The following is a 115343-nucleotide window of genomic DNA, read 5'->3' as shown; positions in this document are numbered from 1 at the left end:
ACTTCGCGGCGAAGGGCGCCCAGGGCGCCGGAAAGGCGTCCGACAGGGAGATCCGCCGGGCCCGCCTGGCGGTGCTCGCGATCGGCGCGCTCGCGGTCCTCCTCTCGGCGTACACCCACGACCGCAACCCCCAGGTGCTGCTCTCCCTCTCGTTCGCCGCGGCGGCCTCGATCCTCCCGCCCGTCCTGCTGTACGCGCTCTTCCGCCCCGGATTCAACGCACGGGGGGTGCGCTGGACCGTCTACGGAACACTTCCGCTGATCGTCGGCCTGATGGTCCTGTCACCCGCGTTCTCGGGCACACCCATCGCCCTGTTCCCCGAATGGGACTTCCACGTCTTCCCGCTCCAGACACCGGGCCTGATCACGATCCCCGCCGGATTCCTCCTCGGCCTGCTCGGATCCGGGCCCCGGCAGGACACCCCGCGGGAAGGCCCCCGGCACAGGGCCCGCTGGGTACCCGTGAAGGCGGGACGTGACGCCTGACCGGCCCGCTACAGCCCCAGCTCCGCGGTGTGCAACCGGGCCAGCGCGTCCTTGTCGCCCTCCAGCTCCACCCGCGCCGCGTCCTGCCGGCCCGCGGCGAACAGCAGCAGCTCACCCGGCTCCCCGGTGACCGTCACCACCGGGGTGCCCTTGTGGGCCACCACCGTCTGACCGTCCGGGCGGCGCAGCACCAGACCCACCGGGGCCCTGCGGCCCAGCATCCGCGCCGACTTCTCGGTGCGCGACCACAGCACATCGGCGAAGACCGGGTCCAGGGTCCGCTGCGACCAGTCGGGCTGGGCCCGGCGGACGTCCTCCGCGTGGATGTAGAACTCCACCGTGTTGGCCGCCTCGTCCAACTGCTTCAGCCCGAAGGGTGACATCCGCGGCGGACCCGTACGGATGAGCTGGATCAGTTCCTCGTACGGCTTCTCGGCGAATTCGGCCTGCACCCGCTCCAGCCGGTTCTTCAGCGCACCCAGCACGATCCCGCCCGCCGCGTCGGCGCGGCGCTCACGTACCACCACATGGGCGGCCAGGTCCCGGGTCTTCCAGCCGTTGCACAGGGTCAGAGCTTCGGGGCCCGCCGCTTCCAACAGGTCGGCGAGCAGGAGACGTTCACGCTTCGCATGGGTCGACATGCCCGCCAGCGTACGACCGACGCCCGTGGTCCGCCCAGTGGACGCACACCCGGACGGCCGTTCCCGGCGCGGCACAATGGGGCGCATGACCAGCACGCCCGGCACCACCCCCGCCAGCAACCTCGACCCTGCCATCGCGGCCCGCCTCAAGCGCGGACCCGACGGACTGGTCCCGGCCATCGCCCAGCAGTACGACACCGGCGAGGTGCTCATGCTCGGCTGGATGGACGACGAGGCGCTGCACCGCACCCTCACCACGGGCCGCTGCACCTACTGGTCCCGCAGCCGCCAGGAATACTGGGTCAAGGGCGACACCTCCGGCCACATCCAGCAGGTCCGGTCCGTCGCCCTGGACTGTGACGCCGACACCGTCCTGGTGAAGGTCGACCAGACCGGTGCCGCCTGCCACACCGGTGACCGCACCTGCTTCGACGCGGACGTCCTTCCGCTCGCCCCGTCCCAGTAAGGTCAGCCGCCATGGATCTCGAGACCTTCCGCAAGCTCGCCGTCGACCGGCGCGTCATTCCCGTCAGCCGCAGGCTCCTCGCGGACGGTGACACCCCGGTCGGGCTCTACCGCAAGCTCGCGGACGAGCGCACCGGCACGTTCCTCCTCGAATCCGCGGAGAACGGCCGCACCTGGTCCCGCTACTCCTTCATCGGAGTGCGCAGCGCCGCCACCCTCACCACCCTGGACGGCCGGGCCCACTGGCTCGGCACCCCGCCCGTCGGCGTCCCCGTCGACGGGGACCCGCTGCGGGCCCTGCGCGCCACCGTCGAGACCCTGCACACACCTCGCGACCTGGTCGGCGACGACGGCCTGCCGCCGTTCACCGGCGGCATGGTCGGCTACCTCGGGTACGACATCGTGCGCCGGCTGGAGAAGATCACCGAGCACGGCGGCGACGACCTGAAGCTCCCCGAGCTGACGATGCTCCTCACCTCGGACCTCGCCGTGCTCGACCACGGGGACGGCACGGTCCTCCTGATCGCCAACGCCATCAACCACAACGACACGGACACCGGGGTCGACGAGGCCTACGCGGACGCCGTCGCCCGGCTCGACGCCATGGAACGGGACCTGTCCAGGCCGGTGGAGAACGCCCCCGCCGCCCTGCCGCCCTCCGAGCTCCCGCCGTACACCGCGCTGTGGGGCGGCCCCGCCTACCAGGACGCCGTCGACGACATCAAGGAGCGCATCAGGGCCGGCGAGGCCTTCCAGGTCGTCCCCTCCCAGCGCTTCGAGACGCCCTGCACGGCAAGCGCCCTGGACGTCTACCGGGTCCTGCGCGCCACCAACCCGTCGCCGTACATGTACCTCCTGCGCTTCGACGGCTTCGACGTCGTCGGCTCCAGCCCGGAAGCACTCGTCAAGGTCGAGGACGGCCGGGCCATGGTCCACCCCATCGCCGGGACCAGGCACCGCGGCGCCACCCCGCAGGAGGACCAGGCACTCGCCGACGAGCTCCTCGCCGACCCGAAGGAACGCGCCGAGCACCTGATGCTCGTCGACCTCGGCCGCAACGACCTGGGACGGGTCTGCGAACCCGGCAGCGTCGAGGTCGTCGACTTCATGTCCGTCGAGCGGTACTCGCACGTGATGCACATCGTGTCCACCGTCACCGGACGCGTCGCCGAGGGCCACAAAGCCTTCGACGTCCTCACCGCCTGCTTCCCCGCGGGCACCCTCTCCGGTGCGCCCAAGCCACGCGCCATGCAGATCATCGAGGAGCTCGAACCGACCCGCCGGGGGCTGTACGGCGGCTGCGTCGGCTACCTCGACTTCGCGGGCGACTCCGACACCGCCATCGCCATCCGCACCGCCCTGCTCCGCGACGGCACCGCGTACGTCCAGGCGGGAGCGGGCGTCGTCGCCGACTCCGACCCGGTCGGCGAGGACACCGAGTGCCGCAACAAGGCCGCCGCGGTGCTCCGAGCCGTGCATACGGCGAACCGGCTCCGCTCCCACTGAGGCGGTAAGGGATAGTGGGGTACGTGAGTGCTGTCCCCGTACCCCAGCCCCGTGCCCGTGCCGCCTCCGCGTCCGACAGCGCAGGAAGCCGCCGCAGCCTGGGCGCCGGCCTGCTCCTCGGGGCCGCCGGCGCCACCGTCGTCCTCCTCGCCTCAGGGCAGAAGTGGGCCGAGGGCACGGCAGCCGTCGGAGGCGGCACCCTGCCCCTGACCGCGGACGGCCAGGACGTCACAGGCCTCCCGGCGGCCCTGGCCGTCGTCGGCCTGGCCGCCCTCGTAGCCGTCTTCGCCGTCCGGGGCGGAAGCCGGATGATCGTCGCCGGACTGCTGGCACTCAGCGGCCTCGGCGCCGGACTGAGCTCCTACGCCGGCGCCTCCGACAGCGCCGCCCTCGACGAGAAGGCCGCCCGGACCACGGGCAACACATCGGCCACCGTCGACGCGCTCAGCCACACCGCCTGGCCGTACGTCACGGCTGCCGGCGGACTGCTGATCCTGCTCGCCGGACTGCTCGCCCTGCGGTACGGCAGCCGGTGGCCCGCCATGTCGGGACGGTACGAGCGCGACGGCACCCCGCGCCCCCGCAAGGCCGCCCCCGCAGCCCCGGATCCCGACCGGCCCGAGGACCTGTGGAAGGCCCTGGACCGCGGCGAGGACCCGACGCGCGGGGCATGACCCCCCGGCTCGGGTCCACCCGCACGTACGGGACAATGGCAGCGAGCTTTCTGCACAGCGATACCTTCAGCGCAACACCAACGAGGAGCAACTCATGGCGGGCAGCAGCCACGGACACACCCCGGCCGCCTGGACCGGTGTCATCATCGCCTTCATCGGCTTCTGCATCGCAGGCGTCTTCATGGTCGCGGCGAACCCGCTCGGCTTCTGGGCCGGACTTGCCGTCATCGCCGTCGGCGGACTCGTCGGTCTCGCCATGAAGGCCGCGGGCCTCGGCATGCCGAAGGAGTCGGCCGAGCTGGCGGCGGCCAGGGCCCGTGCGGGAGAGGCCCAGACCACCTCCTGACCGCACACCGGTCCACCGACACGACGCGAGGCGCAGCCCGGACCGGGCTGCGCCTCTCCGTACGAGCGGGGACAATCAGCGCGTGGACGCCTCAGCTTCTCCCGCCCCGGACCCGGCCCCCGTACCCGGAAACCCCGGACCGCCGCACACCGGCCCTGCCGCGGCCGGACCGGTGCTCCCTCCTGCCGCCGCGCCGGTGACCCGGCTCAGAAGGCTCGCCACTCCCGTCGGTGCGATGGCGGTCGTCGTCGGTGCCTTCGGCTACGTGGCCACCGTCGACCCCAACGAACCCGGCCACTACCCGGTCTGCCCGATGCTCCGGTTCACCGGCGTGTTCTGCCCCGGCTGCGGCGGGCTGCGCAGTGCCCACGCCTTCGCCCACGGCGACCTCGCCGCCGCCCTCGGCTCCAATGCCCTGGCCGTCGTCGGCTACGCCGTCCTCGCCGTGGTGTGGCTGCTCTGGATGGTCCGCGCGAACCGGGGCGAACCTCTGCGCATCGCTCTCTCCCCCGCCTACTGGTGGGGTGCCGGCGCGGTGCTGCTGATCTTCTCCGTCGTCCGGAATCTGCCGTTCGGGTCAGACTTGGCGCCCTGAATGCCCAGCTAGTGGGACGTACCGCCGCCGGATGCGAGCCCATCGCCCTCCTGCGGATACCATCGAGATGGCTGATCCTGTTCCCCAGTACACCGTTCCGGAAGGGGGCCGCTCGCGTGAGTGTGCTCGACGAGATCATCGATGGCGTTCGCGCCGACCTCGCAGAGCGGCAGGCGCGCGTCAGCCTCGACGAGCTCAAGGAACGCGCAGCCCGCGCTCCTCGGGCCAAGGACGGAGTCGCCGCGCTGCGCGGCGAGGGCGTGACCGTCATCTGCGAGGTCAAGCGCTCCAGCCCCTCCAAGGGGGCCCTTGCCGCTATCGCCGACCCTGCCGCGCTCGCCGCGGACTACGAGGCCGGCGGCGCGTCCGTCATCTCGGTCCTCACCGAGGAACGCCGCTTCGGCGGCTCCCTCGCGGATCTGGAGGCCGTCCGCGCCAAGGTGGACATCCCGATCCTGCGCAAAGACTTCATCGTCACCTCGTACCAGCTGTGGGAGGCACGCGCCTACGGCGCCGACCTCGCCCTGCTGATCGTGGCCGCCCTCGACCAGGAGGCCCTCGTTTCCCTGATCGAGCGCGCCGAGTCGATCGGCCTGACGCCGCTCGTCGAGGCGCACGACGAGGAGGAGGCGGAGCGTGCCGTGGACGCCGGAGCGAAGATCATCGGTGTCAACGCGCGCAATCTGAAGGACCTGAAGGTCGACCGCTCCACCTTCGAGCGCGTCGCCCCCGAGATCCCCGACCACATCGTCAAGGTCGCCGAGTCCGGCGTCCGTGGCCCGCACGACCTCATCGCCTACGCCAACGCGGGCGCCGACTCGGTGCTCGTCGGCGAGTCCTTGGTCACCGGCCGGGACCCGCGGTCCGCGGTCGCCGACCTGGTCGCCGCGGGCGCCCACCCGGCCCTCCGGCACGGACGGGGCTGACCCGCACCGTGTCCGACTGTCCCGCGCCCCGCGTCCGGCCGGGCCTGCGCCCCGCCGGGGCGACGGCCCGGGACATCCACGCGCCCCTGGCCCGCGGCTGCCGGCCGCGGGGCTGCCGCGCGCCCGCCCGGCGGGTGCACGGCCGCCGCGTCCGGTACGTGATCGGCGACGAACCGGGACAGGTCAACGGCATGCGATGGCGCACGGGGTCCGCGCCGTAGCGAGCCCCGGCCGTCGCACTCCTCCCCACGGGGAGGTCCGCACGCCCCACCGCACCGACCGCTCGACGGCCGGCGCGGCGCTCCGCCCACGGCGCATACGGTGAACCCACCCGTTGCAAGGTCGAGGAGCACGTCGCATGTCGTCCGACTTCTTCATTCCGGACCCCGAGGGTCTGATTCCCAGCGCCGAGGGGTACTTCGGTGCGTTCGGTGGCAAGTTCATCCCGGAGGCGCTCGTCGCCGCCGTGGACGAGGTGGCCGTCGAGTACGACAAGGCGAAGGCCGACCCGGCCTTCGCCGCCGAGCTCAACGAGCTCATGGTCAACTACACCGGCAGGCCCAGCGCGCTGACCGAGGTTCCGCGCTTCGCGGAGCACGCAGGAGGCGCTCGGGTCTTCCTCAAGCGGGAGGACCTGAACCACACCGGCTCGCACAAGATCAACAACGTGCTGGGTCAGGCGCTCCTCACCAAGCGCATGGGCAAGACCCGCGTCATCGCCGAGACCGGCGCCGGTCAGCACGGCGTCGCCACCGCGACCGCCTGCGCCCTCTTCGGACTCGAATGCACCATCTACATGGGTGAGATCGACACCGAGCGCCAGGCGCTGAACGTGGCGCGCATGCGGATGCTCGGCGCCGAGGTCATCGCCGTGAAGTCCGGTTCCAGGACCCTCAAGGACGCCATCAACGAGGCCTTCCGCGACTGGGTGGCCAACGTGGACCGCACGCACTACCTCTTCGGCACCGTCGCGGGCCCCCACCCCTTCCCGGCGATGGTCCGCGACTTCCACCGGGTCATCGGCGTCGAAGCCCGCCGCCAGATCCTGGAACGGGCCGGACGGCTGCCGGACGCCGCCGTCGCCTGCGTCGGCGGCGGCTCCAACGCCATCGGCCTCTTCCACGCCTTCATCCCGGACGAGAGCGTCCGGCTGATCGGCTGCGAACCCGCCGGACACGGCGTGGAGACCGGCGAGCACGCGGCGACACTGACCGCGGGCGAGCCCGGAATCCTGCACGGCTCACGCAGCTACGTCCTCCAGGACGAGGAGGGCCAGATCACCGAGCCCTACTCGATCTCGGCCGGCCTCGACTACCCGGGCATCGGCCCGGAGCACGCCTACCTCAAGGACGTCGGCCGCGGCGAGTACCGCGCGGTGACGGACGACGCGGCCATGCAGGCGCTGCGCCTCCTCTCCCGCACCGAGGGAATCATCCCGGCCATCGAGAGCGCGCACGCGCTGGCCGGTGCGCTGGAGGTCGGGCAGGAACTCGGCAAGGACGGGCTGATCCTGATCAACCTGTCGGGCCGGGGCGACAAGGACATGGACACGGCCGCACGGTACTTCGGCCTGTACGACTCCGAGGGGGAGAAGTGAGCGGAAACCGAGAGCTTCTCGATTCGGCACTGGCCAAGGCGGCATCGGAGAACCGGGCCGCACTCATCGCGTACCTGCCCGGCGGCTTCCCGACGGTCGACGGCGGCATCGAGGCGATCAAGGCCGTCGTCGCGGGCGGCGCCGACATCGTCGAGGTGGGACTCCCGCACAGCGACCCGGTGCTCGACGGGCCGGTCATCCAGACCGCCGACGACATCGCGCTGAAGGGCGGCGTCAAGATCGCCGACATCATGCGCACGGTCCGTGAGGCCTACGAGGCCACCGGCGTCCCGATCCTCGTCATGACGTACTGGAACCCCATCGACCGGTACGGCGTGGAGCGCTTCACCTCCGAGCTCGCCGAGGCGGGCGGTGCCGGGTGCATCCTGCCCGACCTGCCGGTCCAGGAGTCCGGACTGTGGCGCGAGCACGCCGAGAAGCACGGTCTCGCCACCGTCTTCGTCGTCGCGCCGAGCAGCAAGGACGCCCGCCTCGCCACGATCACGGCAGCGGGCTCGGGATTCGTCTACGCCTCCTCGCTCATGGGAGTCACCGGCACCCGCGAGTCGGTCGGCGAGCAGGCCCAGGACCTGGTGCGCCGCACCCGCGCCACCACGGACCTGCCGGTCTGCGTCGGGATCGGGGTCTCCACACGTGAGCACGCCGAACAGGTCGCCGGTTTCGCAGACGGAGTGATCGTCGGCTCGGCCTTCGTCAAGAGGATGCTCGACGCCCCCGACGCGGCAGCGGGACTCGCCGCTGTCCGCGCACTGGCCGGCGAGCTGGCCGAAGGTGTTCGAAAGCGCCGCTAGCGACCGTCACCCGTACGGGTGGACATGGGACCGGGGAGGCGCTCACGTGCCTCCCCGGTTCGTTTGCGCAGTGTGAGCGACAAGAACCATGAGCCGAAGAGAGCCGCACGCGACCGGCTCGTACAGCAGCGTGAGCTGGACCGGGCGCGGGAACGCCGAAGGCGCACGCTGATCGTCGCGACCGCCGTGGTGGGTGTGCTGGCGCTGGCCGCCGTGATCGGCCTGATCGCCGCCAACGCGGGCAAGAACGACACGGACAGCGAGGCCGGACCTGCGGTGACCCCGTCCGGTGCGACGGGCAAGGACGGGCTGGCCCTCCAGGTCGGGGCCGACGACGCGCCGTCCACGCTCACGATCTGGGAGGACTTCCGCTGCCCCGTCTGCGCCCAGTTCGAGGAGGCCTTCCGCGGCACGATCGCGGAGCTCGCCGACAGCGGCCAGATCAAGGTGGAGTACCACCTGGCCACGATCATCGACGGCAACCTCGGCGGCAGTGGATCACTACGGGCCGCGAACGCCGCGGCCTGCGCCCAGGACGTCGGCAAGTTCGCCCCGTACCACGACGTGCTCTACCGCAATCAGCCGCCGGAGACCGACGACGCCTTCGGCGAGAACAGCAAGCTGATCGAGCTCGCGGGAACCGTGGACGGACTGGACACGCCCGCCTTCCGCAGCTGCGTGGAGGACGGCACGCACGACAGCTGGGTCGAGAAGTCGAACACCGCCTTCGGTGAGGGCGGGTTCCAGGGGACCCCGACCGCGCTGCTCAACGGTGAGTCGATCTTCCCGAAGAAGGGGGACGAGGAGATCTCCGTGGCGAATCTCAAGAAGTGGGTGGCACAGGCCAACAAGGGTAAGGAACCGGGCACGGTCGGGGCGACGCCCTCGGGCTCCGAGCCGTCCTGAGGGCCCGGCCCGTTACCCAGAAGTTGCCGGACGGCTTGCCCCACGTCCCGTCCGGCAAGGTAGCGTCGACCCCGTCATGAACCTTGCCTTCATTCCCAGCCCGTCGACCGGCGTGATCGAGCTCGGCCCGATCCCGCTCCGCGGCTACGCGTTCTGCATCATCATCGGTGTCTTCGTCGCCGTCTGGTTCGGCAACAAGCGCTGGATCGCCCGCGGCGGCCGAGCCGGCACCGTTGCCGACATCGCTGTCTGGGCCGTGCCCTTCGGCCTCGTCGGCGGCAGGCTCTACCACGTCGTCACCGACTACCAGCTGTACTTCAGCGACGGTGAGAACTGGGTCGACGCCTTCAAGATCTGGGAAGGCGGCCTCGGTATCTGGGGCGCGATCGCGCTCGGCGCCGTCGGCGCCTGGATCGGCTGCCGCCGCCGCGGAATCCCGCTGCCCGCCTGGGCCGACGCGCTCGCACCCGGTATCGCCCTCGCCCAGGCGATCGGCCGCTGGGGCAACTGGTTCAACCAGGAGCTGTACGGCAAGCAGACGGACGTGCCGTGGGCGGTGAAGATCAGCGAAGGCCCCAACCGGGTGGCGGACACCTACCACCCGACCTTCCTGTACGAGTCCCTGTGGTGCATCGGTGTCGCGCTCCTGGTCGTCTGGGCGGACCGCCGGTTCAAGCTCGGACACGGACGGGCGTTCGCGCTCTACGTGGCGGCCTACTGCGCGGGCCGGGCCTGGATCGAGTACATGCGCGTCGACGAGGCCCACCACGTGCTCGGACTGCGGCTCAACGTATGGACCGCGATCATCGTCTTCGTCCTCGCGGTGACGTACTTCGTGATCTCGGCGAAGCTGCGCCCCGGACGCGAGGAGATCGTCGAACCGGCCGCGGTGGACCTGTCGAAGGACAGCGGCAAGGACAGCGGGCCGGCTGATTCCGCCGAGGACAGCGACAGCCCCGAGGCCGCCGACACGTCCGGCCCCGCCGATGCGGAGGCGAAGGAGCCCGAGGGCGACGACGCCCCGCAGACGGCCGACAAGAGCTGACACACCCGGAGCCACCCGAAGGGGCCGCCGGACCGCACAGGTCCGGCGGCCCCTTCGCGTGCCCCGGGGACGGCCCCGCACCCGGGCCGAACGGGACTCACGCCACGCGCCCCGCCAGTGCCAGCGTCCTCTGCGCGGTCGCCACCACCGCAGCGTCGACGAACCTCCCGTCCGGCAGCGCCAGCGCCCCCGCCTGTGCCCGTGACGCCTCCACGATCTGCTCCGCCGCCTCGACCTCCCGCGTCGTCGGCCGGAACGCCCGCTCGATGACGGGCAGCTGCCGGGGATGGATCGCCGCGCGGCCGAGCAGCCCCAGGCCCCGCCCGTGCGCACAGGACGACCGCAGCCCGGACAGGTCCTTGACGTCCGTGAACACCGACATGGCGGGCGGATCGAGCCCCGCCGCCCGTGCGGCGACCACCAGACGGCTGCGCGACCAGTCGAGCCCGGCATCGTCCCGTACCCCCAGGTCGGCCCTGAGATCCGCCTCGCCCAGTGCCACACCCCGCACGTCGTGATGGGCGCTGGCGATCGAGTACGCGTGCTCGATCGCCATGGCCGACTCCAGCAGCGGATACAGCGCGACCCCCGGCGCCAGCGCCGCGACATGGTGCACCGAAGCCGCATGGGTGATCTTGGGGAGCCGCATCCCGGACAGGCCCGGAAGTCCTGCCAGAGCCTTGACGTCGTCCTCGCCGTGGACCCGGACATGGACCGGTACGGCCGACGCGTCGGCCGTACCGGGATCGGCGAGGAGCTCCGCGGTCGCCGCCCGCGCGTACTCCTTGCGGTCCGGTGCGACCGCGTCCTCCAGGTCGACGATCACCACGTGCGCACCCGAGCCGAGCGCCTTACGGACCACCTCCGGGCGGTCCCCGGGCACGTACAGCCAGGTCAGCGCCACCGCCCTGGTGCTCACAGCGCCCCCTCGTCCCGCAGGGCCGCGATGCTCGGGGCCGACAGGCCGAGCTCCTCCAGGATCTCGTCCGTGTCCGCGCCGTGCCGCCGACCGGACCAGCGGATCTCCCCGGGCGTCTCCGAGAGCCGGAACAGCACGTTCTGCATGCGCAGCGGCCCCAGCTCGGGATCGTCGACCTCGGTGATTGTGCCCAGTGCCCGGTACTGCGGATCCTCCATCACGTCCCGCACGTCCTGGATCGGAGCGATCGCGGCCTCCGCCTTCTCGAACGCCGACACCGCCTCCTCCCGGGTACGCCGGGCGATCCAGTGGCCGACGGCATCGTCGAGTTCGTCGGCGTGCTCGGCGCGCGTGGTCCCGGCGGCGAACCACGGTTCGTCGATCAGGTCCGGGCGTCCCACCAGCCGCATCACGCGCTCGGCGACCGACTGGGCCGAGGTCGAGACGGCGACCCAGTGGCCGTCGGAGGTCCGGTAGGTGTTGCGCGGGGCGTTGTTGCGGGAGCGGTTTCCCGTACGCGGCTGGACGTAGCCCAGCTGGTCGTACCAGAGCGGCTGCGGCCCCAGTACGGTCAGGATCGGCTCGATGATCGCCATGTCGACCACCTGCCCCGCCCCGGTGCGGTCCCGACCGGCCAGGGCCGTCATCACCGCGTACGCCGTGGCGAGCGCCGCGATCGAGTCGGCGAGCCCGAACGGCGGCAGGGTCGGCGGCCCGTCCGGCTCACCGGTTACGGCGGCGAATCCGCTCATCGCCTCCGCGAGCGTGCCGAAGCCGGGCCGGTGCGCGTACGGGCCGAACTGGCCGAAGCCGGTGACCCGGGTCAGGACCAGCCGCGGATTGACGGCGCGCAGTTCCTCCCAGCCCAGGCCCCAGCGCTCCAGTGTCCCCGGCCGGAAGTTCTCGATGATCACATCGGTGTCCGCCGCCAGCCGCAGCAGCACATCCCGGCCGCCCGGGCTGGACAGGTCGAGCGTCAGGGTGCGCTTGTTGCGGCCGAGCAGCTTCCACCACAGGCCCACCCCGTCCTTCGCCGGACCGTGCCCGCGCGAAGGGTCGGGCTTGCGCGGATGCTCGACCTTGATGACCTCGGCGCCGAAGTCGCCGAGCATCGTGGCTGCGAGCGGTCCGGCGAACAGGGTGGCGATGTCCAGGACCCGCAGGCCCGCGAGAGGTGCCGTCGTCGTCCTCATGCGGCATCGATCTCGCTGCGGCAGGGCATGGACGTGGAGGCACCAGGTCTCTGTACGCAGAGCGCCGCGGCAGTGGACGCCCAGGCCAGCGCCTCGGGGACGGCCCGGCCCTCGCCGAGCGCCACGGCCAGCGTCCCGACGAACGTGTCACCCGCGCCGGTCGTGTCGACGGCGGTCACCTCGGGCGCCGGGAACAGGACGGCTTCGCCGCCCCGGGCCGCGTACAGGCATCCCTTCCGGCCGAGCGTGATCACGACCTCCGGGACCTGCCTGAGCAGGATCTCCGCGGCCGCGTGCGGTTCGTCGTACCCGGACAGCGCCGCCGCCTCGTGCTCATTGGGGATCAGCAGGTCGACGGCGTCCAGGAGTTCGGACGGCAGTAGCTGTACGGGAGAGGGGGTGAGGATCGTCCGTACGCCCCGGGCTTTCGCGGCCCGTGCGGCCTCGGTCACCACGGAGAGCGGGAGTTCGAGCTGGAGGAGCAGCAGGCTTGCGGCGGCGATGGCGGCGTGCTCGCCCGGGCCGAGCGCGGTGACGGTGGCGTTGGCTCCGGGGATCACCACGATCGCGTTCGCCCCCTCGTCGTCGACGACGATGTGGGCGGTGCCGCTGGGCCCGGCGGCCGTGTGCAGCAGGTCCGTGTCCACGCCCGCGTGCTCCAAATTCGTCCGCAGCCGCGAGCCGAACTCGTCGGTCCCGACCGCGCCGATCATCACCACCTCACCGCCGGCGCGGGCCGCGGCGACGGCCTGGTTGGCGCCCTTGCCGCCGGGCACGGTCCGCAGCTCCCGCCCGGTGACGGTCTCCCCGAGCGCGGGCGCCCTGGCGACGTAGGTGACTAGGTCCATGTTGGTGCTGCCGAGCACCGCGATCGCTGTCATGGGCGGCGTACCTCCTGGTAGGTCAGTTCGGCGAGGGTGTCGAAGCCGATGGAGTCGAAACCGGGGACGGATGTGGCGAGCCGGTTCTTCAGCGGGGCGGTCCAGTGGTCGGGCAGTACGGCGGGCCGTCCGGCCAGCAGCCCCGCGAGCGAACCGGCCGTCGCACCGTTGGAGTCGGTGTCCCAGCCGCCGGACACGGCGCAGCCGATGGAGCGGGTGAAGTCGCCGTCGGCGTGGGTGAGAGCGGCGGCGAGCACCGCGGCGTTGGGCAGGACGTGCACCCAGTGGTGGGTCGCCCCGTAGGCGGCGTGGAGCCGGTCCACGACCGTGTCGAAGTCCGGTTCGGCACGGGCGCTCGCGATCCCGAGGCGTACCGCGTGCGCGTACCGGGATCGGGGCGGCACCACGCGGAGTCCCGCCGCGAGACACCCGTGCACATCCGTCTCGCCACCGGCCGCCTCGGCGAGTGCGGCCGCGGTGAACATCGCGCCGTACACCCCGTTGGCCGTGTGGGTGAGCACCGCGTCCCGGTGCGCCTGCTCGGCGGCGGCGGCCGGGTCGGCCGGGTGCGTCCAGCCGTGCACATCGGCCCGGATCTGGGCGCCGATCCACTCGCGGAAGGGATTGCGGTGACGGGCGGTCTCCGGCGGCTCGATGCCGTCGAGGAGATTGCGGTACGCGATGCGCTCCGCGGTGAAGAGCCGGCCTGCGGGCACTGCGTCGAGCCAGAGCCGGGCGAGGTCGGCGGTGCTGAAGGCGCGTCCGTGGCGCTGGAGCAGCAGCAGGGTGAGCAGGGGGTGGTTGAGGTCGTCGTCCTCCGGCATGCCGTCGATGTTCTCGGCGAGGGAGGTGGTGGCCGAGCGGCGGTTCCAGGGGTGGGTGGCGGCCAGCTCGGCGGGCAGGCCCCGGGCGGTGAACCAGGTGGTGAGCGGCCAGTTGCCGGTGGCCTGCGCGAGGGAACGGATGCCGGCGAGGGGCAGCTTCTCCACGGGTTTGCCGAGCAGGCAGCCGGCGGCCCGGCCCAGCCAGGCCGCGTGCAGCCGCTCGGGCCCGAGAGCGACGGGCCGGGTGCGGGGGGCGGGCCAGCGGGGGCAGGCGTCCCGGATCGCCGCCAGGTCCGTCGGCTCGGCTTCCGACAGCGGGCTCTCCAGCAGGGCGAGTTCGTCGAGCAGCTGCGCGGCCAGCGTGCGCATCCGGGGGGCCGGGGGAGGCTCCGAGGCCCCCGCGCGCTCCGGGGCGGGGGCGCCGCCGGATCCGTACCAGCGCTCCTCGATGTCCCGGGCGTCCCGGCCGTCCTGTGCCGCCTGCCGCAGCTCGTGACCGATCAGGTCCTCGGGCTGAACCCATGTCAGCCGTACGGTCATCGCGGGCCGGCCAGCGTCGCGAACGCCGACTCGTGGGCCCGGCGGCGCGCCGTGTCCCGTACGAAGACCTCGCGTGCCACCTCCGTCAGGACCCGCGCCGGGGCGTGCAGATCGAGGCGGCTGGCGTCGGCGACGGTTTTCACCCAGGCGGCGGGGATGGCCTGCTCGCCGTGGAGCGCGCCCGCGATCGCGCCGCTCATCGTCGCGATCGAGTCGCAGTCCCGGCCGTAGTTGACCGAACCGAGCACCGTGCGCCGGTAGTCGCCCCCGCCCACGAGCAGCATGCCGAGCGCGACCGGGAGTTCCTCGATGGAGTGCAGCCGGGAGGGCCGCCGGGCACCGAGGGAGGGGTCGCGATAGTCGGGGCCCACCGTGTCGAAGGGGGCCACGGCCTCGCGCAGGGGCACCAGCGCGGACTCGAAGTCGCTGTACCCGGCGGCCACGTCGCACACCGCCTCGATCGCCGCCCGTGTCCCGTCCTTGGCCAGGGCCAGACAGGTTCCGACGACGGAGGAGGGCGTGGCGTCCGGGGTGCAGGCGGCGGCCACCGCGGCGGCGAGGACCCCGGCCGCCTCCCGCCCGTACGAGGACTGGTGGGCCCCCGCCACATCGAGCGCCTCCGCGTACGCGGCCTCGGGGTGGGCGGCGTTCACCAGGCCGACCGGCGCCATGTACATCGCCGCCCCGCAGTTCACGATGTTCCCCGAGCCCGCCTCGCGCGGGTCGGCGTGGCCGTAGTGCAGCCGTGTGACGATCCACTTCTCCGCGAGGAAGATCCGCTGCAGCGGCAGCGCCTCCGCCTCCAGTTCCGGGATCCAGCGGGGACGGGACATCAGATCCGGTACGAGGTGGTCGGCGACGGAGTACGCGTCCAGGTGGTCGCGCACCGTGCCGTAGACCCGCACCAGCGCATGCGTCATCAGGGTGTCGTCGGTGACGTGCCCGTCGCCCTTGTGGTACGGGGCGATGGGGCGTGCGGTGCGCCACGCGTCGCCGTGCCAGGGACCGACGATGCCGTTCACCCGGCCGCCGTGGCGCTCGGCGATCTGTTCCGGGGTCCAGCCCTCGACGGGGCCGCCGAGGGCGTCACCGACGGCGGCGCCGACGAGTGCGCCGGTGATCCGTTCATCCAGGGTGAGCGTCGTGGTGGTCGTATCTGCGGAGAGCGGTGCGGGTGTTTTGGGTGTCATGCCGGGATTGTCCACCCGTGGTGGCTGGTTCCGTGGCTGCCAGCAGCCCGGCGAGTTCGATGAGATCGGTGCCGGCGAGGCGGGGCAGCGCACACCCCGCCAACGTGCGGCAGGCCTCGCGCCAGCCCGCGGGGATCGTGCCGGCCCCGCCCAGCGCCCCGGTCAGCGCCCCGGCGAGGGCGGGCGCGGAGTCGGCGACCCGGGACAGGCAGGCGGCTGCGGGCACGGCCTGGGCGATCTCTCCGCGGGCCGCGGTCGCCAGGGCGAGGGCGACCGGCACGGTCTCGGCCGCGGCGATCCCGTAGCTGTAGACGTGGTCGACGATCTGGTGCTCCAGGACGGGGACCAGAGCGAAAGCGCCCGCCGCCTCCTCGGCGAACTCCCGGGCCAGGCGCACGGCGTGGACGGCGTTGCGGGCGATCTCGGTTCCCTCGGGCAGCTGTTCCAGCGCGGCGTTCACCGCGGCGTCGACGTCGGCCCCCGCGAGCGCCTCGGCGATCGCGGCGGCCATGGCACGGGCGCCGTGCACCCCGTCGCCGTCCTGCGTGTACCGGGCGTCGAACTCGGCGAGCCCGGCCGCCGCGGTGGGATCGCCCGGGTGCACGACCGCGAGGACCGCGGCCCTGACACAGGCCGCGTCGTCGAAGTAGTGCGGGTTGTCGTGCCCGGTGGCGGGCGGGCGCAGCCCGGCGGCGAGGTTGCCGAGGCCGGCCCGTACGGAGATCCGGGCCCGGAGCGGAAGAACGGCGGACTCGACCTCCGGCGCCCGGGCACTCGCGGCGGCGACCTTCGCGGCCAGGGCGTTCCAGGACCGGTCGATCGCGTCCCGCATCCGGTGGCCCGGGGAGAGACCGGGCGCGTGGTCGGCCGCGGCGGCCAGCACGGTCCGGGCCGCGAAGGCGGCCCACTCGGCATCGTCGGACGGGCCGAGCCTGAGGGGCTCGGGCGGCTGGTTGAGGGCGATGGGCACGGGCAGCGTCGTCGTCGCGTTCTGTTCGGCGAAGGTGTCCAGCTCCCGGGTGAGCCGCCGGGTCCACTCGGGCATCCGCGCCGCCCGGTGCCGCGCGGCGGGCCACCCGGCGGCGTCCCCGGCCGCCAGCCCGAGCAGCAGCCCCTCGATCCGGGCCTGCCGGCCCGGGGCGGTGCGCACCCGTGAGCCCGTGGCCGACGGGCTGCCGGAGGGGGGCCGGGCGGCCGGTCCGGCCGCGATGCGGATGGCGACGCGGTGGGGGGCCGCGTCCGGCGGAGCCGCGTGGCCCGGGGCCGCGGGCTCCGGGGCCGTCGGGGCAGCCGCGGCTCGGGGCGCGTGTCCCCGGTCCGCCGCGGGCGCGCCGGAGTGCCCGCCCGGCTCCGGGCGGGAGGAGGGCTCCGGGGCGGGTGAGGCGCCCCCCGCGGCCCCGTGTGCGGCGGTCATCGGGTCGCTCCGTGGCCGGTGGCAGTGGCGGGGGCCGCAGGTCCGGTCCACGGAGTGCCGGGCTCGTCCCGTGGAGGCGGTCCGGCCGGCTCGTACCAGGAGGGGGCGGGGCGGTCCCGGACCGGCGTGCCGCCCACTGCTCCGGGCGGTGCATCCGGCGCGTCCGTCGCGTCGTCCGGGGTCAGCAGCTCCGCGATGTCCAGGACGTGGTACCCCCGCATCGACGGCAGGCAGCTGCCCCGCACCGGCCCGATCTTCGACGCCCACTCCTGCGGGATCGCCGAAACCCCCTGCAGGGCGCCGGCCAGCGCACCCGCCACCGCCGCCGTCGTATCGGCGTCCCGGCCCATGTTCACTGCCGTCAGTACCGCCGTACGGAAGTCGCCCCGCGCCGCCGTGAACGCGCCGAAGGCCAGCCCTACCGCCTCCGGTGCCAGGTCCGTCCACGGGTAGCCGCCGATCACCACCGCGGAGCGCACCGCGCGTTCCCTCGTCAGCCGGTCCGGATACGGGCGCTGTGCGGCTGCGACCGCGCGCCGCAGCGAACGGGCGGTCCAGGAGTCCATCGGTACGACCGAGAGCGCGGCGGCGATCACCGAGGCGAGCCCGGCCCCCACCATGGCGGCGGCCACCCCCGCCGCGACCGCCTGGCCGCCGTAGATGCCCTCCCCCTCATGGCTGACCCGGCCGTCCACCGCCACCAGCCGGGCCGCCTCCGCGGGCCTTCCGGCCGCGAACACGCCGAACGGCGCCGCCCGCATGGCGAGGCCGTCGCTCCAGGCATGCCGGTGCTGGGCGGAGATCGGGGCGGCGAGACCGCGCCGCAGGTTCTCCAGCGTGCCGCGTTCACTGAACCCCGCGCCGCGGAACGGACCCTCGTCGAGATCGGCGATCCAGTGGTGCCAGGCGCGCTCGACGTGCGGGACCGTCAGCGCCGAACCGTGCCTGGCCAGCAGCAGCCCCGAGAAGATCGCGTACTCGGTGTCGTCCGTGCCCGCCGGGTCGTCGCTGACGAAACCCTCGATCCGGCCCCACCGGCGGCGGATCTCGGACGGCCGCATGTTCTCCGCCGGGGCGCCGAGGGCGTCGCCCACCGCGAGTCCCAGCAGCGCCCCCCGGGCCCGGTCACCCGTACCGCCGGGCGAACCGGGATCCCCGGCACCCCTGCCCGCCGGCGGCTCCGCCGGACTGCCTGCCCTCAGCTCCATCGCGTCGACCCTTCGTTCGCACAGGGCAGTTCACCGCCTGTGCGAACCGCCTGTGCGATCTGTCCCACGCCGAGACCCGCACGAGGCGGATCACGACCACAAAAGGGCCACACGGATGACGCCGCGAAGGACGCCTCCGAGGCAGGTAAGTACGGCCTTCCTTGCTGGCGGGAGCCCCTTTTCGTGCGTACTTTCGAACGTGTTGAACGGGGGGCGGGACGCGTGGAGTCCGTTCCCGGAGAAGGGGAGAGCTGTGTCCATCATCGAGACCGACGCCGTACTGCACGAGGCGCACCGGGACAACCACACCCACCGCGATGTGAACGGTGGCTGGCTGCGGCCCGCGGTCTTCGGAGCCATGGACGGCCTCGTCTCCAACCTCGCCCTCATGACGGGCGTCGCCGGAGGGGCGGTCTCCCAGCAGACCCTCGTCATCACGGGCCTGGCCGGACTGGCCGCGGGCGCGTTCTCGATGGCGGCCGGCGAGTACACCTCCGTCGCCTCGCAGCGCGAGCTCGTCGAGGCGGAGCTCGACGTCGAGCGGCGGGAACTGCGTAAGCACCCCAAGGACGAGATGCGGGAGCTCGCCGCGCTGTACGAGTCCCGCGGGGTCGAGCCCGCGCTCGCCCGCGAGGTCGCCCGGCAGCTGTCGAGGGACCCCGAGCAGGCGCTGGAGATCCACGCCCGCGAGGAGCTCGGCATCGACCCCGGCGACCTGCCCTCGCCGCTCGTCGCGGCCGTCTCGTCCTTCGGCGCCTTCGCACTGGGCGCCATGCTGCCCGTGCTGCCGTTCCTGCTCGGCGCGACCGCGCTGTGGCCCGCCGTACTCCTCGCCCTGATCGGCCTGTTCGGCTGCGGCGCGGTGGTGGCCCGGGTGACGGCGCGCACCTGGTGGTTCAGCGGACTGCGCCAGCTCGTGCTCGGCGGAGCCGCCGCGGCGATCACGTACGGTCTCGGCACCCTGTTCGGCGTGGCCGTCGGCTGACGGGCGGCCCGGAGGCATCGGCGCGGCACCTGAGGGTCCGCGCCGAGGTCTCGGCGACACTCCGAGGGGCGTACGGGGCCACCGCGAACCGTCAGGGGTGCGCCGGGGATGCCGGGAGAGCCCGCAGGCGTTACCCCGGTGTGAGATACGTCTTGACGCACGTCACTGGGCGGATGGGCTCCCGGAGCCGTAAAATGAGACACTATGCAGCGCTACACATAAGTAGCCGTTACTCTGCGGTTTCGATTCCATGACCGCTGGGCAAGAGCCGTACACCGCGGGCAACGACGCCTGCTCTCTGCGGTCTCCCCGGACAGTGATCCACAAGGATCCGTCCGATTGCGACCCACCTCCACCACGACTCCGTGGTGTCCGCATGTTGGAACGGACTATTCGCTTTTTGAGAAGCGTTCCATCATGTAACCTGCACGAAATTTCGCAGAGGGCCAACGTCGTCCCTCGGCACAGCACATGCCACGACGACGACGGGAGAGCCGATGCGTTCCGACGCCTGGTCGCCCATGGACGGTCGCCCCGTTCAGCAGGGGATGTACGACCCCCGCAACGAGCACGACGCCTGTGGCGTCGGGTTCGTGGCCACTCTGACCGGTGTGGCCAGCCATGAGCTGGTCGAGCAGGCGCTGACCGTACTGCGCAACCTCGAACACCGCGGCGCCACCGGATCCGAGCCCGACTCGGGTGACGGCGCCGGCATTCTGCTCCAGGTACCGGATGCCTTCCTCCGCGAAGACGTCGGCTTCGACCTCCCCGAGGCGGGTTCCTACGCCGTCGGAATCGCGTTCCTGTCCGCGGACGACTCCGCCGAGTCCGTCCAGCAGATCGAGAAGATCGCCGGCGAAGAGGGCCTCGACGTCCTCGGCTGGCGCGAGGTACCGGTCACCCCGGACCTCCTGGGCAACGGCGCCCGGGCCACCATGCCCGACTTCCGCCAGATCGTCGTCGCCGACGGTACGAGCAGCGGCATCGCCCTCGACCGCAAGGCCTTCGTCCTGCGCAAGCGCGCCGAGCGTGAGGCCGGGGTGTACTTCCCCTCGCTCTCCGCACGCACGATCGTCTACAAGGGCATGCTCACCACCGGGCAGCTGGAGCCGTTCTTCCCGGACCTCTCCGACCGCCGCTTCGCCACCACTGTCGCGCTGGTGCACTCCCGCTTCTCCACCAACACCTTCCCGAGCTGGCCGCTCGCACACCCGTACCGCTTCGTCGCGCACAACGGCGAGATCAACACGGTCAAGGGCAACCGCAACTGGATGAAGGCCCGCGAGTCCCAGCTCGCCTCGAGCCTCTTCGGTTCCGCGCAGCTCGACCGGATCTTCCCCGTCTGCACCCCGGACGCCTCCGACTCGGCCTCCTTCGACGAGGTCCTGGAGCTCCTCCACCTCGGCGGCCGCTCGCTGCCGCACTCGGTGCTGATGATGGTCCCCGAGGCGTGGGAGAACCACGCGTCCATGGACCCCGCCCGCCGCGCGTTCTACCAGTACCACTCCACGATGATGGAGCCCTGGGACGGCCCGGCCTGCGTCACCTTCACCGACGGCACCCAGGTCGGCGCGGTCCTCGACCGCAACGGCCTGCGCCCCGGCCGCTACTGGGTCACCGACGACGGCCTCGTCGTCCTCTCCTCCGAGGTCGGTGTCCTGGACATCGACCCCGCCAAGGTCGTCCGCAAGGGCCGCCTCCAGCCCGGCAAGATGTTCCTCGTCGACACCGCCGAGCACCGCATCATCGAGGACGACGAGATCAAGGCGTCCCTCGCCGCCGAACAGCCCTACGCCGAATGGCTGGAAACCGGCGAGATCGAGCTCGAGGACCTCCCCGAGCGCGAGCACATCGTCCACACCCACGCCTCGGTCACCCGCCGCCAGCAGACCTTCGGCTACACCGAGGAAGAGCTCCGCGTCCTCCTCGCCCCGATGGCCCGCACCGCCGGCGAACCCCTGGGCTCCATGGGCACGGACTCGCCGATCGCCGCGCTCTCCGAGCGCCCCCGGCTGCTCTTCGACTACTTCACCCAGCTGTTCGCCCAGGTCACCAACCCGCCGCTGGACGCCATCCGCGAGGAGCTCGTCACCTCGCTGCGCTCCACGCTCGGCCCCGCCGGCAACCTCCTGGAGCCGACCGCCGCGGCGTGTCGCAGCGTCACGCTGCCCTTCCCGGTGATCGACAACGACGAGCTGGCCAAGCTCATACACATCAACGCCGACGGCGACATGCCCGGCATGAAGGCCGCCACCCTCGCCGGCCTCTACCGGGTCAGCGGAGGCGGCGACGCCCTCGCCGCCCGGATCGAGGAGATCTGCACCGAGGTCGACGCCGCCATAGAGGACGGCGCCCGCCTGGTCGTCCTGTCCGACCGGCACTCCGACGCCGAGCACGCACCGATCCCCTCGCTGCTGCTCACCTCGGCCGTCCACCACCACCTCATCCGCACCAAGCAGCGCACCCAGGTGGGCCTGCTGGTCGAGGCCGGTGACGTACGCGAGGTCCACCACGTCGCGCTGCTGATCGGCTACGGCGCCGCCGCGGTCAACCCGTACCTCGCGATGGAGTCCGTCGAGGACCTCGTCCGCGCCGGTACGTTCATCGAGGGCATCGAGGCCGAGCAGGCCATCCGCAACCTGATCTACGCCCTCGGCAAGGGCGTCCTGAAGGTCATGTCCAAGATGGGCATCTCGACCGTCGCCTCCTACCGCGGCGCCCAGGTCTTCGAGGCCGTCGGCCTGGACGAGGCCTTCGTCACGCAGTACTTCAACGGCACCGCCACCAAGATCGGCGGCGCCGGACTCGGCATCGTCGCCAAGGAGGTCGCCGCCCGGCACGCCAAGGCCTACCCCGTCTCCGGCATCGCCGCGTCGCACCGCGCCCTGGAGATCGGCGGCGAGTACCAGTGGCGCCGCGAGGGCGAGCCGCACCTGTTCGACCCGGAGACGGTCTTCCGCCTCCAGCACGCCACCCGCAACCGCCGGTACGACATCTTCAAGAAGTACACCGGCCGGGTGAACGAGCAGTCCGAGCGCCTCATGACGCTCCGCGGGCTCTTCGGCTTCAAGTCGGGCCTCGAGCCGATCTCCATCGACGAGGTCGAGTCCGTCTCCGACATCGTCAAGCGCTTCTCCACCGGCGCCATGTCGTACGGCTCCATCTCGCAGGAGGCGCACGAAACCCTCGCCATCGCCATGAACCAGCTGGGCGGCAAGTCCAACACCGGTGAGGGCGGCGAGGACGCGGACCGGCTGTACGACCCGGCACGCCGCTCGTCCATCAAGCAGGTCGCCTCCGGCCGCTTCGGTGTGACCAGCGAATACCTGGTCAACGCGGACGACATCCAGATCAAGATGGCGCAGGGCGCCAAGCCCGGCGAGGGCGGCCAGCTGCCCGGCCACAAGGTCTACCCGTGGGTCGCCAAGACCCGGCACTCCACCCCGGGCGTCGGCCTGATCTCGCCCCCGCCGCACCACGACATCTACTCCATCGAGGACCTGGCTCAGCTGATCCACGACCTCAAGAACGCCAACCCGGCGGCCCGCATCCACGTGAAGCTGGTCTCCGAGGTGGGTGTCGGCACGGTCGCGGCCGGTGTGTCCAAGGCCCACGCGGACGTCGTCCTCATCTCCGGCCACGACGGCGGCACGGGGGCCTCCCCGCTGACCTCGCTCAAGCACGCGGGCGGCCCCTGGGAGCTCGGCCTCGCCGAGACCCAGCAGACCCTGCTGCTCAACGGCCTGCGCGACCGCATCGTCGTCCAGACCGACGGCCAGCTCAAGACCGGCCGCGATGTCGTCATCGCCGCGCTCCTCGGCGCCGAGGAGTTCGGTTTCGCGACCGCGCCCCTCGTCGTCTCCGGCTGCGTCATGATGCGCGTCTGCCACCTCGACACCTGCCCGGTCGGCATCGCCACCCAGAACCCGGTCCTGCGCGACCGCTTCTCCGGCAAGGCCGAGTACATCGTCAACTTCTTCGAGTTCATCGCCGAAGAGGTCCGCGAGATCCTCGCCGAGCTGGGCTTCCGCACGATCGAAGAGGCCGTCGGCCACGCCGAGCTCCTCGACACCGACCGTGCGATCACGCACTGGAAGGCGCAGGGCCTCGACCTGGAGCCCCTCTTCTACGTGCCCGAGCTGCCCGAGGGTGCGGTGCGCCACCGCATCAACGAGCAGGACCACGGACTCGCCAAGGCACTCGACAACCAGCTGATCAAGCTCGCCGCCGACGCCCTGGGCGCCGACAGCGCAGAGGCCGCCCAGCCCGTCCGGGCCCAGATCGCGATCCGGAACATCAATCGGACCGTCGGCACCATGCTCGGCCACGAGGTCACCAAGAAGTTCGGCGGTGCGGGCCTGCCCGACGACACCATCGACGTGACCTTCACCGGTTCCGCCGGCCAGTCCTTCGGAGCGTTCGTACCGCGCGGTGTGACGCTGCGCCTGGAGGGCGACGCCAACGACTACGTCGGCAAGGGCCTCTCCGGCGGCCGGGTCATCGTCCGCCCGGACCGCGGCGCCGACCACCTCGCCGAGTACTCCACCATCGCCGGCAACACCATCGCCTACGGTGCCACCGGCGGCGAACTGTTCCTGCGCGGCCGGACCGGCGAACGCTTCTGCGTCCGCAACTCCGGTGCGACCGTCGTCTCCGAAGGCGTGGGCGACCACGGCTGCGAGTACATGACCGGCGGCCACGCCGTCGTCCTCGGCGAGACCGGCCGCAACTTCGCCGCAGGCATGTCGGGCGGGGTCGCGTACGTCATCGACCTGGACCACGACAACGTCAACACCGGCAACCTCGGCGCCGTCGGCCCGCTCGACGACACCGACAAGCAGTGGCTGCACGACGTCGTGCGCCGCCACCAGGAGGAGACCGGCTCCACGGTCGCCGAGAAGCTGCTTGCCGAATGGGACACCGCGGTGACCCGGTTCAGCAAGATCATCCCGTCCACCTACAAGGCAGTGCTCGCCGCCAAGGACGCCGCTGAGCTCGCCGGTCTCTCCGAGCAGGAGACCACCGAGAAGATGATGGAGGCGGCGACCAATGGCTGACCCCAAGGGCTTCCTGACCACCGGCCGCGAGGTCGCAAAGACCCGCCCCGTCGGCGAGCGCGTCAAGGACTGGAACGAGGTCTACGTTCCGGGCTCGCTGCTCCCGATCATCAGCAAGCAGGCGAGCCGCTGCATGGACTGCGGCATCCCGTTCTGCCACCAGGGCTGTCCCCTCGGAAACCTCATCCCCGAGTGGAACGACTTCGCCTACCGCGAGGACTGGACAGCCGCGTCCGAGCGCCTGCACGCCACGAACAACTTCCCGGAGTTCACCGGGCGGCTGTGCCCCGCACCCTGCGAGGCGGCGTGCGTCCTCGGCATCAACCAGCCGGCCGTCACCATCAAGAACGTCGAAGTCTCCATCATCGACAAGGCCTGGGACAGCGGCGACGTCACCCCGCAGCCGCCCGAGCGCCTCTCCGGCAAGACCGTCGCCGTCATCGGCTCCGGCCCCGCCGGCCTGGCCGCCGCCCAGCAGCTCACCCGGGCCGGCCACACGGTCGTCGTCTACGAGCGCGCCGACCGCATCGGCGGCCTGCTCCGCTACGGCATCCCCGAGTTCAAGATGGAGAAGTCGCACATCAACCGCCGCATCGAGCAGATGCGCGCGGAAGGCACCAAGTTCCGCACCGAGATCGAGATCGGCCGCGACATCGACGCCGCGAAGCTGCGCCGCCGCTACGACTCGGTCGTCATCGCCGCCGGTGCCACCGTCTCCCGCGATCTGCCCGTCCCGGGCCGTGAGCTGAACGGCGTGCACTTCGCGATGGAGTACCTCCCGCTCGCCAACAAGGTGCAGGAGGGCGACCTGACGGTCACCCCGATCACCGCCGAGGGCAAGCACGTCGTCGTCATCGGCGGCGGCGACACCGGCGCCGACTGCGTCGGCACCGCCCACCGGCAGGGCGCGGCCTCCGTCACCCAGCTGGAGATCATGCCGAGGCCGGGCGAGGACCGTAACGCCAACCAGCCCTGGCCGACCTTCCCGATGCTCTACAAGGTCACCTCCGCGCACGAGGAGGGCGGCGAGCGGGTCTACTCCGTCTCCACCACCCACTTCGAGGGCGACGAGGACGGCAACGTCCAGTCCCTGCACCTCATCGAGGTGGAGTTCAAGGACGGCAAGCTGGAGCAGAAGGCCGGCACCGAGCGTGTCATCCCCGCCCAGCTCGTCACCCTGGCCATGGGCTTCACCGGCACCGACCAGGCCAACGGCCTCGTCCAGCAGTTCGGCCTCGACCTCGACGAGCGCGGCAACATCGCCCGCGACAAGGACTACGCCACCAACGTCGACGGCGTCTACGTCGCCGGTGACGCGGGCCGCGGCCAGTCCCTGATCGTCTGGGCCATCGCCGAGGGCCGCTCCGCGGCACGCGGCGTGGACCGCTTCCTCACCGGCGCCAGCGCGCTGCCGGCCCCGATCCGCCCGACGGACCGCTCCATGATGGTCTGATCACGGCACACACACGTCCCGTACAACGGCGTACGGAACTGAACACGGCGCCCGCCTCGTCCCCGACCGGACCATGGCGGGCGCCGTGGCGCGTCCAGGACCCCCGGCCCCGCCGGGCGCACTCCGCGGGGCCGCGGGAGCGGCGTCGACGGGGCGCCGCCGTACGGGCCGTCAGACGACGCCCGTCAGAGACGCCGTCCTCAGGGCCACCACCACGGCCAGCAGCGCGACCAGCACCACACCGCCGGCCAGTTGCATCGCCGAGGTCCGCAACGTCGCCGGGGCGTACGCGAGCCCGTACGTCACCAGGCCGCCGGTCAGCAGTCCGCCGAGGTGCCCCTCCCACGACGTGAACGCGGCCGAGATGACCATCCAGAGCAGAAAACCGGCCATGAAGCGATTGACGGCACGCATGTCGCTGCGCAGACGCCGGTTGATGACGTAGAACGACGCGGCCATACCGAAGACCGCCCCGGAGGCACCGACCGTCGTGACGTCCGGCGAGACCAGGTACACCAGCACCGACCCGCCCACCGCGGACAGCAGGTACAGCGCCAGATACCGGGCCCGGCCGAGGTGCCCCTCGACGGCCCGGCCAAGATTCCAGAGCGCGAACATGTTGAAGACGAGGTGCATCACACCGAACGACGTGTCCGGCGGCAAGTGCAGGAAGGCACCGGTCAGCAACCGGTACCACTCACCGTCGGCCACCCCGACCAGATCGAAGCCCGGGATCTGCTCACCCCTGTAGTAGTACTGCTCGCCCGCCGGATCGACGAGAACCGCACCGAGCATCCCGAACCTGTCCACCGTCTCGGAACGCACCACCTCGAACACGTACGCGATGATGTTCAGCGCCATCAGCGCGTACGTCACCACGGGCGCCGCAGTCGCCGAGACCGCACCGCCGAAGAGCGAGCGCGCCTGACGGACCGAGCGCTGCCCCTCCTTCACACACTCCACGCAGTGATGGCCCACCGACGCCTCACGCATGCAGTCGGGGCAGATGTACCGGTCGCAGCGTGTGCACCGCACGTACGACTCGTACGACGGGTGGCGGTAACACGAGGTGGCGGCGGCCTCCATGGCCGGCTCCTTCATTCGTGGGCGGAGATTCGTGGGCGGAGAGGAGGGCCGCCGGGGCGACGGCGATCAAGATAGCGAACGCCGGGGGAGACGGGCACATCCGGGTACGGGACAGCCCGTAGTCTCGGAAGTCCCGCAGCCGGAACCCCGATCGGAGAGCGACATGGCCTTGCGCGTACTGAGGGCGGCCGGCCGCGCGGCCGCGCCCTGGCACAACGGCGGGGGAGTCACCCGGGAGATCGCCGCGGCTCCCGAGGGCGCGACGACGGACACCTTCGACTGGCGGATCAGCCTCGCCGAGGTGTCGTCGGACGGCCCGTTCTCCCTCTTCCCCGGAATCGACCGCACCCTGACCGTCGTCGAGGGCGAGGGAATGGACCTGATGGTCGGCGGCGAACACCACATCGTCGACGAACCGTTGTGGCCCCACGACTTCCCCGGCGACCTGGAAACCGAGGGCCGGCTCCTGGGGGGACCGGTCGTCAACCTCAACGTGATGTACCGCCGCGGCCGTGAGGCGGCATCGACCGCCGTCGTACGCGGCACCGTACGGCTGACCCCGCCGGACGGCGGCGCGGTCGTCGCCGTCGCGCTCGAGGACGGTGCGGTGGCTGAGGGCGCGACCGAGGACGTCGAACTGGCCTGCTACGACGCGGTGCTGGCCACCGGGGGCTCACCGGGCGTCCTGCGCACACGGGGCTACGCGGTGGTCGTCACCCTGCCGAGCCGGTGAACGGCTGAGCGGCGGGTGCAGTGCGACGGTGGACTGCGGGCCGGTCACGCACCGGGCACCCGGTAGCGGTGCACCGGGGAGACCGCCGGAGGCCCGGAAGCCCGGGGCATGCCCTGCTTCTCCGCGATCGGCGTGATCCAGTGCCCCGAACGTGTCCATGGCCTCACGGGACTCCAAGAGGTCATAGACCTCCAGGCCCACATCGGTCGGCTTGCACAGGGGACAGGCACCCCGCGAAGGTGTCACCGGGGAGAGCCCGCAGCTCGGCGTCGAGAGCGTCGCACTGCTCGACCGTGGTGCCGGGCAGGAAAGCCCTCATGACGAGGGCCGTCCGAAATCACCACGGGCGGGGTCCTCCCCGTCGTCGGGGCGACGACTCCACCCCCTCCAGCACCCACGCCTGCAACAAAGCGGCATCCGATCCGGTGACGTCCGGCGAATCCCGACAGAAGGTGTCGGGATTGAAGGGTTCGATGACCCCATGACATCGAGTTCGTGGCAAGACTTCCGGGCCGCGGAGCCGGCCTTCGCCGACACCGTGCAGAAACGCTTCCAGCAGTACAAGCACCACGTCCTGGCAACCCTCCGCAAGGACGGCTCGCCCCGGGTCACCGGCCTGGAGGCGGAATTCCGGCTGGACGAGCTGTGGTTCGGCATGATGCCGGGCTCCCGCAAAGCGCTCGACCTGCGGCGCGACCCGCGGTTCGCCCTCCATGCCAACCCGGGACCCGACGCCGAGATGGCCGACGGCGACGTCCGGATCTCCGGCCGGGCCGTGGAGGTGACCGACCCCGCCGTCCTGGCGCGCTTCGTCGAGGCGGTGACCCCGCCGGAGCCGTTCCTCCTCTTCCGCGCCGACCCCGCGGAAGTGGTCCGCACCGGGCTCGACGGCGACGACCTCGTCCTGCAGGTCTGGCGTCCCGGCCACCCGCTGCGCACGATCCGCCGGGGCAACGACGACAGGCCGCCCCGCGAGATGTGACGTCCCCGCCGTGCGGCCGCACGGTCCCGTGGTGACACCCGCTCGGCGCAACCGGCACCGGGATCCTCACGGCATTCCCGCACGGGCCGGCCCGGGGTCCGGCACGCGTCCTGCGGCATTCGGGTGAATGACTTCGCGCCGAGCGGCTCAGGCGGACCACGGGGTTCCGCTCGCCGCCGCCCGAGGGCCCGCAACCCTTGGGAGAACGGCTCGGGAAGCATCCGGGAACGATTCCGGAACCCTGGCCGAACGGCCGCCGCGACCCCCCTGGTCAGCCAACCTTTCCATCCGGCGGCGTGGCGGGAGCTGCCGCAGGACGGCAGAACGTGCTACGGTTGCCCAGTTGCAGTTTTGGTACCCATGAACTTTATGTGCGCCTGACGGGAACCCTCCTCAGGCGCTTTATTGTTTTCCGGCTTTCTCCGGATGGGGCTCAATGCGGCGACTTGGAATTCGTAAAGTGCGGATTTCCGGCACTGCACCTCTTTTAGGAGAATGACATGGCTACTGGAACCGTGAAGTGGTTCAACTCGGAAAAGGGCTTCGGCTTCATCGAGCAGGACGGCGGCGGCGCCGACGTCTTCGCCCACTACTCGAACATCGCCACCCAGGGCTTCCGTGAGCTCCAGGAGGGCCAGAAGGTCTCCTTCGACGTCACGCAGGGCCAGAAGGGCCCGCAGGCGGAGAACATCGTCCCGGCCTAATTGCCGGACGCGTACCTCGCAGCCGGGGCCCGCACCGTGAAGGTGCGGGCCCCGGTTTGTGCTGTTTCCGGTTTGCTCTGTCTCCGGGGACACCTGCTCTGTGCTTGCATCCTGGGGCGCACATCAAGCAGTCCACAGCAGTCGGCAGTAACCCCAGGAATCCCCCAGGAGGGCAATTCCGTATGACCCGCTCCGAACGCCAGGACCGACCGACCCGCAGCCGCCCGATAAGGGGGCGCGGCACGGACCGGGCACAGGTGAACGCAAGAGGCTCCGCCAAGGCGCCGGCCCGTCGCCGTCCCGCGCCGTCGCAGGGTGGCGAATTCGCCCTGCCGGAAACCATCACCCCCGCGCTGCCCGCCGTCGAGGCGTTCGCCGAGCTCGACATGCCCGCCGCGCTGCAGAAGACCCTCACCGCGCAGGGCGTGACCGAACCCTTCCCCATCCAGGGCGCCACCCTGCCGAACTCGCTGGCCGGCCGGGACATCCTCGGCCGTGGCCGCACCGGCTCCGGCAAGACCCTGGCCTTCGGACTGGCCATGCTCGCGCGCACCGCCGGACGCCGCTCCGAGCCGCACGCCCCGCTGGCGCTCGTCCTCGTCCCCACCCGTGAACTCGCGCAGCAGGTGACCGACGCGCTCACGCCGTACGCGACGTCCGTGAACCTGCGGATGGCGACCGTGGTCGGCGGCATGTCCATCAGCAAGCAGTCCGGCACGCTGCGCCGTGGCGCCGAGGTGCTCGTCGCCACGCCGGGGCGGCTCAAGGACCTCATCGAGCGTGGCGACTGCCGGCTCGACCAGGTCGCCATCACCGTCCTCGACGAGGCCGACCAGATGGCCGACATGGGCTTCATGCCGCAGGTCGTCGCCCTGCTCAAGCAGGTCGAGCCGGACGGGCAGCGCATGCTGTTCTCCGCGACCCTGGACAAGAACATCGACCGGCTGGTCAAGATGTTCCTCACCGACCCGGTCGTGCACTCGGTCGACCCGTCCGCGGGCGCCGTCACCACCATGGAGCACCACGTGCTGCACGTGGCGGACGAGACCGACAAGAAGGCCGTCGCCACGAAGATCGCCGCCCGCGAGGGCCGGGTCATCATGTTCGTGGACACCAAGCGTGCCGCCGACCGCTTCGCCAAGCGGCTGCTGGCCAGTGGCGTGCGCGCTGCCGCACTGCACGGCGGCCGGTCCCAGCCGCAGCGCAACCGGACGCTGGACCAGTTCAAGACCGGCGAGGTCACCGCGCTCGTCGCGACGAACGTCGCGGCCCGCGGCATCCACGTCGACGACCTGGACCTGGTCGTCAACGTGGACCCGCCGACCGACCACAAGGACTACCTCCACCGCGGCGGGCGCACGGCGCGCGCCGGGGAGTCCGGCAGCGTCGTCACGCTGGTGCTGCCCGAGGAGAAGCGGGACATGACCCGGCTGATGGCGGACGCGGGCATCGCGCCGCGGACCACCCGGATCAAGTCCAGCGACGAGGAGCTCAGCCGGATCACCGGTGCGCGTGAGCCGTCCGGCATCGCGATCGTCATCGAGGTACCGCAGCCGACACAGCCGAAGCCGCGTACGCGCGGCACGGGTTCGGGCGCGGCGGCCGGCGGGTCCTTCCGCTCGGGCAGCCGGGGCCGGGGTCGGCGCGGCGGTACGGGTGCGGGCGCCGGTGCAGGCGCGGGTGCGGGCTCGGGCGGCTCGGCTCGTGGCGCGGGCTCGGGTGGTTCGGCCCGTGGTGCGGGCTCGGGCGGCTCGGGCCGTGGTGCCGGGGCCGGTCGGGCCGGAGGCGCCGGGAGTGCCGGCGGCCGCAGCGGCGCGCCTTCGCGGGGGCGTCGGGCCGCGTAGCGGTCGGCGCAGATCGTCGTCGCGGTGACCGGTGTACGCCGGTCACCGCGACTTTTTCGTCCTCAACCGCCGGGCGGGCCTGATTCAGGGCTCCGCCCCGCACCCCGGTCCTCGAACGCCGGACGGGCGGAGGGCCGACCGGGCCGGCTCGGCGGCTGCAGGGCCGCCGCAGCCGTCGTGCCCGCGTAGCTGTCCGCCGGTTCTTCGGCCAGCAGGCGTACCAGGGCCTCTGCCGCGCGTGTGTCACCGCGCCGTGCCAGACCTCGTGCCGCCTCCGCCACCGTGTCGGGATCCGCGTCGTCCAGGCGCACGGCCAGGGCTTCGCGAATCTCCGGAGTGTCGTCGTCCGCGGCGGCCAGCGCCGTCGTCGCCCAGTCGCGGACCCCCTCGTCGGTGTCCCCGCTCAGGGTGATCAGTGCCGCGACGGCTTCCGGCCGGCCCGCCGCCACCGGGCCGAACAGCGCCAGCGTCACCGCGCGCCGCACCATCCGGTCCGGATGCTCCGCGTGGCGCAGGATCTCCGGCAGGGCGGCCGGATCCTCATGGTGACCGAGGCCGAGCACCGCGGACTGGATCAGATCCGCGTCCACGGCCTCCCGCGCCAGTTCCCGCAGCAACGGCACCGACCGCGCGGCGAACGGCTTCGCCCCGGTACGGAATCCGAGCTGCGCCAGCACATCCGCGCCGAAGGCCTGCCGCAGCGGATCTCCGCTCGCCGTCCACGCGGCCGCCGCCTGGAACGTCTCCTCGTCGCCGCGCTGCCACAGCGCCTCGACCGACTCGTGCCAGTCGTCCAGCTCCGGGTCCGCACCCCGCAGCGCACGGGCCGCCAGCTCCTCGAAGGGGGTCCGCACACCCAGCTCGTTCTCCAGGAGCGTCGCGATCGCTCCGTGTCCCGTCTGCCGGTCCTGGGAAGCGAAAGGCTCGCCGTCCCGCTGCAGTTCGACCGTGACCGTTACTCCGCCGTCCTCCGGGGTACGGCGCACCACCGTCGTGTAACCCCCGTCGATCCCGCCGCTGCCGGTGCCGTCTCCGTACAGCGCGGACAGGGCGTCGCGCAGTTCCTGCTCGGTGTCCAGCCGCAGGCAGCGCCTGGCTTCCTCCAGTGCCTGGGGCAGATCGGCCGCGCCGTGCCGGAGCAGGGTGCGGACCGTGTGCGCAGATCCCCGCCGGGCCGCGACCACCAGCGGGGACTCACCCTCCGGGCCGGGCAGGCCGGGATCCGCACCATGGGAGAGCAGGGTCTCCGCGATCCGCGCGTGGCCCAGGCCGACCGCCCACCGCAGTGCGGTGAAGCCGAACTCCTCGCGCAGATCCGGCTCGGCGCCGGACGCGAGCAGCGCCTCCACGACCTCGCCGTGGCCGCCGCACGCCGCCCCGCACAGCGGCAGGTCGCCCGCCTCGGGGCCGCTGGCCCGGTTGGGGTCCGCCCCCGCGGCGAGCAGCAGCCGCACCGCGCCCGGCCGGTCCTCCACCGACGCCAGGTACAGCGCCGTGGTCCCGTCGGTGTCGCTCGACTCGGCGGACGCGCCCGCGCGGAGCGCACGTACGACGGCGTCCTCACCGTCGTACAGCGCCTCGAAGAGGTTGCCTGCGTCCCCGGCCGGATCTTTCGTCATACTTCGACCCTACGGCGCAGGCGGGACGAACCTCAGGTGTCGCATTCCAGGACGGTGCGGCACAGCCCGCACCGTGCCCGCACCCGGCCGCGGACCGGGACCCGGATGCGCTGGCTGCAGGTCGGGCAGGCGAACGAGACCCGCAACCCCGCGTCTCCGTGCTCGAAGGCGTAGGGAACGTCCGGGCCGGGCCCGGTACCCGGGTTGTCCCGGGCGTCACGGCGGTCCTTGGCGTAGCGGCGGCGGCCCGCCCACCCCGCGGCCGTCAGCGGTGGCCGGTCGAGGTCCCGCAGGGCTTGGGCCCGGCCCTTGGTGTAGGCCGCGTACGCCTGCGGGCTGGTGAACCACACGGAGGGGTCCTCGTCGAAGACGAGCGCACGTTTGGCGAGCACGTACCCGAACTCCTCGGGCGTGAGGTAGCCGAGCTTCTGGCTCGATGTGGCGTCCTCCCGGAACGCGTCCAGCAGGAGCCAGCCGGCACCGAGGTAGGCCGTCACTGTGTCGGTGAGGATCTCGTTGTCGCGGGTGCCGGGGAACTCGAGGCCCAGGCGGTGCAGCAGGACATGCGTGATCTCGTGCGCGAGCGCCGCCCCGATGTCCCTGCGGTGCGTCCGGAAACGGTCGTTGAGCTCGATGAAGTACTCCGGGCCCGCGGCGAGTTCGACGCTCGCCGCATGTTCCATCTCCCGGAAGCCGACGATCATCCGGGCCTGGGGAAGATGCAGGTGCTCCACAAGGGCGTGTGCCACGCGCTGGGAGCCGAGGTGCAGATCGTCCGCGTCGGCGAACGCGGCGTCGGCGGGGACGAGGCTGGTGGCGTAGCCGTGCACGCCGTCGTAGGAGATCCGCCGGTAGAGCGCGGTGATCGCGGACCGGACGGTGTCCAGGTGCGGAAACCCGTGGACGACCGGACTGCCACTGCTGCCGTTACTGCCGTCCCTCACGTCAGACCCCCCATCGAAGACGCTCAACGGACCTTCACTGTAGGCCGAGCCGCGGGGGAGGGGACCTGTGTGCAGCCTGATGATCTTGGCCGGAAAGTCCGCCTTGTGGCAGCGGTGATCGCTTCCCGATAATCGGAGCGTTCTTGTCGGGAGCATGTCGAGAGCTGGTTCGGCTGTGCCCCTGACCTGGACCTGCACGCCTGCACAGCACAGCCCCACCGAACCCCCCACCCGAAAGCAGGCACTCCGTTGAAGCAGCTTCTGCGCACCCTGAAAAGATGCTCCGTCATCGCCGCGGTGGTCCTCGCCGCCATCAGCCTCCAGCCCTCCGGCGCCACCGCGGCCCCCGCCCCCGTCGTCGGCGGAACCCGCGCCGCGCAGGGTGAATTCCCCTTCATGGTCCGGCTCTCCATGGGCTGCGGCGGCGCGCTCTACACCCAGACCATCGTGCTCACCGCCGCACACTGCGTGAACGGCTCCGGCAACAACACCTCGATCACCGCCACCGGCGGTGTCGTCGACCTCCAGTCGTCGAGCGCCGTCAAGGTCAAATCCACCAAGGTCCTCCAGGCGCCCGGCTACAACGGCGTGGGCAAGGACTGGGCACTCATCAAGCTCGCCAAGCCGATCAACCAGCCCACACTGAAGATCGCCACCAGCACCGCGTACGACACGGGAACCTTCACCATCGCCGGGTGGGGAGCCGCCACCGAAGGCGGCGGCCAGCAGCGCTACCTGCGCAAGGCGACCGTGCCGTTCGTCTCCGACACCGTCTGCCGGCAGGCCTACGGCAGCGACCTCGTCCCCAGCGAGGAGATCTGCGCCGGACTCGTCGACACCGGCGGCGTCGACACCTGTCAGGGCGACTCCGGCGGCCCCATGTTCCGCAAGGACAACGCCGGAGCCTGGATCCAGACAGGCATCGTCAGCTGGGGCGAAGGCTGCGCACGCGCCGGCTACCCCGGTGTGTACACCCAGGTCTCGACCTTCGCCACCGCCATAGCGTCCGCGGCGGCCGGCCTCTGACCCGCAGTCACCGCTGACCGTCCCCGGGGGTACCCGTCCTGACGGGTACCCCCGGGCCCAGTTCGACGAACGGCTCCCCGGCGTCCTCCAGCTCCAGCACCCACACCTCGTTGGCACCCTCGCGGAGCACCGGCCCCGGAACGTACAGCGTCCGCTGCGGCCCCGCCGACCAGTACCGCCCCAGGCAGAAGCCGTTCACCCACACGAACCCCCGTGTCCAGCCCGGCAGCTCGAGCCCCGCATGACCGGTCCCCGCCGCGCCCGATACCTCGAAGAACCCACGGAACAGACCCGTCCGCCCCATCTCCCCGACACTCCCGAACGGCAGCCCGGCCACCGCACCCGCATCGTCGAACGCGTCCAGCCGCAGCGCCCGGGCCCGCACCCCGTGCAGATACTGCCGCTCATGGACCACCCCGACCGTGATGCCCTTCTGCTCACCCAGCCGCGGACCGTAGTTCACCCGGCCCAGCGACTCCACCCACAGCTCGACCTCCGCCGGCCCGGCGACCGGCTCGTCCAGCACGGGAAGCTCCTCGGTGAGCACCCCCGCCCGCACCCCGTCCACGTACACCACCGCCCGGTCCCGCAGACCCACCGCACCCAGCGGATACGGCTGTCGCGGCCCCGGAACACCCACCCGGTAACGCACCAGGCCCCGGTCGACACCGAGATCCTCGAACGTCGGCGGAACACCCGACTCGGCCGTCTCCGGATCACCCAGCCCCTCCAGCACCCCGGCCAGCGGAACCCCCCGCGTCAGCGACACCCGCACCGGACCGGGCAGCCCCACCGGCTCCGGCGGCAACTCCGGCAGAGGACCGTCCGCATACTCGGCCAGCACCTCCCGCAACAGCCAGAACTTCTCCGTGGGCCGCCCGTACTCATCGACCGGAGCGTCGTAGTCGTACGACGTCACCGTCGGCAAGAACTCCTGGTCCTGCAACGGACCGCCACGATTGGAACCCGCCCAGCCCGCGAAATTCGTACCCCCGTGCGCCATGTAGACATTGACCGAAGCACCGCACTCCAGGATCTCGCGCAACGCATCCGCCGTCTCCGCCGGATCCCGCACGACAGGCTCGGCACCCCAGTGACCGAACCAGCCGCACCAGAACTCCATGCACATCAGCGGCCCCCGCCGCCGGTGCCGGCGCATCACCTCGAACGCCCCACGCGCCCCCGAACCGAAATTCGCCGTAGCCAGGAGACCCGGCACCGAGCCACCCGTCAGCATGTGGTCCTCCGGCCCGTCCGACGTGAACAGCGGCACCGTCACCCCGCACCGGCGCAGCAACCCCACCAGCTCCTCCAGATGCACCCGGTCCGAACCGTAGCTCCCGTACTCGTTCTCCGCCTGCACCATGATCACCGGACCACCGAAGGTGACCTGCCGCCGCACCACCTGCGGAAGCAGCTCCCCGAACCAGCGCTCCACCGCGGCTGTGTACCCGGCATCCCGGGTCCGCACCCGCCGGCCGAACCGCCCCGTCACCCAGACCGGCAGCCCACCGTTCTCCCACTCGGCACAGATGTACGGCCCCGGACGCACGATCGCCAACAGCCCCGCCCGGTCCACCGCGTCCAGGAACCGGCCCAGCGCCCCCACATCACGGAACATCCCGGGACGCGGCTCATGAAGATTCCACGGCACATACGTCTCCACACAGTTCAGGCCCATCGCCCGCAGCATCGACAGCCGGTGATCCCACTGCGCCTCATGCACCCGGAAATAGTGCAGCGCCCCCGACAACAGCCGCACCGGCTGCCCGCCCAGCCGGAAATGGTCGTCCCCCACGGTGAAATCATTCATGGTGCTCGTACGCTCCTGTGTGCGGATCCTCGCCTGCCACCAGCTTCGGCCCCTGGCGCCCGGCCGGTCCATGGAGAAAGATCACCGCTGATTGGACACAACACCCGACAGGGAGGTGGAGAGCGATGTACCACACCTGGATGCGCTTCTTCACACCCAGCGCACTGCACCACCGCCTCGGACTGGCCTGCCTCGGCGTCGGCCTCCAGCACGGCGCCCTGCCCACCGTCGGCCCCCGCACCCTCGACCACCACGTCGCCGTCGTCATCACCTCGGGCAGCGGCTGGTACACCGGAAAAGACGGCCGACGCCAGACCGTCGAAGCACCCAGCCTCATCTGGCTCACCCCCGGCACCCCGCACCACTACGGCGCCGACCCCACCGGCTGGGACGAAAGCTTCGTCGACTTCACCGGCCCCGCCACCACCACCTACACCGAACTCGGCTACATCGAAGCGGACCGCCCCCTCGTCCCGCTCACCGACACCGCAGGACCACGCGCCGCCATCGGCCGCATCGTCCGCGCCGCACGCCGCGGAAACCCCCTGCTCGAAGTCGAGACGGGCGCCGCCGTCCACGAACTCCTCGTAGCCCTGCGCCGAGCCCGCGCAGACATCGGCCCCGACGGATCCCCCGTACTCCAGGCCCTGGCACGCGACGCGTTCCAGCCGCTCTCCGTCGCCGAACACGCCGCCCGGCACGGCATGACACCCGCCGAACTGCGCACCGCCGTACGACGCGGAGCAGGATGCAGCCCCAAGGACTACCTCCTGACCATCCGGCTCGGCCGCGCCAAAGAACTCCTCGCCGCCACCGACCTGCCCATCGCCGCCGTCGCCCGCCGCGTCGGATACGACGACCCCGCCTACTTCTCCCGCCTCTTCGCCCGCCGCGTCGGCCAAGCCCCCGTCCGCTTCCGCGAACAACAGGGCCGCAGCGTCCCCGGCGGCTGGAGCGACCGCATCCCCGACCCGGACCACCCACCCACGATCACCGTCCAGTAGGAACGTCTAAGCTCGCTGCCCATGACCACGAGCGACATCGACGAGTCCGTACGCGCCGAACTGAACCGGCTGCGCGAAAGCATCGACAACATCGACGCCGCAGTCGTCCACATGCTCGCCGAACGGTTCAAAGCCACCCAGCAGGTCGGCCACCTCAAGGCCGAACACCACCTGCCGCCCGCCGACCCGGCCCGCGAATCCCGCCAGATCGCCCGGCTCAGACAACTCGCGGAGAGTGCCAAACTCGACCCCGCGTTCGCCGAGAAGCTACTGAACTTCATCGTGGCGGAAGTCATCCGCCACCACGAACGCATCGCCGAGGAATCAGCCGGAGAAACCCCGGCCCCAAGCCTCTGACCCACCGCCGTCAGCCCTGCGAGAACCCCACTGCACGCCCCACCGGCCGTACGGCAGCATGGGCGGCATGTCCGTACTGACGCGCAACGAAGCGCAGACCCGAGCCCAGCTCCTCGACGTGAACCGGTACACGGTCGACCTCGACCTCACCACAGGCGAGGACACCTTCGACTCCCGCACCGTCATCCAGTTCACCGCCCACACGGCCGGAGACACCTTCGTCGAGGTCAAGCCCCGGACACTGCGCTCGCTCAGCCTCGACGGACAACCCCTGGACCCCGAACGCCTCACCGAGAACCGCTACCCCCTCGACCGGCTCACCGCAGGAACCCACGAACTGCGCATCGACGCCACCATGCACTACTCCCGCACCGGCGAAGGCATGCACCGCTTCACCGACCCCGCCGACGGCGAAACCTACGTCTACACCCAACTCTTCATGGAAGACGTCCAACGCGTCTTCGCCGCCTTCGACCAACCCGACCTCAAATCCGTCTTCGACATCACCGTCACCGCACCCGAGAACTGGACCGTCCTCGGAAACGGCACCGCCCACCAGACCACCCGAGGCCGCTGGAGCATCACCCCCACCCCACCGATCTCCACCTACCTCGTCGCCGTCGCCGCAGGCCCCTGGCACACCGTGACCACCGAACACGCCGGCCTGCCCTTCGGCATCCACTGCCGTCGCTCCCTCGCACCCCACCTCGACGCCGACGCCGACGAAATCCTCTCCGTCACCCGCGACCTCTACGACCGCTACCACGAGAAGTTCGACGAGCCCTACCCCTTCGACTCCTACGACCAGGCCTTCGTCCCCGAATTCAACGCCGGCGCCATGGAGAACCCCGGACTCGTCACCTTCCGCGACGAATTCATCTACCGCTCCGCGGTCACCGACGCCGAACGCCAGACCCGCGCCATGGTCATCGCCCACGAAATGGCCCACATGTGGTTCGGCGACCTCGTCACCCTCACCTGGTGGGACGACATCTGGCTCAACGAGTCCTTCGCCGAATACATGGGCTACCAGACCCTCACCGAAGCCACCCGCTTCACCGACACCTGGGTCGACTTCGGCGTCGCCCGCAAGGGCTGGGGCTACGACGCCGACCAACGCCCCTCCACCCACCCCGTCGCACCCGACCCGGACGCCGTCCCCGACACCGCGTCCGCCCTCCTCAACTTCGACGGCATCTCCTACGCCAAGGGCGCCTCAGCCCTGCGCCAACTCGTCACCTGGCTGGGCGAAAAAGACTTCCTCGCCGGAATCAACACCCACTTCGCCCGGCACAAATTCGCCAACGCCACCCTCGCCGACTTCATCGACAACCTCGCGTCCGCCACCGACCGCGACGTCCACGCCTGGGCCGACACCTGGCTCCGCACCACCGGCATCGACACCCTCACCGCCCACGTCGAAGACAACGACCGCGCCTGGACCCTCACCGTCGACCACCACGGCAACCGCCCCCACCGCATCGCCGTCGGCACCTACGACCACACCCTCGACACCCGCTCCGGCGCAGCCGAACTCGTCCAGCGCGACCGCTTCGACCTCGACATCCCGCACACCGGAGAACCCACCACCCTGCCCGGCCGACGCCCCGCCCTCGTCGTCCTCAACGACAACGACCTCACCTACGCCAAGATCCGCCTCGACCCCGCATCCTGGGACACCGTCCTCGGCAGCCTCTCCGGCATCCCCGACGCCCTCACCCGCGCCCTCATCTGGAACACCGCACGCGACATGGTCCGCGACGGCGAACTCCACCCCACCACCTACCTCACCACCGCACGCACCCACCTCCCCCACGAAACCGACCTCTCCCTCGTCAACGGCGTCCTCGGCTTCGCCGCCACCCAGATCGCCGACCGCTACCTCACCCCCCACGACCGGCCCGCCGCACTCGCCACCCTCACCTCCCTCTGCCGCGACCTGCTCCGCCGCACCGAAGGCCTCACCGCCAAGGACTGGGAACACCACACCCCCACCGCCGGCGCCGACCCCGGCCTCCGCCTCACCGCCGTACGCCACTTCATCGACGCCGCCACCCAGCCCGACACCATCCAGGACTGGCTGGCCGACGGCACCGTCCCCGGCGGACCCGAACTCGACCCCGAACTGCGCTGGCGCATCCTCACCCGCCTCGCCGTCCTCGGCGCCACCGACGAAACCGCCATCGACGCCGAACTCACCCAGGACCCCAGCGCCACCGGACAGGAAGGCGCCGCACGCTGCCGCGCCGCCCTCCCCACCCCCCAAGCCAAAACCGCCGCCTGGCACGCCATGTTCACCGACGACACCCTGTCCAACTACCTCTTCACCGCCACCGCCCAAGGCTTCTGGCAACCCGAACAGGGCGAACTCCTCCACGACTACGTCGCCCGCTACTACCCCGACGCCACCGCACTCGCCGCACGCCGCGGCCCCGCCATCGCCGAAGCCGCAGGCCGCCACGCCTTCCCCACCCACCACGTCGACACCGACAGCCTCCGCCTCGGCACCGACGCCCTCGACGACAAAACCCTCACCCCCGCACTCCGCCGCAAACTCACCGACCAACTCGACGACCTGCGCCGCGCCCTCGCCGTACGCAACGCCCACTGACCCACCACCACCCGTGCCCGGCCCCGAACACACAAGGGCCGGGCACAGCCATGCGAACCACGCACTCCTATAGCAGCCCCACCCCGCACACCCCACCCACACCACAGCGCAATACCCCTTTCGGGGTCAGATCGTCGGTCTCTTCGGCCAGGGTCCCAAAAACCCGGACAAGCTGGTACGCCCGCCCCCGCGCACCCGAAGGACCACACCACCCATGCCCATCCCACCCCTCGCCGGAGGCACCGCAGGCCCCACCCACCTGCGCCCCCTCCTCGACACCGTCCTCACCGCACTCCACGACGGCGCGACCCGACGCAACGGACCCCTCCCCGCCGGCGGCCCCGACACCATCACCCACCACACCCACCACACCACCGGCCCACTCATCCCCGACCACGGCACCGGCGCCCACCACGCCCTGCGCACCCTCGTCACCGCACTCACCGAAGGCGCCGCAGACCCCGCACACCCCCACTGCGCCGCCCACCTGCACACCCCACCCCTCGCAGTCGCCGCAGCAGCCGACCTCGCCGCATCGGCACTCAACCCCTCCATGGACTCCTGGGACCAGGCCCCCGCCGCCTCAGCCCTCGAAACCACCCTCACCCGCACACTCGCCGCCGAGATCTACCCCCACACCCCCAGCCCCGACGCCCTCATCACCACCGGCGGCACCGAAGCCAACCAACTCGCACTCCTCCTCGCCCGCGAACGCCACGGCCCCGTACAGACCATCTGCGCCGCCAACGCCCACCACAGCATCACCCGCGCCGCCTGGCTCCTCGGCCTCCCCGCCCCCGTCGTCATCCCCGCCCCCACCGGCGTCATGGACCTCCCCGCCCTCCACGACGCCCTCACCCGGCACCAAGGCCCCCTCCTCGTCACCGCCACCGCCGGCACCACCGACACAGGCCAGATCGACCCCCTCGACGCCATCGCCGACCTCACCACAGCCCACGGCGCCGAACTCCACATCGACGCCGCCTACGGAGGCCCACTCCTCCTCAGCCCCACCCACCGCCACCTCGTCCACAGCCTCCACCGCGCCCACAGCGTCACCCTCGACCTGCACAAACTCGGCTGGCAACCCGCATCAGCCGGCATCCTCGCCGTCCCCCACCACCACGACCTCGACGCCCTCCACCACCAAGCCCCCTACCTCAACGCCGAGGACGACACCGACGCAGGCCTCCCCGACCTCCTCGGCCGCTCCCTCCGCACCACCCGACGCCCCGACGCCCTCAAGATCGCCGTCACCCTCCAAGCACTCGGCCGCGACGGACTCGCCGACCTCATCGACCGCACCCTCGCCGCCGCCCACCACCTCGCCGACATCATCACCGCAACCCCCCAACTCGACCTCTACGCCCGCCCCACCATCAGCACCGTCCTCTTCCGCCCCACCGACGCCGACGACACCACCGTCGCCACCATCCGCCGCACCCTCCTCACCCACGGCCACGCCGTACTCGGCCGCGCCCACGCCGACAACCGCCTCTGGCTCAAAGCCACCCTCCTCAACCCCCACACCACCCCCGACGACCTCCACCGACTCACCCACCTCGCCACCCACGCCACCACCGGCCTCACAGAAGGCAGCACCCCCCGATGACAGACCGGCCCACCCCCGACCAGCCGCACGACCTCATCGGCATCGGCATCGGCCCCTTCAACCTCTCCCTCGCCGCCCTCGCCCACACCATCCCCACCACCCCCGACCACCCCCGCCCCACCACCGCCTTCTACGAACAACGCCCCCGCTTCCACTGGCACCCCGGCCTCCTCATCGACGGCGCCACCCTCCAAGTCCCCTTCCTCGCCGACCTCGTCACCCTCGCCGACCCCACCAACCCCTGGACCTTCCTCAACTACCTCCGCACCCAGAACCGCCTCTACCCCTTCTACTTCGCCGAGCGCTTCCACATCCAACGCACCGAATACGACGCCTACTGCCGATGGGTCAGCCAACAACTCCCCGCACTGCACTTCAGCCACCACGTCGACGCCATCCGCTGGAACCCCGACCACGCCCTCTTCGAAATCGACTTCACCCACCTCGACAACGACGGCGAAGCAAAAACAACCGGCAACGCCCACACCCGCCACATCGCCCTCGGCGTCGGCACCGAACCCTTCGTCCCCGAACCACTGCGCCCACTCGCCGAAGCCCCGAACATCCCCGTCATCCACTCCGCCGACTACCTCCACCACCGGCAGAAACTCCTGGACGCCGACCACGTCACCGTCATCGGATCCGGCCAGTCAGGCGCCGAAATCTTCCTCGACCTCCTCCGCGCCCGCCCCCGAGGAGCCGAAAAACTCCACTGGCTCGCCCGCACCCAGGCCTTCGCCCCCATGGAGTACTCCAAACTCGGCCTCGAACACTTCACCCCCGACTACACCCGCTACTTCCACGCACTCCCCGAAGCCGTACGCGACACACTCGTCCCCAGCCAATGGCAGCTCCACAAAGGCATCGACACCGACACCATCACCGCCATCCACGAAGAGCTCTACCGGCGCACCCTCCACGGCGGCTGGCCCGACGCCACCCTCACCCCCGGCGTCCACGTACGCACCGCCGGCCGGCTCTCCGGCACCCGCATCGAACTCCACCTCGAACACACCCAGCAACACACCCGCACCAGACTCACCACCGACGCCGTCGTCCTCGCCACCGGCTACCGGGAACGCCCCCTCGACACCCTCCTCACCGGCCTCACCCCCCACATCCGCCGCGACGCCTCCCAACGCCCCCACATCGACGACACCTACCGCCTCGGCCTCGACCCCGCCATCACCGGCCACATCTACGTACAGAACGCCGAACGCCACACCCACGGAGTCGGCGCCCCCGACCTCGGACTCGCCGCCTGGCGCAGCGCCACGATCCTCAACGACCTCACCGGCACCACCCCCTACCCCCTCCCGCACCGCACCGCCTTCACCACCTTCGGCCTCACCCCCCACCCCGCGCCGAAAATCCCCCACCAAGGCCCCGCCCTCACCCCCCTCGTACAGGGCCACTGAACCCCGCAACCGCCCGAACCCGGCCCCCGCAACCGCACACACGAAAGCGGCCGCCCTCCCCAAGGAGAACGGCCGCCCCACCCCCACCCGCACAACAAACGGGCCCGAACAACCCGGTCAGAACACCGGCACACCATCCCGCGTCAGACGCCACCCCACCGAAGCGAACTCCGCCGGATCCACCGAACCCTTCGCCTGCACCCACCCGATGATCGTGTTCCGGATCTCATCCGAATTCGCCCACAACTGCTTCGCACCCGGAACATGCGGGAAATTACCCCCACCACTCGCCCGGTAGTTGTTCACCGCGAACACGAACTGCGCCGCCGGATCGACCGCCGCGCCTTCGAACGTCAGATTCACGATCCGCGAACCCGCAGGCTTCGCAATGTCGATGTCGTACGACACCCCCGACACCGCGTCATAGTTGTAATCCGGCGTACCGTCCGCATTCGTCAGCTTCGACGTGTCCACAGGACCACCCGCCGCCGTCTGCACGTAATACCTCGCCGAATACTCCAGATAATCCTTCAACTGCGCACCCGTCAGCAACCGCGCCTCAAGCGTGTTCTCGAACGGATACAGCCCCGCCGCATCCTTGATCGTCACCTGACCCGCCGGGATCCCCGCCGTACGCGAGAAGCACGACGCCTGCGACAGCACCGGCAACGCCGCATACTCGCCGGAAGCCAACGCCGCCTTCACCGTGTCCGCCTGCACCTGGTTGATCAGATCGATGATCGGCTCGTCCTTCCACGGAGCCTCCACCGTCGTCATCGCCACCACAGACGAACCGATGACCTGATTCACATAGGCCACCACCTTCGCGTGCTCATCCCCGAGCAACGACGTGATCCGCGGGTCCTCCGCCACCGTGTTCGAATTCAGCACCTCGGCGCCGACCTTCTCCACCACCCAGCGGCCCTTCTCCCACACCAGGTCGAAGTCGAACAACGTCAACCGCTGCCCCCACTTCAACGGCTCCGAAAGAACAACCTGCTTACCCGTCTCCTTGTTCGTCACGAAGTACTCAGGAATCTCCGAGTGCGCATGACCCACCAGAATCGCGTCAATACCCGGAACCTGCTCCGCCACCAGACCCGCCGCGTTCTCCACGTACGGCAGCTGATCCCCGTACGACGACGTACCCGACGAACCCGAATGCGCCGAAACGATCACCACATCCGCACCCATCGAACGAAGCTTCGGCACCCACTTCGCCGCCTGCTCCTCAAGCCCCGGGAACACCATCTTCCCGCCCACATTCGCCTTGTCCCAGATCGCGATACCAGGATTCGTCAACCCCAGAACCGCCACCCGCACATCCCGGCCGTGCGGCGTACGCACACGCTTGATCACATACGGGGCGAACGCCGGCCGCAACGTCTTCGCATCCAGCGCGTTCGCACCCAGCAGCGGGAAATCACACTGCTCCTCGAACTTCCGCAGCACCGGAATGCCGTAATTGAACTCATGGTTCCCGAGCGCCGCAGCGTCGTAACCGATCCTGTTCATCGCCTGCGCCATCGGATGCACCGGACCACGCTTCGCAGTGATCGGATCGATCTTCGCGTAGTAGTACGACAGCTGGGTGCCCTGGATCGTGTCACCCGCATCGATCAGCAGCGTGTTCCGGCGCCCGCGCTCCTCACGGATCTGCTCCACCAACGTCGAGATCTTCGCCAGGCCCACATCGTTGTGCGCCTTGTCGTCGAACTCCTTGTCCGTGAAGTAGTCCCAGTTGAAGACGTTGCCGTGCAGGTCCGTCGTCCCCATCACGGTGAACGAGTACCGCCTGGCCGGGCGGCCGTGCCCGTGCCCCTTCGACTCCGCGGCCCCGGCAGGCCCGGCAACGGCCCCGCCCGCCAGCGCCACACCCGCACCCGCGGCAGCCGACCGGCCCAGAAACTTCCTACGGTTCAACGGCATTCCTGACTCCTCGTTCAATTGAACAACGCGCGTAGATTCTGGCCCAGCCACCGTGCCCCGCAACACCCCACGCAGGTTTCGATCTGATGACCACGGCGCGCACCCGCCGACCCGCACCCCCGCACCGCACCCGCCACACGCTCATCAGAGCGACCCGCTGCACAATTCAACACTTGTCAATAAGCTTTCACCCAAAGGTTGTTGGGGAGTCATGCAGAGACAATTACCTACCCGTAGGTAAGGTCTAGGCTCGAACCATGCGCCGAGCGAAAATCGTTTGTACCCTGGGACCCGCAACCGACACATACGAGCAGATCAAGGCACTCGTCGAAGCGGGAATGGACATCGCCCGCCTCAACCTCAGCCACGGCACCTACGCCGAACACGAACAGCGATACCACCACGTACGCAAAGCATCCGAAGAGACCGGACGCAGCGTCGGAATCCTCGCCGACCTTCAAGGCCCGAAGATCCGCCTCGGACGCTTCACCGAAGGCCCCGTACTCCTTGAACGCGGCGACGACTTCACCATCACCGTCGAAACCGTCGAAGGCAACCGCCACACCTGCGGAACCACCTACGACGGCCTCGCCACCGACGTCACCCCGGGCGAACGCATCCTCGTCGACGACGGCCGCGTCACCCTCGAAGTCACCCAGGTCGACGGACCACGCGTCCACACCACCGTCATCGAAGGCGGCATGGTCTCCGACCACAAAGGACTCAACCTCCCCGGCGTAGCCGTCTCCGTCCCCGCACTCAGCGAAAAGGACATCGACGACCTCCGCTGGGCCCTGCGCACCGGCGCGGACATCCTCGCCCTCTCCTTCGTGCGCAGCGGACGCGACATCGACGACGTCCACCGCATCATGGACGAGGAGGACCGCCGCCTCCCCGTCATCGCCAAAGTCGAAAAGCCCCAGGCCGTCGAGAACATCGACGACATCGTCGCCGCCTTCGACGGCATCATGGTCGCCCGCGGAGACCTCGGCGTCGAAATGCCCCTGGAACAGGTCCCGATCGTCCAGAAGCGCGCCATCAAACTCGCCAAGCGCAACGCCAAGCCGGTCATCGTCGCCACCCAGATGCTCGACTCGATGATCGACAACTCACGCCCCACCCGCGCCGAAGCCTCCGACGTCGCCAACGCCGTCATCGACGGCACGGACGCGGTGATGCTCTCCGGCGAGACCAGCGTCGGCAAGTACCCGGTCGAAACCGTCCGCACCATGGCCCGCATCGTGGAAGCGGCCGAGGAGGACATCCTCGCCAAGGGCCTCCCGCCCCTCACCGACCGCAACAAGCCCCGCACCCAGGGCGGCGCGGTCGCCCGCGCGGCAGCCGAGATGGGCGACTTCCTCGGCGCCAAATTCCTGGTCGCCTTCACCCAGAGCGGCGACACCGTCAAACGCCTCTCCCGCTACCGCTCCCCGATCCCGCTCCTGGCCTTCACCCCCGACCAGGCCACCCGGGCCCAGCTGAACCTCACCTGGGGCGTGGAGACGTTCCTCGGGCCGCACGTGGACTCCACGGACGCGATGGTGGCGCAGGTGGACGAGGAGCTCCTGCGGATCGGACGCTGCCAGAAGGGGGACGTCGTCGTGATCACGGCCGGCTCCCCGCCCGGAGTCGCGGGCTCGACGAACCTGGTGCGGGTGCACCACATCGGCGAGGACGACAGCCCGAAGTAGGGCGGACCAGCTCAGTATTTCGGCCCGACGTGAGCATCCATGAGCGCGACGGATGCCCGTCGGGCGACGGAGATGTTGTACTTCCTGCCCGCGCGGGTGCAGTGCGTCCACTCGATGCCGAGCTTGTCGAGGGTGTCCGTGTAGAGCTCCCGGATGTCGTCCGAGACATTGGTGAACCAGTACCGCGGATACTCGTACCTTTTCCGTACGCCGCCGACCATCCGGGTCGTCCAGTTCATGTTCCGGCAGCCGTCGGAGTGGATGAGGCCGCGGACGAAGTCCCAGGGGTGAGCGTCGACGATTTCCTGCTGCCAGGGTTCGAGAACGATGCGGCGTTCATGCTTCTTGCCGGGCCCGTGCTGCGGGAAGACGCATGTCCAGTGTTTCGTATAGGACTTGACCTCGACGCAGCCGCTCCTGTGGCGCCGTCCGGTACGCGGCATGGGCATCACCCGGCGCATGGCCGACTCCGCCTCATCGATCAGGCCGGCCCATGTTTCACCACAGAAGATCGACAGGTGGTTCTGCTTTGGCTTGGCGATTATGTGGCCGTCACCGAGATAGAGCCCCAGGAGATATGCGTAGGCGACGCGGTCGACGTCCCGGCCGGTGCACACCGGACAGTCGGTGGGCTGTACGTACTCCACGCCACGTCGCTTGCGGTCCTCGTGGAGCCACCAGCCGATTGTTCCGCGAGGCACGTTGAGAAGTTCTGCAACTACTCGATTGGTGGTCCCGCCCCTCAGAAGGGCAAGCGCTTCGTCACGTATCGATGGATTGTGCTGTCCCATGAAGTGGAGTCTTCCGCGGCCTTCGCTGGCGTGCACCAGATTCGAAGGAGCGTTCACCGGGAGGGGTGAAGATCGCCAACACGTGAATCAACCTTGGAAACGAAGGAGAAGTGCCCCGAGTCGGATTCGAACCGACGCTGTATGGGTTTTGAATCCATGGCCTCTGCCGCTGGGCTACCGGGGCCCCTTCGAAACGAAGGATCCGCAGGACCCTCCGTGCCTCAAACATACCGCAACTAGGTAGGCTCTTGGGAGCTGCACCCCTGTCTTGACCAAGGAGCCCCGTGACCACCCCCGAGTCGCCCCAGCCCGTAGACGCCGCCGACGACGACAAGTCGCACGTCCCGCCGCTGACGACCCGTGTCGTCATCGCCGAGGACGAGGCGCTCATCCGCCTCGACCTCAAGGAGATGCTGGAGGAGGAGGGCTACTCGGTCGTCGGCGAGGCCGGCGACGGGCAGCAGGCCATCGAGCTCGCCCGGGAGCACAAGCCGGACCTGGTCATCCTCGACGTGAAGATGCCCGTTCTCGACGGGATCTCCGCCGCCGAGAAGATCACGGAGGAGTCCATCGCCCCCGTGCTGATGCTCACCGCGTTCTCGCAGCGGGACCTCGTCGAGCGGGCCAGGGACGCCGGTGCGATGGCGTACCTCGTGAAGCCGTTCAGCAAGAGCGACGTCGTGCCGGCCATCGAGATGGCCGTGTCCCGGTTCTCGGAGCTGAAGGCGCTGGAGAACGAGGTCGCCGACCTCTCGCAGCGGCTGGAGACCCGGAAGCTGGTCGACCGGGCGAAGAGCATTCTGCAGACGGACTACGGCCTGTCCGAGCCCGCCGCGTTCCGGTGGATCCAGAAGACGTCGATGGACCGCCGGCTGTCCATGCAGCAGCTCGCCGAGGCGCTGATCGAGGACGCCGAGGAGAAGAAGAAGGCGGCCGAGTAGCCCCGTACGCCCTGCATACGAAGGAGGCCCGCACCCCGGATCGATCGGGGTGCGGGCCTCCTTCGTGTGCGGGAGCGGAGGGTGTCAGTCCTCGCCGAGGTAGGCCTTGCGGACCGACTCGTCGTGGAGGAGGTCCGCGCCGGTGCCGGAGAGGACGACCTTGCCGACCTCCATGACGTGGCCCTGGTCCGCGAGGGAGAGGGCCGCCTGGGCGTTCTGCTCGACGAGCAGGATCGTGGTGCCTGCCGCCTTGAGCTCGACGATGGTCTCCATGATCTTCTGCATCATGATCGGCGAGAGTCCCATGGAGGGCTCGTCGAGCATGAGCAGCTTGGGCTGGGACATGAGTGCGCGTCCCATGGCGAGCATCTGCTGCTCGCCGCCGGAGAGGGTTCCTGCGGCCTGCTTGCGGCGTTCCCCGAGGATGGGGAAGAGCTCGTAGGCGCGCTGGATGTCCTTCTCGATGCCTGCCTTGTCGGTGCGGAGGAAGGCGCCGAGCTGGAGGTTCTCCGCGATGGTGAGGCGGGGGAAGATGTGGCGGCCTTCGGGGGAGTGGGCGAGGCCCAGTGCCACGATCTTGTGGGCGGGGATGCCGGTGAGGGGCTTCCCTTCGAAGAGGATCCGGCCGCCGGAGGGCTTGAGGAGGCCGGAGAGGGTGCGCAGGGTGGTGGTCTTGCCCGCACCGTTGGTGCCGATGAGGGTGACGACCTGGCCGGCTTCGACGCTGAAGGAGATTCCCTTGACGGCTTCGATCTTGCCGTAGGCGACCCTGAGGTCTTCGACCTCGAGCAGTGCGGTCACTGGTCTTCCCCTTCTGTGCTGGTGGTGCGCTTCGCCTTGTCCGCCTCGGTCGTTTCGGCCTCGGTGGTGTCTGCGGCCTCGGTCTTCGCCGCTGTTTCCTCGGCCTCGGGCGTGGTGTCGGCTTCGGGGGCCGGTTCCGGCTCGGGTGCCTCGGAGGGTGCGGGGGCGTCGGTCTTCTCGGGGGTGTCCCCTTCGAAGGGGGTGCCGAGGTAGGCGGCGATGACGCGTTCGTCGCCCTGGACGACGGAGGGTGTGCCTTCGACGAGCTTCTCGCCCTGGACGAGGCAGGCGACTCGGTCGCAGAGGTTGAAGATGAAGCGCATGTCGTGCTCGATGACGAGTACGGCGATGCCCATGTCCCGGATGGCGAAGATGAGTTCTTCGGTGACGCGGGTTTCCTGCGGGTTCATGCCGGCGGTGGGCTCGTCCAGGAGGAGGAGGCCGGGGTCGCTGGCGAGGGCGCGCGCGATTTCCAGCTTGCGCTGGTCTCCGTAGGGGAGGTTGCGTGCGAGGTGGTCGGCCTTGTCCTGCAGGCCGATGAACTCGAGGAGTTCCATGGCGCGTGCGTGGGAGGCGGCTTCGGCCCTCTTGAACCCGGGGCCGCGCAGGAGTGCGGACCAGAGGCCTTCCTTGGTCCTGGTGTGGCGTCCGACGAGGACGTTCTCCAGGACGGTCATGTTGGCGAAGAGCCGGATGTTCTGGAAGGTGCGGGCGATGCCTGCCTGGGTGACGAGGTGGGGCTTGGGCGGCAGGACGGTGCCCTTGTAGCGGACCTTGCCCTCGGTGGGGACGTAGAGGCCGGTGAGGCAGTTGAAGAAGGTGGTCTTGCCTGCGCCGTTGGGGCCGATGAGGCCGACGATCTCGCCTGCGTTGACCTTGAGTTCGACGTTGCGTACGGCGGTGAGGCCGCCGAAGCGCATGGTGACGCCGCTCGCGTCCAGGACGGGCGTGGTGGTTTCGGTGGTGGTCGTCATGTCGTTCACGCCCCCGCCTTCACGGTGCCGACGCCGGATTCGGGCAGGGTGCCCTCGGGTGTGTCGAGTTGGCCGGTCTCGTGGTATTCGAGCTGTGCCCGCCGGTTGGCGATGAGGCCTTCGGGGCGGAAGCGCATCAGCAGGATGAGTGCGAGGCCGAAGCCGAGGAGCTGGTAGTCCTGGAGGAACTGCAGCTTCGCGGGGATCATGTACAGGAGCGTGGCGCCGATCAGGGGTCCGCTGATCGTTCCCATGCCGCCGAGGATGACCGCGGCGAGGAGGAAGGCGGAGTTGGGCGGCACGGGGCCGGCGAAGACGTACATCTCCGGGACGACGGTGCTCTGTACGTGTGCCTGGACGGTGCCGGCGAGGCCGGCGAGCGTGGCGCCGAGGGCGAAGGCGATGAGCTTGACGCGGAAGCCGTTGATGCCCATGGCGGTGGCGGCGGTCTCGTCCTCGCGGATGGCGACCCAGGCGCGGCCGATGCGGGAGCTGCCGGCTCGGCTGAAGACGAGGACCACGAGGATCATCGCGAGCAGCATGAGCAGGTAGTAGTTGGCGTATCCGCCGAGTTCGATGCCCAGGACGGTGTGGGACTCGCCGAAGTCGTATCCGAAGAAGACGAGGTCGGGGATGTTCGGTACGCCGTTGGGGCCGTTGGTGATCTGGGGTCCGGATACGCCGTCGAGGTTGCCGACGGTGATGCGGAAGATCTCGCCGAAGCCGAGGGTGACGATGGCGAGGTAGTCGCCGCGGAGGCGCAGTGTGGGCGCTCCGATGACGACGCCGAAGATCAGGGATACGGCTGCTCCGGTGAGGACCGCTGCCCAGAAGGGGAAGTGGACGTCGAACGCGGAGGCGGTGGTGCCGGAGACGAGTGCGGCGGTGTAGGCGCCGACGCCGAGGAAGGCGACGTATCCGAGGTCGAGGAGTCCGGCGAGGCCGACGACGATGTTCAGCCCGAGTGCGACGGTCGCGAAGATGAGGATGTTGACCGCGATGAGGGTGTACTGGTCGGTGCTCTGGGTGAAGGGGAATGCTGCTGCGGCGACGAATGCGGCGGCTACGGCGATGGAGCGGTACTTGGTGGTGAGCACCGAGAGCCGGCCCATGATGCCGGACTTGACGAGGGCGCCCATGGCGAAGCCCGCGGTGATCATGTAGCCGGTGAAGAGTTCGGCGTATTCGGTGTCGATGCCGTAGGTGACGACGAAGAGGCCGACTCCGAAGGCGAGGACGATGATGAGGATCTCGGCCCAGGAGGGGAGTTCCTTGGGGCGGGAGGCCTTGTGGGTGTCGTCGGGGAGGAGGAAGGCGACGAGCGGGATGGCGGAGGCCACCGCTGCGACGAAGCCGCCGGGTTCCAGGTTGACGACGCCGCCGAGTTCGACGGTGATGGCGATGACGGTGAACCAGGTGGTGCCGAAGGCGCCGAGGGCCAGGAACTGGAGGGCCTTGGTGGTGCCTGTCGGGGCGAGCCAGCGGAAGCCTCGGATGTCGAGGGCGGCGAGTGCGTACAGGAGTACGAGGGCGCCTGCGACGAGGGTGAGGACCTGGAGGCCGCCGGGGTAGCCGTAGACGGTGAGGTCGCCGGGGAACTCGTCGGTGTAGGTCCAGGACATGAATGTGCTGGCGATGGCCGCGATGCCGCCGAGGGCGGTGAGGCGGCGCAGGGCGGTGGTGCGAGCGCCGGTGTCGACCGTGGCGGCGGGGGTTTTGATGGTCTCGGTTGTCATGGCTCTCACGCCCGATCCGCGACGCGCTCACCGAGCAGGCCTTGTGGCCTGACGAGGAGGACGACGATGAGAAGTACGAATGCCCAGACGTTGGCCCAGGCGCCGCCGCCGAGCTGCTGCATGCCGGGGATTTCTTCGATGTAGGCGATGGAGAGGGCTTCGGCGAGGCCGAGGACGACTCCGCCGACCATGGCTCCGTAGATGTTGCCGATGCCGCCGAGTACTGCGGCGGTGAAGGCCTTGAGTCCGAGGAGGAAGCCCATCTCGAAGTTGATCTGGCCCTTGTCGAGTCCGTAGGCGACGGCTGCGATGGCGGCGAACGCGGCTCCGATGGCGAAGGCCATCACGATGATGCGGTCGGTGTTGATGCCCATGAGCTTGGCCGTGTCGGGGTCCTGTGCGGTGGCCTGCATGGCGCGGCCGCTGCGGCTCTTGGCGACGAACATGCCGAGGGCGAGCATGCACAGGGGGGCGAGGACGAGGATGAAGGCGTCGGCGCGCTGGAGGTAGAGGTTGTCGAAGATCTTGAACGACTCGCCCTGGAACTCGGGGAAGCTGCGCGGCTTCTTCGCGTCGGGGTAGAAGCCCCAGACAAGCTGCTGGAGGACGATCGAGAGGCCGATCGCGGTGATGAGGGGTGCCAGCCTCGGTGCGCCTCGCAGGGGGCGGTAGGCGAAGCGTTCTGCGGCTGTGGCTACGGCGACGGAGGCGATTGCGCCACCGACGATCATGAGGGGTATGACCACCATGAGCGAGGTTCCGCTGGGGAGCGCCAGGTAGGTGGTGAGGGCGCCGAAGCCCCCGATCATGAAGATCTCGCCGTGGGCGAAATTGATGAGCTGGACGATGCCGTACACCATGGTGTACCCGATGGCTATGAGGCCATAGAGCGCGCCGAGTGCGAGACCGTTGGCCAGCTGTTGCGGCAGTTCGTTCACCGCAGTGCCTCCGATGAGCTTGTCGGATATGACACCGCGCGAGGGCGCTGTTTGCGCCCTCGCGCGGTCAGGAGCATGTGCTGTGGGTGTGCTGGGTGATCAGTCCTCGAACGTGGCGCTCTTGACGTCCTTCCAAGCACCCTTCTGGACCTCGTAGACGGTGAGCTGCTTGTTGGTGGTGTCACCGAACTCGTCGAAGGAGACCTTGCCGGTCACGCCGTCGAAGGAGACCTTGGCCATGGCCTCGGTGACCTTGGCGCGGGCGTCCTCGGGGAGCTTGCCGTCGTTCGCTGCGACGACGGCCTTGACGGCCTGGATGATGGCCCAGCCGGCGTCGTAGGAGTAGCCGCCGTAGGCAGCGAAGGGGTCCTTGTAGCCGCCGGTCTTGTAGTCCGCGATGAACTGCTTGGCGGTCGGGAGGGCTTCGACGGGGTAGCCGACGGAGGTGGCGTAGTCGCCGTCGTTGGCCTCACCGGAGGCGCTGATGAAGGCGGGGTCGTAGATGCCGTCGCCGCCCATGGTGGGGATCTTGGCGCCGGTCTTCTTGATCTGGTCGGAGAGCAGGCCGCCCTCGGGGTACTGGCCGCCGTAGTAGACGGAGTCGGCGCCGGAGCCCTTGACCTTGTCGGCGGTGCTGGAGAAGTCGGTCTCCTTCACCGTGACGTGGTCGGTGCCGACGACCTTGCCGCCGAGGCGCTCGAATTCCGCGGAGAAGATCGCGGCGAGGCCGGCGCCGTAGGTCTGCTTGTCGTCGACGACGTAGACCTTCTTCTTCTTGGCGTCGTTGAAGAGGTACTGGGCGGCGAACTTGCCCTGGACGACGTCGGTGGCGCAGGTGCGGAAGTACGTCTTGAAGACGCGCTTGGAGTCGCCCTTGCCCCAGTTGTCGCCCTGGCTGAGGGCGGGGTTGGTGTTGGCGGGGGAGACCTGCGCGAGGTCGGCCTTCTCGAAGACGCCCTGCATGGACTGGGCGACGCCCGAGTTCAGCGGGCCGACGACGCCGAGGACTTCCTCGGTGCCGACGAGCTTGGTGGCGTTGGCCTGTCCGGATGCGGGGACGGCCTGGTCGTCGAGGGCTTCGATCTTGAACTCGACGCCGGGGACTTCGTTGTTCTTGTTCGCGGTCTTGGCCGCGAGGTCCACGGAGTTCTTGATGCCCTGGCCGAGCGCGGAGAGGGAGCCGGTCAGCGGGGCGTCGACGCCGATGACGACGGTCGTCTTCTTGCCGCTGTCGTCGTTCTTTCCGCTGTCGTCGCGCGACCCGCAGGCGGTGAGGGTGAGTGCTCCTGTGGTGAGCACTGCGGTGAGGATAAGCAAAGAACGGTGTCGCACGAAAGGTCCTTTCCCTGGCGCGGCCTCCTCTGCTGAGGTGCCGTGACGTTCGCCGGGCCGTACTGGTCGTTGAGGGAACCGTTCAGCAGACGCGCCCGGCGGCGCGGTGACTGGCCGTGACTCTAAGGGCAGGTGAGGGGGTGCGGGACAAGTCCGCCGATGATGTGACTGTCTTGTTATGCCGTGGGGAAGGGTTGGTGGGCGCAGTGTGGACATTTACGGCTTGTGAAGTGACCGCATGCTGAGAACGCGCAGCTCCGCTAAGGGGCTTGAGGCGATCTTGGTGCTGTCGCACGAATCGGGGCGCAAGGGGCGCGGCGAGGCTGTCCCTCTGGGGCGGGGACGCGGCGCGCGGTCTTTTTCGTGTATTGCACACCTGTTACGCAGTGTTACATCTGGGTGATGTGTTCGATTTGCTGCGGTGACCGCCGTGGCTGCTGAAGTGGCTCATGGAACGTGTGGCGAGGTCAAGGGTGTTGACCGAGAGTGGCGGTCAACGTTCGTTCCCCGCTCCGGATATGGGTCTGCCCGGTCCGGAATGCGGTGCGATTTCCGGGCCGGGCAGCGGGTGTTGAGGCGTGTGGTTCAGTCGGCGGTGGGCGGGGGTACGTCGCGGAGCAGACAGGTGAGGCGGGCGGTGCAGACCCGCTTGTCGTGCTCGTCGGTGATGACGATTTCGTACGTGGCGGTGGAACGGCCGCGGTGTACGGGGGTGGCGACACCCGTGACGAGGCCGCTTCGGGCCCCGCGGTGGTGGGTGCAGTTCAGGTCGACGCCGACGGCGATCTTGGTGGCGCCGCCGTGGAGCATGGTGCCGATGGAGCCGAGGGTCTCGGCGAGGACGGCGGAGGCGCCGCCGTGGAGCAGTCCGTAGGGCTGTGTGTTGCCTTCCACGGGCATGGTGCCCACGACGCGCTCGGCGGAGGCCTCGACGATCTGTACGCCCATGCGCTCACCGAGGTGTCCGGCGGAGAAGAGGGCGGGGAGGTCGACGCCGAGTGCGGCGTACTCGTCGATGATCTCCTGGGGGAACGTGGGTGCGATGTGCTCGCCCATGGGGTCCGGCTCCGTTCGTCTGCGGTCGTTCGTTGCTGTGTGCACTGTTCTTATCAGACGACTGAGCGAACGCTTAGCCGCTGGTGGGCCGAGGTTCTCAGGCCTTCTCGAAGCGGATGACGACGGACTTGCTGGCCGGGGTGTTGCTGGTGTCGGCCGTGGCGTCGAGCGGGACGAGCACGTTGGTCTCGGGGTAGTACGCGGCGGCGCACCCGCGTGCGGTCGGGTAGTGGACGACGCGGAAGCCCGGTGCGCGGCGCTCGGCGCCGTCCTTCCACTCGCTGACGAGGTCGGTGTACGAGCCGTCGGCGAGCCCCAGGGCGCGGGCGTCCTCGGGGTTGACCATCACGATGCGCCTGCCGCCCTTGATGCCGCGGTAGCGGTCGTCGAGGCCGTAGATCGTGGTGTTGTACTGGTCGTGGGAGCGCAGGGTCTGCAGCAGCAGCCTGCCTTCGGGGAGCTCGGGGTACTCGACGGGTGCGGCGGTGAAGTTGGCCTTGCCGGTGGCGGTGGGGAAGCGGCGTTCGTCGCGGGGGGCGTGGGGGAGTGCGAAACCGCCCGGGCGTGCGACGCGGGCGTTGAAGTCCTCGAAGCCCGGTACGACGCGTGAGATGCGGTCCCGGATCGTCCCGTAGTCCTTCTCGAACTCCTCCCACGGTGTCGTGGAGGCGGGGCCGAGGACGGCGCGGGCCAGGCGGGCGACGATCGCCGGCTCGGAGAGCAGGTGGGGGCTCGCGGGCGTGAGGTTGCCGCGGGAGGAGTGGACCAGGCCCATGGAGTCCTCGACGGTGACGAACTGCTTCCGTCCGGCCTGGACGTCCTTGTCGGTGCGGCCCAGGGTGGGCAGGATCAGGGCGCGGGTGCCGGTCACGGCATGGGAGCGGTTCAGCTTGGTCGACACGTGCACGGTGAGCCGTGCGCGGCGCATCGCCGCTTCGGTGACGGCGGTGTCGGGTGACGCGGCGACGAAGTTGCCGCCCATGGCGAAGAAGACCTTGGCGTCGCCGTCGCGCAGCGCCTGGATGGACCGTACGACGTCGTAGCCGTGGTGGCGCGGCGAGGTGATGGCGAATTCCTTGTCCAGGGCGTCAAGGAAGGCGGCCGAGGGCCGTTCGAAGATGCCCATGGTGCGGTCGCCCTGGACGTTGGAGTGGCCGCGCACGGGGCAGACGCCGGCGCCGGGCCTGCCGATGTTGCCGCGCAGCAGGAGGAAGTTGACGACTTCGCGGATGGTCGGCACGGAGTGCTTGTGCTGGGTCAGGCCCATGGCCCAGCAGACGATCGTGCGCTCGGAGGCGAGGACCATGGCGAGCGCTTCTTCGATGTCGGCGCGCTCCAGGCCGGTGGCGGTGAGCGTCTGCGCCCAGTCGGCGGCGCGGGCCGTTTCGGCGAACTCCTCGTATCCGTGGGTGTGCCGGGCGACGAAGTCGGTGTCGACGGCGCCTTCGGTGTCGAGGATCATCTTGTTGAGCAGGCGGAAGAGTGCCTGGTCGCCGCCTATGCGGATCTGCAGGAAGAGGTCGTTGAGGGCCGCGCCCTTGATCATGCCGCGGGCGGTCTGCGGGTTCTTGAACCGTTCCATGCCCGCCTCGGGCAGCGGGTTCACCGAGATGATCTTCGCTCCGGCGGCCTTGGCCTCTTCCAGGGCGGAGAGCATCCGGGGGTGGTTGGTGCCCGGGTTCTGCCCGGCGACGATGATCAGGTCGGCCTGGTGGAGGTCTTCCAGGCTGACACTGCCCTTGCCGATTCCTATGGTCTCGGTGAGGGCGGATCCGGACGACTCGTGGCACATGTTGGAGCAGTCCGGCAGGTTGTTGGTGCCGAACTCGCGGGCGAAGAGCTGGAGCAGGAACGCCGCTTCGTTGCTGGTGCGGCCCGAGGTGTAGAAGAGCGCCTCGTCGGGGGAGCCGAGCGCGGTGAGTTCCCCGGCGAGGATCTGGAAGGCGCGCTCCCAGGTCACGGCCTCGTACCGGTCGGCGCCCGCGGGCAGGTACATGGGCTGCGTGATGCGGCCCTGCTGGCCGAGCCAGTAGCCGCTGCGGGTGGCCAGGTCGGCGACGGGGTGTGCGGCGAAGAAGTCGGGGGTGACGCGGCGCAGGGTCGCTTCCTCGGCGACGGCCTTGGCGCCGTTCTCGCAGAATTCGGCGGTGTGCCGCTTGTCGCCCTCGGGCCAGGCGCAGCCGGGGCAGTCGAAGCCGTCCTTCTGGTTGACCTTGAGGAGGGTCTGCGCGGTGCGCCGCACCCCCATCTGCTGCTGGGCGACGATCAGGCTGTGGGCGACGGCGGGCAGTCCCGCGGCGGCGTGCTGGACCGCTTCGACCTGCGGCGCGTCCTGGACCGGGTCCCCGGTCGGGGGCTTGGTGGCCATGGTGCTCCCCTTCGAGCGCTTGCGAACCCGCGATACGTCGTCACGCGGCGTGGCGTCCTGTCACGCTTTCCCTGTTGGCGATGTGACTGTCTTCGATCCTGTCACGCACGGCGGCTGCGGCGCCCGGAGGGCGGCCGGGGTGCTGCGTATCGGGCGGAGCGCGCGGTACAAGGGGCGCCCGAGTCGTGCTCGACCGGGGGACGAGCGGCGGCCGGTCCGGATTGTCGGTGGTCCGTGGCAGGATCGGGGGCGTGGCTGAGACGGCATCGAAGAAGACGGCAGACAACCGACCGCGCCTGCTCCTGATGGACGGGCACTCCCTGGCGTACCGGGCGTTCTTCGCCCTGCCTGCGGAGAATTTCACGACGGCGACGGGGCAGCCGACGAACGCCGTGTACGGCTTCATGTCGATGCTGGCGAACACGCTGCGCGACGAGGCGCCCACGCATTTCGCGGTCGCGTTCGACGTGTCCCGCAAGACGTGGCGTGCGCAGGAGTTCCCCGAGTACAAGGCGAACCGTTCCAAGACCCCCGACGAGTTCAAGGGGCAGGTCGAGCTGATCGGCGAGCTCCTGGACGCGATGCACGCGGACCGGTTCGCGGTGGACGGTTTCGAGGCGGACGATGTCATCGCGACGCTGGCCACACAGGCCGAGGCGGCGGGCTTCGAGGTGCTGATCGTCACGGGCGACCGGGATTCGTTCCAGCTGATCACGGACAACGTGACGGTGCTCTATCCGACGAAGGGCGTCTCGGAGCTGACGCGCTTCACCCCGGAGAAGGTCCAGGAGAAGTACGGGCTCACACCGGGGCAGTATCCGGACTTCGCGGCGCTGCGCGGTGACCCCTCGGACAACCTTCCGGGGATCCCTGGTGTCGGTGAGAAGACGGCTGCCAAGTGGATCAACGAGTTCGGGTCGTTCGCGCAGCTGGTCGAGCGGGCGGACGAGGTCAAGGGCAAGGCAGGCCAGAACTTCCGGGACCACCTGGACGCGGTGAAGATGAACCGTGTGCTGACCGAGATGGTCCGTGACGTGGAGCTGCCGAAGGTCCCGGCCGACCTCGAGCGTGCTCCGTACGACCGCACGGCCGTCACGGGTGTGCTGGACGTTCTGGAGATCCGCAACCCGAGCCTGCGCGAGCGGCTGCTCGCCGTCGATCCGGGTGCGGAGGAGGCCGGTCCGCCGGAGCCCGCCGCCGGCGTCGAGCTGGACGGAGCGGTCCTGGGCTCGGGCGAGGTCGCCCCGTGGCTGGAGGCCCACGGCGGGCAGCCGCTCGGCATGATGACCGTCGACACCTGGTCGCTGGGCACCGGCACGGTCACGGAGGTCGCGCTCGCGGCCGCCGACGGGGCCGCCGCCTGGCTGGACCCGGCCGGGCTCGACGAGGCCGACGAGCGGGCCCTGGCCGCATGGCTCGCGGACCCGGAGCGGCCGAAGGTCCTGCACAACGCCAAGAACGCCCTGCGGGTCTTCCCGGAGCAGGGCTGGCGGCTGGACGGCATCGCCATGGACACCGCGCTCGCCGCGTATCTCGTCAAGCCCGGCCGCCGCTCCTTCGCGCTGGACGCGCTGGCTGTGGAGTACCTCGGCCGTGAGCTGGCCCCGGCCCCCGCCTCCGACGGGCAGCTGGCCTTCGGCGCGGACGACCGTGCGGAGGCCGATGCCCTGATGGCGCAGGCCCGCGCGGTGCTGGACCTCGGGGACGCGTTCACGACGCGCCTGCAGGAGGCCGGTGCCACCGAGCTGCTGTACGACATGGAACTGCCCACGTCGATCATGCTGGCCCGCCTGGAGCGGCACGGCATCGCCGCCGACCGGGCCCATCTGGAGGGCATGGAGCAGCAGTTCGCCGGTGCCGTGCAGCAGGCGGTGAAGGAGGCGCATGCCGCCGTGGGCCGTGAGTTCAACCTCGGCTCGCCCAAGCAGCTCCAGGAAGTGCTCTTCGGTGAGCTGGCCCTGCCGAAGACGAAGAAGACGAAGACGGGCTACACGACCGATGCGGACGCGCTGGCGTGGCTGGCCGCGCAGACCGAGCACGAGCTGCCGGTCATCATGCTGCGCCACCGGGAGCAGGCGAAGCTGCGGGTCACGGTCGAAGGCCTGATCAAGACGATCGGTGCGGACGGCCGTATCCACACCACGTTCAACCAGACGGTCGCGGCGACGGGCCGGCTCTCCTCCACCGACCCCAACCTGCAGAACATCCCCGTCCGTACGGACGAGGGGCGGGCGATCCGCCGGGGCTTCGTCGTCGGTGAGGGTTTCGAGACGCTGATGACGGCGGACTACAGCCAGATCGAGCTGCGGGTGATGGCCCATCTCTCCGAGGACGCCGGTCTCATCGAGGCGTTCACCTCCGGCGAGGACCTGCACACGACGGTCGCCTCGCAGGTGTTCGGCGTCGAGAAGTCGGCCGTCGACGCGGAGATGCGCCGCAAGATCAAGGCGATGTCGTACGGGCTGGCCTACGGGCTCTCCGCGTTCGGGCTCTCCCAGCAGCTGAACATCGAGGCCGGGGAGGCGCGCGGTCTGATGGACACCTACTTCCTGCGGTTCGGCGGGGTGCGCGACTACCTCCACCGGGTCGTGGAGGAAGCCAGGTCCACCGGGTACACGGAGACGGTCTTCGGCCGGCGCCGCTACCTCCCGGACCTGAACAGCGACAACCGTCAGCGGCGCGAGACGGCCGAGCGGATGGCGCTCAACGCCCCGATCCAGGGGACGGCCGCCGACATCGTGAAGGTCGCGATGCTGCACGTGGACCGTGCGCTGACGGAGGCGAAGCTGACGTCGCGGATGCTGCTCCAGGTCCACGACGAAATCGTTCTGGAGATCGCCAAGGGTGAGCGGGAGCAGGTCGAGGAGATCCTGCGCCGGGAGATGTCCACGGCGGTCGAGCTCCGTGCGCCGCTGGACGTCTCCGTGGGCGTCGGCACGGACTGGGAGACGGCCGCGCACTGACGCTCGTGCCGCCTGGAACGGGCCGCCTTCGGGGAGTGGGTCCTCCTCGACGGCGGCCCTTCAGCGTGCGTCCTCGTTCGCCGGGCGGGCACGTGTACCGGGCCTGTCCGGCGGCCGGGGGCGGCGCGGTGTCCGCAGCCGCATCCACGCCCCGTACAGCACGAGTCCGACCGCCAGGCCTGCCCCCGCCCCGAAGCACGCGGTCGGGACGATGTCGAGCGGTGTGCTGATCTGCCCGAAGTAGGCATACCAGCGGGCACATCGGTGGACGACACCGAGCAGGACGCACACGGCGAGCAGGGCGCCCGCCCACCGGCGCTCCGCCCGGCCGAGGACCGGTACGGACTCCGGGACAGCCGCCGGTCCGGTGCGCCGCAGGCCCGTGTACGTGAACCAGGCCAGGACGGTCAGGGCCACGGCCGAACTTCCGTACTGGACGAACTGGAACACCGGGAAGCCGCCGATGCTGCGGCTGAGCACGGGAACGAGTTCGGTGCCCCACCGGTCGTGATGGGTGAAGGCGTCCCACACGACATGCGTGCCCGCGCCGATCACCGCGGACAGGACGAACCACAGAGCTTCGGGCACGGTCGGCGGCGTTCCGGGTTCCCGTCGTCGGCCCCGTACGAAGGTGTGCACGCGCCCCTGCCACGCGGTGGGCAGCAGTGCGACGAGCGGTTCGCGCAGCAGCAGCCAGAGCGCCACCAGGGCCGAGGCGATGGCCACGTCCACCGTGAACACACCCCATACCGCGTGGGTGACCGCGCCGAATTCCATCGCCCCGGGAACGGCTGTGTCCGCGAAATAGGTCATATCGGGTGCGAACGAACCCGCGACGAGCGCGGAGGCGGCCAGCGGGCCACGGCCTGTCCCGGACCGGCGGATGCCCGGCAGTACGGCTGCGGCGTGGCTGAGCGTGAACGGCATGACGGCAAGTATGCGTGAGCCCTCGTCACCTGCCCGAACCTCCCGTGCGAGGTGCCGGCAGCTTCGTGAGAAGTCGGTAAGAACCGGTCATGTGCCAGTGTTCGCTCGCCACAAGTTGCCGTAGGGTCACCTGAGTCCTCGCGCTGGGGAGAGCGCGAACAGCCGTCGACGGGGAGGGACCAGAACGTATGGCAGCGCAATTCGGCCGACGGCTTCGCAGGGGGGCCACCACCACCGCGGTGGCAGCAGCCGCTGTGGCGGCCCTCTCTGCTTCGCAGGCTCCCGGCGCCCCGCTCGCCGACGGCGGCGGTGACCCGGCGGCGTCCGGTACCGCATCGCCCGGCGACAGTGCGGCCACCGGCAACTCGCCGTACTACACGGACCTGCCGCCGCTCAACACGCCCAACAAGCCCGGTTCGTCCGTCAATCTGCCGGTCACGGGCAGTGCGGAAGCGGGCATACCGGCCTCGATCCTGGCGGCGTACAAGAAGGCCGAGCAGGACCTCGCGAGCACCGACGCGGCCTGCCGGCTGCCCTGGCAACTCCTCGCCGCGATCGGCAAGGTCGAGTCAGGCCAGGCCCGCGGCGGCAAGGTCGACGCCAACGGCACCACGTTCTCCCCGATCCTCGGCCCGGCCCTCAACGGCCAGGGCTTCGCGCTGATCAAGGACACCGACGGCGGAGCGTTCGACGGGGACTCCACCCACGACCGCGCGGTCGGCCCGATGCAGTTCATCCCGCAGACGTGGGCGACCTGGGGCCAGGACGCGAACGGCGACGGACGCAAGGACCCCAACAACATCTACGACGCGGCGCAGGCCGCCGGGCGCTACCTCTGCGCCGGCTCCCGGAACCTGGCCCTCGCCGCGGACCTCGACAAGGCCGTGCTGAGCTACAACCACTCGCAGGAGTACCTGCGGACGGTGCGCTCCTGGTTCGAGTTCTACAAGCGCGGCACCCACGAGGTCCCGGACGGCACCGGCGTCCTCCCCTCGGGCAACAGCAACGGCTCCGACCCGTCGCCGGACCCCAGCCCCTCCCCGCCCGGGACGGGCGGCAGCGGTGCGACCCCGAGCCCCGACCCGAGCCCGCCCGCGCCGGGCGGCGGCGGTACGCCCAGCCCCTCGCCGACGCCGCCCCCCAAGCCCACGCCGCCTCCCACGCCGGCCCGGACGCTGGGCAGCCTCGAGAACGCGGGCACCGGTCCCCTCGCCGCCACGGCGGGCGAAGCGTTCACCGAGCGCATCAAGGTGCGGGCCAGGGACACTCTCGGCGCGCCGCTCGCCAAGACCTCGGTCACCTTCACGGTCACCGGCGACACCGACACCCGCTTCCCCGGCGGACGGAGCACAGTCACGCTGCCCACCGCGGCGGACGGAACCGCCACCGCGCCACTCCTCAACGCGGGTGAGAAGACCGGCGAGTTCAAGGTGACGGCCGTGGCGGGCACCAGCAAGCCGCGCATCCTCACCTACACGGCGGCCGTCGCCGCCCGGCAGGCCGACACGATCGCCCGGACCGACGAGAAGGCCCTGACGGCCGCCCCCGGCGCCGAGTTCGCCGACACCGTCGAGGTCAAGGCGACGTACAAGGGCATCGCGGTGGCGGGCACCGCCGTCACCGCAACGATGATCACCGACGGGGAGACGCCCGCCCAGAACGACAAGGGCCCCCACTTCAAGGACGCGGACGGCAACGCGGTCAGGACCCTGACGGACCTGAAGACCGGCGACGACGGAGTCCTGAAGCTCCCGAAGATCTACGCCGACGACACGGCGGGCACGTTCCTGCTGCGTCTCACCACCGCGAGCGGCGCCACGCTCGTCGTCGAGCTCAAGGTCGAGGCGCCCGCCGCCTGACCGGACCGCCGGCACAGCAGCCCCCCTGCCGCAGGAGCGGCAGGGGGGCTGCAACGTGCACCGGACCAGGTCCTACTCGCGCCGCAGCCGGGCCGAGGTGAAGCGCGTCGCCTCCACCGTCGTCGGGTCCTCGGGCCACGGGTGCTTCGGGTACCGGCCACGCAGCTCGGCCCGCACCGCCTTGTAGCCCTCCCGCCAGAAAGACGCCAGATCCGCCGTCACCGCCGCGGGCCGCCCGGCGGGGGAGAGCAGATGGACCAGAACGGGCACCCCGGCCACCCGGGGCGTCTCCCGCAGCCCGAACAGCTCCTGGAGCTTCACCGCGAGGACCGGCTGCTCGCCGCCGTACTCCACCCTGATCCTCGACCCGCTCGGCACCGCGATCCGCTCCGGGGCCAGCTCGTCGAGCCGGGCGGCATCGCCCGTCGCCCACGGCAGCAGCCGCCGCACCGCCTGCCCGGCGTCGATCCGCCCCAGGTCCGAGCGCCGCCGCACCCGCGACAGCTCGGGCTCCAGCCACTCCTCGGTACGCGACAGCAGTGCGCCGTCCGACACATCGGGCCACGGTGCCCCCAGCTCCCTGTGCAGGAACGCGAGCCGCAGCCGCAGCTGCTCGCTGTCCCGGGTCCACCGCAGCAGCCCCGTGCCCTCGCGCCGCAGACCGTCCAGCAGCGCGCCGCGCACCAGTCCGGGCGCCGGTTGCTTCAGTGCGCGCACCGACAGCTCGACGGCCCCGAGCCGCTCCACGGAACGGGCCACCACATCGCCGTCCACCCAGCGGACCTCCTCGCCGGAGAACCACAGATGCCCGGCCGCCAGCCGCGCCGTGTCCTCGTCCACGACCGCCGCCAGGCGCACCCGGGCGGACGCCGAGTGCGCGGGGCGGTCGGCGACCGCGACGGCCAGCCACGGTGCGCTGCGCAGCCGTGAGCCCTCCCGGAGCTCCGCGCCGGTCCCCGACGCCATCAGAAACGCCCCTTCGCCCCGGGCCCGCGCCACCCGCTCCGGGAACGCCAGCGCCGCCACCAGTCCCGCGGCCGCGTCGTCCGACCCCGGACCCGCACCGGAGTGGGCCTCGCCGAGCGAGGACGACAGCCGCCGCATCTCCTGCCGCCAGCGCGCCGCGTAACCGTCGCCGCCCCGCCGCGCGGTGCGCAGCGCTGCCGCCAGATCGTCCCCGTACTCCCGCGGCGGTTCCTCGCTCAGCAGCGCCACGACCTCCGAGGCCCGGCGCCCGCCCACCTCGTCCGCACCGTCCAGCAGGGCCCGCGCGAGGCGCGGGTGCAGGCCCAGACGGGACATCCGCACCCCCCGGTCCGTCACCCGCCCCGACGCGTCCACCGCGCCCACCGCGCCCAGGACCTCCCGTGCCGCGCCCATCGCCCCGGCCGGCGGCGGATCCAGCAGGGCGAGCCCGGAGGCGTCCGGATCGCCCCAGCACGCCGCCTGCAGCGCGAACGCGGCCAGATCGGCCACCTTGATCTCCGGGGACGGGAACCGGGCGAGGCGCCCGTCCTCGGCCTGCTCCCAGCAGCGGTACACGGCGCCCGGCGCCTCCCGCCCCGCCCGGCCCGCGCGCTGCCGTCCGGCGGCCTGGGACGCCCGTACGGTCGTGAGCGCGCTCAGGCCACGCGCGTGGTCGGTACGCGGCTCCCTGGCCAGGCCGGAGTCGACGACGACCCGCACCCCCGGCACCGTCAGCGACGACTCCGCCACGGACGTCGCGAGCACCACCCGGCGCCCCTGCGACGACCCCGCGAGGACCGCGTCCTGCACGGCCGCGGGTGCCCGGCCGTGCACCTGGAGCACTTCGGCACCCACTCCCGCGAGCTGCCCGGCCACCCGGCCGATCTCCCCGACCCCGGGCAGGAAGCACAGCACATCGCCGTCACGCTCGGCGAGCGCGCGGCGCACCACGGCGGCCACGTGCGTCAGCAGTGCCGGATCGACCCGCATGCCGTGCGGCGGGCGCACGGACCCGGCCGGCGGCGCCCACACCACCTCGACCGGATGGGACACCCCCTGCGCCTCGATCACGGGAGCGCCGCCCAGCAGACGGGCCCAGCCCTCCGCGTCCGTCGTCGCCGAAGCCGCGACCAGCCGCAGGTCCGGCCTGATGGCGCCCCGCACGTCGAGGAGGAACGCGGCGACCGTGTCGGCGTCCAGATGGCGCTCGTGGCACTCGTCGATGATCACGACATCGACGCCGGCCAGCTCCTGGTCGCGCTGCAGGCGCTGGAGCAGCACCCCGGTCGTCACGACCTCGACCACCGTGTCGCGCCCCACCACCCGTTCCCCGCGCACGGTGAAGCCGACGCGGCCGCCCGGCTGCTCGCCGATCAGCCAGGCCATCCGCCGTGCCGCCGCCCGGGCCGCGATCCGCCGAGGCTCGGCGACCACCACCCGGCGCACCGGGCCGCCGCCGGTGAGGCCGGCGAGGACCAGGGGTACGAGGGTCGTCTTGCCGGTCCCGGGCGGTGCGCAGAGCACCGCGACCCCCCGGTCGTCGAGTGCCCGCTCCAGAGCGGGCACAGCGGTGCGTACGGGCAACTGGCCGAGGGCGTCGGTACGGATCACGCCCCCAGTCTCGTACGCCGGCCGTTCACCAGGTCCGGCGGTCCCGCTCGCACACGAAGATCGCGGTCCCGGGGATGAGGTTGCCGCGCAGGGGGGACCAGCCGCCCCACTCCTGGTTGTTCCAGGCGGGCCACTCGGGCTCCACCAGGTCCGTCAGCCGGAAGCCGCCCGCCACCACGTCGCGCACCCGGTCGCCGAGTGTCCTGTGGTGCTCCACGTACACGGCGTCGCCCCGCTCGTCCTGCTCCACGTACGGCACCCGGTCGAAGTAGGAGGCGGCGACCGAGAGCCCCTCGGGGCCGGGTTCGTCGGGAAACGCCCAGCGGACCGGGTGCGTCACCGAGAAGACCCAACGGCCCCCGGGCCTGAGCACCCGGTGCACCTCGCGGAACACCTGTACGGGGTCGGCGACGAAGGGCACCGCCCCGTAGGCGGAACAGGCCAGGTCGAAGGAGCCGTCCCGGAACGGGAGTCTGCCCGCGTCGGCCTCCACGAGGGGGACGTCGTCGCCGATCCGCAGCGCGTGCTGGAGCTGGCGGTGCGAGAGGTCCAGGGCCACCGGACGGGCGCCCTGTGCGGCCAGCCAGCGCGAGCACTGGGCCGCGCCGGCACCGATCTCGAGGATGCCCAGGCCCTTCAGCCCGGAGGAGGGGCCCAGCAGGCCTGCCTCGGCCTCGTCGAGGCCCTCGGGGCCCCAGACGAAGCGGTCGTCCCCCAGGAAGGCCCCGTGGTCGCTCTGGTACTCGTCGGCGTTCCGGTCCCACCAGCCGCGACTTGCCCGGCTGCTCTCCGATTCCCCGGCCTCCCGGCGGGTCGCTTCAGGTTCGGACCCGCGGATCTCTTGGCTCATCGTGCCCGTCGTTGTAGTTTGCCTTCACCCGCCGCGCACGGTGCCCGATCGGGCTGTACGGGTGAGTACGGCCGCGTGCGTGCGGAACGGTGCCGTGGCCGATGTGGCCTCGGACAACATGAGTTGTGCCGGGAATGAGGCGATGTGCCCCGCGTGTGCGCCTTCGCGCATTGACCGCTTCCGGCTGCCCCCGTATGCTACAAGTTGCGCCGCGAGCCTGCGCGCTTCAGACCTAGCAGGCCGCGCTCGCGTCTGATGTGTGTGCCCTCGGTTGTCGGGGCGCCTTCCGGAGTCCGGTTGGGTGCCCTCAAGGCTGTCCGGCTTCTTCAGAGGCGATACGGGCTTACGGCGTAGCAGTAACTTCGACTCTCTGTCCGTACCGGAGCCCTTTCCCACATGACGAGCAGCACCGAGACCACCGCCACCACTCCGCAGGTTGCGGTCAACGACATCGGCGACGCGGACGCGTTCCTCGCGGCGATCGACGCGACGATCAAGTACTTCAACGATGGCGACATCGTCGAGGGCGTCATCGTCAAGGTTGACCGGGACGAGGTTCTCCTCGACATCGGTTACAAGACCGAAGGCGTCATCCCGAGCCGCGAGCTCTCGATCAAGCACGACGTCGACCCGAACGAGGTCGTCAAGGTCGGCGACGAGATCGAGGCCCTGGTTCTCCAGAAGGAGGACAAGGAAGGCCGCCTGATCCTCTCGAAGAAGCGCGCTCAGTACGAGCGTGCCTGGGGCACCATCGAGAAGATCAAGGAAGAAGACGGCATCGTCACCGGTACCGTCATCGAGGTCGTCAAGGGTGGTCTCATCCTCGACATCGGCCTCCGTGGCTTCCTGCCGGCGTCCCTCGTCGAGATGCGTCGTGTCCGCGACCTCCAGCCCTACGTGGGCAAGGAGCTCGAGGCCAAGATCATCGAGCTGGACAAGAACCGCAACAACGTGGTCCTGTCCCGCCGTGCCTGGCTCGAGCAGACCCAGTCCGAGGTGCGCCAGACGTTCCTCACGACCCTGCAGAAGGGTCAGGTCCGTTCCGGCGTCGTCTCCTCGATCGTCAACTTCGGTGCCTTCGTGGACCTGGGTGGCGTCGACGGTCTCGTGCACGTCTCGGAGCTCTCCTGGAAGCACATCGACCACCCCTCCGAGGTTGTCGAGGTCGGCCAGGAAGTCACCGTCGAGGTTCTCGACGTGGACATGGACCGCGAGCGTGTCTCCCTGTCGCTCAAGGCGACGCAGGAAGACCCGTGGCAGCAGTTCGCCCGTACGCACCAGATCGGGCAGGTCGTCCCCGGTAAGGTCACCAAGCTCGTTCCCTTCGGTGCGTTCGTGCGCGTCGACGAGGGCATCGAGGGTCTGGTCCACATCTCCGAGCTGGCCGAGCGCCACGTGGAGATCCCGGAGCAGGTCGTCCAGGTCAACGACGAGATCTTCGTCAAGGTCATCGACATCGACCTCGAGCGCCGTCGCATCAGCCTCTCGCTGAAGCAGGCCAACGAGGCCTTCGGTGGCGACCCGGCTTCGGTCGAGTTCGACCCGACGCTGTACGGCATGGCCGCGTCGTACGACGACCAGGGCAACTACATCTACCCCGAGGGCTTCGACCCCGAGACCAACGACTGGCTCGAGGGCTTCGAGGCTCAGCGCGAGGTCTGGGAGACCCAGTACGCCGAGGCGCAGACGCGCTTCGAGCAGCACCAGGCCCAGGTCATCAAGTCCCGCGAGGCCGACGAGGCCGCTGCTGCCGAGGGCGCTGCTGCCCCGGCCGCCGGCGCCCCGGCTGCCTCCGGCGGCAGCGGTGGCGGCGGCTCGTACTCCTCGGAGTCCGACGACAACTCCGGCGCCCTGGCGTCGGACGAGGCGCTGGCTGCCCTGCGCGAGAAGCTGGCCGGTGGCCAGAGCTGACGCTCTGACCCCAGTCGCTCATCGGCCGTAGAGCTGTAGAGCTTGTCGGTAAGGCCCGCTCCCTTCGGGGGGCGGGCCTTACTCGTATCCGCGAACGCATCAGGACCGGGGGCCGGCCGACAGGGCTTACGGGGTGACGGCGATGTTCGTCAGTCCCTTGCCGGCGGTGACCGTGTTGTCGCTGTGGACGGTCGTGCGGCAGGTGGAGCTCTGGTTGGTGACATTGACGGCGAGCTGCTTGTCGCCGGTGGTGCCGGTCAGGTCCGAGGCATTGTTGCGGAACACCGTGCCGCAGCCCCAGCCGCTCTGCTGGGTGTGCGTCTCGTACCCGTTGTTCGTCGTACGGGAGCCCTTGTTGTCCTGGACCAGGACGTCGTTCCCCTTGACGTCGACCCAGGAGTCGTCGTAGTTGGCGCCGGTCAGCCCGCTGCCGTCGAAGGTGTTGCCGATGATCTGCGCCCCGGTGGTCCCTTCCTTGATGTCGATGTTCTCGCCGCCGACGCCGGGCCCGATGATGTTGTCGAGGATCTGCACCGCGTCACTGCGGTCGGTCAGATCGCCCGCGGACCCCACGTACACGCCTTCGCCCATGCCGCGGCCGTCGTGTCCCGTGTCGTAGATCCGGGAGTTCTTGATGACGCCGTCCCTGCTGGACCTGCGGAAGTGGACGCCTTCCATGTCGAGGTCGTGCACGGTCACGCCGTCGATGACGACACCGGTGGCGGCATCGGCCATGATCCCCTTCTGGCCGCCGGTGACGGTGATGCCCCGCACGGTCCAGTAGGACGCGCCGTTGAGGTGCAGTCCGTAGCCGCCGCCGGCGGTGAGGACCGCCTTGTCGGAGCCGGTGAGAGTGATCCGGGCGGAGGAGGTGGCGGCGACGGTCGCCTTGAAGTTGCCGGTGTACGTGCCGTCGGCGAGCCGGATCGTATCGCCGGGGGCCACGGCGATGAGTGCCGCCTTGAGCTGGGCCGCTGTGGTGACGTCGATGACCGCCTCCGCCGACGCGCTGCCGGCGGAGGCGAGGGACAGGCCTCCGGCGGCGAGCGCGGCGGCCAGCAGGGTGGGGAGCAGTGTGCGGGTGCGCATGGGGGTGCCTTCCCGTCGAGGGGTTCAGAGGTTCCCGCAACCGAACGCGTTCTTGTACGTGAATCTAGGGCGGGATGCTGAATCTGCTGCCCAGTGACGCTAGGGATGAGATGTGGCCATGTCAAGGTCTGGACCATTGCTCGCCCGGCTGGTGAACGGAGGGAAACCTGCGGGATACACGAGTAACTGACGGCCTGTAACAAGCGCTTGCCAAGATCCCGACAACCTCAGGAACGAAGGTGAGCCAGGACATGACATATACGTCGAACACCTCGCGCGATGCGCAGATTTCCCCCGTGGCGGCCGGTGCCAGCCGTCGTAGTTTTCTGCGCAACGTAGGCATCACCGGCGGCGCGGGCGCCATGTTCGCCACCATGGGGGCGCTCGGTCTCGCGCCGACCGCCCAGGCCGCAGGCCGCGAACCCGCCTTCAGGGCGCCGAGCAGAGGGGACTTCACCCTCAAGGGGAGGGCGGCGGCCAAGGTCGTCGTGGTCGGCGGAGGCATCGCCGGTCTGGCCGCCGCGTACGAACTGGGCAAGGCGGGCTACGACTGTACGGTCCTGGAGGCCCGGGGCCGCACGGGCGGTCGCAACTTCACCGTACGCGGCGGGGACTCGACCACCGACACGTACGGCAACAAGCAGACCGCGAAGTTCCACGACGGGCAGTACATGAACGCCGGTCCCGGCCGGATCCCGCAGTGGATGGTCACCCTCGACTACTGCCGTGAACTCGGCGTCCCCGTTGAGGTGTTCACCAACGTGAACGCCAATGCCTATATATACAACGAAACGACAGGCATGAAGGCCCCGGTGCGCTACCGCACCGCGAAGGCCGACGTGTACGGCTACGTCGCCGAACTCCTCGCGAAGGCCACCGACAAGGGCGCCCTCGACCGGCAGATCACCGTCGAGGACCAGGAGCGGCTCCTGGAGTTCCTCAAGGACTTCGGGGACATCGGCGACAGTCTCGACTACACCGGGAGCCCGCGCCGCGGCTACCGCGTCGACCCGGCGGCGGCCGGCACCCCGGGCGAGGAACTCGGCTCCGTACCCACCGCGTCCGAAGTGTTCGCCAGCGGTGTCGGACGGTACTTCTCCTTCGAGTTCGAGTACGACCAGGCCATGCTGATGTTCCAGCCGGTCGGCGGCATGGACCGGATCCCGGCCGCACTCACCCGGGCCGTCGGGGAGCGCCGGATAAGGACGGGCGCGGCGGTCACCGACATCACCGACACGGCGCACGGCGTCACCGTGACCTACACCCAGTCGGGACGCACCCGTACCATCGACGCCGACTACTGCATCGCCGCGCTGCCGCCCAACATCCTCGCCAAGACGGCTCACAACCTCGGTCCCGCCGTCCAGACCGCCCTGGAGGCGTGCAAGCCGTCCTCGGCCGGGAAGATCGGGCTGGAGTACCGTAGCCGCTGGTGGGAGAGCGACCACCGGATCTACGGCGGAATCACGGAGACGGACCTGGACCTGTCCCACATCTGGTACCCGTCCCACGGTCACAACGGGGACCGGGGGCTCGTCATCGGGTACTACAACTACGGCTCCCAGGCCGACTCGTACGCCGCTCTCGCCCCGCGTGAGCGTGAGGCGCGCGCCGTCGCCCAGGGGGTCAAGATCCACGGCGAGAAGTACCGCACGGAACTCTCCTCGTCGTTCTCCCACCACTGGCGCCAGACCCCCTACCTGGAGGCCGCCTGGCACTCACTCTCAGGAGGCCCCGACGCCCCGGCCTTCGCGCCGCTCAACCAGGCCGCGGGGCACGTCTACTTCGCAGGCGACCACCTCAGCCACACGGACGCCTGGCAGCACGGGGCCTTCACGTCCGCGCGGAAGGCGGTCACCGCGCTCCACAGCCGTGTTCTGACGTAACGGCTCGCGAAAGGAGGGCGGGCGGGAATGCCGGTGCCGTGCGGGGTGTTCTTGTCGGGGAACACGAGGAGGAGCGGTAACCGTGCCTGATCCGCAGAGTTTGTACGAATGGGAGCCGAAGGGCCTGGCCGTCGTCGACATGGCGCTCGCCCAGGAGTCGGCCGGCCTGGTCATGCTCTACCACTTCGACGGATACATCGACGCGGGCGAGACCGGCGAGCAGATCGTCGACGGCGTGCTCGAGACGCTGACGCACCAGGTCGTGGCCCGCTTCGACCACGACAGGCTCGTGGACTACCGCGCACGGCGCCCGCTGCTGACCTTCAAGCGGGACCGCTGGACGGCCTTCGAGGTGCCGACGCTGGACGTGCGCGTGGTCCAGGACGCGACGGGCGCACCGTTCCTGCTGCTGTCCGGCCCCGAGCCGGATGTGGAGTGGGAGCGGTTCGCCGCCGCGGTCGAGCAGATCGTCGAGCGGCTCGGCGTCCGCCTCGCGGTCAACTTCCACGGCATCCCGATGGGCGTCCCGCACACCCGCCCGGTCGGAATCACCCCGCACGGCAACCGCACCGACCTCATGCCGGGTCACCGCAGCCCGTTCGACGAAGCGCAGGTCCCGGGTTCCGCCGAGGCGCTCGTCGAGTACCGGCTGATGGAATCGGGCCACGACGTCCTCGGCGTCGCCGCCCACGTCCCGCACTACGTCGCCCGGTCCTCGTACCCGGACGCGGCCCTCACCGCGCTCGAGGCGATCACCGCCGCGACGGGCCTCGTCCTGCCGAGCATCGCGCACGGTCTGCGCACGGAGGCACACCGCACCCAGACGGAGATCGACCGGCAGATCGGCCAGGGCGACGAGGAGCTCGTCTCACTCGTCGAGGGGCTCGAGCACCAGTACGACGCGGTGGCGGGCTCCGAAACGCGTGGCAATCTCGTCGCGGAGCCGGTCGACCTGCCGTCGGCGGACGAGATCGGCCTCGAGTTCGAACGTTTCCTGGCCGAGCGCGAAGGCGACTCCTGAGGGCGGCTCCGGGCCGCCCCTAGGAGACCTCTAGGCTCGGCGCATGCTGAAAGTGGGCCTGACCGGCGGGATCGGCGCCGGCAAGAGCGAAGTGTCACGGCTGCTCGTGAGCTACGGAGCCGTACTGATCGACGCCGACCGGATCGCGCGTGAGGTCGTCGAGCCCGGCACACCCGGGCTCGACGCCGTCGTCGACGCCTTCGGGCCCGGGATCCTCACCCCTGAGGGCACGCTGGACCGGCCCGCACTCGGCGCGATCGTCTTCGCCGACCCCGAGCGCCTGGCCGCACTGAACGCCATCGTCCACCCGCTCGTCGGCGCCCGGTCCGCGGAACTGGAGCGGGCGGCAGGACCCGACGCCGTCGTCGTCCACGACGTCCCCCTCCTCACCGAGAACGGCCTCGCCCCGCTGTACGACCTGGTCGTGGTCGTGGACGCCACCCCCGGGACGCAGCTCGACCGGCTCGTACGACTGCGCGGGATGACGGAGTCCGACGCGCGCGCCAGGATGGCCGCGCAGGCCACCCGCGAGGAGCGAAAAGCCGTCGCCGACCTGGTCGTCGACAACGACGGGCCGCGGGAGGCCCTGGAGCCGCAGGTCCGCGCCCTCTGGTCGGAACTGGCCGCGAGGGCCGCCGGAGGCTGAGCCCGCGCCGGGGACGGAATACCGGAATCCGGCCGGACGTTGAAGAGCCCCGGACGTTGAAGTACCGCAGCCGAGGGGAAGGATGCCGGCATGCCCGAGCGAAACCCGGAAACCCACGTCATCGACTTCCGTGCGGCGGAGCAGCTCCTCGCGGCGCGGGATCCGAGGGGCGCGGTGAAACTCCTCGACTCGGTGATAGCCGCCCATCCGGAGAACACGGCGGCCCGGCTCCTGCGCGCGCGCGCCTTCTTCGCTGCGGCGCAACTCCGCCCGGCCGAGCTCGAGTTCGAACTGGTCCTGGAGCGGGAGCCGGACAACGCCTTCGCGCACTTCGCCCTGGCCCGTACCTTTCAGCGTGCCGGCCGCCCCGAGCAGGCCACCCGCCACTTCCGGCTGGCAGCGGCGCTCGACCCGAACCCGGAATACCTGAGGGCAGCCCGCTTCGAAGAGCGCCCCTGACCCGCACAGCCGTGTTCAGCGGCCGGGCCCGCCCCGCTCGCCGCGATCGGGCTCGTACGGCGGGACGTCCCTGCCGGGCTGGTAGTGCGCGCCCTGGCGCATGTGGCGGACGACGAAGCAGAAGTCCGTGACCGTCACCACGAGGAGCACGCCGCACGCCGCCGCCCAGCCGGCGCGTCCGGTCAGCACGAACGCCGTCAGACCGAAGGCGGCCCAGATCATGCCCCATAGACTCAGCCAGAGTCGCATCCGCAGGGGACTGCGCGCGGTGGACGGTTCACTCCCGGTACGCATCGGCATCTCCTCTCCTCCCAGCATGAACCCGCGGTGCGGCATACGGAAGCCGCGGTACCGGACGGATGAGGGGAGCGGACTGTGGACGCCAGGGAGCAGGGGAACGCCACCGGGGGAATGACGGCGTGGGGCGACGTCGTCGCCCGCCGGGCCAGGGTGCGCGGCGCCCTGCTGGGTGGCGCCGTCGGGGACGCGCTGGGGAATCCCGTCGAATTCCTCTCGCTCGGCGGCATCCGCCGCGCCTACGGGGAGCGCGGCGTGCGGGAGCCCGTCGCAGACGCGGACGGCGTCGTCGGGCGGATCACGGACGACACCCAGATGACCCTGTTCACGGTCGAAGGGCTGATCAGGGCCCATGCCAGGGCCAGGTCGAAGGGGGTCGGCGGCTCGGAGACCGTCCTCGTACGCAATGCCTACCTGCGCTGGCTCGACACCCAGAACCACCTCGCCCCGCCGACGCGGGGCGGGGAGGACACCGTACGGACCGGATGGTTCAGGCAGCAGCCCTGGCTGTATGCGCGCCGGGCACCCGGCAACGCCTGTCTGACGGGGCTCGCGGCCGGCCACGTCCCCGGCGCCGACGCACCGCTCGACGTACCGGGCCCCGTCAACCCGCAGTCCAAGGGCTGCGGCACGGTGATGAGGTCCGCACCCTTCGGGCTGCTCGGAGCGGACGCGCCGAAGAGCTTCGAACTCGCCGCCCGGTGCGCTCAGATCACCCACGGCCACCCCACCGGGGCGTACGCGGCAGGAGCGCTCGCCGCGATCGTCACGCACCTGCTGGAGGGCGACTCACCGGCGGGCGCCGTCCTGCGGGCCATGGATCTGCTGGCCCGCCACCGTGGTCATGAGGAGACGACGGCCGCGCTGCGTGCCGCCGTCGACCTGGCCGCCCGCGGCAGGCCGACCGCCGAGCGGGTGGAGTCATTGGGGGCGGGGTGGGTCGCCGAGGAGGCCCTCGCCATCGCCGTCCACTGCGTGCTGGTACTGCCGGGACCGGACGACGTGGCCGAGGCACTGCTGCTCTCCGTCAACCACTCCGGCGACAGTGACTCCACGGGCTCGGTCTGCGGCAATCTGCTCGGCGCGCACCACGGGGACGTGGCGCTGCCGGCCTCCTGGCTCGCCCGGACGGAGGGCAGGGCCGTGATCGTGGAGCTCGCCGACGATCTGTGCATGGAGCTCGAACAGCCGGTGGTGTGGCCGGACGGCCGCTACCCGCAGTACTGACGGGGCACCCGCCCACGACGGTGCGGGGAACGGGGCCGGGCTGCCGTGCGTTCGGCCGGGCATGAGCGGACGACTGATACGTGAAGGGCATTCGGGGACAGGGCCGGGCTCCATCACACCGGACGGCTGCGCGGTCGAGCTGTATGCGCGGCTGTCCGCCGGAAGCGAACCGGATGTGATCGAGGCGGCCGTGCCCGCCGGAGCGAGCATTCTGGAACTGGGCTGCGGGACGGGCCGGGTGACGCACCCACTGGTCGAACACGGCTTCGTGGTGACCGCGGTGGACGAGTCGGCGCAGATGCTGGGACACGTCAGAGGCGCACGCACGGTGCGGAGCCCCATCGAGTCGCTGGACCTCGGCGACGAGAGGTTCGACGTGGTCGTGCTCGCGTCGTTCCTGGTGCACACGAGTGATCACCGCGTCCGGGAGGGACTGCTGCGGACCTGCCGCAGGTACGTCAAGGACGGTGGCGTCGTCCTCCTCCAGCGGGAGGGTGCCGACTACCGCACCGATCTGCCGCGGGAACGCGAGGATCCGGGGGCGGACTGCACCATACGCATCCTTTCGGCGGAGCCGCTGGGCGACGGGGTGAGCGAGGTACGTGCCGAGTACGTGTTCGAGGACGCGCGGTGGACCCAGACGTTCCGGTCACGGGAACTGTCCGTGGAGCAGTTCGAAGCCTGTCTGGAAGAGGCCGGACTGACCGTCGACCGCTACCTCACCGATGACGGTGTCTGGGCGCTCGCACGGCCCAAGTAGCCCTCGGAGAAAGTGAATCAGGGGTCCGGAACGCGATGAGTTCCGGACCCCTGCAGGGTCTACCCCTCTGTAAGCGCCGGGAAGGCGAAGCGGCAGGTCCGCACCGCACCGGCGCACGTCATCCACGACGCCCTTTGAGGAGACCCCCATGTCCGAAACCAGTGCTGCCGCCGCTTCCCCCGCCGCACCGGCCACCGCGTCGCCGCGCCGCAGCCGGGCTTCCGTCGTCCTGACGGCGGTCCGGATCGTCCTGGCGCTCTTCTTCGGACTGAGCGCGGTGCCCAAGCTCATCGCCCATGAGTCAGCCGTGGAGTCCTTCGACCGCATGGGCTGGAGCAGCGGCGCGATGTACACGATCGGCGGCCTGGAGATGGCCGGCGCCGTCGCCCTCCTGATCCCCCTGCTGTCCGGGGTGGCCGCCATGGCCTTCGCCGGGCTGCTCACCGGGGCGTCGATCGTCCAGCTGACGCTCCTGGACCCTCCGAACGCGGTCATGCCGGCGCTGCTCGTCGCCGTCGTCGTCCTGATCGCCCGGGACCGGAGGGAGCGGACGGCGGAGCTGGTCGCGCTGGTCCGGGGGCGCGGCCGTACGGGGCGCCGCGGTCAGTGAACGAACCTGTAGCTGCGCCAGGGCAGGCTGCGCGGGGAGTTCGCGTCGGTCAGCGTGGTGGCGACGTAGGTGGTTCCACCGCCGGTGCAGTCGCGGGTGCGGTAGAGAATCATGTCGATCAGGGTCCTGTTGATGACCTCGTTGGCGCCCGCGGGTGCCAACCGGTGGCAGCCCTTCACCGAAGGGCTGTGCACGCTGACGACCCTGTCCCGCTCGGTGGTGTAGGTGACCGGTCCGACCGCGGTACGCCCGAGGCCGGAACAGCCCGTGAGGCCGAGGGTGAGCAGGGCCGCGCCGGCTGCGATGCCGGTGTGTCGGCGGCGTCGGCGGCGGTCGGTGGCGGTCGGGGTCGCGGTGACGGACATGGGCGGGTCCTCGTCTGCTCGTCCGGCTCATCGGTACGGCACGGAGACGTGCTGGTGCTGGTCACCCTGCCTGTTCCGCGAAGCCCCGGCATCCGGTGCGCGGCCGGCCGGGCCACTGACACCCGGACAGAGGTTCGACGGGTGCGCATACCGGGCATACCGTGGTAATAGGGCGCGATGGACGGGTGCTGGAATGCACTCTCGGACGCAGGGGGCCGTGATGGTCCAGGAGCTGGTGATCGCAGCGGTGGCGGCGGTCTCGGGCGCGGCGGTGTACGGAATGGCCGCGGCCCGGGTGGTCAAGCAGTATGAACGCGGAGTGGTGCTCCGGCTCGGCAGGCTCCACGACCGTGTGCGGCCGCCGGGATTCACCATGATCGTTCCCGGTGTGGACCGGCTCCGCAAGGTGAACATGCAGATCGTGACGATGCCGGTGCCCGCGCAGGACGGCATCACGCGGGACAACGTGACGGTCCGCGTGGACGCCGTCATCTACTTCAAGGTGGTGGACCCGGCGAGCGCGGTGATCGCCGTGGAGGACTACCGGTTCGCGGTCTCGCAGATGGCGCAGACGTCCCTCCGGTCGATCATCGGAAAGAGCGACCTGGACGATCTGCTGTCCAACCGGGAGAAGCTGAACCAGGGACTGGAACTCATGATCGACAGTCCGTCGGTCGGCTGGGGTGTGCAGATCGACCGCGTCGAGATCAAGGACGTGTCCCTGCCGGAGACGATGAAGCGGTCCATGGCCCGGCAGGCCGAGGCCGACCGTGAGCGGCGCGCGCGGGTCATCAACGCCGACGCGGAACTGCAGGCGTCGAAGAAGCTGGCCCAGGCGGCCGAGCAGATGTCCAGCCAGCCGGCGGCGCTCCAGCTCCGACTGCTGCAGACCGTGGTCGCGGTGGCGGCCGAGAAGAACTCCACGCTCGTACTGCCGTTCCCCGTCGAGCTGCTCCGCTTCCTGGAGCGGGCGCAGGGGCAGCCGCCCGCGGAGGTGCGGCAGCCGCAGGGGACCTCCGAGCCGTCCGCGCCATCCGAGTCGCCGCCCGCCTCGTCCGCGCCGTTCGTTCGCCAGGTCGTGCCGGAGAGCGAGCCGTCGCCGTCCGGGTACGACGGGTCCTCCCCGCAGACCGAGCCCTCCCCGCAGATCGAGTCCCGTGATGCGCGGACGGGGTCCCATGCGCGGGCCGAGGACCTTGAGCGCAGCGGATCACGGGCCGCGCGCCCCCCGGCGGCTGATCCTCCCGCGTCGCGCGACCCCGGAACCGCGCCGGACTCCGCGGAGGAGCGGCAGTCCGGCGGGACGCACGCCGAGCCCTTCGCCCACCACTGACGCGGACACCCCGCCCGCCCCGGCCGTGGAAACACGTGCGGGGCGGGCCTTGTCGTACCCCCCGCCTAGACTCGCGAGGGCAGGGAGTCAGGCGCGCGGACCGAGGCCGGAGGGGCGGTGGACATGGCACAGCGGACCACGGACGCGGCCGCCGACCGGCTGGTGCGGTGCGCGGCGGTCTTCCTGCCGGCCGCACTGCCCCGGGACGGCCGGATCGCCTTCTGGGACCCCGAGGGGGGTACGCCCTCCTCCGGTGCCGACGGGCCGCCTGGCGACGGCGGGGATCCGCTCCGCACCGTCACGGATCTGACCGTCGTCGGGCTGCACGGCACGGCTACGGCCCGGCGCCGTACGGTGCCCGCGGTGCTGCTGTCCGTCGCGGAAGCCGTTCCTCTCCTCGTCCGCGCCCGGCACCGCGCCTCCGCCCACCCCGCCACGCGCGCCTGGGGCGCGGCCGCGCTGCACGCGCTCACCCTGGTGGCGCGCGGCAGGCTCCTGCCCGGTCTGACGACCGACGACCACGACGCATGGCGGGCCGGGCCCCGCGACGCGGAGGACGTCGCCCACCTCAGGGCGGTCGCCGCCTCGATGCCCCCCGAGGGACATGCGGTCCCGCTGGACGGCACACCACTGCGGGTACCGGACCCCCTGGCCCTGCTCGGAGCGTTCCTCGACGCCGTGGCGGACACCCTGCCCCGAACCCCTGCCGCCGGCCACGCGATGGGTGCGCCGTTCGCCGCGCGCGAGGCGCAGCAGCTGCCCGGCGCCCGCGCCTGGGCGGTCGAGGTGGCCGCCGGACTCGACGCGGGGGTGCGCGTCTCCCTCCGGCTCGACCTGTCCGTCCATGAACTCTTCGACACGACCGGCCCCACGGCGGAGACGGACGAGGACACGCACGAATCCCCGGCAGCCGCCCGCCACGCCGCCGCCGCCGTCACGCAGGTGCACAGCCTGGCCGATCCGACGTACGTCACCGATGCGGCGACCTTGTGGAGCGGCGGGGCAGGGGAGCCCTTCGGGCCGCGGGCGAGGATCGACGCGGTGCTCGCCCTGCGACGCGCCGCCCGGATCTGGCCCCCGCTGGAGCGGCTCCTGGACCAGCCCGTCCCCGACGTGCTCGCGCTCAGCGAGGACGAGCTGTACGAACTGATCGGCGAGGCGGGACCACGGCTGGCGGCGGCCGGGGTCGCCGTTCACTGGCCCCGGGAGCTCGCCCGCTCGCTCACCGCCACGGCCGTCGTCCGGCCCGCGCCGGGATCGGCCACCGACGGCACCTCGTTCTTCGACGCCGAGCACCTCTTCGCGTTCAACTGGCAGCTGTCCCTGGGCGACGAGCAGCTCACCGAGGCCGAGATGGACACGCTGGCCGAGGCCCACCGCCCGGTGGTGAGGCTGCGCGACCAGTGGGTGGTCGTGGACCCCGCGCTCGTACGCAAGGCGCGCAAGCGGGAGCTCGGTCTGCTGGACCCGGTGGACGCGCTCGCCGTCGCCCTGACCGGCAGTGCCGAGGTCGACGGCGAACAGGTCGAGGCGGTGCCGGCCGGAGCGCTCGCGGCACTCCGCACGCGCATCCTCGACGAGGACGCCACCCTCCCGCCCCCGCCCGGTCTCGACGCCACTCTCCGCGACTACCAGTTGCGGGGTCTGGCCTGGCTGGACCGGATGACCTCGCTCGGCCTCGGCGGCTGCCTCGCCGACGACATGGGCCTGGGCAAGACCATCACCGTCATCGCCCTCCATCTGCACCGCGCCCACGTCGCCCCCACGCTGGTCGTCTGTCCAGCCTCCCTCCTCGGCAACTGGCACCGGGAGATCAACCGCTTCGCGCCCGGCGTCCCCGTGCGCCGCTTCCACGGCACCGACCGCACGCTCACCGACCCGGACGGCGGCTTCGTCCTCACGACCTACGGCACCATGCGGTCCAGCGCGGACCGGCTCGCCGAGCACACCTGGGGCCTGGTCGTCGCCGACGAGGCGCAGCACGTGAAGAATCCGCATTCCTCCACGGCCAAGGCGCTGCGCACCATCCCGGCCCCGGCCCGCGTCGCTCTGACCGGCACCCCCGTCGAGAACAACCTCTCCGAGCTCTGGGCCCTGCTCGACTGGACCACCCCCGGGCTGCTCGGCCCGCTCAAGGCGTTCCGGTCCCGGCACGCCCGGATCGTCGAGAACACCGGCACCGCGGCGGGCCTGGGCAACGAGGAGGCGGTCGAGCGGCTCTCCCGGCTGGTCCGTCCCTTCCTCCTGCGCCGCAAGAAGTCGGACCCGGGCATCGCGCCCGAGCTGCCGCCCAAGACGGAGACCGATCACCCCGTCTCCCTCACCCGCGAGCAGGCCACGCTGTACGAGGCGGCCGTGCGCGAGACCATGGCCTTCATCGAGCAGTCCGAGGGCATCGCCCGCCGCGGGCTGATCATGAAGCTGCTCGGTTCGCTCAAACAGATCTGCAACCACCCCGCGCAGTACCTCAAGGAGGAGCCGACCCGGCTCACCGGACGCTCGGGCAAGCTCGCCCTGCTCGACGAGCTCCTCGACACGATCCTCGCCGAGGGCGCCTCCGTCCTCATCTTCACCCAGTACGTGTCGATGGCCCGTCTCCTCTCCGCCCACCTGGCCTCCCGCTCCGTCCCCTCCCAGCTCCTGCACGGCGGTACCCCGGTGCCCGAGCGGGAGCGGATGGTGGACCGCTTCCAGTCCGCCGAGGTCCCCGTCTTCCTGCTGTCCCTCAAGGCGGCCGGCACCGGGCTGAACCTCACCCGGGCCGCCCACGTCATCCACTACGACCGCTGGTGGAACCCCGCCGTCGAGGAGCAGGCCACCGACCGTGCGTACCGCATCGGGCAGACGCAGCCCGTGCAGGTGCACCGGCTCATCGCGGAGGGCACCGTCGAGGACCGGATCAGCGAGCTGCTGGAGTCCAAGCGTGCCCTCGCCGACGCGGTGCTCGGATCCGGGGAGGCGGCTCTGACCGAGCTCAGCGACCGTGACCTGGCCGACCTGGTCTCACTCCGGAGGACGGCATGAGCCCGGCCGCACGCCCCCGTCCCGCGGCGCGTCCCGGTCCCGACGACCTCCGGCGCACCTTCGAGGCGGTGCCCGCCCGCGCCTCGGACACCGCGGAACCCTTCGCGGACAGCTGGTGGGGCCGGGCCTGGGTGGACGCCCTGGAGTCCCTGTCGATGGACGAGGGGCGCCTCGCGCGTGGCCGCTCGTACGCCGACGGCGGCCATGTCGCCGCGATCACCGTGACCCCCGGCCGGGTCATCGCCTACGTCCACGGCAGCCGCCCCCGCCCCTACCGCGCGGAGCTGCGCCTGCGTACGTTCTCGGCCTCCGACTGGGACACCTTCCTGGACGCCGTCGCGGCGCGGCCCGGGCACCTGTCCGCGCTGCTCGACAAGGACATGCCGCACTCCCTGGTCGACACGGCGGGGGAGACCGGCATCCGGCTGCTGCCTGCCGCGGGCGACCTCGACCCGGACTGCTCATGCCCGGACCGTGGCTGGCCCTGCAAGCACGTGGCGGCGCTCTGCTTCCAGACGGCGCGGCTCCTGGACAGCGATCCCTTCGTCCTGCTGCTGATGCGCGGCCGGGGCGAGCGTGAACTCCTCGACGAGCTCGGCCGCCGCAACGCCGAGCACTCCGCCCGAGAACGCCCCGGCACCCCGGTGATGCCCTCGCTCCCTGCGGCCGAGGCCCTGGCGGGCCGCTTCCTGCCGCCGCTCCCGGCACCGCTGCCCGTGCCGCCGTACCCCGGGCAGCCGCCCTCCTACCCGGAGCTGCCCGGCGCCCATGACCCGCTGTCCCTGGACCACCTCGCCTCGGACGCGGCTGCCCGCGCCCACGCGCTCCTGACCACCGGGGACGATCCGATCGCCGGGCTCAGCACCTGGCAGGACGCGGTGCGCATCGCCGCGTCCCGGCCCACCGCGGGGCTCACGGCAGCCACCCGGGCCCTCTACCGCGAGCTGGCCTACGCCACCGGCCGCAGCACCACCGACCTGGCCCGCGCCGTCGCCGCCTGGCGGCAGGGCGGCGCGGAGGGCCTCGCCGTCCTGGAGAGCCCCTGGGACCCGCCGGCGGGCCCGTTCGACCGGGCCCGCCCCGCCCTCGCGGCGGCCGACTTCCCGCGCTTCCAGCCCTGGCGCAACCACCTCACCAACGCCGCGGGCACCCTCCAGCTCCGCTTCGGCCACGACGGCCGCTGGTACGGCTACGAATCGGACCCGGGCGCGGACGACTGGTGGCCCCGCGCCACGCCGGACACCGACCCGGTGGGCGCGCTCACCGCCCTGCGGGGCTGATGATGCGTCAGCTCTGCGCGTAGTAGGCGAGCAGGCCGATCACCAGGACCGCACACAGGGGCAGCATCACCCAACGGGCCTTGCGGAACGACTCGTTCTCCTGCTGCGCCAGTCCGCTGTCGGCGCCGTGGGCGGTGGCCAGGTGCTCCCCGGCCATGTCGATGATCTTCCTCGTGGTCAGCAGTGACGGCGACCAGTCGCAGTGCGCGCACACGAGGAAGTCGCGGTACGGGTCGTACCGGAAGTCGCGTTCGATGTTCACCGTGAAGACCTGGCCGCCCGGTCCGGTGGCTGTGAAGTGGCGTATCGCCGCGCCCATGTGTATCGCTCCCGTGCTCGTCCGTCGTTTCCGGGCAACGGTAGGGGGCAGCGGTACGGACGGGACCCCGGGGCTCAGAAGTCGGCGAGGGTGCGTTCGTCGAGGCGGGCCACCGAGTCCTGGGCGTAGGCCTTCTCGTACGCGGCGCGGATCCGCTCGATCTGCGGGTCGCGCAGGCGCGTCTCCGACGCCGGGTAGAGCAGGATCAGTTCGTACGAACGTTCCCGCTCGATCACCCCGTTGGAGTCGCGCCACTGCCCACGGCCGTCCTGGATCGTGAGGCCGTCCGGGAAGTCCGGCGTGACATACCGGTCGACGAAGGCGAGGAACTGCGGGTCGGTCACATCCGGTCCGCCGTCGGGGCGTTCCGTACCGAAGAACAGCCGGGTCTCCACGTACTCGGCGCCCCGGACGGCCGTCGCCCGTGCCTCCGCCGGTGCCTCGCTGCCGAGCGTGGCGTACGCGATCGGCGCGCCCGTGGCGAGTACGGCGCACGCGGCCACGCCCGCCACGAGTGTGCGGCGCCGCGTGGATCGCTCGCGGTCCGGCTTCGGGCGGTTGCGCAGACGCAGCACGGTGATCTCCCACGGGGCGGTCGGATGCCGGACGGCGCTCACCGTGGCACGCGGCCGGCGCAACGGCGCGGCAGGACACCGGCATCCGGGCCGGTCCACCCGTAAGGGGGAGGTGCTACGGAACCGCGGCACCCGTTGTCGTGGCTCCGGGGAACGACACCCCGCGACCCGCGAAGAAGCTTTCGAAGATCGGCAGGGGCAGCTCGGCCGCGCGTGTGTCCGCCGTCGTCCCCGAAGGGTTGTGGAAGTGCACTCCCGATCCGTCCGCGGTGCGCGAGGTCAGCAGGACCAGATGCCCGCCCCGCCCCGGTGCCGGCAGTTCCGGGTGCCGGATTCCGTAGTGCACGGACGCCATCACGCTTCTGCCGTCGTCGAGCAGCCCGAGGATTCCGGCGGGGGACAGGTGCCGGTGGACGGTCGCGTCGAGGCCGTGGGCCTCCGTCACGTACGCCGCGAACGGGGCGTAGACCAGGCCCCGGATCACCCCCTGGGCGTCCTCGGTGTACGCGCCGTACTCGAGGGCCCCGTCGCGCAGCGCGAACAGGGTCGGAGCGGCGGGGCCGAGCGCCATGCGCAGGCAGGTCATACCGCACAGATGGCCTGCCCAGCGCGCGTACTCGGCGGGCGAGGCCGCGCCGGAGTCCGCCCAGCCGGGGTCCTCGGCCGGGTCGAGCCCGCCCTCCACGATCGCGGCCACCAGCCCGGGCGACGCGAACTGCGTGTGCACGGGCGTCCGGCAGCTTGCGCAGATCACTGGCGGTATCCGTTCAGGAAGCGACCGATGCGGCTGATCGCCGCGTCGAGGTCGTCGGCGTGCGGGAGGGTCAGGATCCGGAAGTGGTCGGGGCGCGGCCAGTTGAAGCCGGTGCCCTGCACCACCTGGATCTTCTCCCGCAGCAGCAGGTCCAGGACGAACCGCTCGTCGTCGACGATGTTGTGGACCTTCGGGTCGATGCGCGGGAACGCGTACAGGGCGCCCTTCGGCTTCACGCACGACACCCCGGGGATCTCGTTCAGCCGCTCCCAGGCCCGGTCGCGCTGCTCATGGAGCCGGCCCCCCGGAGCGACGAGCTCCCGGATCGACTGCCGGCCGCCGAGCGCCGCCTGGATCGCGTACTGGGCGGGGGCGTTGGGGCACAGTCGCATGGAGGCGAGCATGGTGAGCCCCTCGAGGTAGTTGCGGGCGTGCTGCTGGGGGCCCGACACCACCATCCAGCCGGAGCGGAATCCCGCCACGCGGTACGTCTTGGACAGCCCGCTGAAGGTGAGGCAGAACAGGTCCGGAGCCAGGACCGCCACGGAGTGGTGCTCGGCGTCGTCGTAGAGGATCTGGTCGTAGATCTCGTCGGCGAACACCATCAGCCCGTGGCTGCGCGCCAGATCGAGCATGCCTTCGAGGATCTCGCGGGGATAGACCGCACCCGTCGGGTTGTTCGGGTTGATGATCACCATGGCCTTGGTGCGGTCGGTGATCTTCGAGGCCATGTCCGCGAGGTCCGGATTCCAGTCCGCGGCCTCGTCGCAGACGTAGTGCACGGCCTTGCCGCCCGCGAGTGTCGTGACGGCGGTCCACAGCGGGAAGTCGGGGCTCGGGATCAGGATCTCGTCGCCGTCCTCCACAAGTGCCTGTACGGACATGGAGATCAGCTCGGACACGCCGTTGCCGAGGAAGATGTCGTCGACGTCGACGTCGGTCAGGCCCATCGCCTGATAGCGCTGCGCCACGGCCCGGCGCGCGGAGAGGATGCCGCGCGAATCGGTGTAGCCATGTGCCTGCGGGAGCATCCGGATCATGTCCTGGACGATTTCCTCTGGTGCCTCGAACCCGAAGAGCGCCGGATTGCCCGTGTTGAGGCGGAGCACGCTGTGGCCCGCCTCCTCGAGGGCGTTGGCCTGCTCGACGACCGGGCCCCGGATCTCGTAACAGACCTCGTTGAGCTTGCTGGACTGCCGGAACTCCATGCTGTGCCTCCCCGACCCTGAATTGCGATACTTGGTTTTACCAAGTTGGAGCTTGGAAAGTCCAACAACATGTCTAGACTGCGTCGCATGCCACGTCAGCAGCCGCCAACACGCCCCGCCCGCCGCCGGAGTTACGACCAGTTCTGTGCCACCGCCCGGGCCCTCGACTCCGTGGGTGACCGGTGGACGCTGCTGATCGTCCGTGAACTGCTGGCCGGCCCGCGCCGGTACACGGATCTGCACGCCGACCTGCCCGGAGTCAGCACGGACGTGCTCGCCTCCCGGCTCAAGGACATGGAGCAGAGCGGACTGGCCGTACGCCGGCGGCTTCCGCCGCCCGCAGCCGCCTCGGTCTACGAACTGACCGAGCACGGTCGCGAACTGCTCCCGGTCCTCACCGCGCTCGCTCGGTGGGGTACGCCCGCACTCGCCGAACGCCGCCCCACCGACGCGGTCCGTGCCCACTGGTTCGCCCTGCCCCTGCTGCGCGCGATGGACGGGACGAAGCACGCGGGCGTCGTCGACGTCAGGCTGGAGGAGGGGGAGTTCCACATCCGCACCGGCGGGGACATGCAGGGGGACGATGCGTACGGGTACGGCCCCGCCCCGCACCCCGACGCCCGCATCGTGCTCGACGCCGAGCTCTGCCTGGCACTGGGGCGCGGCGAACTGACGCTGGCCGAAGCGGTCGCGCAGGGCCGGGCCGAGGTGCACGGGGAAGGCCCGCTGGCCACCGAACTCCGCGGGGGATGACACCCGCGCCACCGGTGACGGCGGCCCGACTCGCGCGTAGCGTGGGTTCGTTCATCCGGTCCGGCGGGACGAGGGAGATGTCCATGGAGTTCGGCAGCAGGGTCGGCACGAAGCAGCGGGGCACGCTGCGCAAGGTCATGCTCGTGGGCGCCTGTGTCTCCGCGCTCGGTCTCGTCCCGGCAGCCGCGGTCGCGACGCCCGGCAGCGGTGTGAGCGGCACCGTCGTCGCCGTGGGCACGTCTGAGGGCAAGCTGAAGGTGAAGGCCCCCAAGGGCCGTACGGATGTGACCTTCCGGACCATCACCGTGGAGCCCGGCGGTTCCACCGGCTGGCACACCCACCGAGGTCAGCTGATCGTCGTCGTCAAGTCCGGGACGCTGACCCGGACCCTCCACGACTGCTCGGTCGAGGTGACACCCGCGGGAACGTCGTTCATCGAGCCGTCCGGAACCAAACACCGGCACATCGGGCGCAACCTCGGCACGGAACCCGTGGTGCTGTGGGTGACCTACCTGCTTCCCCAGGGCAGCGAACTCTCCGACGACGCCGACGCGGCGGACTGCCCGGCGGTGAAGTAGGTCCGGCACCGGGGCGGGGGCGATCCCGTACGGAGGCGGCGCGGCCGGGTGATGATGGATACGTGCGATTCGAACCGATCACCTGGGAACGTCTGGCCGAAGAGCTGGCCGCGCACGCCGACGGCCTGAAACCGGCCGACGGCGGGCCCTGGCTCAGAATCGGCATCGACGGCGCTCCGGCAGCCCGCCCCGGTGAACCCGCCGAACGCGTCGCCGAGGAACTGCGGGCGCGCGGCCGTGCGGTGCTCACCGTCTCCACCGGAGGGTTCCTGCGACCGGCGAGTCTTCGCTACGAGTACGGCAAGGAGGACCCCGACTCGTACGCCGACAGCTGGTTCGACACCAACGCGCTGTGGCGCGAGGTGTTCCGTCCGCTGGAGCCCGGCGGCAGCGGACGGGTGCTGCCCGACCTCTGGGACCCCGTCACGGACCGGGCCACCCGCAGCCCGTACCGGGTCCTGCCCGAGGGCGGGGTCCTGATCATGCACGGGCCGCTGCTCCTCGGGCAGTGGTTCCCCTTCGACCTCGGCGTTCATCTGCGCCTCTCGCCCGGTGCGCTGCGACGGCGCACCGAGGAGAGCGAGCGGTGGACCCTGCCCGCCTTCGCGCGCTACGAGGACGAGGTGGCGCCCGCCGACCGCGCCGACGTGGTGGTGCGGGCCGACGACCCGCACCACCCCGCCTGGACCGGCATCGGCACGTAACCGCTACGCCGGACGCGGTACCGGGCGCCCGCCGACCGTCGCGACCGCTTCGGCCCCGGCCCGGCAGCCGGCCGCGGCCGCCGCGGCGTCGTCCGCCCCGGCGATGAGGGCGGCGAGGAAACCGCCGGTGAAGGCGTCCCCCGCGCCCGTCGAGTCGACCGGATCCGGTACGGCCGGGGCGGGTACACGCGTGGTCACCATGCCCCCGGCCGCCAGCAGGACGCCCCTGTCCCCGAGGGTGACCGCGACCCGCACGGCGTGACGGCTCAGCTTGGCCGCCGCGTCGGCCGCGTCCGGCAGGCCGGTCAGCTCCCTGGCCTCGTCCGCATTGGGCAGCAGCAGGTCCACGCCCTCGACCAGGTCCAGGAAGGCGTCGGCTCCCAGAGCGGCGAGGAAGCCCGCCGACGCAGGGTCCACACTCACCGGGATGTCCCGCCGCCGGGCCTCACGCAGGGCGAGCTGCGCCGTCGCGCGGCTGGTCGCCGCGAAGAGGAGATAGCCGGAGAGGTGGAGCCGGGCGACGCCGTCCAGGAATGACGCCGACCAGTCGTCGGGGGAGAGGCGCAGGACCGCGCCGCTGTCGGTGAGGAAGGTGCGCTCGGCCGAGGAATCGACCAGGGCCACCACCGTGCCGGTCGGCGCCTCCCCGTCCACGGACAGCAACGGCCGCACCCCCGCCCGTTCCAGGGCGCCGCGGTGCCAGGCCTCCGAATCGGCCCCGGCCCGGGCCAGGAGACGCACGTCCCGACAGCCCGAACGAACAGCCCAGCACGCGACGTTGGCGCCTGCCCCGCCCGGCATCGTGCTGATCCGCGCAGCCGTGTCCGTACCGTGGACCACGGCCGAGCCGTGCCGGACGACCACGTCGGTGACCACGTCGCCGACGACGAGAAGTCCGCCCTCGGTCACCGGGCCGCCGCCGCGATCCGCGCGGCCAGCTGCACGTTCCCGCGCACGGCGGCCAGATTCGCTTCCAGGGACGCTCCGCCGGTCTCCCGCATCAGGTACTCCAGCAGGAACGGAGTGACGGCCTGCCCCACGATCCCGCGCTCCCGGCAGGCGTCCAGAGCCTGCGCGAGCACCCGGTCGTGCACCTCGGGGTCCAACTGCTCCTCCTGCGGTACGGGGTTGGCGACGATCAGCGCGGCGGGGGGACCCCCGAGCTCTTTCCTGGCCCGCATCACCTCCGCGACCTCCCGCGGCGTGCGGACCGTCCAGTCGACGGGCTCGCCCGAACTGCTCAGGTAGAAGCCGGGGAAGTACTCCGTGCCGTAACCGAGCACGCCGACGCCCAGCGTCTCGAGGCGCTGGAGCGTGGCCGGCACGTCCAGGATCGACTTCACGCCCGCGCAGACCACGGTGATGCCGGTCCCGGCGAGCAGCCGCAGATCCGCGGACTCGTCCTGAGTCTCGGTCCACTCCCGGTGTACGCCGCCGAGCCCTCCGGTCGCGAAGACGCTCAGGCCGGCCCGCGCCGCCAGGAACGCGGTCGCGGACACGGTCGTCGCCCCGCTCGCTCCCTGGGCGAGAGCGGGCGCGAGGTCGCGGTGGCCGAGCTTCCGCATCGCCGGGTCCCCGGCCACCCGCTCCAACCGGTCGGCCGTCAGACCCACATGGGCCCGGCCGTCGAGCACGGCGACCGTGGCGGGCACGGCCCCCGCATTGCGTACGAGCTCCTCCAGCTCCTCGGCGACCTGGAGGTTGCGGGGGCGTGGCAGACCGTGGGCGATGATCGTCGACTCCAGGGCGACGACGGGGCGGTGGTCGGCGAGAGCGTCTCGCACCTCGGTGGAGAGCACGGGGGCGTGGCGGCCGGTTTCCTGCGACGTGGATGCCGATGGGTTCCGATGCATGCCCCATCCCTGTCGCAGGCACGGCGCCCGCAAACCCGGACGGGGAGGGGAGCCGCCGGTCTCTCAGACCTTCCCGGACACCGAGGGCTGCCGGTTCAGGGTCCGGCGCAGGGCGAGAGCGGCCAGCGGCAGCAGCAGACAGGCGGCGGCCGTGTTCAGCCAGCCGTAGCTCAGCCGGGAGACGATCACTCCGGCGACCGCGCCGCCGACGCCCGCCGCCGTGTTCATCGTGAGGTCCGAGAGCCCCTGCACCGCGGCGCGGGCGGCCTGCGGCACGGAGTCGGTGAGCAGCGCCGAACCGGCGACCAGGCCGGCCGACCAGCCGAGGCCCAGGACGAACAGACCCGCGGCGGTCCGGCCGTGCCCCGCGCCGGACGTGCCGGCCAGCACCGCGGCGCAGCACAGCAGGCCTACGGCCAGTCCGATGACGGACAGCCTCCCCACCCGGTCGGAGAGCCAGCCCATGACGGGCGAGAACGCGTACATGCCCGCGATATGACCGCTGATGACCAGCCCGATCAGCTGGATGTCCGCGCCGTGGTGCCCGAGGTGGACCGGGGTCATGACCATGATCGAGACCATGGTGGTGTGCGACACCGCGATGGTCACCAGCGCGAGACGGGCCATGGGGGAGGCCCGCACCGCCGCGACGCCCGCCCGCAGGGAGCGCTGGGCGGTCCCGGTCTCCTGCGGGGCGAGCGCGCGGGCGGTGAGCAGCGGGTCGGGGCGCAGCAGCACGGCGACCACGGCACCGGTGAGCAGGAAGATGGCGGCGGCCCAGGCGAACGGACCGGCCGTCTCGGGCACGGAGGTGCCGCGGAAGACATGGCCGGCGGGTGCCGAGATGTTGGGGCCGAGGACCGAACCGATCGTGGTGGCCCAGACGACGTTGGAGATCGCCCGCCCTCGGCGGTCCGGTTCGGCCAGATCTGCCGCGGCGAACCTGGCCTGGAGATTGGCCGACGAGCCGGCGCCGAAACCGGCCATGCCGAGGAGCAGCAGCGGGAAGCTGCCCACCACGGCGGCGGCCACGACCAGGGACGCGCCCACCGCCCCGATCAGATAGGCGAGAACGAGTCCGGGGCGCCTGCCCCGTGAGGTCATCAGGGCGGCCAGAGGCAGTGACAGCAGTGCAGTACCCGCCACCGAGGCGGTCGGGGCGAGCCCGGACAGGGCATCGGAGCCGCTCACCTCCGCCGCCAGGACCGGTGCCAGGGCGATACCGATGGCCACGCCGAGGCCGCCGAGTATCTGGCTGCCGATGAGTACGGCGGAGGTCCTGCGCTGCAGCGCGGGCAGGTCCGCAGCGGTGATCCGGGAGGTGGGGAAGGCTTCTGTCACCGCCGAAGTGTGCCAGCTCGCACGTCCGTGCGGAATCCGGTTTCCGGACCCATGTGCCCGTGCGGGACGGCACCTGGTGTCCACGTGCGGGACGGCACCCGCTGTGACCGTCCGGGACCGCGACCGCTGTGACCGTCCGGGACCGCGCCGGACGGTCCTCAGAACAGCGGCTGCGGCAGGACCCCCTCGAGTGCCAGCAGCTGCCGCTTGGTCTCCAGCCCGCCGCCGAAGCCGCCGAGCCCTCCGTCGCTCTCCACCACGCGGTGGCACGGCACCACCACCGGCAGCGGATTCGAACCCATCGCCGCCCCGACGGCCTGGGCGGCCCCGGGCTGCCCCACCCGCCCGGCCAGGTCCCCGTACCCGACGACGGTGCCGTAGGGCACACCGGCTGCCAGCTCGCGGAGCACCTCGCGGTTGAAACCGGAGGTCAGCGACCAGTCCAGGTCCAGCGAGAACGCGCGCAGCCCGCCCGCGAAATACGCCGCGAGCTGGCGCTCGGGCTCGGCGAGCCGCGAGGAGCCGGGTGCCTGCACGGTTTCCGCGCCCAGCCGCGTCCGTATGTGCCCGAGTGCCTTGTCCCGGACGTCGGGGCGCGCGTGGAAGACCACGTTCACCAGGCCCGTGCCGGTCGCGGCGAGCAGGAGCGGCCCGATGTCGCTCTGCACGACGGACCACTCCACGCCCTGCTCGTTGCTGTCCATGCGCCCACCGTACGGCCGGCCACCGACAACGCCCGGCCACGGCCCCTCCGGATGTCTCAGCGGGTGGCGTCCCGCACGACGTCGGGGTTGTTGGTGATGATGCCGTCGACACCGAAGCCGGCCACCTTCGCCGCGTTCACCGCGTCGTTGACGGTCCAGGTGTTCACCTGGAGCGGCTTGCCGTGGGCGCCCTTCAGCTTCTGGACCGCGGCGACGTAGTCGGCGCCGATCGTGGAGTGCGAGGGATTGATCTGGTCGGTGAACGCCGCGTACGACGGCAGGTCGGCCACCGCGGGGGTGCCGAGGAAGCCGGTGACGACGTCGGGACGCTGAGCGTGGACAGTTTTCACACTCTCTGCACCGAAGCTCTGGACGATCAGCCGGTGCTTGACGTGACCGCGGTCCAGCCACCCCTCCTCGCGCAGGATCCGCAGGGTCTCCCTCTCGATTCCCGGGTAGGTCTCCGGGCTCTTGATCTCCAGGAGGAGCTTCTGGCGGTTGCGCTCGACCCGGTGCAGGTACTGCGTGAGCGTCGGCACCCGCGCCCCCGCGTACGCGGCGCCGAACCAGCTGCCCGCGTCCAGCCGCGCGATCTCGGCGGCGGTGAGGTCCTTGACCGCCCAAGGGGCGCGGCCGGGGAAGACCTGCTCGGCGTCGGTGGTCCGCCCGAGGGTGGTGTCGTGCACGACGACCAGCACACCGTCCTTGGTGAGCTGCACATCGTTCTCCACCCAGTCGATGCCCAGACGGTCGGCCGCGTCCACGGCCGCCAGGGTGTTCTCCGGGGCGTAGGCGGAAGCCCCGCGGTGGGCGAAGACGACCGGGCCGTCCTTCGGGCCCGCCGCCTGTGCCTGGGTGGCGGGCAGCAGGACACAGCCGCCGAGCAGAGCGGCGACGGCGGCGGAGGCGGTTGCGGTGCGTGCGGACACGTGTACTCCTCGCGTCGGGATGTGGACATGCCGAGACTCCCAGCCGATGTCCAACGGATGGCAGGAAGGCGGTGACGACAATGTGAACGGTTTGTTCGGTACCGAATCGTGGACCGGCTCGGAGGCGGATAAAATGCCCCTCTTATGTTTGCCTGTCGGGCCTCGCCCCTTAGGGTCACCCCCGAACCCGGGCTTCCGCGAAGGGCATACCAGCATGCAGGGCACAGTTGACGGTTTCAGTTACGGCCTCGTGACCCCGGTCGCGGCATTCCTCATGGCATGCCTCGGCGCGGCTCTCGGGCTGCGCTGCACCACGCGGTCGCTGCGCACCGAACGTTCCTTCAAAGCAGGCTGGTTGGCCCTGGGTGCGACCTCCATAGGCTCAGGCATCTGGACGATGCACTTCGTCGCGATGCTGGGCTTCTCCGTCGAGGAGACGCCGGTCAGCTACGACAGGCCGCTCACGTTCGCCAGCCTCGCCGTGGCGATCGTGATGGTCGGAATCGGCATCTTCATCGTCGGCTACCGGGGCGCCACGCGCATGGCACTGGTCACCGGCGGCACGATCACGGGCCTCGGCGTGGCCTCGATGCACTACCTGGGTATGGCCGGAATGCAGTTCGGGGGACAGTTCGCGTACGACACGGTCACCGTCTCGCTCTCCGTCGTCATCGCCGTGGTGGCCTCGACCGCCTCGTTGTGGGCCGCCGTCTCCATCCACGGTTTCCTGCCCAGCCTCGGCGCGAGCCTGGTCATGGGCGTCGCCGTGAGCGGAATGCACTACACGGGAATGGCCGCGCTCAGCGTGCACCTGCACCCGGCCGTGGCCCAGGGGACGGGGGCCGGCGACACGCCTGCCTCGCTGCTCATGCCGATGCTGATCGGGCCGGGCTGCTTCCTGCTCCTCGCCGGGGTGGTCGTGCTGTTCGATCCGCTGGTGGTGATGGGCGCCCCCGACGGGCCTGACCGCCGGCCCGGTGACCGCCCGCGCAGCAGCGGGCCGGTACCCGGCATCCCGGTCCAGCGGCACCACGCCTCGTACGGGACCGGGGCCCGCGGGGAGTACCGCCCGCCGCGGAATCGCTGATCCGGCGCCGTTGTCAGTGGCGGGTCGTACGGTGGTTGCATGCGGCCCGTTTCGAAGATCGAACGTTCGATGGCGCCTTTCGAGGTCATCAGTCCCTACCAGCCCAGCGGTGACCAGCCCGCGGCCATCGCCGAGCTGGAGCGGCGTGTCCGCGCCGCCGAGAAGGACGTCGTCCTGCTCGGCGCGACCGGCACCGGCAAGTCGGCGACGACCGCGTGGATGATCGAGAAGCTGCAGCGCCCGACGCTGGTGATGGCGCCCAACAAGACGCTCGCCGCCCAGCTGGCCAACGAGTTCCGCGAGCTCCTCCCGAACAACGCCGTCGAGTACTTCGTCTCGTACTACGACTACTACCAGCCCGAGGCGTACGTCCCGCAGTCGGACACCTACATCGAGAAGGACTCCTCGATCAACGAGGAGGTCGAGCGGCTGCGCCACTCCGCCACGAACTCACTGCTGACCCGGCGCGACGTCGTCGTGGTCGCCTCCGTCTCCTGCATCTACGGCCTCGGCACACCCCAGGAGTACGTGGACCGGATGGTCCAGCTCAAGGTCGGCGACGAGATCGACCGCGACCAGCTGCTGCGCCGCTTCGTCGAGATCCAGTACACCCGCAACGACCTGGCGTTCGCCCGCGGCACCTTCCGGGTGCGCGGCGACACCATCGAGATCTTCCCGGTGTACGAGGAGCTCGCCGTCCGGATCGAGATGTTCGGCGACGAGATCGAGGCGCTCTCCACCCTCCACCCGCTCACGGGCGAGGTCATCAGCGAGGACCGGTCGCTCCACGTCTTTCCCGCCAGCCACTACGTGGCGGGCCCCGAGCGCATGGAGAAGGCGGTCGGCGGCATCGAGGCCGAGCTCCAGCTGCGCCTCGCGGAGCTGGAGAAGCAGGGCAAGATGCTTGAGGCCCAGCGGCTGCGCATGCGCACGACGTACGACATCGAGATGCTCCGCCAGATCGGCACCTGCTCCGGCGTGGAGAACTACTCGATGCACTTCGACGGCCGTGATCCGGGCACTGCGCCCAACACCCTTCTCGACTACTTCCCCGAGGACTTCCTCCTCGTCCTGGACGAGTCGCACGTCACCGTGCCGCAGATCGGCGCGATGTACGAGGGCGACGCCTCCCGTAAGCGGACTCTCGTCGACCACGGCTTCCGGCTGCCCTCCGCCCTGGACAACCGCCCGCTGAAATGGGAGGAGTTCCTGGGCCGGATCAACCAGACCGTCTATCTGTCCGCCACCCCGGGGAAGTACGAGCTCTCCCGGGGCGACGGGTTCGTGGAGCAGATCATCCGGCCCACCGGGCTCGTCGACCCCGAGGTCGTCGTCAAGCCGACCGAGGGCCAGATCGACGACCTGGTGCACGAGATCCGCAAGCGGACCGAGAAGGACGAGCGGGTCCTGGTCACCACCCTCACCAAGAAGATGTCCGAGGACCTCACCGACTACTTCCTCGAGCTCGGCATCCAGGTCCGCTACCTCCACAGCGACGTCGACACCCTGCGCCGCATCGAGCTGCTGCGCGAACTGCGCTCTGGCGAGTACGACGTCCTGGTCGGGATCAACCTGCTGCGTGAGGGCCTCGACCTTCCCGAGGTGTCCCTCGTGGCCATCCTCGACGCGGACAAGCAGGGCTTCCTGCGGTCCGGCACCTCCCTGATCCAGACCATCGGCCGTGCCGCCCGAAACGTGTCCGGACAGGTCCACATGTACGCGGACAAGATCACTCCGGCGATGGCCCAGGCCATCGACGAGACCAACCGCCGCCGTGAGAAGCAGATCGCGTACAACACCGAGCGCGGGCTCGACCCGCAGCCGCTCCGCAAGAAGATCAACGACATCGTCGCGACCATCGCCCGCGAGGAGGTCGACACCGAGCAGCTCCTCGGCTCCGGCTACCGGCAGGGCAAGGGAGCCAAGGCCCCCGTGCCCGCGCTCGGCGGCAAGGCCTCGGCCGGCAAGGCGAAGGGGGGTGGCGCGGCGGTCACCGACCGGCCCGCCACGGAGCTCGCCGGGATCATCGAGGAGATGACGGACCGGATGCGGGCGGCCGCCGCAGACCTGCAGTTCGAAGTGGCCGCCCGACTGCGCGACGAGGTGGGCGAGTTGAAGAAGGAGCTGCGCCAGATGAGGGAGGCGGGACTGGCCTGACCGGCGTGCACCAGGTGTGTTGCAAGAACGACACAAAAACGCCCCTTACCTGCTTCCGCCCCGAGTGGACTGCGTAGGGTGCGGGGAAACCGCACACGGACGGTTGCGGGGCAAGCGGAGAGGGGACAGCGCGTGACGGTCAATATGACCAAGGGTCAGGCCATCAGCCTGCAGAAGAGCGACGGGGGGACCCTGACCGCGGTACGGATGGGGCTCGGCTGGCAGGCGGCTCCGCGCCGCGGTCTGTTCGGCTCGCGCACCCGGGAGATCGACCTGGACGCCTCGGCGGTGCTCTTCGCCGACAAGCAGCCTGTGGACGTCGTGTTCTTCCGTCACCTCGTCAGCGACGACGGCTCGGTCAAGCACACCGGCGACAACCTGGTCGGCGGCGCAGGCTCCGGCGGCGACGACGAGGCGATCCTCGTCGACCTGCAGCGGATCCCGGTCCACATCGACCAGATCGTCTTCACGGTGAACTCCTTCACCGGTCAGACGTTCCAGGAAGTGCAGAACGCCTTCTGCCGCATCGTCGACGAGACGAACGGCCAGGAGCTCGCCCGCTACACGCTCGACGGCGGCGGCCAGTACACGGCCCAGATCATGGCCAAGGTGCACCGTGCGGGCAACGGATGGCAGATGACCGCCCTCGGGAACCCGGCCAACGGCCGGACCTTCCAGGACCTGATGCCGTCCATCCTGCCGCACCTGTAGCAGGACCGGACCGCGGTCCGACGTCAGTACGAGCAGCTCCCGGAGGCTTCCGCCGCCGGGAGCTGCGCCCATGGCAGGGCACCACACCGAACGTCGAGGGGACAGGGCAATGACGGCCGAGCTGGTCCGGGGGCAGAATCACACGTTGCCTCACACCCGTCTGGAGATCAGGGTGTCGGCGGGCTCGCCCGTCGTGGCCGGTGCCACGCTCGGGGACGAGCAGGGCACGGTCCATGGCGTCGAGTGGATCGCCCACCCCGGATCCCCCCAGCTGCCCGGACTCGAGGTGTCCAGGCAGGCCGCGGCCGACCACCGGCTCGCAGTCGACCTGGAGGCGCTTCCCGACGCGGTGCACCGCGTCACCGTGCTCCTGGCCCTGCCCCTGGGCGCAGGCAGGCCCGTCCGGTTCGGCGCGGTCGCCGCGCCGTTCGTCGCCGTCACCGGGCTCGACGGCACCGAGATCGCCACCTTCACCCTCACGGGCCTGGACGCCGAGTCCGCCGTGGCGGCGCTGGAGCTCTACCGTCGGCAGGGGGTCTGGAAGGTCCGTGCTGTCGGCCAGGGATACGCCGCCGGGCTCGCCGAGATGCTCGCCGACCAGGGCGTGGTCCAGGCCGCGGAGCTGGCACGCTCGATACAGGAGGCGGTCGCCTCCGGCCTGGCCCGCTCCGTGACACCCCCGCCGCCCCGCACCGCGGACGGCGGGCGCGTACGTCACCCGGCCGGACCGGCCCCGGCCGCCGGCCCGGGCCGGCCCCACACCCGGGGTTCCGAGCCCGTCGGTGAACCGTCCTCGCCGGTGGCCGACCCCACGGCGGGCGGCCCGATCGACTACGCGCATCCGCGCCGCCAGACCACCGCCCCGCCCCCGCCGCCTCCGGTCGCCCCGCCCGCCGCACCGGGACAGCCCGCCCAGCCCGTCGCAGGTGACGCCACCGGCTGGTCCATGGACGAGCGCCTCTACAACCAGATCTGGGGCATGTTCGAGGACCTGGCCCGGGCCACCGCCGCCTATCGCAGCGCGGTCGACTTCGCCGAGTCCCGGATGGACCAGGAGCTCGACAGGGCCCTGTCCGACCCGCGCAGCCGCATCGGCGGCACCGGTGACCGGGCCCGTGAGGAAGCCCGGGCCAAGCGCGACGAGCTGACCGCGCGGGCGCGTGAGGCGCTGGACCGCGACCTCGCCCAGCTGGCCGCCGAGTCCGCCGTGGTGGAGCCCGCGCTCCCCGCCGCGTACGCGGGCTGGGGCAACCCCGTCTGGCACGCGTACCGGGTGCCGATGGAGATCCCGATGGCGCTGCGCATCGGTGACCTCCATCTGCCCGAGCGCACCGACCTGCACATCCCGCTGCTGGTGCGGCTGCCGCTGGAACGCGGGATCTGGGTCGACAGCGGCCGTACCGCGTCCGAGGCCTCCGCTCTGACGGACAGCGACCAGTTGCGCCGGCTGGGCATGGAAACCGCGGTCGCCCTGGCTGCCCGGATGCTCGCCGTCTACCCCGCGGACGAGTTCTCGGTGCATGTCATCGACCCCGCAGGCTCCGCGGCCGGTGCGCTGGCGCCCCTGACCGGTTCCGGGGCTCTCGCGGAGCCGCCGGCCGCCGGTCCCGGGGGAGTGGCCTCGGTGCTCGCCCGGCTGACGCGACGCGTCGACCTGGTGCAGATGGCCATCAGGGCCGGTGCCGCCGACTCGCTCCCGCCGGACCTGGACACGGGCGAGCAGTTGCTGATCGTCAACGACTTCCCGCACGGTTTCGACGACCGGGCGGTCACACAGTTGCGCTATCTGGCCGACGAGGGGCCCGCCGTGGGCGTGCACCTGCTGATGGTGGCCGACCGTGAGGACGCGCGTGCTTACGGTCCCGTGCTCGATCCGCTGTGGCGGTCGCTGCTGCGGATCACCCCGGTCGCCGACGACCACCTGGCCGACCCGTGGGTGGGCCACGCCTGGACGTACGAGCCGCTGAGGCCGCCGGAGGGCAGCCGCGTGCTGGAGCAGGTCCTCGCGCTGGTGGCCGCCGCTCGGCGTAACGGCTATCGCTGAGCCAGGGTGCCGCAGGACTCGAAACCGGCCTGACCAGCCATTTTGGCACCCCCTTGCCTGGGACTTTACCTTTTCTTGGGAGTTCCTGTACTGTTCTTTGGGCGGAGGGGAGTACTCCCGATCGCGACGTTCCCGTCAGTACGGACTGTGACCGGTCCCGGGGCGTCGGCCCTGTGCGCATCCCGCGCACCCTGGGTGGAAGAGACCTCCGGCAGCGACGACGCTGATCTATAGCCGTAGCGAACTGCCGGAGGCGCAGTGGACGTTTCATGGACCCTTTGGACGCTGACCATTCTCGGTCTCGTCGCCCTCATCGCCGTCGACTTCTTCATCGGGCGCAAGCCTCATGACGTGTCGACCAAGGAAGCCGGAATCTGGACCATCGTCTGGATCGTGCTGGCCGCGCTCTTCGGGCTCGGCCTGCTGCTCTTCGGCGAGACCCAGGCTTCGGGCGAATTCTTCGCCGGTTACATCACCGAGAAGTCGCTCAGCGTGGACAATCTCTTCGTCTTCGTCCTGATCATGGCGAAGTTCTCGGTGCCCTCACACCTCCAGCAGCGGGTGCTGCTCGTCGGTGTGCTGATCGCCCTGGTGCTCCGAGCGATCTTCATCGCCGCCGGCGCCGCGGTCATCGCCAACTTCTCGTGGATCTTCTACATCTTCGGCGCGTTCCTGATCTACACCGCCTGGAAGCTCATCCAGGAGGCGCGGGCCGGTGAGGAGGAGGACGAGTTCGAGGAGAACCGTCTCCTGAAGTCGATCGAGCACCGCTTCGGTGTCGCCGACAGGTACCACGGGACGAAGCTCTTCATCCGCAACAACGGCAAGCGCATCATGACCCCGCTCATGGTGGTCATGCTCGCCATCGGCACCACCGATGTGCTGTTCGCGCTGGACTCCATCCCGGCGATCTTCGGCCTGACCCAGGACCCGTACATCGTCTTCACCGCCAACGCGTTCGCTCTGATGGGCCTGCGTCAGCTGTACTTCCTCATCGGCGGTCTGCTGAAGAAGCTGGTCCACCTCAGCTACGGGCTCTCGGTGATCCTCGGCTTCATCGGCGTCAAGCTGGTGCTGCACGCACTCCACGAGTCCGGGGTGCACGTCCCCGAGATCTCCATCCCGTTCTCCCTCACCTTCATCTGCGGCGTCCTGGTGGTCACCACGATCACCAGCCTGATCGCCAACAAGAAGACGGCGGCGGCGGAGGCCGAGAAGGCGAAGGCGTCCGACGAGGAGAGCAAGAGCATCGGCGCCCAGAAGTAGTCCGTAAGCAGGACCGGCGGAAGCGGAGCCGGTAGAAGCAAGACCAGCGGACGAATCGGCGGCCGGGGCCTACGGGCACCCGGCCGCCGGTGTCACCAGCCGCGCTCGCGCCACTCCGGCAGCCGGGGCCGTTCGGCGCCGAGCGTGGTGTCGTGTCCGTGCCCCGGATAGACCCAGGTCTCGTCCGGCAGCGGGTCGAAGAGCTTGGTCTCCACATCGTGGAGCAGGCGCGCGAACGCCTCCGGGTCCTTGCGCGTATTGCCGACCCCGCCGGGGAAGAGGCAGTCCCCCGTGAACAGGTGGGGCGCCCCGTGCGGGTCGTCGTAGACCAGCGCGATGGAGCCCGGGGTGTGGCCGACCAGGTGGCGGGCGGTCAGCGCGACCCGGCCCACCCGGATCGTGTCCCCGTCCTCGACGAGCACATCGGTGGGCACCGGAATGCCCTCGGCGTCGTACCGTCCCGCGTACGTGCGCGCCCCGGTGGCCGCCACGACCTCGCCCAGGGCCTGCCAGTGGTCACCGTGCTGATGGGTGGTGACGACCGAGGTGATCGAGTCGTCACCGATCAGCTGCAGCAGGGTCCCGGCCTCGTTCGCCGCGTCGATCAGGAGCTGCTCGCCGGTGGCCCGGCAGCGCAGCAGATAGGCGTTGTTGTTCATCGGGCCGACAGCGACCTTGGAGATCATCAGGTCCGTCAGCTCGTGCACATTCGCAGGTCCGCCGACCTTGACCGCTCCGCTGTACGTCATACGTCTCAGCCTATAGCGGGGGCAGTACGGGAAGAGGTCCGCCTTCCGCGGTGAGCCCGGAGCCGTCGCGGCGCCCGCAGAGCCAGCCGAGGATGTCGGCCGCGCTGCCCCGGACCACGACCGGTCCGGCGTCCGCGCCGCCGCCGGTGGTCCAGAGGTTGCCGTCCGCGGTCACCGCCGTCGTGGGAGGCACATCAGGATGCCCGGCGAACCGCTCCGCCAGGAAGTCGTTCTCCCGGATCACGAACTCCTCCGGAAGGTCCTCCAGCTCGTAGCCGATATCCAGGTCGACATGGTGCAGCTCGACCTCGACCCAGCGGCGGAAGGGGAGCCGGGAGGCGGAATCCGTCACGCCGTTGCGCATCGTGATCGTGCGGGACCAGTCGGCGGGCGCCTCGGCCGCGGACAGGAAGGCGTCCCCGCTGCCGCGCAGGTCGGCGAGCTGCTCGGAGAGGGAGCGGGGCGCATCGCGGTCGATGTCGGCGTCCCGGGTTTCGCTGCTCGCGTACATGGGGCGGCCCTGGAGAACATTTACGAGGGCCTCGGCGTTACGTGACAGGTGGGCGAGGACATGTCCTCTGCTCCAGCCCGGCAGCCGTGACGGCTCGGCGACTGCGGCGTTGTCCAGTTTGCCCGTCGCGCTCAGGAGCCGTTCGGTCGCTTCACGTACGGCGTCCAGGTCGTGCACATGATCAATCATGAGGCCGAGCCTAGCCTCGCCACTCATTCGGGTGAAGGAGTCATCAGCCGTCCGTAAATCGAATGCGCGTGCTATACGCTCGGAGTCGAAACTTCCTACATCGCTGTGGCGCCCCCCATACCCTGGGTCAGGGGCTCAGTTCCCCCACTTCTCTCCAGAAAGGTGCGGACCGGCGTGGCCGACCGTCTCATCGTCCGTGGCGCGCGCGAGCACAACCTGAAGAACGTCTCGCTCGACCTCCCCCGTGACTCCCTCATCGTCTTCACCGGGCTCTCCGGGTCGGGCAAGTCCTCGCTCGCGTTCGACACGATCTTCGCCGAGGGGCAGCGGCGCTACGTGGAGTCGCTCTCCTCGTACGCCCGGCAGTTCCTGGGCCAGATGGACAAGCCGGACGTCGACTTCATCGAAGGTCTGTCGCCCGCCGTCTCCATCGACCAGAAGTCGACCTCGCGCAACCCGCGCTCGACGGTCGGCACCATCACCGAGGTCTACGACTACCTCCGGCTGCTCTTCGCCAGGATCGGCAAGCCGCACTGCCCCGAGTGCGCCAGGCCCATCTCCCGCCAGTCGCCCCAGGCCATCGTCGACAAGGTCCTCGGCCTGCCCGAGGGCAGCCGCTTCCAGGTGCTCTCGCCACTGGTGCGCGAGCGCAAGGGCGAGTTCGTCGACCTCTTCGCCGATCTGCAGACCAAGGGCTACAGCAGGGCGCGGGTCGACGGCGCGACGATCCAGCTCTCCGAGCCGCCCACGCTGAAGAAGCAGGAGAAGCACACCATCGAGGTGGTCATCGACCGCCTCACGGTGAAGGACAGCGCGAAGCGCCGGCTGACCGACTCGGTCGAGACCGCGCTCGGCCTCTCCGGAGGCATGGTCGTACTCGACTTCGTCGACCTCCCGGAGGACGACCCCGAGCGCGAGCGGATGTTCTCCGAGCACCTCTACTGCCCGTACGACGACCTGTCCTTCGAAGAGCTCGAGCCCCGCTCCTTCTCCTTCAACTCCCCCTTCGGCGCCTGCCCGGACTGCACGGGCATCGGTACGCGCATGGAGGTCGACCCGGAGCTGATCGTCCCGGACGAGGACAAGTCGCTCGACGAGGGCGCGATCCACCCCTGGTCGCACGGCCACACCAAGGAGTACTTCGGGCGCCAGATCAACGCACTCGCCGAAGCGCTCGGATTCCGTACGGACATCCCCTGGGCAGGGCTGCCGCAGCGCGCCAAGAAGGCCCTGCTGCACGGCCACAAGATCCAGACCGAGGTGCGCTACCGCAACCGCTACGGGCGTGAGCGCGCCTACACCACCCCCGCCTTCGAGGGTGCGGTGCAGTTCGTCAAGCGGCGGCACTCCGAGGCCGAGAGCGACTCCAGCCGGGAGCGCTTCGAGGGCTACATGCGTGAGGTGCCCTGCCCGACCTGTGAGGGCACCCGGCTCAAGCCGATCGTGCTCGCGGTGACGGTGATGGACAGGTCCATCGCCCAGGTCGCCGCCATGTCGATCAGCGAGTGCGCCGAGTTCCTCGGCCGCCTCAAGCTGAACGCCCGCGACAAGAAGATCGCCGAGCGGGTGCTCAAGGAGGTCAACGAGCGGCTGAAGTTCCTCGTCGACGTCGGCCTCGACTACCTCTCGCTGAACCGTGCCGCGGGCACGCTGTCCGGTGGCGAGGCCCAGCGCATCCGGCTCGCCACCCAGATCGGCTCCGGACTCGTCGGCGTGCTGTACGTGCTGGACGAGCCGTCCATCGGCCTGCACCAGCGCGACAACCACCGGCTGATCGAGACCCTGGTCCGGCTGCGCGACATGGGCAACACGCTCATCGTCGTCGAGCACGACGAGGACACCATCAAGGTGGCCGACTGGGTCGTCGACATCGGCCCCGGAGCCGGTGAGCACGGCGGCAAGGTCGTCCACTCCGGCTCGCTCAAGGACCTGCTGGCCAACAAGGCCTCGGTCACCGGGCAGTACCTGTCCGGCAAGAAGTCCATCGCGATGCCCGACATCCGGCGCCCCGTCGACCCGACGCGCCTGCTCACGGTGCACGGCGCCCGGGAGAACAACCTCCAGGACATCGACGTGTCCTTCCCGCTGGGTGTCCTCACCGCGGTCACCGGCGTCTCCGGTTCCGGGAAGTCGACCCTGGTCAACGACATCCTCTACACCCACCTGGCCCGCGAGCTCAACGGGGCCAAGTCGGTCCCCGGGCGGCACACCCGCGTCGAGGGCGACGACCTCGTCGACAAGGTGGTGCACGTCGACCAGTCGCCGATCGGCCGGACGCCCCGGTCCAACCCGGCCACGTACACCGGAGTCTTCGACCACGTCCGCAGGCTGTTCGCCGAGACGATGGAGGCGAAGGTGCGCGGCTATCTGCCGGGCCGCTTCTCCTTCAACGTCAAGGGCGGCCGCTGCGAGAACTGCTCCGGCGACGGCACGATCAAGATCGAGATGAACTTCCTGCCCGACGTGTACGTCCCGTGCGAGGTCTGCCACGGAGCGCGGTACAACCGGGAGACGCTGGAGGTCCACTACAAGGGCAAGTCCATCGCCGAGGTGCTGGACATGCCGATCGAGGAGGGCCTGGAGTTCTTCGAGGCCGTCCCGACGATCGCCCGCCACCTCCGCACGCTCAACGAGGTCGGCCTCGGATACGTCAGGCTCGGCCAGTCCGCGCCGACGCTCTCCGGCGGTGAGGCGCAGCGCGTGAAGCTGGCGAGCGAGTTGCAGAAGCGCTCCACCGGCCGCACGGTCTACGTCCTGGACGAGCCGACGACCGGTCTGCACTTCGAGGACATCAGCAAGCTCATCGCGGTGCTCTCCGGGCTGGTCGACAAGGGCAACACGGTGGTCGTCATCGAGCACAACCTCGATGTCATCAAGACCGCCGACTGGGTCATCGACATGGGCCCCGAGGGTGGCAAGGGCGGCGGCCTGGTCATCGCCGAAGGCTCCCCGGAGCATGTCGCCTCCGTGCCGGCCAGCCACACCGGCAAGTTCCTCCAGACCGTCCTGGGCGCGGACCGGATCAGTGAGGCCACAGTGCCTGCCGCCCGCAAGCCGGTCCGCAGGACGGCCGCCAAGAAGGCGGTCGCCGCGAAGGCGGCCCCGGCCCGCAGGACGGCCACGGCCAGGACGGCCAAGAAGGCCGCGGCCGAGGAGCCCGCACCGAAGAAGAAGGCCACCCGCACGCGGAAGGCCTGACACCGCCCGGACGAGGCGGCCCCCGGCACCCCGGGGGCCGCCTCGGTGCTGTTCCCGGCCATCGGGCCGGCTTCGACCAAACCCGGCCCCAGGCCCCCGGCCTTCGCCGGTCGGCGTCCGCTCGGCGGCCGCTCGGCGTCCGGGCGGGGCCGGTCGAAGGGGCGCCGTTCTCCGCCGGTATCGTCGGGTCTGTCGCCGATGCCTTCGGGCGGCCTGTGCCCGACGTCCGTGGGCACCCGGTGCCCCGGGGCGGGAACGGCGGCTCTCTGTCCCCCCGACCAGTGGAGACCGCATGTCCGGCCTGCCCGCCGCCCGCCGTACCGTTCTGAAGGGCGCCGCTCTCGCCGGTGCCGCCGGGCTGGGAGTGGCCGCCTGCTCGACCGACTCGAAGCTCGGCCACGCCCAGACACCGACGCCCACCGCGCCCGTCGAGCTCGGTGCCGCCGACGAGGTCCCGGTCGGCGGGGCGAAGCTCTACCGGGAGCAGCGGCTCGTCGTGAGCTGCCCGGCGAAGGGCCAGTACAAGGCGTTCAGCGCACAGTGCACCCACGCGGGCTGTCTCCTGGACAAGGTCGAGGGCAACGAGGGCAACTGCCCGTGCCACGGCAGCCGGTTCGACATGACGACCGGCAAGGCACTCCAGGGCCCGGCCACCGTGCCGCTGCCCGCCGTCCCGGTGAAGGTCGAGGGCGGAAAGCTGGTCGCGGGCCCCGAGGCCTGACCGCAAGTGGCGGACCGCTCCCGGACCACCGCCGGGCGCACCCCGGGCCGCCCCCTCCCCGCGCTCGCGGGAGGGTGGATCCCCTGCGAGAATGCCGCGCTGTCACCGCCCGCAAGTAGGGTGTGAGACATGGCAGACCCCTCCAGCTACCGCCCCAAGCCGGGACAGATCCCCGACTCCCCGGGGGTCTACAAATTCCGCGACGAGCACCGCCGGGTGATCTACGTCGGGAAGGCCAAGAACCTGCGCCAGCGCCTGGCGAACTACTTCCAGGACCTGGCCGGCCTCCACCCCCGCACGCGCACGATGGTCACGACTGCCGCCTCCGTCGAATGGACCGTCGTCTCCACCGAGGTCGAGGCGCTCCAGCTGGAGTACTCCTGGATCAAGGAGTTCGACCCCCGGTTCAACGTCAAGTACCGCGACGACAAGAGCTATCCCTACCTCGCGGTCACGTTCAACGAGGAGTTCCCGCGCGTCCAGGTCATGCGCGGAGCCAAGAAGAAGGGCGTGCGCTACTTCGGTCCGTACGGGCACGCCTGGGCGATCCGCGAGACGGTCGACCTCATGCTCCGGGTCTTCCCCGTGCGCACCTGCTCCGCGGGGGTGTTCAAGAACGCTGCCAGGACCGGCCGCCCCTGCCTCCTCGGCTACATCGGCAAGTGCTCGGCACCGTGCGTCGGCAGGGTCACCCCCGACGAACACCGCGAACTGGCCGAGGACTTCTGCGACTTCATGGCGGGACGGACAGGTACGTACATCCGCCGCTTGGAGAAGGACATGATGCAGGCGGCCGAGGAGATGGAGTACGAGAGGGCGGCCCGGCTGCGCGACGACGCCGGGGCGCTCAAGCGGGCCATGGAGAAGAGCGCCGTCGTCCTCGCCGACGCCACCGACGCCGACCTGATCGCGGTGGCCGAGGACGAGCTCGAGGCCGCCGTCCAGATCTTCCACGTCCGCGGCGGAAGGGTGCGCGGCCAGCGCGGCTGGGTCACCGACAAGGTCGAGGCCGTCGACACGGCGGGCCTGGTCGAGCACGCGCTCCAGCAGCTGTACGGGGAGGAGACGGGCGACTCCGTCCCCAAGGAGGTCCTCGTCCCGGCGCTCCCCGAGGACCCGGAAGCCGTCTCCCAGTGGCTCGCGGACCGCCGCGGCTCCCAGGTCAGCCTGCGCATCCCGCAGCGGGGCGACAAGAAGGACCTGATGGTCACGGTCCAGCGCAACGCCCAGCAGGCCCTGGGGCTGCACAAGACCAAACGCGCCTCCGACCTCACGACCCGCTCCCGGGCCCTGGAGGAGATCGCCGAGGCGCTCGGCCTGGACACGGCACCGCTGCGGGTCGAGTGCTTCGACATCTCCCATCTGCAGGGTGACGACGTGGTCGCCTCCATGGTGGTCTTCGAGGACGGACTCGCGCGCAAGAGCGAGTACCGCCGCTTCCAGATCAAGGGCTTCGAGGGGCAGGACGACGTCCGGTCGATGCACGAGGTCATCGGCCGCCGCTTCAAGCGCTACCTCCAGGAGAAGGAGCGGACGGGGGAGTGGGAGGAGACTCCGGCCGCCACCGGCCCCGTACCGGCGCCCGCGTCCGCCGCGCCCGCGGAGCCCGCGCCCGGGTCACCCGCGCCCGCGGAGCCCGCACAGTCCGCGGAGCCCGCACCCGCGGAGCCCGCACCCGCAGGCGTCAGCGGGGCGGCACCCACCGCCCCGGCCGACGCCCCCGCCGGGCCCGGTGAAGAGCCCAGCGAAGGACCCCGTGAGGAGCCCAGCGAAGGGCCTCGCGAGGAGCCCCGTGAGGACGACGGCCGGCCCAAGCGGTTCGCCTACCCGCCGCAGCTCGTCGTCGTAGACGGCGGGCAGCCGCAGGTCGCCGCGGCCAAGCGCGCCCTGGACGAGCTGGGAATCGACGACATCGCCGTCTGCGGCCTCGCCAAGCGCCTCGAAGAGGTCTGGCTGCCCGACGACGACGACCCGGTGGTCCTGCCGCGGTCCAGCGAAGGCCTCTACCTCCTCCAGCGCATCCGCGACGAGGCCCACCGCTTCGCGATCACCTATCAGCGGGCCAAGCGGGCCAAGCGCATCCGCAGCAGCCCGCTGGACGATGTCGCCGGTCTCGGAGAGACCCGCAAGCAGGCGCTGATCAAGCATTTCGGCTCCGTGAAGAAGCTGCGGCAGGCGACAATCGACGAGATCTGCGAGGTTCCGGGGATAGGCCGCAGGACGGCGGAATCGGTGGCCGCGGCCCTCGCCACGGCCGCCCCGGCCGCGCCCGCCGTGAACACGGCCACAGGAGAGATCATTGAAGAGGACGACGGGGGCAGCACGTCATGACCGAGCACGCGCATGAACGCCAGGACGACCGAGCAGACGGAGCAGCAGACGTGAGTACGGGAAGCACCCAGGAGAAGGCCGAGGCCGCCGTGCCGGCCATCCCCGAGCTGGTGATCATCTCGGGTATGTCGGGCGCCGGGCGCAGCACCGCCGCCAAGTGTCTGGAGGACCTCGGCTGGTTCGTCGTCGACAACCTCCCGCCCGAGCTGATCCCTACGATGGTGGAGCTCGGCGCCCGGTCCCAGGGCAACGTCGCCCGCATCGCCGTCGTCGTCGACGTACGGGGCCGCCGCTTCTTCGACAACCTCCGGCAGTCCCTCGCGGACCTGGAGGCCAAGCACGTCACCCGGCGCATCGTCTTCCTCGAGTCCTCCGACGACGCGCTCGTCCGCCGGTTCGAGTCGGTCCGCCGTCCGCACCCGCTCCAGGGCGACGGCCGGATCGTCGACGGCATCGCGGCCGAGCGCGATCTGCTGCGCGAGCTGCGGGGCGACGCCGACCTGGTGATCGACACCTCCAGCCTCAACGTGCACGAGCTGCGGGCCAAGATGGACGCCCAGTTCGCCGGCGACGAGGAGCCGGAGCTGCGGGCCACGGTGATGTCGTTCGGCTTCAAGTACGGCCTGCCCGTCGACGCCGACCTCGTCGTCGACTGCCGCTTCCTGCCGAACCCGCACTGGGTCCCCGAGCTGCGTCCCTTCACCGGGCTCAACGAGGAGGTGTCCGACTACGTCTTCGACCAGCCCGGCGCCAAGGAGTTCCTCAACCAGTACACGGAGCTGCTCCAGCTGATCGCCGCGGGTTACCGCCGCGAGGGCAAGCGCTATGTGACCATCGCGGTCGGCTGTACGGGCGGCAAGCACCGTTCCGTCGCGATGTCGGAGAAGCTGGCCGCCCGGCTGGCCACTGAAGGGATCGAGACCGTGCTCGTACACCGGGACATGGGGCGCGAGTGACCAGTCGCAATCTGCGCCTGCGCAGGCTGAGCAGAGCCACTTCCGCGCTCTCCGGCCGCAAGCGGGGCGCGCAGCCCAAGGTCGTCGCCCTCGGCGGCGGCATGGGCCTGTCGGCGTCGCTCACGGCGCTGCGCCGGATCACCGGTGATCTGACGGCCGTCGTCACCGTCGCCGACGACGGGGGATCCAGCGGCCGCCTCCGCGAGGAGCTGGGGGTCCTGCCGCCCGGCGACCTGCGGAAGGCGCTGGCCGCGCTGTGCGGGGACGACGAATGGGGCCAGACCTGGGCCCAGGTCATCCAGCACCGCTTCGAGTCCAAGGGTGATCTGCACGAGCACGCGGTGGGCAACCTGCTGATCGTCGCCCTCTGGGAACAGCTGGGCGACCACGTGCTGGCGCTCGACCTGGTCGGCAAGCTGTTGGGCGCGCACGGCAGGGTGCTGCCGATGTCCGCCGTACCCCTGGAGCTCCAGGCGCTCGTACGGGGTCACGACCCGGAGCGCCCCGAGGACATAGTGACCGTGCGGGGGCAGGCCACCGTGGCGCTCACCCCCGGTGAGGTGCAGTCCGTGCACGTGGTGCCCGCCGACCCGCCGGCCGTCCCGGAAGCGGTCGCGGCCGTCCTCGACGCCGACTGGGTGGTCCTCGGCCCGGGGTCCTGGTTCTCCTCCGTCATTCCGCACCTGCTGGTGCCCGAACTGCTCGACGCACTGGTGTCCACGAAGGCCCGAAAGGTCCTCTCGCTGAACCTCGCGCCGCAACCCGGTGAAACAGAAGGCTTCTCACCGCAGCGTCATTTGGAGGTTTTGGGACGACACGCCCCTAAACTCGCCTTGGACGTGGTGCTGGCCGACGAGGCTGCCGTGCCCGACCGTGAGTCCCTCGCCGACGCCGCCAAGCGGCTCGGAGCCGCGGTCGAGCTGGCCCCGGTGGCCTCGCCCGACGGTGTTCCGATTCACGATCCGGAGCTGTTGGCTGCCGCGTACGACCGTATTTTTCGGATGCATGGAAGGATCGGCCCATGGCGATGACGCCAGCGGTGAAGGACGAAATCTCTCGGCTTCCCGTGACCCGGACCTGCTGCAGAAAAGCAGAGGTCTCGGCGATTCTTCGGTTTGCGGGCGGGCTGCACCTGGTGAGCGGCCGGATTGTGATCGAGGCGGAACTCGACACGGCGATGGCGGCGCGCCGGCTGAAGCGGGACATCCTGGAGATCTTCGGGCACAGCTCGGAGCTGATCGTGATGGCTCCCGGCGGACTGCGCCGCGGCTCCCGCTATGTCGTACGCGTGGTGGCGGGCGGCGATCAGCTCGCTCGCCAGACCGGGCTGGTGGACGGCCGCGGCCGGCCGATCCGCGGACTGCCCCCGCAGGTGGTCTCGGGGGCCACCTGCGACGCCGAGGCCGCCTGGCGCGGGGCTTTCCTGGCCCACGGTTCGCTCACCGAGCCCGGCCGCTCCTCCTCGCTGGAGGTGACCTGCCCCGGCCCGGAGGCCGCCCTCGCCCTGGTCGGCGCCGCCCGCAGGCTCTCGATCGCGGCCAAGGCCCGCGAGGTGCGCGGGGTGGACCGCGTCGTCGTCCGGGACGGCGACGCCATCGGAGCGCTGCTGACCCGTCTCGGCGCCCATGAATCGGTGCTGGCCTGGGAGGAGCGCCGGATGCGGCGCGAGGTCCGCGCCACCGCCAACCGGCTCGCCAACTTCGACGACGCCAACCTCCGGCGCTCCGCCCGGGCCGCGGTGGCCGCAGGCGCCCGTGTGGGACGCGCGCTGGAGATCCTGGGCGAGGAGGTCCCGGAGCACCTCGCGGCGGCCGGACGGCTGCGCATGGAGCACAAGCAGGCCTCCCTGGAGGAGCTGGGTGCCCTCGCCGACCCGCCGCTGACCAAGGACGCGGTCGCGGGCCGGATCCGGCGGCTGCTGGCCATGGCCGACAAGCGGGCCCAGGACCTCGGTATCCCGGGCACGGAATCCACCCTCAGCGAGGAGCTGGCCGACGGTCTCGTCGGCTGAGCGGTCGCACACCACCGTCCGCCGCCGGCGCACCTCCTGAGGGCGCCGGCGGCGGCATTGCCGGGGCGGTCCTCCGGGCAGCCCGCATATATGCCCGGTACACGCTTTTTGTGCCGCAACGAGGCCCTATTGACATGGCCATGGACCATCACGAACCTGTCCTCTGTCCGCCGACCGGGCGGACGGAAGTGACAGTCAACTGCATGGGGGGCTCATGAGACGCAGAGCGCGAGCGATCCTCGCCGCGGCTTCATTACTGATGGCCGGACTGGCGGTACCCGTTGCCCAGGCGGACCAGGGGAGGGGCGGCGGCGCGGACGGCCTGGGTGTCTGGCACGCGGAGGTCTCCGCGGCCCAGCTGCCGCTGCTGGCCGATGCGGGCACGGACAGCCACGAGCTGAGCGAGCAGGTGCCCGACCGGGGGTCGGCCACGGTCGAGCTCTACCTCACCGACCGGCAGGCCGGAGAGCTGCGCGGCAAGGGCGTCGAGATCACCGAGCACACCCTCTCGGCCAAGGCCTCCAAGAGGGTCGCAGCAGCCGGCGGGGGCGTCTTCCGCCCGTACAGCGGCGAGAACGGCCTGCAGAAGGAGATCCTCGCGACCGCACAGGCCAACCCCGGCCTCACCAAGGTCGTCAGCATCGGCAGGACCGTCCGTGGCCAGGACATCCTGGCTCTGAAGCTCACCAAGGGCGCCAAGAAGGCCAAGGACGGCTCCAAACCCGCCACGCTGTACATGTCCAACCAGCACGCCCGGGAGTGGATCACGCCGGAGATGACCCGCCGGCTGATGCACCACTACCTCGACGGGTACGGCAAGGATCCGCGGATCACGAGGATCGTCGACACCACCGAACTGTGGTTCGTGCTCTCCGCCAACCCCGACGGCTACGACTTCACGTTCACCGGCGAGCGGGACTGGCGAAAGAACCTCCGCGACAACAACGGCGACGGCAGCATCACCCCCGGCGACGGCGTCGACCTCAACCGCAACTTCCGTTACAAGTGGGGCTACGACAACGAGGGTTCGTCGCCGGACCCGGGTGACGAGACCTTCCGCGGTACCGCGCCCTCCTCCGAGCCGGAGACCAGGGCGCTGGACGCCTTCCAGAAGCGCATCGGCTTCCAGTACGGGATCAACTACCACTCCGCCGCACAGCTGTTGCTGTACGGAGTGGGCTGGCAGGTCGCCACGGACACACCCGACGACATCGTCTACAAGGCACTCGCGGGAACGCCCGAGAAGCCCGCCATCCCGGGATACCGCTCACAGGTCTCCTCCGAGCTGTACGTCACCAACGGCGAGGCCGACGGACACGCGGCCAACGTCAACAGGATGATGATGTTCACGCCGGAGATGTCGACGTGCGCAAGCGCCTCCCGGGTCGACCCCGACGACGCGTGGGAACCGGCCGACTGCGGCTCGATCTTCCGCTTCCCGGACGACGAGAAGCTGATCCAGCAGGAGTTCGCCAAGAACGTCCCGTTCGCACTCGCGGTCGCCGAGTCCGCCGCGCACCCCGACCGGCCGGTCTCCCCGGTCGGCATCGACGCGCCCGACTTCACCCCTGACGCCTTCACCACCTCCTACGCCCGCGGCGGCGACCAGGAAGTGGCGGTCACCGCCCGCAAGTCCGTTCACGACAAGCGCCTCAACTACCGCATCGACGGCGGCCGTACGCACACCGAGCGGCTGAAGGCCTGGAAGGGGGGCGAGACCTTCGGCGGTGAGGACAACCTCCACTTCGACCAGTACCGCGCCGAGGTCGAGGACGCCGACGGGGGCGACACCGTCACCGTGTGGTTCACCGGCCGCACGGCGGCGGGCAAGCGCACCTCGAGTACGCCCTTCACGTACACCGTCGCCGACCGGCCGCGCGGCGACACCCTGGTGATCGCCGACGAGGGCGCCCCCGCCCGGCACACCGCCGCGTACACCGGGGCGCTCGCGGCCAACGGACACGGAGCGGCCGTCTGGGACGTCGCAGCCGACGGCGCCCCGCACGCACTCGGGGTGCTCAGCCACTTCCGCACCGTCCTCTGGTACACCGGCGCCGCGCGCCCGGCCGCCGCGACCATGCTGGCGGTCCGCTCCTACGTCAACGAGGGCGGCAAGCTGATCAACGCCGGCGAGCAGGCGGGCGGGACCGTCACCGGCGCCGGAGGCACCGACGACTTCTCGCAGTACTACCTCGGTGCGTACAACAGGGTCGGACTGAAGTCCCCGCCCTCCTTCGCCGGCTCCGGACGGTTGTCCGGAGCGACGGGAACGCTCGGCGACGCCCCGGACAACGCCCTGGAGGCGGCGGGCGCGTACACCGTCACCTCCGACACGCTGGACCCGAAGGAGTTCCCGCAGTTCCGCAGCGCCGCGGCGGGTGACTACCCGGGGGTCCGCACACCCTTCGAGCCGTACGAGGGCTCCTGGTTCGCCGCCGCCACCCATCAGGACGCCTCCTACAAGAGGCTCTCGCGCACCGTCGACCTGACGGGCACCACCGCGGCGGACGACCCGGACCTGCGGTTCCAGCTCAGCTACGACACCGAGGAGGGGTACGACAATGTCGTCATCGAGGCCCGTACCGCGGGCCAGGACGACTGGACGACCCTGCCCGACGCCAACGGCGGCACCGACACCGGCCTGCCCACGGACTGCGAGGAGGGCTACTACGCCCAGCTCCACCCCTTCCTCACCCACTACCTGACCGTGGGCGGAGACGCCTGCACCGGTACCGGGACCACCGGCAGCTGGAACCGGTTCACGGGCAGCTCCAACGGCTGGCAGCAGGTCTCCGTGGACCTCGGTGCGTACGCGGGCAAGCAGGTCGAGCTCTCGGTCTCCTACGTCACCGACCCGGGCTCCGGCGGCCTCGGGGTCTTCGTGGACGACACCGAGCTCGTCGTCGGCGGGACGCCCCGGGACACCGAGGGCTTCGAGACCGCCCTCGGCCCCTGGAGCACCCCCGGGGCACCGGCCGGCAGTCCGCAGAACACGGCCGACTGGACCCGTTCCGGACCGCTGTTCCATTCTCAGGCCGCCATCACGACCCGTGACACCGTGCTGCTCGGCTTCGGCCTCGAACACGTGGCCGGTGCCGTCGAACGGAAGCAGTTGATCGGAAAGGCGTTGAGAAGTCTGGGGCGTTGACGCTCCGTAACCGTCGCACGGGTGGGGCCGACGCCCCGCCCGTGCGATTGCGCCAGTACCGGAGGTCCGTATTCCTACTCGGGAGTACGGACCTCGCCGTCCGTTCCGCCCCTACTCGATGTCACTACCGGGCCCTCGGAGAGGTAGGGTCGGAGGCGGTCGGGGACATCCCATACAACTCGCCGGCGTCGAAAACCGGCGTACCTAACGAGGAGATCGGTTCGTGACGATCCGCGTAGGCATCAACGGCTTTGGCCGCATCGGTCGTAACTACTTCCGCGCGCTGCTGGAGCAGGGTGCGGACATCGAGATCGTGGCTGTCAACGACCTGGGTGACACTGCGACCACGGCCCACCTGCTGAAGTACGACACCATTCTGGGTCGTCTCAAGGCAGAGGTGAGCCACACCGCCGACACCATCACCGTCGACGGCCACACCATCAAGGTGCTCTCCGAGCGCAACCCGGCCGACATCCCCTGGGGTCAGCTGGGCGTCGACATCGTCATCGAGTCGACCGGCATCTTCACCAAGAAGGCCGACGCGGCGAAGCACATCGCGGGTGGCGCCAAGAAGGTCCTCATCTCGGCTCCGGCCAAGGACGAGGACATCACCATCGTGATGGGCGTCAACCAGGACAAGTACGACGCGGCCAACCACCACGTCATCTCCAACGCCTCCTGCACCACCAACTGTGTGGCGCCGATGGCCAAGGTTCTGGACGAGAACTTCGGCATCGTCAAGGGCCTGATGACGACGGTCCACGCGTACACCAATGACCAGCGGATCCTGGACTTCCCGCACTCGGACCTGCGTCGCGCCCGCGCCGCGGCCGAGAACATCATTCCGACCACGACGGGTGCCGCCAAGGCGACCGCTCTGGTCCTGCCGCAGCTCAAGGGCAAGCTCGACGGCATCGCGATGCGCGTCCCGGTCCCGACCGGTTCCGCTACCGACCTCGTCGTGACGCTGCAGCGCGAGGTCACCAAGGACGAGGTCAACGCCGCGTTCAAGAAGGCCTCCGACGACGGCGACCTCAAGGGTTTCCTGACCTACACCGAGGACCCGATCGTGTCCTCGGACATCGTCGGCGACCCGTCGTCCTGCACCTTCGACTCCTCCCTGACCATGGTCCAGGAGGGTACGTCGGTGAAGATCCTCGGCTGGTACGACAACGAGTGGGGTTACTCCAACCGCCTCGTCGACCTGACGGTCTTCGTCGGCGAGCAGCTCTGATCCTCGGATCGGCAGGCATCTCGATGTGAGCAAGGGGCTCGGGCGGCGCAACGTGGCGCCGTCCGAGCCCCTTGCGTGCTCATCCGTCCTTCCAAGGAGTACCGCAAACAAGATGAAGACGATCGACGAACTTCTCGCCGAAGGGGTCGCCGGAAAGCGGGTATTCGTCCGCGCCGACCTCAACGTGCCGCTCGACGGCACCACGATCACCGACGACGGCCGCATCCGCGCCGTCCAGCCGACGGTCGCCAGGCTC

The 115343-nt window shown here is 70.6% G+C and carries 95 protein-coding genes and 1 tRNA gene (2 of these 96 cut by a window edge); 57 read left to right on the top strand and 39 right to left on the bottom strand.

What is annotated here, in order from left to right:
* Positions 1–485, top strand: the 3' end of a protein-coding gene (locus ABZS61_RS15625; RefSeq protein ID WP_356420116.1) for a cation acetate symporter. The gene continues 1111 nt to the left of window position 1, outside the view; 485 of the gene's 1596 nt are visible here — the last part of the coding sequence; the start codon falls outside the window, past its left edge; it ends in the stop codon at positions 483–485.
* An 8-nt stretch (positions 486–493) separates the two neighbouring features.
* Here ABZS61_RS15625 and ABZS61_RS15620 read toward each other — a convergent pair whose 3' ends face one another.
* Positions 494–1126, bottom strand: coding sequence for a TIGR03085 family metal-binding protein (locus ABZS61_RS15620; RefSeq protein ID WP_351170799.1), 633 nt, complete (start codon positions 1124–1126; stop codon positions 494–496).
* Between the two features lie 85 nt (positions 1127–1211).
* On the opposite strand from ABZS61_RS15620, the gene hisI reads away from it, so the two are divergent.
* The 11 genes from hisI to lgt all read left to right on the top strand — a co-directional run bounded on the left by hisI (position 1212) and on the right by lgt (position 9998).
* Positions 1212–1592 carry a phosphoribosyl-AMP cyclohydrolase gene (hisI, locus tag ABZS61_RS15615; RefSeq protein WP_329212087.1) on the top strand — a complete coding sequence of 127 codons (381 nt, stop codon included), beginning with the start codon at positions 1212–1214 and terminating at the stop codon, positions 1590–1592.
* Between the two features lie 11 nt (positions 1593–1603).
* The gene (locus ABZS61_RS15610) at positions 1604–3097 is read left to right on the top strand and encodes an anthranilate synthase component I (RefSeq protein WP_356420111.1); all 1494 of its coding nucleotides are present in this window, start codon (positions 1604–1606) and stop codon (positions 3095–3097) included.
* 14 nt (positions 3098–3111) lie between these two features.
* Positions 3112–3771: a TIGR02234 family membrane protein gene (locus ABZS61_RS15605; protein WP_356420108.1), complete on the top strand. Its 660-nt coding sequence runs from the start codon at positions 3112–3114 to the stop codon at positions 3769–3771.
* A gap of 94 nt (positions 3772–3865) precedes the next feature.
* On the top strand, positions 3866–4117 hold the full coding sequence (locus ABZS61_RS15600; RefSeq protein WP_351170787.1) for an HGxxPAAW family protein: 252 nt from the start codon (positions 3866–3868) through the stop codon (positions 4115–4117).
* 82 nt (positions 4118–4199) lie between these two features.
* Positions 4200–4712, top strand: a complete 513-nt coding sequence (locus ABZS61_RS15595) for a DUF2752 domain-containing protein (RefSeq protein ID WP_356420104.1) — start codon at positions 4200–4202, stop codon at positions 4710–4712.
* A 116-nt stretch (positions 4713–4828) separates the two neighbouring features.
* Positions 4829–5638, top strand: coding sequence for an indole-3-glycerol phosphate synthase TrpC (gene trpC / locus ABZS61_RS15590; RefSeq protein ID WP_329212096.1), 810 nt, complete (start codon positions 4829–4831; stop codon positions 5636–5638).
* A gap of 8 nt (positions 5639–5646) precedes the next feature.
* Positions 5647–5859 carry a tryptophan synthase subunit(beta) gene (locus ABZS61_RS15585; RefSeq protein ID WP_356420100.1) on the top strand — a complete coding sequence of 71 codons (213 nt, stop codon included), beginning with the start codon at positions 5647–5649 and terminating at the stop codon, positions 5857–5859.
* A gap of 137 nt (positions 5860–5996) precedes the next feature.
* A complete protein-coding gene (trpB, locus tag ABZS61_RS15580; RefSeq protein ID WP_356420097.1) occupies positions 5997–7235 on the top strand; it encodes a tryptophan synthase subunit beta in 1239 nt (412 codons plus the stop codon).
* The gene (gene trpA, locus ABZS61_RS15575) at positions 7232–8047 is read left to right on the top strand and encodes a tryptophan synthase subunit alpha (protein WP_356420094.1); all 816 of its coding nucleotides are present in this window, start codon (positions 7232–7234) and stop codon (positions 8045–8047) included. The genes trpB and trpA overlap by 4 nt, the downstream gene beginning before the upstream one ends.
* 72 nt (positions 8048–8119) lie before the next feature.
* Entirely contained in the window at positions 8120–8953 is an 834-nt protein-coding gene (locus ABZS61_RS15570; RefSeq protein ID WP_356420091.1) for a thioredoxin domain-containing protein, read from the top strand.
* Positions 8954–9029: 76 nt separating this feature from the next.
* Entirely contained in the window at positions 9030–9998 is a 969-nt protein-coding gene (lgt, locus tag ABZS61_RS15565) for a prolipoprotein diacylglyceryl transferase (RefSeq protein ID WP_356420088.1), read from the top strand.
* A gap of 97 nt (positions 9999–10095) precedes the next feature.
* On the opposite strand, the gene ABZS61_RS15560 is transcribed toward lgt, so the two are convergent.
* Genes ABZS61_RS15560 through ABZS61_RS15530 form a run of 7 tightly spaced genes read right to left on the bottom strand, consistent with a single transcriptional unit; the run spans position 10096 to position 18167 of the window.
* Positions 10096–10917, bottom strand: coding sequence for a CoA ester lyase (locus ABZS61_RS15560; RefSeq protein WP_356420085.1), 822 nt, complete (start codon positions 10915–10917; stop codon positions 10096–10098).
* Positions 10914–12110 (bottom strand): CoA transferase, encoded by a 1197-nt coding sequence (locus ABZS61_RS15555; RefSeq protein ID WP_356420082.1) that lies wholly within the window; start codon positions 12108–12110, stop codon positions 10914–10916. Before ABZS61_RS15555 ends, ABZS61_RS15560 begins: the two co-directional genes overlap by 4 nt.
* Complete coding sequence (gene rbsK / locus ABZS61_RS15550; protein WP_356420079.1) at positions 12107–12991, bottom strand: ribokinase; 885 nt, start codon at positions 12989–12991, stop codon at positions 12107–12109. The genes ABZS61_RS15555 and rbsK overlap by 4 nt, the downstream gene beginning before the upstream one ends.
* A complete protein-coding gene (locus tag ABZS61_RS15545) occupies positions 12988–14355 on the bottom strand; it encodes an ADP-ribosylglycohydrolase family protein (protein WP_356420076.1) in 1368 nt (455 codons plus the stop codon). Before ABZS61_RS15545 ends, rbsK begins: the two co-directional genes overlap by 4 nt.
* On the bottom strand, positions 14352–15545 hold the full coding sequence (locus tag ABZS61_RS15540) for an ADP-ribosylglycohydrolase family protein (protein WP_356420073.1): 1194 nt from the start codon (positions 15543–15545) through the stop codon (positions 14352–14354). Before ABZS61_RS15540 ends, ABZS61_RS15545 begins: the two co-directional genes overlap by 4 nt.
* On the bottom strand, positions 15481–16959 hold the full coding sequence (locus ABZS61_RS15535; RefSeq protein WP_356420070.1) for an ADP-ribosylglycohydrolase family protein: 1479 nt from the start codon (positions 16957–16959) through the stop codon (positions 15481–15483). Before ABZS61_RS15535 ends, ABZS61_RS15540 begins: the two co-directional genes overlap by 65 nt.
* On the bottom strand, positions 16956–18167 hold the full coding sequence (locus tag ABZS61_RS15530) for an ADP-ribosylglycohydrolase family protein (RefSeq protein ID WP_356420067.1): 1212 nt from the start codon (positions 18165–18167) through the stop codon (positions 16956–16958). The genes ABZS61_RS15535 and ABZS61_RS15530 overlap by 4 nt, the downstream gene beginning before the upstream one ends.
* A gap of 253 nt (positions 18168–18420) precedes the next feature.
* Here ABZS61_RS15530 and ABZS61_RS15525 point away from each other — a divergent pair, with 253 nt between their 5' ends.
* From ABZS61_RS15525 to ABZS61_RS15515, 3 genes are all read left to right on the top strand, one after another.
* Positions 18421–19152, top strand: a complete 732-nt coding sequence (locus ABZS61_RS15525) for a VIT1/CCC1 transporter family protein (RefSeq protein WP_356420064.1) — start codon at positions 18421–18423, stop codon at positions 19150–19152.
* A gap of 497 nt (positions 19153–19649) precedes the next feature.
* Complete coding sequence (gene gltB / locus ABZS61_RS15520) at positions 19650–24209, top strand: glutamate synthase large subunit (protein WP_356420061.1); 4560 nt, start codon at positions 19650–19652, stop codon at positions 24207–24209.
* Positions 24202–25662: a glutamate synthase subunit beta gene (locus ABZS61_RS15515; RefSeq protein WP_356420055.1), complete on the top strand. Its 1461-nt coding sequence runs from the start codon at positions 24202–24204 to the stop codon at positions 25660–25662. Before gltB ends, ABZS61_RS15515 begins: the two co-directional genes overlap by 8 nt.
* A gap of 171 nt (positions 25663–25833) precedes the next feature.
* Here the strand turns inward: ABZS61_RS15515 and ABZS61_RS15510 are convergent, their stop codons facing one another.
* Complete coding sequence (locus ABZS61_RS15510) at positions 25834–26748, bottom strand: rhomboid family intramembrane serine protease (protein ID WP_356420052.1); 915 nt, start codon at positions 26746–26748, stop codon at positions 25834–25836.
* A 163-nt stretch (positions 26749–26911) separates the two neighbouring features.
* Between ABZS61_RS15510 and ABZS61_RS15505 the strand changes: the two genes are divergently transcribed.
* The 4 genes from ABZS61_RS15505 to ABZS61_RS15490 all read left to right on the top strand — a co-directional run bounded on the left by ABZS61_RS15505 (position 26912) and on the right by ABZS61_RS15490 (position 31011).
* On the top strand, positions 26912–27481 hold the full coding sequence (locus tag ABZS61_RS15505) for a HutD family protein (protein ID WP_356420049.1): 570 nt from the start codon (positions 26912–26914) through the stop codon (positions 27479–27481).
* 481 nt (positions 27482–27962) lie between these two features.
* Complete coding sequence (locus ABZS61_RS15500) at positions 27963–28463, top strand: pyridoxamine 5'-phosphate oxidase family protein (protein ID WP_356420046.1); 501 nt, start codon at positions 27963–27965, stop codon at positions 28461–28463.
* A 500-nt stretch (positions 28464–28963) separates the two neighbouring features.
* The gene (locus ABZS61_RS15495; RefSeq protein WP_015607926.1) at positions 28964–29167 is read left to right on the top strand and encodes a cold-shock protein; all 204 of its coding nucleotides are present in this window, start codon (positions 28964–28966) and stop codon (positions 29165–29167) included.
* 182 nt (positions 29168–29349) lie between these two features.
* Positions 29350–31011 (top strand): DEAD/DEAH box helicase, encoded by a 1662-nt coding sequence (locus tag ABZS61_RS15490; protein WP_356420043.1) that lies wholly within the window; start codon positions 29350–29352, stop codon positions 31009–31011.
* A gap of 62 nt (positions 31012–31073) precedes the next feature.
* Here the strand turns inward: ABZS61_RS15490 and ABZS61_RS15485 are convergent, their stop codons facing one another.
* Positions 31074–32630, bottom strand: a complete 1557-nt coding sequence (locus ABZS61_RS15485; RefSeq protein WP_356420040.1) for an ankyrin repeat domain-containing protein — start codon at positions 32628–32630, stop codon at positions 31074–31076.
* Positions 32631–32662: 32 nt separating this feature from the next.
* The gene (locus ABZS61_RS15480; protein ID WP_356420037.1) at positions 32663–33574 is read right to left on the bottom strand and encodes a hypothetical protein; all 912 of its coding nucleotides are present in this window, start codon (positions 33572–33574) and stop codon (positions 32663–32665) included.
* A gap of 249 nt (positions 33575–33823) precedes the next feature.
* Between ABZS61_RS15480 and ABZS61_RS15475 the strand changes: the two genes are divergently transcribed.
* The gene (locus tag ABZS61_RS15475; protein ID WP_356420034.1) at positions 33824–34600 is read left to right on the top strand and encodes a serine protease; all 777 of its coding nucleotides are present in this window, start codon (positions 33824–33826) and stop codon (positions 34598–34600) included.
* A 7-nt stretch (positions 34601–34607) separates the two neighbouring features.
* Here ABZS61_RS15475 and ABZS61_RS15470 read toward each other — a convergent pair whose 3' ends face one another.
* A complete protein-coding gene (locus ABZS61_RS15470) occupies positions 34608–36413 on the bottom strand; it encodes a beta-galactosidase family protein (protein ID WP_356420031.1) in 1806 nt (601 codons plus the stop codon).
* A gap of 125 nt (positions 36414–36538) precedes the next feature.
* On the opposite strand from ABZS61_RS15470, the gene ABZS61_RS15465 reads away from it, so the two are divergent.
* The 5 genes from ABZS61_RS15465 (at position 36539) to ABZS61_RS15445 (ending at position 43415) form a co-directional block, all read left to right on the top strand.
* Positions 36539–37417, top strand: coding sequence for an AraC family transcriptional regulator (locus ABZS61_RS15465; protein ID WP_356420028.1), 879 nt, complete (start codon positions 36539–36541; stop codon positions 37415–37417).
* Between the two features lie 21 nt (positions 37418–37438).
* The gene (locus tag ABZS61_RS15460; protein ID WP_356420025.1) at positions 37439–37774 is read left to right on the top strand and encodes a chorismate mutase; all 336 of its coding nucleotides are present in this window, start codon (positions 37439–37441) and stop codon (positions 37772–37774) included.
* 67 nt (positions 37775–37841) lie between these two features.
* A complete protein-coding gene (gene pepN, locus ABZS61_RS15455; protein ID WP_356420022.1) occupies positions 37842–40385 on the top strand; it encodes an aminopeptidase N in 2544 nt (847 codons plus the stop codon).
* A 214-nt stretch (positions 40386–40599) separates the two neighbouring features.
* Positions 40600–41997: an aminotransferase class V-fold PLP-dependent enzyme gene (locus ABZS61_RS15450; RefSeq protein WP_356420019.1), complete on the top strand. Its 1398-nt coding sequence runs from the start codon at positions 40600–40602 to the stop codon at positions 41995–41997.
* Entirely contained in the window at positions 41994–43415 is a 1422-nt protein-coding gene (locus ABZS61_RS15445; protein WP_356420016.1) for a SidA/IucD/PvdA family monooxygenase, read from the top strand. The genes ABZS61_RS15450 and ABZS61_RS15445 overlap by 4 nt, the downstream gene beginning before the upstream one ends.
* Positions 43416–43532: 117 nt before the next feature.
* Here ABZS61_RS15445 and ABZS61_RS15440 read toward each other — a convergent pair whose 3' ends face one another.
* The gene (locus tag ABZS61_RS15440) at positions 43533–45344 is read right to left on the bottom strand and encodes a 5'-nucleotidase C-terminal domain-containing protein (protein ID WP_356420013.1); all 1812 of its coding nucleotides are present in this window, start codon (positions 45342–45344) and stop codon (positions 43533–43535) included.
* A gap of 257 nt (positions 45345–45601) precedes the next feature.
* On the opposite strand from ABZS61_RS15440, the gene pyk reads away from it, so the two are divergent.
* Entirely contained in the window at positions 45602–47035 is a 1434-nt protein-coding gene (pyk, locus tag ABZS61_RS15435; RefSeq protein ID WP_356420010.1) for a pyruvate kinase, read from the top strand.
* 11 nt (positions 47036–47046) lie between these two features.
* On the opposite strand, the gene ABZS61_RS15430 is transcribed toward pyk, so the two are convergent.
* Both ABZS61_RS15430 and ABZS61_RS15425 read right to left on the bottom strand, forming a co-directional pair.
* The gene (locus tag ABZS61_RS15430; RefSeq protein WP_356420007.1) at positions 47047–47826 is read right to left on the bottom strand and encodes a helix-turn-helix domain-containing protein; all 780 of its coding nucleotides are present in this window, start codon (positions 47824–47826) and stop codon (positions 47047–47049) included.
* Positions 47827–47937: 111 nt separating this feature from the next.
* A tRNA-Leu gene (locus ABZS61_RS15425) sits at positions 47938–48010 on the bottom strand.
* A gap of 100 nt (positions 48011–48110) precedes the next feature.
* On the opposite strand from ABZS61_RS15425, the gene ABZS61_RS15420 reads away from it, so the two are divergent.
* Positions 48111–48767 carry a response regulator gene (locus ABZS61_RS15420; RefSeq protein ID WP_329212156.1) on the top strand — a complete coding sequence of 219 codons (657 nt, stop codon included), beginning with the start codon at positions 48111–48113 and terminating at the stop codon, positions 48765–48767.
* A gap of 84 nt (positions 48768–48851) precedes the next feature.
* On the opposite strand, the gene ABZS61_RS15415 is transcribed toward ABZS61_RS15420, so the two are convergent.
* The 7 genes from ABZS61_RS15415 to ABZS61_RS15385 all read right to left on the bottom strand — a co-directional run bounded on the left by ABZS61_RS15415 (position 48852) and on the right by ABZS61_RS15385 (position 57972).
* Positions 48852–49568 (bottom strand): ABC transporter ATP-binding protein, encoded by a 717-nt coding sequence (locus ABZS61_RS15415; protein ID WP_356420002.1) that lies wholly within the window; start codon positions 49566–49568, stop codon positions 48852–48854.
* Positions 49565–50542, bottom strand: coding sequence for an ABC transporter ATP-binding protein (locus tag ABZS61_RS15410; RefSeq protein WP_356420288.1), 978 nt, complete (start codon positions 50540–50542; stop codon positions 49565–49567). The genes ABZS61_RS15415 and ABZS61_RS15410 overlap by 4 nt, the downstream gene beginning before the upstream one ends.
* 5 nt (positions 50543–50547) lie before the next feature.
* Positions 50548–52278 (bottom strand): branched-chain amino acid ABC transporter permease, encoded by a 1731-nt coding sequence (locus tag ABZS61_RS15405; RefSeq protein WP_356419999.1) that lies wholly within the window; start codon positions 52276–52278, stop codon positions 50548–50550.
* A gap of 5 nt (positions 52279–52283) precedes the next feature.
* Positions 52284–53216 (bottom strand): branched-chain amino acid ABC transporter permease, encoded by a 933-nt coding sequence (locus tag ABZS61_RS15400; protein ID WP_356419996.1) that lies wholly within the window; start codon positions 53214–53216, stop codon positions 52284–52286.
* A gap of 99 nt (positions 53217–53315) precedes the next feature.
* Entirely contained in the window at positions 53316–54548 is a 1233-nt protein-coding gene (locus ABZS61_RS15395) for a branched-chain amino acid ABC transporter substrate-binding protein (protein ID WP_356419993.1), read from the bottom strand.
* A 585-nt stretch (positions 54549–55133) separates the two neighbouring features.
* Positions 55134–55604, bottom strand: a complete 471-nt coding sequence (locus ABZS61_RS15390; protein ID WP_356419990.1) for a hotdog fold thioesterase — start codon at positions 55602–55604, stop codon at positions 55134–55136.
* A 97-nt stretch (positions 55605–55701) separates the two neighbouring features.
* Positions 55702–57972: an FdhF/YdeP family oxidoreductase gene (locus tag ABZS61_RS15385; protein WP_356419987.1), complete on the bottom strand. Its 2271-nt coding sequence runs from the start codon at positions 57970–57972 to the stop codon at positions 55702–55704.
* A 251-nt stretch (positions 57973–58223) separates the two neighbouring features.
* On the opposite strand from ABZS61_RS15385, the gene polA reads away from it, so the two are divergent.
* Complete coding sequence (polA, locus tag ABZS61_RS15380; RefSeq protein WP_356419984.1) at positions 58224–60935, top strand: DNA polymerase I; 2712 nt, start codon at positions 58224–58226, stop codon at positions 60933–60935.
* Between the two features lie 60 nt (positions 60936–60995).
* Here polA and ABZS61_RS15375 read toward each other — a convergent pair whose 3' ends face one another.
* A complete protein-coding gene (locus tag ABZS61_RS15375) occupies positions 60996–61862 on the bottom strand; it encodes a DUF4184 family protein (RefSeq protein ID WP_356419981.1) in 867 nt (288 codons plus the stop codon).
* Positions 61863–62050: 188 nt separating this feature from the next.
* On the opposite strand from ABZS61_RS15375, the gene ABZS61_RS15370 reads away from it, so the two are divergent.
* A complete protein-coding gene (locus ABZS61_RS15370) occupies positions 62051–63721 on the top strand; it encodes a lytic transglycosylase domain-containing protein (RefSeq protein WP_356419978.1) in 1671 nt (556 codons plus the stop codon).
* Between the two features lie 72 nt (positions 63722–63793).
* On the opposite strand, the gene hrpB is transcribed toward ABZS61_RS15370, so the two are convergent.
* On the bottom strand, positions 63794–66298 hold the full coding sequence (gene hrpB / locus ABZS61_RS15365; protein WP_356419975.1) for an ATP-dependent helicase HrpB: 2505 nt from the start codon (positions 66296–66298) through the stop codon (positions 63794–63796).
* Positions 66299–66323: 25 nt separating this feature from the next.
* Positions 66324–67148: a class I SAM-dependent methyltransferase gene (locus tag ABZS61_RS15360; protein ID WP_356419972.1), complete on the bottom strand. Its 825-nt coding sequence runs from the start codon at positions 67146–67148 to the stop codon at positions 66324–66326.
* Positions 67149–67544: 396 nt separating this feature from the next.
* Between ABZS61_RS15360 and rpsA the strand changes: the two genes are divergently transcribed.
* Positions 67545–69059, top strand: coding sequence for a 30S ribosomal protein S1 (gene rpsA, locus ABZS61_RS15355; RefSeq protein ID WP_356419969.1), 1515 nt, complete (start codon positions 67545–67547; stop codon positions 69057–69059).
* A gap of 126 nt (positions 69060–69185) precedes the next feature.
* On the opposite strand, the gene ABZS61_RS15350 is transcribed toward rpsA, so the two are convergent.
* Positions 69186–70148, bottom strand: a complete 963-nt coding sequence (locus ABZS61_RS15350; RefSeq protein WP_356419966.1) for a right-handed parallel beta-helix repeat-containing protein — start codon at positions 70146–70148, stop codon at positions 69186–69188.
* Positions 70149–70510: 362 nt separating this feature from the next.
* Between ABZS61_RS15350 and ABZS61_RS15345 the strand changes: the two genes are divergently transcribed.
* The 4 genes from ABZS61_RS15345 (at position 70511) to ABZS61_RS15330 (ending at position 74160) form a co-directional block, all read left to right on the top strand.
* Positions 70511–72034: an FAD-dependent oxidoreductase gene (locus ABZS61_RS15345; RefSeq protein ID WP_356420285.1), complete on the top strand. Its 1524-nt coding sequence runs from the start codon at positions 70511–70513 to the stop codon at positions 72032–72034.
* A gap of 82 nt (positions 72035–72116) precedes the next feature.
* Positions 72117–73055, top strand: a complete 939-nt coding sequence (locus tag ABZS61_RS15340; protein WP_356419963.1) for a PAC2 family protein — start codon at positions 72117–72119, stop codon at positions 73053–73055.
* Positions 73056–73098: 43 nt separating this feature from the next.
* A complete protein-coding gene (gene coaE, locus ABZS61_RS15335) occupies positions 73099–73701 on the top strand; it encodes a dephospho-CoA kinase (RefSeq protein WP_356419960.1) in 603 nt (200 codons plus the stop codon).
* 90 nt (positions 73702–73791) lie between these two features.
* A complete protein-coding gene (locus ABZS61_RS15330; RefSeq protein ID WP_356419958.1) occupies positions 73792–74160 on the top strand; it encodes a tetratricopeptide repeat protein in 369 nt (122 codons plus the stop codon).
* 15 nt (positions 74161–74175) lie between these two features.
* Here ABZS61_RS15330 and ABZS61_RS15325 read toward each other — a convergent pair whose 3' ends face one another.
* Positions 74176–74454: a DUF6343 family protein gene (locus tag ABZS61_RS15325; RefSeq protein WP_356419955.1), complete on the bottom strand. Its 279-nt coding sequence runs from the start codon at positions 74452–74454 to the stop codon at positions 74176–74178.
* Positions 74455–74571: 117 nt separating this feature from the next.
* On the opposite strand from ABZS61_RS15325, the gene ABZS61_RS15320 reads away from it, so the two are divergent.
* The 3 genes from ABZS61_RS15320 to ABZS61_RS15310 all read left to right on the top strand — a co-directional run bounded on the left by ABZS61_RS15320 (position 74572) and on the right by ABZS61_RS15310 (position 77054).
* On the top strand, positions 74572–75684 hold the full coding sequence (locus tag ABZS61_RS15320; RefSeq protein ID WP_356420282.1) for an ADP-ribosylglycohydrolase family protein: 1113 nt from the start codon (positions 74572–74574) through the stop codon (positions 75682–75684).
* A 61-nt stretch (positions 75685–75745) separates the two neighbouring features.
* Positions 75746–76444: a class I SAM-dependent methyltransferase gene (locus ABZS61_RS15315; RefSeq protein WP_356419952.1), complete on the top strand. Its 699-nt coding sequence runs from the start codon at positions 75746–75748 to the stop codon at positions 76442–76444.
* Positions 76445–76592: 148 nt separating this feature from the next.
* Complete coding sequence (locus ABZS61_RS15310; RefSeq protein ID WP_356419950.1) at positions 76593–77054, top strand: DoxX family protein; 462 nt, start codon at positions 76593–76595, stop codon at positions 77052–77054.
* Here ABZS61_RS15310 and ABZS61_RS15305 read toward each other — a convergent pair.
* Positions 77048–77419 carry a hypothetical protein gene (locus tag ABZS61_RS15305; RefSeq protein ID WP_356419947.1) on the bottom strand — a complete coding sequence of 124 codons (372 nt, stop codon included), beginning with the start codon at positions 77417–77419 and terminating at the stop codon, positions 77048–77050. The two genes, ABZS61_RS15310 and ABZS61_RS15305, sit on opposite strands and share 7 nt — an antisense overlap.
* Before the next feature lie 220 nt (positions 77420–77639).
* Here ABZS61_RS15305 and ABZS61_RS15300 point away from each other — a divergent pair, with 220 nt between their 5' ends.
* From ABZS61_RS15300 to ABZS61_RS15290, 3 genes are all read left to right on the top strand, one after another.
* Positions 77640–78752 (top strand): SPFH domain-containing protein, encoded by a 1113-nt coding sequence (locus ABZS61_RS15300; RefSeq protein WP_356420279.1) that lies wholly within the window; start codon positions 77640–77642, stop codon positions 78750–78752.
* A gap of 123 nt (positions 78753–78875) precedes the next feature.
* Positions 78876–81776 (top strand): DEAD/DEAH box helicase, encoded by a 2901-nt coding sequence (locus ABZS61_RS15295; protein ID WP_356419944.1) that lies wholly within the window; start codon positions 78876–78878, stop codon positions 81774–81776.
* Positions 81773–83056, top strand: coding sequence for an SWIM zinc finger family protein (locus ABZS61_RS15290; RefSeq protein WP_356419941.1), 1284 nt, complete (start codon positions 81773–81775; stop codon positions 83054–83056). The genes ABZS61_RS15295 and ABZS61_RS15290 overlap by 4 nt, the downstream gene beginning before the upstream one ends.
* Positions 83057–83063: 7 nt before the next feature.
* On the opposite strand, the gene ABZS61_RS15285 is transcribed toward ABZS61_RS15290, so the two are convergent.
* The 4 genes from ABZS61_RS15285 to ABZS61_RS15270 form a co-directional block, all read right to left on the bottom strand.
* Positions 83064–83375 (bottom strand): hypothetical protein, encoded by a 312-nt coding sequence (locus tag ABZS61_RS15285; RefSeq protein WP_356419938.1) that lies wholly within the window; start codon positions 83373–83375, stop codon positions 83064–83066.
* A 74-nt stretch (positions 83376–83449) separates the two neighbouring features.
* A complete protein-coding gene (locus ABZS61_RS15280) occupies positions 83450–83887 on the bottom strand; it encodes a DUF3574 domain-containing protein (protein WP_356420276.1) in 438 nt (145 codons plus the stop codon).
* A 178-nt stretch (positions 83888–84065) separates the two neighbouring features.
* Complete coding sequence (locus ABZS61_RS15275; protein ID WP_356419935.1) at positions 84066–84704, bottom strand: peptidase; 639 nt, start codon at positions 84702–84704, stop codon at positions 84066–84068.
* Positions 84701–85912, bottom strand: a complete 1212-nt coding sequence (locus ABZS61_RS15270) for a pyridoxal phosphate-dependent aminotransferase (protein ID WP_356419932.1) — start codon at positions 85910–85912, stop codon at positions 84701–84703. Before ABZS61_RS15270 ends, ABZS61_RS15275 begins: the two co-directional genes overlap by 4 nt.
* Before the next feature lie 87 nt (positions 85913–85999).
* Here ABZS61_RS15270 and ABZS61_RS15265 point away from each other — a divergent pair, with 87 nt between their 5' ends.
* The 3 genes from ABZS61_RS15265 (at position 86000) to ABZS61_RS15255 (ending at position 87947) form a co-directional block, all read left to right on the top strand.
* On the top strand, positions 86000–86665 hold the full coding sequence (locus ABZS61_RS15265; RefSeq protein ID WP_356419929.1) for a helix-turn-helix domain-containing protein: 666 nt from the start codon (positions 86000–86002) through the stop codon (positions 86663–86665).
* An 83-nt stretch (positions 86666–86748) separates the two neighbouring features.
* Positions 86749–87243, top strand: a complete 495-nt coding sequence (locus ABZS61_RS15260; protein WP_356419926.1) for a cupin domain-containing protein — start codon at positions 86749–86751, stop codon at positions 87241–87243.
* A gap of 62 nt (positions 87244–87305) precedes the next feature.
* Positions 87306–87947: a uridine kinase gene (locus ABZS61_RS15255; protein ID WP_356419923.1), complete on the top strand. Its 642-nt coding sequence runs from the start codon at positions 87306–87308 to the stop codon at positions 87945–87947.
* Positions 87948–87950: 3 nt separating this feature from the next.
* On the opposite strand, the gene ABZS61_RS15250 is transcribed toward ABZS61_RS15255, so the two are convergent.
* From ABZS61_RS15250 to ABZS61_RS15230, 5 genes are all read right to left on the bottom strand, one after another.
* The gene (locus ABZS61_RS15250) at positions 87951–88856 is read right to left on the bottom strand and encodes a PfkB family carbohydrate kinase (protein ID WP_356419920.1); all 906 of its coding nucleotides are present in this window, start codon (positions 88854–88856) and stop codon (positions 87951–87953) included.
* Positions 88853–89800 carry a pseudouridine-5'-phosphate glycosidase gene (locus tag ABZS61_RS15245; protein ID WP_356419917.1) on the bottom strand — a complete coding sequence of 316 codons (948 nt, stop codon included), beginning with the start codon at positions 89798–89800 and terminating at the stop codon, positions 88853–88855. The genes ABZS61_RS15250 and ABZS61_RS15245 overlap by 4 nt, the downstream gene beginning before the upstream one ends.
* Positions 89801–89863: 63 nt before the next feature.
* The gene (locus tag ABZS61_RS15240) at positions 89864–91141 is read right to left on the bottom strand and encodes an MFS transporter (protein WP_356419914.1); all 1278 of its coding nucleotides are present in this window, start codon (positions 91139–91141) and stop codon (positions 89864–89866) included.
* A 158-nt stretch (positions 91142–91299) separates the two neighbouring features.
* Entirely contained in the window at positions 91300–91845 is a 546-nt protein-coding gene (locus ABZS61_RS15235) for a methylated-DNA--[protein]-cysteine S-methyltransferase (RefSeq protein ID WP_356419911.1), read from the bottom strand.
* Positions 91846–91901: 56 nt separating this feature from the next.
* Positions 91902–92774, bottom strand: coding sequence for a glycerophosphodiester phosphodiesterase family protein (locus ABZS61_RS15230; RefSeq protein WP_356419908.1), 873 nt, complete (start codon positions 92772–92774; stop codon positions 91902–91904).
* Positions 92775–92988: 214 nt separating this feature from the next.
* On the opposite strand from ABZS61_RS15230, the gene ABZS61_RS15225 reads away from it, so the two are divergent.
* The 5 genes from ABZS61_RS15225 (at position 92989) to ABZS61_RS15205 (ending at position 100039) form a co-directional block, all read left to right on the top strand.
* Positions 92989–93861 (top strand): MHYT domain-containing protein, encoded by an 873-nt coding sequence (locus tag ABZS61_RS15225; RefSeq protein ID WP_356419906.1) that lies wholly within the window; start codon positions 92989–92991, stop codon positions 93859–93861.
* 39 nt (positions 93862–93900) lie between these two features.
* Positions 93901–96018: an excinuclease ABC subunit UvrB gene (uvrB, locus tag ABZS61_RS15220; RefSeq protein ID WP_356419903.1), complete on the top strand. Its 2118-nt coding sequence runs from the start codon at positions 93901–93903 to the stop codon at positions 96016–96018.
* Positions 96019–96150: 132 nt separating this feature from the next.
* Positions 96151–96729 (top strand): TerD family protein, encoded by a 579-nt coding sequence (locus ABZS61_RS15215; RefSeq protein ID WP_351175929.1) that lies wholly within the window; start codon positions 96151–96153, stop codon positions 96727–96729.
* A gap of 109 nt (positions 96730–96838) precedes the next feature.
* A complete protein-coding gene (locus ABZS61_RS15210; protein WP_356419899.1) occupies positions 96839–98773 on the top strand; it encodes a TerD family protein in 1935 nt (644 codons plus the stop codon).
* A gap of 258 nt (positions 98774–99031) precedes the next feature.
* Positions 99032–100039, top strand: coding sequence for a TerC family protein (locus ABZS61_RS15205; RefSeq protein ID WP_356419896.1), 1008 nt, complete (start codon positions 99032–99034; stop codon positions 100037–100039).
* A 92-nt stretch (positions 100040–100131) separates the two neighbouring features.
* Here ABZS61_RS15205 and ABZS61_RS15200 read toward each other — a convergent pair whose 3' ends face one another.
* Both ABZS61_RS15200 and ABZS61_RS15195 read right to left on the bottom strand, forming a co-directional pair.
* Complete coding sequence (locus ABZS61_RS15200) at positions 100132–100788, bottom strand: MBL fold metallo-hydrolase (protein ID WP_356419893.1); 657 nt, start codon at positions 100786–100788, stop codon at positions 100132–100134.
* Positions 100789–100798: 10 nt separating this feature from the next.
* On the bottom strand, positions 100799–101488 hold the full coding sequence (locus ABZS61_RS15195; protein ID WP_356419890.1) for a maleylpyruvate isomerase family mycothiol-dependent enzyme: 690 nt from the start codon (positions 101486–101488) through the stop codon (positions 100799–100801).
* Positions 101489–101662: 174 nt separating this feature from the next.
* Between ABZS61_RS15195 and uvrA the strand changes: the two genes are divergently transcribed.
* The 9 genes from uvrA to ABZS61_RS15150 all read left to right on the top strand — a co-directional run.
* Positions 101663–104686 carry an excinuclease ABC subunit UvrA gene (uvrA, locus tag ABZS61_RS15190; protein ID WP_356419887.1) on the top strand — a complete coding sequence of 1008 codons (3024 nt, stop codon included), beginning with the start codon at positions 101663–101665 and terminating at the stop codon, positions 104684–104686.
* 292 nt (positions 104687–104978) lie between these two features.
* A complete protein-coding gene (locus ABZS61_RS15185) occupies positions 104979–105407 on the top strand; it encodes a Rieske (2Fe-2S) protein (RefSeq protein ID WP_356419885.1) in 429 nt (142 codons plus the stop codon).
* Between the two features lie 129 nt (positions 105408–105536).
* On the top strand, positions 105537–107738 hold the full coding sequence (gene uvrC, locus ABZS61_RS15180) for an excinuclease ABC subunit UvrC (protein WP_356419883.1): 2202 nt from the start codon (positions 105537–105539) through the stop codon (positions 107736–107738).
* Positions 107735–108694: an RNase adapter RapZ gene (rapZ, locus tag ABZS61_RS15175; protein WP_356419880.1), complete on the top strand. Its 960-nt coding sequence runs from the start codon at positions 107735–107737 to the stop codon at positions 108692–108694. Before uvrC ends, rapZ begins: the two co-directional genes overlap by 4 nt.
* Complete coding sequence (gene yvcK, locus ABZS61_RS15170) at positions 108691–109725, top strand: uridine diphosphate-N-acetylglucosamine-binding protein YvcK (protein ID WP_356419877.1); 1035 nt, start codon at positions 108691–108693, stop codon at positions 109723–109725. The genes rapZ and yvcK overlap by 4 nt, the downstream gene beginning before the upstream one ends.
* Positions 109716–110705, top strand: a complete 990-nt coding sequence (gene whiA / locus ABZS61_RS15165; protein WP_030919772.1) for a DNA-binding protein WhiA — start codon at positions 109716–109718, stop codon at positions 110703–110705. Before yvcK ends, whiA begins: the two co-directional genes overlap by 10 nt.
* Positions 110706–110919: 214 nt before the next feature.
* Entirely contained in the window at positions 110920–113853 is a 2934-nt protein-coding gene (locus ABZS61_RS15160) for a M14 family zinc carboxypeptidase (RefSeq protein ID WP_356419874.1), read from the top strand.
* Between the two features lie 223 nt (positions 113854–114076).
* On the top strand, positions 114077–115087 hold the full coding sequence (gap, locus tag ABZS61_RS15155; protein WP_351176312.1) for a type I glyceraldehyde-3-phosphate dehydrogenase: 1011 nt from the start codon (positions 114077–114079) through the stop codon (positions 115085–115087).
* Between the two features lie 112 nt (positions 115088–115199).
* A protein-coding gene (locus ABZS61_RS15150) for a phosphoglycerate kinase (RefSeq protein ID WP_356419869.1) crosses the window boundary here: on the top strand, positions 115200–115343 show its 5' end (the start). Its footprint extends 1068 nt past the window's final position; 144 of the gene's 1212 nt are visible here — the first part of the coding sequence; it begins with the start codon at positions 115200–115202; its stop codon lies beyond the right edge, outside the window.

The organism is Streptomyces sp. NPDC005566 (assembly GCF_040605575.1).
Taxonomy (GTDB): domain Bacteria; phylum Actinomycetota; class Actinomycetes; order Streptomycetales; family Streptomycetaceae; genus Streptomyces.
This window is presented reverse-complemented; position numbering and strand designations above follow the sequence as displayed.

Bases quoted from the DNA above. Each gene is read 5' to 3' on its own strand.
- pepN (WP_356420022.1), top strand. From the start codon at position 37,842: ATGTCCGTACTGACGCGCAACGAAGCGCAGACCCGAGCCCAGCTCCTC.
- ABZS61_RS15210 (WP_356419899.1), top strand. From the start codon at position 96,839: ATGACGGCCGAGCTGGTCCGGGGGCAGAATCACACGTTGCCTCACACC.
- ABZS61_RS15405 (WP_356419999.1), bottom strand. From the start codon at position 52,278: ATGACAACCGAGACCATCAAAACCCCCGCCGCCACGGTCGACACCGGC.
- ABZS61_RS15370 (WP_356419978.1), top strand. From the start codon at position 62,051: ATGGCAGCGCAATTCGGCCGACGGCTTCGCAGGGGGGCCACCACCACC.
- rapZ (WP_356419880.1), top strand. From the start codon at position 107,735: ATGACCGAGCACGCGCATGAACGCCAGGACGACCGAGCAGACGGAGCA.
- ABZS61_RS15510 (WP_356420052.1), bottom strand. From the start codon at position 26,748: ATGGAGGCCGCCGCCACCTCGTGTTACCGCCACCCGTCGTACGAGTCG.
- ABZS61_RS15310 (WP_356419950.1), top strand. From the start codon at position 76,593: ATGTCCGAAACCAGTGCTGCCGCCGCTTCCCCCGCCGCACCGGCCACC.
- ABZS61_RS15530 (WP_356420067.1), bottom strand. From the start codon at position 18,167: ATGGAGCTGAGGGCAGGCAGTCCGGCGGAGCCGCCGGCGGGCAGGGGT.
- ABZS61_RS15270 (WP_356419932.1), bottom strand. From the start codon at position 85,912: ATGGAGTTCCGGCAGTCCAGCAAGCTCAACGAGGTCTGTTACGAGATC.
- ABZS61_RS15500 (WP_356420046.1), top strand. From the start codon at position 27,963: ATGACATCGAGTTCGTGGCAAGACTTCCGGGCCGCGGAGCCGGCCTTC.
- ABZS61_RS15375 (WP_356419981.1), bottom strand. From the start codon at position 61,862: ATGCCGTTCACGCTCAGCCACGCCGCAGCCGTACTGCCGGGCATCCGC.
- ABZS61_RS15185 (WP_356419885.1), top strand. From the start codon at position 104,979: ATGTCCGGCCTGCCCGCCGCCCGCCGTACCGTTCTGAAGGGCGCCGCT.
- ABZS61_RS15330 (WP_356419958.1), top strand. From the start codon at position 73,792: ATGCCCGAGCGAAACCCGGAAACCCACGTCATCGACTTCCGTGCGGCG.
- ABZS61_RS15470 (WP_356420031.1), bottom strand. From the start codon at position 36,413: ATGAATGATTTCACCGTGGGGGACGACCATTTCCGGCTGGGCGGGCAG.
- ABZS61_RS15555 (WP_356420082.1), bottom strand. From the start codon at position 12,110: ATGAGGACGACGACGGCACCTCTCGCGGGCCTGCGGGTCCTGGACATC.
- pyk (WP_356420010.1), top strand. From the start codon at position 45,602: ATGCGCCGAGCGAAAATCGTTTGTACCCTGGGACCCGCAACCGACACA.
- ABZS61_RS15385 (WP_356419987.1), bottom strand. From the start codon at position 57,972: ATGGCCACCAAGCCCCCGACCGGGGACCCGGTCCAGGACGCGCCGCAG.
- ABZS61_RS15295 (WP_356419944.1), top strand. From the start codon at position 78,876: ATGGCACAGCGGACCACGGACGCGGCCGCCGACCGGCTGGTGCGGTGC.
- ABZS61_RS15290 (WP_356419941.1), top strand. From the start codon at position 81,773: ATGAGCCCGGCCGCACGCCCCCGTCCCGCGGCGCGTCCCGGTCCCGAC.
- ABZS61_RS15325 (WP_356419955.1), bottom strand. From the start codon at position 74,454: ATGCGTACCGGGAGTGAACCGTCCACCGCGCGCAGTCCCCTGCGGATG.
- ABZS61_RS15545 (WP_356420076.1), bottom strand. From the start codon at position 14,355: ATGACCGTACGGCTGACATGGGTTCAGCCCGAGGACCTGATCGGTCAC.
- rpsA (WP_356419969.1), top strand. From the start codon at position 67,545: ATGACGAGCAGCACCGAGACCACCGCCACCACTCCGCAGGTTGCGGTC.
- whiA (WP_030919772.1), top strand. From the start codon at position 109,716: ATGGCGATGACGCCAGCGGTGAAGGACGAAATCTCTCGGCTTCCCGTG.
- ABZS61_RS15320 (WP_356420282.1), top strand. From the start codon at position 74,572: ATGACGGCGTGGGGCGACGTCGTCGCCCGCCGGGCCAGGGTGCGCGGC.
- ABZS61_RS15600 (WP_351170787.1), top strand. From the start codon at position 3,866: ATGGCGGGCAGCAGCCACGGACACACCCCGGCCGCCTGGACCGGTGTC.
- ABZS61_RS15195 (WP_356419890.1), bottom strand. From the start codon at position 101,488: ATGATTGATCATGTGCACGACCTGGACGCCGTACGTGAAGCGACCGAA.
- ABZS61_RS15460 (WP_356420025.1), top strand. From the start codon at position 37,439: ATGACCACGAGCGACATCGACGAGTCCGTACGCGCCGAACTGAACCGG.
- ABZS61_RS15350 (WP_356419966.1), bottom strand. From the start codon at position 70,148: ATGCGCACCCGCACACTGCTCCCCACCCTGCTGGCCGCCGCGCTCGCC.
- ABZS61_RS15485 (WP_356420040.1), bottom strand. From the start codon at position 32,630: ATGACGAAAGATCCGGCCGGGGACGCAGGCAACCTCTTCGAGGCGCTG.
- ABZS61_RS15315 (WP_356419952.1), top strand. From the start codon at position 75,746: ATGAGCGGACGACTGATACGTGAAGGGCATTCGGGGACAGGGCCGGGC.
- ABZS61_RS15440 (WP_356420013.1), bottom strand. From the start codon at position 45,344: ATGCCGTTGAACCGTAGGAAGTTTCTGGGCCGGTCGGCTGCCGCGGGT.
- trpB (WP_356420097.1), top strand. From the start codon at position 5,997: ATGTCGTCCGACTTCTTCATTCCGGACCCCGAGGGTCTGATTCCCAGC.
- rbsK (WP_356420079.1), bottom strand. From the start codon at position 12,991: ATGACAGCGATCGCGGTGCTCGGCAGCACCAACATGGACCTAGTCACC.
- hisI (WP_329212087.1), top strand. From the start codon at position 1,212: ATGACCAGCACGCCCGGCACCACCCCCGCCAGCAACCTCGACCCTGCC.
- uvrC (WP_356419883.1), top strand. From the start codon at position 105,537: ATGGCAGACCCCTCCAGCTACCGCCCCAAGCCGGGACAGATCCCCGAC.
- ABZS61_RS15265 (WP_356419929.1), top strand. From the start codon at position 86,000: ATGCCACGTCAGCAGCCGCCAACACGCCCCGCCCGCCGCCGGAGTTAC.
- ABZS61_RS15610 (WP_356420111.1), top strand. From the start codon at position 1,604: ATGGATCTCGAGACCTTCCGCAAGCTCGCCGTCGACCGGCGCGTCATT.
- ABZS61_RS15245 (WP_356419917.1), bottom strand. From the start codon at position 89,800: ATGCATCGGAACCCATCGGCATCCACGTCGCAGGAAACCGGCCGCCAC.
- ABZS61_RS15465 (WP_356420028.1), top strand. From the start codon at position 36,539: ATGTACCACACCTGGATGCGCTTCTTCACACCCAGCGCACTGCACCAC.
- uvrB (WP_356419903.1), top strand. From the start codon at position 93,901: ATGCGGCCCGTTTCGAAGATCGAACGTTCGATGGCGCCTTTCGAGGTC.
- ABZS61_RS15285 (WP_356419938.1), bottom strand. From the start codon at position 83,375: ATGGGCGCGGCGATACGCCACTTCACAGCCACCGGACCGGGCGGCCAG.
- ABZS61_RS15490 (WP_356420043.1), top strand. From the start codon at position 29,350: ATGACCCGCTCCGAACGCCAGGACCGACCGACCCGCAGCCGCCCGATA.
- ABZS61_RS15535 (WP_356420070.1), bottom strand. From the start codon at position 16,959: ATGACCGCCGCACACGGGGCCGCGGGGGGCGCCTCACCCGCCCCGGAG.
- ABZS61_RS15390 (WP_356419990.1), bottom strand. From the start codon at position 55,604: ATGGGCGAGCACATCGCACCCACGTTCCCCCAGGAGATCATCGACGAG.
- ABZS61_RS15450 (WP_356420019.1), top strand. From the start codon at position 40,600: ATGCCCATCCCACCCCTCGCCGGAGGCACCGCAGGCCCCACCCACCTG.
- ABZS61_RS15495 (WP_015607926.1), top strand. From the start codon at position 28,964: ATGGCTACTGGAACCGTGAAGTGGTTCAACTCGGAAAAGGGCTTCGGC.
- ABZS61_RS15235 (WP_356419911.1), bottom strand. From the start codon at position 91,845: ATGGACAGCAACGAGCAGGGCGTGGAGTGGTCCGTCGTGCAGAGCGAC.
- ABZS61_RS15305 (WP_356419947.1), bottom strand. From the start codon at position 77,419: ATGTCCGTCACCGCGACCCCGACCGCCACCGACCGCCGCCGACGCCGC.
- ABZS61_RS15225 (WP_356419906.1), top strand. From the start codon at position 92,989: ATGCAGGGCACAGTTGACGGTTTCAGTTACGGCCTCGTGACCCCGGTC.
- ABZS61_RS15200 (WP_356419893.1), bottom strand. From the start codon at position 100,788: ATGACGTACAGCGGAGCGGTCAAGGTCGGCGGACCTGCGAATGTGCAC.
- coaE (WP_356419960.1), top strand. From the start codon at position 73,099: ATGCTGAAAGTGGGCCTGACCGGCGGGATCGGCGCCGGCAAGAGCGAA.
- ABZS61_RS15505 (WP_356420049.1), top strand. From the start codon at position 26,912: ATGGCCTTGCGCGTACTGAGGGCGGCCGGCCGCGCGGCCGCGCCCTGG.
- ABZS61_RS15540 (WP_356420073.1), bottom strand. From the start codon at position 15,545: ATGACACCCAAAACACCCGCACCGCTCTCCGCAGATACGACCACCACG.
- ABZS61_RS15430 (WP_356420007.1), bottom strand. From the start codon at position 47,826: ATGGGACAGCACAATCCATCGATACGTGACGAAGCGCTTGCCCTTCTG.
- lgt (WP_356420088.1), top strand. From the start codon at position 9,030: ATGAACCTTGCCTTCATTCCCAGCCCGTCGACCGGCGTGATCGAGCTC.
- ABZS61_RS15300 (WP_356420279.1), top strand. From the start codon at position 77,640: ATGGTCCAGGAGCTGGTGATCGCAGCGGTGGCGGCGGTCTCGGGCGCG.
- ABZS61_RS15620 (WP_351170799.1), bottom strand. From the start codon at position 1,126: ATGTCGACCCATGCGAAGCGTGAACGTCTCCTGCTCGCCGACCTGTTG.
- ABZS61_RS15345 (WP_356420285.1), top strand. From the start codon at position 70,511: ATGTTCGCCACCATGGGGGCGCTCGGTCTCGCGCCGACCGCCCAGGCC.
- ABZS61_RS15260 (WP_356419926.1), top strand. From the start codon at position 86,749: ATGGAGTTCGGCAGCAGGGTCGGCACGAAGCAGCGGGGCACGCTGCGC.
- ABZS61_RS15360 (WP_356419972.1), bottom strand. From the start codon at position 67,148: ATGAGCCAAGAGATCCGCGGGTCCGAACCTGAAGCGACCCGCCGGGAG.
- ABZS61_RS15515 (WP_356420055.1), top strand. From the start codon at position 24,202: ATGGCTGACCCCAAGGGCTTCCTGACCACCGGCCGCGAGGTCGCAAAG.
- ABZS61_RS15445 (WP_356420016.1), top strand. From the start codon at position 41,994: ATGACAGACCGGCCCACCCCCGACCAGCCGCACGACCTCATCGGCATC.
- gltB (WP_356420061.1), top strand. From the start codon at position 19,650: ATGCGTTCCGACGCCTGGTCGCCCATGGACGGTCGCCCCGTTCAGCAG.
- ABZS61_RS15410 (WP_356420288.1), bottom strand. From the start codon at position 50,542: ATGACGACCACCACCGAAACCACCACGCCCGTCCTGGACGCGAGCGGC.
- ABZS61_RS15160 (WP_356419874.1), top strand. From the start codon at position 110,920: ATGAGACGCAGAGCGCGAGCGATCCTCGCCGCGGCTTCATTACTGATG.